At 56.2% G+C, this 115,343-nt stretch carries 102 protein-coding genes (1 of these 102 running past the window's edge); 58 read left to right on the top strand and 44 right to left on the bottom strand.

What is annotated here, in order from left to right; translation table 11 throughout:
• Positions 1–72: the beginning of a sensor domain-containing protein gene (locus TH25_RS14085; protein ID WP_114089054.1), read on the bottom strand. 3,036 nt of this gene lie to the left of the window's left edge; 72 of the gene's 3,108 nt are visible here — the first part of the coding sequence; the start codon lies at positions 70–72; the stop codon falls past the left edge of the window.
• A gap of 420 nt (positions 73–492) precedes the next feature.
• Here TH25_RS14085 and TH25_RS14080 point away from each other — a divergent pair, with 420 nt between their 5' ends.
• The 8 genes from TH25_RS14080 to greB all read left to right on the top strand — a co-directional run bounded on the left by TH25_RS14080 (position 493) and on the right by greB (position 8,282).
• Positions 493–906, top strand: coding sequence for a tellurite resistance TerB family protein (locus TH25_RS14080; protein WP_114089053.1), 414 nt, complete (start codon positions 493–495; stop codon positions 904–906).
• Between the two features lie 148 nt (positions 907–1,054).
• Positions 1,055–2,002 carry an NAD(P)-dependent oxidoreductase gene (locus TH25_RS14075; RefSeq protein WP_258549159.1) on the top strand — a complete coding sequence of 316 codons (948 nt, stop codon included), beginning with the start codon at positions 1,055–1,057 and terminating at the stop codon, positions 2,000–2,002.
• Between the two features lie 150 nt (positions 2,003–2,152).
• Entirely contained in the window at positions 2,153–2,371 is a 219-nt protein-coding gene (locus tag TH25_RS14070; protein ID WP_114089051.1) for a SlyX family protein, read from the top strand.
• Between the two features lie 52 nt (positions 2,372–2,423).
• Positions 2,424–3,593 carry a DUF3095 domain-containing protein gene (locus tag TH25_RS14065; protein ID WP_114089050.1) on the top strand — a complete coding sequence of 390 codons (1,170 nt, stop codon included), beginning with the start codon at positions 2,424–2,426 and terminating at the stop codon, positions 3,591–3,593.
• A gap of 105 nt (positions 3,594–3,698) precedes the next feature.
• Positions 3,699–4,637, top strand: a complete 939-nt coding sequence (locus TH25_RS14060) for a LysR family transcriptional regulator (protein WP_114089049.1) — start codon at positions 3,699–3,701, stop codon at positions 4,635–4,637.
• Positions 4,638–4,715: 78 nt separating this feature from the next.
• Positions 4,716–5,960: an MFS transporter gene (locus TH25_RS14055; RefSeq protein WP_114089048.1), complete on the top strand. Its 1,245-nt coding sequence runs from the start codon at positions 4,716–4,718 to the stop codon at positions 5,958–5,960.
• A 296-nt stretch (positions 5,961–6,256) separates the two neighbouring features.
• Positions 6,257–7,705, top strand: coding sequence for a PI-PLC domain-containing protein (locus tag TH25_RS14050; RefSeq protein WP_114089047.1), 1,449 nt, complete (start codon positions 6,257–6,259; stop codon positions 7,703–7,705).
• A 100-nt stretch (positions 7,706–7,805) separates the two neighbouring features.
• The gene (gene greB / locus TH25_RS14045) at positions 7,806–8,282 is read left to right on the top strand and encodes a transcription elongation factor GreB (protein ID WP_114089046.1); all 477 of its coding nucleotides are present in this window, start codon (positions 7,806–7,808) and stop codon (positions 8,280–8,282) included.
• A gap of 47 nt (positions 8,283–8,329) precedes the next feature.
• On the opposite strand, the gene TH25_RS14040 is transcribed toward greB, so the two are convergent.
• Positions 8,330–8,767 carry a VOC family protein gene (locus TH25_RS14040; protein WP_114089045.1) on the bottom strand — a complete coding sequence of 146 codons (438 nt, stop codon included), beginning with the start codon at positions 8,765–8,767 and terminating at the stop codon, positions 8,330–8,332.
• A 70-nt stretch (positions 8,768–8,837) separates the two neighbouring features.
• Positions 8,838–9,536, bottom strand: a complete 699-nt coding sequence (locus TH25_RS14035; RefSeq protein ID WP_114089044.1) for a VIT1/CCC1 transporter family protein — start codon at positions 9,534–9,536, stop codon at positions 8,838–8,840.
• A 283-nt stretch (positions 9,537–9,819) separates the two neighbouring features.
• Here TH25_RS14035 and TH25_RS14030 point away from each other — a divergent pair, with 283 nt between their 5' ends.
• Positions 9,820–13,365 (top strand): tetratricopeptide repeat protein, encoded by a 3,546-nt coding sequence (locus tag TH25_RS14030; RefSeq protein WP_114089043.1) that lies wholly within the window; start codon positions 9,820–9,822, stop codon positions 13,363–13,365.
• A gap of 61 nt (positions 13,366–13,426) precedes the next feature.
• Here TH25_RS14030 and hrpB read toward each other — a convergent pair whose 3' ends face one another.
• The 5 genes from hrpB to TH25_RS14010 all read right to left on the bottom strand — a co-directional run bounded on the left by hrpB (position 13,427) and on the right by TH25_RS14010 (position 19,620).
• Entirely contained in the window at positions 13,427–15,940 is a 2,514-nt protein-coding gene (gene hrpB / locus TH25_RS14025) for an ATP-dependent helicase HrpB (protein WP_114089042.1), read from the bottom strand.
• Between the two features lie 94 nt (positions 15,941–16,034).
• Positions 16,035–16,271: a hypothetical protein gene (locus TH25_RS25455; RefSeq protein WP_258549158.1), complete on the bottom strand. Its 237-nt coding sequence runs from the start codon at positions 16,269–16,271 to the stop codon at positions 16,035–16,037.
• Between the two features lie 2 nt (positions 16,272–16,273).
• Entirely contained in the window at positions 16,274–17,458 is a 1,185-nt protein-coding gene (locus tag TH25_RS14020; RefSeq protein WP_258549157.1) for a prenyltransferase/squalene oxidase repeat-containing protein, read from the bottom strand.
• Positions 17,451–18,548: an O-antigen ligase domain-containing protein gene (locus TH25_RS14015; RefSeq protein ID WP_114089041.1), complete on the bottom strand. Its 1,098-nt coding sequence runs from the start codon at positions 18,546–18,548 to the stop codon at positions 17,451–17,453. The genes TH25_RS14020 and TH25_RS14015 overlap by 8 nt, the downstream gene beginning before the upstream one ends.
• A 133-nt stretch (positions 18,549–18,681) precedes the next feature.
• Positions 18,682–19,620, bottom strand: coding sequence for an AraC-like ligand-binding domain-containing protein (locus tag TH25_RS14010; protein WP_114089040.1), 939 nt, complete (start codon positions 19,618–19,620; stop codon positions 18,682–18,684).
• 228 nt (positions 19,621–19,848) lie between these two features.
• On the opposite strand from TH25_RS14010, the gene TH25_RS14005 reads away from it, so the two are divergent.
• Together TH25_RS14005 and TH25_RS14000 are read left to right on the top strand one after the other, a co-directional pair.
• Positions 19,849–20,748 carry an alpha/beta hydrolase gene (locus tag TH25_RS14005; protein ID WP_114089039.1) on the top strand — a complete coding sequence of 300 codons (900 nt, stop codon included), beginning with the start codon at positions 19,849–19,851 and terminating at the stop codon, positions 20,746–20,748.
• A 166-nt stretch (positions 20,749–20,914) separates the two neighbouring features.
• Positions 20,915–22,249, top strand: coding sequence for an O-antigen ligase family protein (locus TH25_RS14000; RefSeq protein WP_114089038.1), 1,335 nt, complete (start codon positions 20,915–20,917; stop codon positions 22,247–22,249).
• Here the strand turns inward: TH25_RS14000 and TH25_RS13995 are convergent.
• The 3 genes from TH25_RS13995 to TH25_RS13985 all read right to left on the bottom strand — a co-directional run bounded on the left by TH25_RS13995 (position 22,158) and on the right by TH25_RS13985 (position 26,673).
• Positions 22,158–22,670, bottom strand: a complete 513-nt coding sequence (locus tag TH25_RS13995; protein WP_114089037.1) for a hypothetical protein — start codon at positions 22,668–22,670, stop codon at positions 22,158–22,160. The genes TH25_RS14000 and TH25_RS13995 overlap by 92 nt on opposite strands.
• A 50-nt stretch (positions 22,671–22,720) precedes the next feature.
• Complete coding sequence (locus TH25_RS13990) at positions 22,721–25,012, bottom strand: GumC family protein (RefSeq protein WP_147253024.1); 2,292 nt, start codon at positions 25,010–25,012, stop codon at positions 22,721–22,723.
• 68 nt (positions 25,013–25,080) lie between these two features.
• Positions 25,081–26,673, bottom strand: coding sequence for a WecB/TagA/CpsF family glycosyltransferase (locus TH25_RS13985; protein ID WP_114089035.1), 1,593 nt, complete (start codon positions 26,671–26,673; stop codon positions 25,081–25,083).
• Between the two features lie 89 nt (positions 26,674–26,762).
• Here TH25_RS13985 and TH25_RS13980 point away from each other — a divergent pair, with 89 nt between their 5' ends.
• From TH25_RS13980 to TH25_RS13960, 6 genes are all read left to right on the top strand, one after another.
• A complete protein-coding gene (locus TH25_RS13980) occupies positions 26,763–27,887 on the top strand; it encodes a glycosyltransferase family 4 protein (RefSeq protein WP_114089034.1) in 1,125 nt (374 codons plus the stop codon).
• Positions 27,888–28,029: 142 nt separating this feature from the next.
• Complete coding sequence (locus TH25_RS13975) at positions 28,030–29,232, top strand: glycosyltransferase family 4 protein (RefSeq protein ID WP_114089033.1); 1,203 nt, start codon at positions 28,030–28,032, stop codon at positions 29,230–29,232.
• The gene (locus tag TH25_RS13970) at positions 29,225–30,391 is read left to right on the top strand and encodes a hypothetical protein (protein ID WP_114089032.1); all 1,167 of its coding nucleotides are present in this window, start codon (positions 29,225–29,227) and stop codon (positions 30,389–30,391) included. The genes TH25_RS13975 and TH25_RS13970 overlap by 8 nt, the downstream gene beginning before the upstream one ends.
• Positions 30,379–31,122: a hypothetical protein gene (locus TH25_RS13965; protein WP_114089031.1), complete on the top strand. Its 744-nt coding sequence runs from the start codon at positions 30,379–30,381 to the stop codon at positions 31,120–31,122. The genes TH25_RS13970 and TH25_RS13965 overlap by 13 nt, the downstream gene beginning before the upstream one ends.
• Entirely contained in the window at positions 31,107–32,666 is a 1,560-nt protein-coding gene (locus TH25_RS24935) for a hypothetical protein (protein WP_181847619.1), read from the top strand. Before TH25_RS13965 ends, TH25_RS24935 begins: the two co-directional genes overlap by 16 nt.
• On the top strand, positions 32,663–34,573 hold the full coding sequence (locus TH25_RS13960; RefSeq protein ID WP_181847617.1) for a glycosyltransferase: 1,911 nt from the start codon (positions 32,663–32,665) through the stop codon (positions 34,571–34,573). The genes TH25_RS24935 and TH25_RS13960 overlap by 4 nt, the downstream gene beginning before the upstream one ends.
• A gap of 7 nt (positions 34,574–34,580) precedes the next feature.
• Here the strand turns inward: TH25_RS13960 and TH25_RS13955 are convergent, their stop codons facing one another.
• The 3 genes from TH25_RS13955 to leuS all read right to left on the bottom strand — a co-directional run bounded on the left by TH25_RS13955 (position 34,581) and on the right by leuS (position 40,711).
• Entirely contained in the window at positions 34,581–35,870 is a 1,290-nt protein-coding gene (locus TH25_RS13955; RefSeq protein WP_114089029.1) for a nucleotide sugar dehydrogenase, read from the bottom strand.
• A gap of 97 nt (positions 35,871–35,967) precedes the next feature.
• Positions 35,968–37,428, bottom strand: a complete 1,461-nt coding sequence (locus TH25_RS13950) for a TrkH family potassium uptake protein (protein ID WP_258549156.1) — start codon at positions 37,426–37,428, stop codon at positions 35,968–35,970.
• 265 nt (positions 37,429–37,693) lie between these two features.
• Positions 37,694–40,711 carry a leucine--tRNA ligase gene (gene leuS / locus TH25_RS13945; RefSeq protein WP_473243026.1) on the bottom strand — a complete coding sequence of 1,006 codons (3,018 nt, stop codon included), beginning with the start codon at positions 40,709–40,711 and terminating at the stop codon, positions 37,694–37,696.
• 310 nt (positions 40,712–41,021) lie between these two features.
• Between leuS and TH25_RS13940 the strand changes: the two genes are divergently transcribed.
• Together TH25_RS13940 and TH25_RS13935 are read left to right on the top strand one after the other, a co-directional pair.
• Positions 41,022–41,711, top strand: a complete 690-nt coding sequence (locus tag TH25_RS13940) for a DUF5610 domain-containing protein (protein WP_114089027.1) — start codon at positions 41,022–41,024, stop codon at positions 41,709–41,711.
• 482 nt (positions 41,712–42,193) lie between these two features.
• Positions 42,194–42,712 (top strand): superoxide dismutase family protein, encoded by a 519-nt coding sequence (locus TH25_RS13935; protein WP_114089026.1) that lies wholly within the window; start codon positions 42,194–42,196, stop codon positions 42,710–42,712.
• Between the two features lie 149 nt (positions 42,713–42,861).
• Here TH25_RS13935 and recA read toward each other — a convergent pair whose 3' ends face one another.
• From recA to TH25_RS13920, 3 genes are all read right to left on the bottom strand, one after another.
• Positions 42,862–43,935 (bottom strand): recombinase RecA, encoded by a 1,074-nt coding sequence (recA, locus tag TH25_RS13930; protein ID WP_114089025.1) that lies wholly within the window; start codon positions 43,933–43,935, stop codon positions 42,862–42,864.
• A gap of 299 nt (positions 43,936–44,234) precedes the next feature.
• Complete coding sequence (gene nikR, locus TH25_RS13925) at positions 44,235–44,711, bottom strand: nickel-responsive transcriptional regulator NikR (protein ID WP_114089024.1); 477 nt, start codon at positions 44,709–44,711, stop codon at positions 44,235–44,237.
• A gap of 380 nt (positions 44,712–45,091) precedes the next feature.
• Positions 45,092–45,928: a DMT family transporter gene (locus TH25_RS13920; RefSeq protein WP_258549155.1), complete on the bottom strand. Its 837-nt coding sequence runs from the start codon at positions 45,926–45,928 to the stop codon at positions 45,092–45,094.
• Between TH25_RS13920 and TH25_RS24750 the strand changes: the two genes are divergently transcribed.
• From TH25_RS24750 to TH25_RS13900, 5 genes are all read left to right on the top strand, one after another.
• A complete protein-coding gene (locus TH25_RS24750; RefSeq protein ID WP_181847630.1) occupies positions 45,927–46,202 on the top strand; it encodes a hypothetical protein in 276 nt (91 codons plus the stop codon). The two genes, TH25_RS13920 and TH25_RS24750, sit on opposite strands and share 2 nt — an antisense overlap.
• Positions 46,203–46,309: 107 nt before the next feature.
• Entirely contained in the window at positions 46,310–48,388 is a 2,079-nt protein-coding gene (goxA, locus tag TH25_RS13915) for a CTQ-dependent glycine oxidase GoxA (RefSeq protein ID WP_220151412.1), read from the top strand.
• Positions 48,385–49,506, top strand: coding sequence for a glycine oxidase maturase GoxB (goxB, locus tag TH25_RS13910; RefSeq protein WP_114089023.1), 1,122 nt, complete (start codon positions 48,385–48,387; stop codon positions 49,504–49,506). The genes goxA and goxB overlap by 4 nt, the downstream gene beginning before the upstream one ends.
• A gap of 57 nt (positions 49,507–49,563) precedes the next feature.
• Positions 49,564–50,376 carry a class D beta-lactamase gene (blaOXA, locus tag TH25_RS13905; protein WP_114089022.1) on the top strand — a complete coding sequence of 271 codons (813 nt, stop codon included), beginning with the start codon at positions 49,564–49,566 and terminating at the stop codon, positions 50,374–50,376.
• Positions 50,377–50,473: 97 nt separating this feature from the next.
• Positions 50,474–51,244 carry a PH domain-containing protein gene (locus TH25_RS13900; RefSeq protein WP_114089021.1) on the top strand — a complete coding sequence of 257 codons (771 nt, stop codon included), beginning with the start codon at positions 50,474–50,476 and terminating at the stop codon, positions 51,242–51,244.
• Here TH25_RS13900 and TH25_RS13895 read toward each other — a convergent pair.
• From TH25_RS13895 to flgB, 8 genes are all read right to left on the bottom strand, one after another.
• Positions 51,241–51,747 (bottom strand): 2-thiouracil desulfurase family protein, encoded by a 507-nt coding sequence (locus tag TH25_RS13895; protein WP_114089020.1) that lies wholly within the window; start codon positions 51,745–51,747, stop codon positions 51,241–51,243. The genes TH25_RS13900 and TH25_RS13895 overlap by 4 nt on opposite strands.
• Positions 51,748–51,749: 2 nt before the next feature.
• Positions 51,750–54,470, bottom strand: a complete 2,721-nt coding sequence (locus TH25_RS13890; RefSeq protein ID WP_114089019.1) for a hybrid sensor histidine kinase/response regulator — start codon at positions 54,468–54,470, stop codon at positions 51,750–51,752.
• Between the two features lie 229 nt (positions 54,471–54,699).
• The gene (flhB, locus tag TH25_RS13885; protein WP_114089018.1) at positions 54,700–55,773 is read right to left on the bottom strand and encodes a flagellar biosynthesis protein FlhB; all 1,074 of its coding nucleotides are present in this window, start codon (positions 55,771–55,773) and stop codon (positions 54,700–54,702) included.
• Positions 55,774–55,846: 73 nt separating this feature from the next.
• Positions 55,847–56,614 (bottom strand): flagellar biosynthetic protein FliR, encoded by a 768-nt coding sequence (fliR, locus tag TH25_RS13880; RefSeq protein WP_114089017.1) that lies wholly within the window; start codon positions 56,612–56,614, stop codon positions 55,847–55,849.
• A gap of 95 nt (positions 56,615–56,709) precedes the next feature.
• Complete coding sequence (gene fliQ / locus TH25_RS13875; RefSeq protein WP_114089016.1) at positions 56,710–56,979, bottom strand: flagellar biosynthesis protein FliQ; 270 nt, start codon at positions 56,977–56,979, stop codon at positions 56,710–56,712.
• 254 nt (positions 56,980–57,233) lie between these two features.
• Complete coding sequence (gene fliE, locus TH25_RS13870) at positions 57,234–57,560, bottom strand: flagellar hook-basal body complex protein FliE (protein WP_114089015.1); 327 nt, start codon at positions 57,558–57,560, stop codon at positions 57,234–57,236.
• Positions 57,561–57,591: 31 nt separating this feature from the next.
• A complete protein-coding gene (gene flgC, locus TH25_RS13865; protein ID WP_114089014.1) occupies positions 57,592–57,999 on the bottom strand; it encodes a flagellar basal body rod protein FlgC in 408 nt (135 codons plus the stop codon).
• Positions 58,000–58,028: 29 nt separating this feature from the next.
• Positions 58,029–58,430 carry a flagellar basal body rod protein FlgB gene (gene flgB, locus TH25_RS13860; protein WP_114089013.1) on the bottom strand — a complete coding sequence of 134 codons (402 nt, stop codon included), beginning with the start codon at positions 58,428–58,430 and terminating at the stop codon, positions 58,029–58,031.
• A 270-nt stretch (positions 58,431–58,700) separates the two neighbouring features.
• On the opposite strand from flgB, the gene csrA reads away from it, so the two are divergent.
• From csrA to TH25_RS13830, 6 genes are all read left to right on the top strand, one after another.
• The gene (csrA, locus tag TH25_RS25450) at positions 58,701–59,039 is read left to right on the top strand and encodes a carbon storage regulator CsrA (protein WP_258549154.1); all 339 of its coding nucleotides are present in this window, start codon (positions 58,701–58,703) and stop codon (positions 59,037–59,039) included.
• Between the two features lie 234 nt (positions 59,040–59,273).
• Positions 59,274–59,699, top strand: a complete 426-nt coding sequence (locus TH25_RS13850) for an EscU/YscU/HrcU family type III secretion system export apparatus switch protein (RefSeq protein ID WP_114089087.1) — start codon at positions 59,274–59,276, stop codon at positions 59,697–59,699.
• Positions 59,689–60,009, top strand: a complete 321-nt coding sequence (locus TH25_RS13845) for a hypothetical protein (RefSeq protein WP_114089012.1) — start codon at positions 59,689–59,691, stop codon at positions 60,007–60,009. The genes TH25_RS13850 and TH25_RS13845 overlap by 11 nt, the downstream gene beginning before the upstream one ends.
• A gap of 195 nt (positions 60,010–60,204) precedes the next feature.
• Complete coding sequence (locus TH25_RS13840; RefSeq protein WP_114089011.1) at positions 60,205–60,594, top strand: FliO/MopB family protein; 390 nt, start codon at positions 60,205–60,207, stop codon at positions 60,592–60,594.
• Positions 60,595–60,704: 110 nt separating this feature from the next.
• Positions 60,705–61,457 carry a flagellar type III secretion system pore protein FliP gene (fliP, locus tag TH25_RS13835; protein ID WP_114089086.1) on the top strand — a complete coding sequence of 251 codons (753 nt, stop codon included), beginning with the start codon at positions 60,705–60,707 and terminating at the stop codon, positions 61,455–61,457.
• 87 nt (positions 61,458–61,544) lie between these two features.
• A complete protein-coding gene (locus TH25_RS13830) occupies positions 61,545–61,880 on the top strand; it encodes a hypothetical protein (protein ID WP_147253022.1) in 336 nt (111 codons plus the stop codon).
• A 130-nt stretch (positions 61,881–62,010) separates the two neighbouring features.
• Here TH25_RS13830 and TH25_RS13825 read toward each other — a convergent pair whose 3' ends face one another.
• The 10 genes from TH25_RS13825 to TH25_RS13780 form a co-directional block, all read right to left on the bottom strand.
• On the bottom strand, positions 62,011–63,297 hold the full coding sequence (locus tag TH25_RS13825; protein WP_114089009.1) for a tetratricopeptide repeat protein: 1,287 nt from the start codon (positions 63,295–63,297) through the stop codon (positions 62,011–62,013).
• A 307-nt stretch (positions 63,298–63,604) separates the two neighbouring features.
• On the bottom strand, positions 63,605–67,378 hold the full coding sequence (locus tag TH25_RS24930) for a tetratricopeptide repeat protein (RefSeq protein WP_181847614.1): 3,774 nt from the start codon (positions 67,376–67,378) through the stop codon (positions 63,605–63,607).
• A 2-nt stretch (positions 67,379–67,380) separates the two neighbouring features.
• On the bottom strand, positions 67,381–68,103 hold the full coding sequence (locus TH25_RS13815) for an OmpA/MotB family protein (RefSeq protein WP_258549153.1): 723 nt from the start codon (positions 68,101–68,103) through the stop codon (positions 67,381–67,383).
• Entirely contained in the window at positions 68,100–68,957 is an 858-nt protein-coding gene (locus tag TH25_RS13810; RefSeq protein ID WP_181847612.1) for a hypothetical protein, read from the bottom strand. The genes TH25_RS13815 and TH25_RS13810 overlap by 4 nt, the downstream gene beginning before the upstream one ends.
• A gap of 26 nt (positions 68,958–68,983) precedes the next feature.
• On the bottom strand, positions 68,984–69,646 hold the full coding sequence (locus TH25_RS13805) for a protein phosphatase CheZ (protein ID WP_114089008.1): 663 nt from the start codon (positions 69,644–69,646) through the stop codon (positions 68,984–68,986).
• Positions 69,647–69,670: 24 nt separating this feature from the next.
• Complete coding sequence (locus tag TH25_RS13800) at positions 69,671–70,057, bottom strand: response regulator (protein WP_085580778.1); 387 nt, start codon at positions 70,055–70,057, stop codon at positions 69,671–69,673.
• 243 nt (positions 70,058–70,300) lie between these two features.
• Complete coding sequence (locus tag TH25_RS13795; protein WP_114089007.1) at positions 70,301–71,035, bottom strand: MotE family protein; 735 nt, start codon at positions 71,033–71,035, stop codon at positions 70,301–70,303.
• 247 nt (positions 71,036–71,282) lie between these two features.
• Complete coding sequence (locus tag TH25_RS13790; protein ID WP_114089006.1) at positions 71,283–71,945, bottom strand: DUF6468 domain-containing protein; 663 nt, start codon at positions 71,943–71,945, stop codon at positions 71,283–71,285.
• Positions 71,945–73,069, bottom strand: coding sequence for a flagellar motor switch protein FliM (fliM, locus tag TH25_RS13785; protein ID WP_114089005.1), 1,125 nt, complete (start codon positions 73,067–73,069; stop codon positions 71,945–71,947). Before fliM ends, TH25_RS13790 begins: the two co-directional genes overlap by 1 nt.
• A gap of 46 nt (positions 73,070–73,115) precedes the next feature.
• Entirely contained in the window at positions 73,116–73,655 is a 540-nt protein-coding gene (locus tag TH25_RS13780; protein WP_114089004.1) for a flagellar basal body-associated FliL family protein, read from the bottom strand.
• Positions 73,656–74,102: 447 nt separating this feature from the next.
• On the opposite strand from TH25_RS13780, the gene flgF reads away from it, so the two are divergent.
• The 4 genes from flgF (at position 74,103) to flgH (ending at position 77,724) form a co-directional block, all read left to right on the top strand.
• Entirely contained in the window at positions 74,103–74,843 is a 741-nt protein-coding gene (gene flgF, locus TH25_RS13770) for a flagellar basal-body rod protein FlgF (RefSeq protein WP_114089084.1), read from the top strand.
• Between the two features lie 82 nt (positions 74,844–74,925).
• A complete protein-coding gene (gene flgG, locus TH25_RS13765; RefSeq protein ID WP_114089002.1) occupies positions 74,926–75,711 on the top strand; it encodes a flagellar basal-body rod protein FlgG in 786 nt (261 codons plus the stop codon).
• Between the two features lie 109 nt (positions 75,712–75,820).
• The gene (flgA, locus tag TH25_RS13760; RefSeq protein ID WP_114089001.1) at positions 75,821–76,777 is read left to right on the top strand and encodes a flagellar basal body P-ring formation chaperone FlgA; all 957 of its coding nucleotides are present in this window, start codon (positions 75,821–75,823) and stop codon (positions 76,775–76,777) included.
• Positions 76,778–76,926: 149 nt separating this feature from the next.
• A complete protein-coding gene (gene flgH, locus TH25_RS13755; RefSeq protein WP_114089000.1) occupies positions 76,927–77,724 on the top strand; it encodes a flagellar basal body L-ring protein FlgH in 798 nt (265 codons plus the stop codon).
• Positions 77,725–78,036: 312 nt separating this feature from the next.
• Here the strand turns inward: flgH and dksA are convergent, their stop codons facing one another.
• Complete coding sequence (gene dksA, locus TH25_RS13745; protein WP_073953569.1) at positions 78,037–78,453, bottom strand: RNA polymerase-binding protein DksA; 417 nt, start codon at positions 78,451–78,453, stop codon at positions 78,037–78,039.
• Between the two features lie 148 nt (positions 78,454–78,601).
• Complete coding sequence (locus TH25_RS13740) at positions 78,602–79,048, bottom strand: flagellar assembly protein FliX (RefSeq protein ID WP_114088998.1); 447 nt, start codon at positions 79,046–79,048, stop codon at positions 78,602–78,604.
• A 360-nt stretch (positions 79,049–79,408) separates the two neighbouring features.
• Between TH25_RS13740 and TH25_RS13730 the strand changes: the two genes are divergently transcribed.
• The 23 genes from TH25_RS13730 to TH25_RS13620 all read left to right on the top strand — a co-directional run bounded on the left by TH25_RS13730 (position 79,409) and on the right by TH25_RS13620 (position 107,301).
• On the top strand, positions 79,409–80,551 hold the full coding sequence (locus TH25_RS13730) for a flagellar basal body P-ring protein FlgI (RefSeq protein ID WP_114088996.1): 1,143 nt from the start codon (positions 79,409–79,411) through the stop codon (positions 80,549–80,551).
• Positions 80,551–80,898, top strand: a complete 348-nt coding sequence (locus TH25_RS13725) for a rod-binding protein (protein WP_114088995.1) — start codon at positions 80,551–80,553, stop codon at positions 80,896–80,898. Before TH25_RS13730 ends, TH25_RS13725 begins: the two co-directional genes overlap by 1 nt.
• A gap of 4 nt (positions 80,899–80,902) precedes the next feature.
• Positions 80,903–81,364 carry a hypothetical protein gene (locus TH25_RS13720; RefSeq protein ID WP_114088994.1) on the top strand — a complete coding sequence of 154 codons (462 nt, stop codon included), beginning with the start codon at positions 80,903–80,905 and terminating at the stop codon, positions 81,362–81,364.
• Positions 81,365–81,381: 17 nt separating this feature from the next.
• Complete coding sequence (gene flgK, locus TH25_RS13715; RefSeq protein WP_114088993.1) at positions 81,382–83,838, top strand: flagellar hook-associated protein FlgK; 2,457 nt, start codon at positions 81,382–81,384, stop codon at positions 83,836–83,838.
• A 26-nt stretch (positions 83,839–83,864) separates the two neighbouring features.
• A complete protein-coding gene (gene flgL, locus TH25_RS13710) occupies positions 83,865–85,055 on the top strand; it encodes a flagellar hook-associated protein FlgL (RefSeq protein WP_114088992.1) in 1,191 nt (396 codons plus the stop codon).
• Positions 85,056–85,167: 112 nt separating this feature from the next.
• Positions 85,168–85,638 carry a flagellar assembly protein FliW gene (gene fliW, locus TH25_RS13705; RefSeq protein WP_073953562.1) on the top strand — a complete coding sequence of 157 codons (471 nt, stop codon included), beginning with the start codon at positions 85,168–85,170 and terminating at the stop codon, positions 85,636–85,638.
• Positions 85,639–85,920: 282 nt separating this feature from the next.
• Complete coding sequence (locus TH25_RS13700) at positions 85,921–87,246, top strand: flagellin N-terminal helical domain-containing protein (protein ID WP_114088991.1); 1,326 nt, start codon at positions 85,921–85,923, stop codon at positions 87,244–87,246.
• Between the two features lie 57 nt (positions 87,247–87,303).
• Positions 87,304–87,732, top strand: a complete 429-nt coding sequence (locus TH25_RS13695; RefSeq protein ID WP_147253021.1) for a flagellar protein FlaG — start codon at positions 87,304–87,306, stop codon at positions 87,730–87,732.
• A 103-nt stretch (positions 87,733–87,835) separates the two neighbouring features.
• Positions 87,836–89,641, top strand: a complete 1,806-nt coding sequence (fliD, locus tag TH25_RS13690; RefSeq protein ID WP_114088989.1) for a flagellar filament capping protein FliD — start codon at positions 87,836–87,838, stop codon at positions 89,639–89,641.
• Positions 89,642–89,694: 53 nt separating this feature from the next.
• Complete coding sequence (gene fliS / locus TH25_RS13685) at positions 89,695–90,237, top strand: flagellar export chaperone FliS (RefSeq protein WP_114088988.1); 543 nt, start codon at positions 89,695–89,697, stop codon at positions 90,235–90,237.
• 357 nt (positions 90,238–90,594) lie between these two features.
• The gene (locus TH25_RS13680) at positions 90,595–92,190 is read left to right on the top strand and encodes a flagellar hook-length control protein FliK (RefSeq protein WP_114088987.1); all 1,596 of its coding nucleotides are present in this window, start codon (positions 90,595–90,597) and stop codon (positions 92,188–92,190) included.
• 16 nt (positions 92,191–92,206) lie between these two features.
• The gene (locus tag TH25_RS13675) at positions 92,207–93,070 is read left to right on the top strand and encodes a flagellar hook assembly protein FlgD (protein ID WP_114088986.1); all 864 of its coding nucleotides are present in this window, start codon (positions 92,207–92,209) and stop codon (positions 93,068–93,070) included.
• A gap of 50 nt (positions 93,071–93,120) precedes the next feature.
• A complete protein-coding gene (locus tag TH25_RS13670; protein ID WP_114088985.1) occupies positions 93,121–94,833 on the top strand; it encodes a flagellar hook-basal body complex protein in 1,713 nt (570 codons plus the stop codon).
• 298 nt (positions 94,834–95,131) lie between these two features.
• Positions 95,132–96,787 carry a flagellar basal-body MS-ring/collar protein FliF gene (fliF, locus tag TH25_RS13665; protein ID WP_114088984.1) on the top strand — a complete coding sequence of 552 codons (1,656 nt, stop codon included), beginning with the start codon at positions 95,132–95,134 and terminating at the stop codon, positions 96,785–96,787.
• Between the two features lie 86 nt (positions 96,788–96,873).
• Positions 96,874–98,001, top strand: coding sequence for a FliH/SctL family protein (locus tag TH25_RS13660; RefSeq protein WP_114088983.1), 1,128 nt, complete (start codon positions 96,874–96,876; stop codon positions 97,999–98,001).
• Positions 98,002–98,226: 225 nt separating this feature from the next.
• The gene (fliN, locus tag TH25_RS13655; protein WP_371440813.1) at positions 98,227–98,481 is read left to right on the top strand and encodes a flagellar motor switch protein FliN; all 255 of its coding nucleotides are present in this window, start codon (positions 98,227–98,229) and stop codon (positions 98,479–98,481) included.
• Between the two features lie 23 nt (positions 98,482–98,504).
• A complete protein-coding gene (locus tag TH25_RS13650) occupies positions 98,505–99,299 on the top strand; it encodes a motility protein A (protein WP_114088981.1) in 795 nt (264 codons plus the stop codon).
• A gap of 82 nt (positions 99,300–99,381) precedes the next feature.
• The gene (locus TH25_RS13645) at positions 99,382–101,034 is read left to right on the top strand and encodes a sigma-54-dependent transcriptional regulator (protein ID WP_114088980.1); all 1,653 of its coding nucleotides are present in this window, start codon (positions 99,382–99,384) and stop codon (positions 101,032–101,034) included.
• A gap of 143 nt (positions 101,035–101,177) precedes the next feature.
• Positions 101,178–103,331 (top strand): flagellar biosynthesis protein FlhA, encoded by a 2,154-nt coding sequence (flhA, locus tag TH25_RS13640; protein ID WP_114088979.1) that lies wholly within the window; start codon positions 101,178–101,180, stop codon positions 103,329–103,331.
• Between the two features lie 24 nt (positions 103,332–103,355).
• Positions 103,356–104,354: a flagellar biosynthesis protein FlhF gene (locus tag TH25_RS13635; protein ID WP_114088978.1), complete on the top strand. Its 999-nt coding sequence runs from the start codon at positions 103,356–103,358 to the stop codon at positions 104,352–104,354.
• Positions 104,351–105,139, top strand: coding sequence for a MinD/ParA family protein (locus TH25_RS13630; protein ID WP_114088977.1), 789 nt, complete (start codon positions 104,351–104,353; stop codon positions 105,137–105,139). Before TH25_RS13635 ends, TH25_RS13630 begins: the two co-directional genes overlap by 4 nt.
• Before the next feature lie 6 nt (positions 105,140–105,145).
• Positions 105,146–106,819, top strand: coding sequence for a hypothetical protein (locus TH25_RS13625; protein ID WP_114088976.1), 1,674 nt, complete (start codon positions 105,146–105,148; stop codon positions 106,817–106,819).
• 80 nt (positions 106,820–106,899) lie between these two features.
• Complete coding sequence (locus TH25_RS13620; RefSeq protein ID WP_114088975.1) at positions 106,900–107,301, top strand: hypothetical protein; 402 nt, start codon at positions 106,900–106,902, stop codon at positions 107,299–107,301.
• A gap of 31 nt (positions 107,302–107,332) precedes the next feature.
• Here TH25_RS13620 and TH25_RS13615 read toward each other — a convergent pair whose 3' ends face one another.
• The 4 genes from TH25_RS13615 to TH25_RS13600 form a co-directional block, all read right to left on the bottom strand.
• Positions 107,333–107,887, bottom strand: coding sequence for a 2OG-Fe(II) oxygenase (locus tag TH25_RS13615; RefSeq protein ID WP_114088974.1), 555 nt, complete (start codon positions 107,885–107,887; stop codon positions 107,333–107,335).
• Between the two features lie 179 nt (positions 107,888–108,066).
• Complete coding sequence (locus TH25_RS13610; RefSeq protein ID WP_114088973.1) at positions 108,067–108,747, bottom strand: ATP-binding cassette domain-containing protein; 681 nt, start codon at positions 108,745–108,747, stop codon at positions 108,067–108,069.
• A 21-nt stretch (positions 108,748–108,768) separates the two neighbouring features.
• Complete coding sequence (locus tag TH25_RS13605) at positions 108,769–110,448, bottom strand: ABC transporter permease (protein WP_114088972.1); 1,680 nt, start codon at positions 110,446–110,448, stop codon at positions 108,769–108,771.
• A 38-nt stretch (positions 110,449–110,486) separates the two neighbouring features.
• Positions 110,487–111,722, bottom strand: a complete 1,236-nt coding sequence (locus tag TH25_RS13600; protein WP_114088971.1) for an ABC transporter substrate-binding protein — start codon at positions 111,720–111,722, stop codon at positions 110,487–110,489.
• Positions 111,723–111,924: 202 nt separating this feature from the next.
• Here TH25_RS13600 and TH25_RS13595 point away from each other — a divergent pair, with 202 nt between their 5' ends.
• A complete protein-coding gene (locus TH25_RS13595; RefSeq protein WP_309471287.1) occupies positions 111,925–112,674 on the top strand; it encodes a TerC family protein in 750 nt (249 codons plus the stop codon).
• A 62-nt stretch (positions 112,675–112,736) separates the two neighbouring features.
• On the opposite strand, the gene TH25_RS13590 is transcribed toward TH25_RS13595, so the two are convergent.
• From TH25_RS13590 to TH25_RS13580, 3 genes are all read right to left on the bottom strand, one after another.
• A complete protein-coding gene (locus TH25_RS13590) occupies positions 112,737–114,149 on the bottom strand; it encodes a 4Fe-4S binding protein (protein ID WP_114088970.1) in 1,413 nt (470 codons plus the stop codon).
• 52 nt (positions 114,150–114,201) lie between these two features.
• Positions 114,202–114,570 carry a cupredoxin domain-containing protein gene (locus tag TH25_RS13585; RefSeq protein ID WP_114088969.1) on the bottom strand — a complete coding sequence of 123 codons (369 nt, stop codon included), beginning with the start codon at positions 114,568–114,570 and terminating at the stop codon, positions 114,202–114,204.
• A gap of 71 nt (positions 114,571–114,641) precedes the next feature.
• Complete coding sequence (locus TH25_RS13580; RefSeq protein WP_114088968.1) at positions 114,642–115,199, bottom strand: iron transporter; 558 nt, start codon at positions 115,197–115,199, stop codon at positions 114,642–114,644.
• Positions 115,200–115,343 lie beyond the last annotated feature (144 nt).

The following is a 115,343-nucleotide window of genomic DNA, read 5'->3' as shown; positions in this document are numbered from 1 at the left end:
TGCCGGTACTTTGTCACAGGCAATCAGGGCGGCAACATTTGCGGCCACATCAAGTGAAATTATGGCTCCCATAAACCCGGCTATTTTCATCTGTTTTTGTTATAGCTGCGCGACCATAGCTTTTCGCAAACCTGCTGCAAAGGCTTTTTATACCCGGCCGATCCGCATCGCGCTGTTTGGTCGCCAGACCTGTTATTATTGGTTCCGTTCCGCAACAAGACATCCGTCATTACCGGGGAAGATGGCCGGTCTCGCCAACAGGGCGACAATCGATACCATCCAGCCCGCTTTCGCCCCGTCGCGGCACACAGACATTGGTCATCAAACCGTAAAAAACCCGTTATTTACAAAAATTTCGCTTTCCTATCCCCTTAAACAGTTGCGGGCGACGGGCTTGCGCTCTACCCTTTGGGGGCAATCGGGCATCAGGCTGTGTTGCTGGCACGCCCTGTCACACCCGCCATGAACCCCTGAGGATCAAGGAGAATATCGGTGATTTCCCATCAGGACGCTTTGATCTATACGATGGTTATGGTTTCGGCCGCTGATAACAACATCACCGACGCCGAACTTTCCGCAATGGGGCGACGTGTGCGTTATCTTCCGATTTTCGCCGGTTTCGACAGTGAACGTCTGACCGAAGTCACGCGCGATTGCGCGGCAAGGCTGGCCGAGGAGGACGGCCTTGATAACACCCTTATTCTCATCCGCGATGCGCTTCCCAAAAAATTGCGCGAAACGGCCTATGTCTGTGCCTGTGAAATTGTGCTCTCCGATGGCGAAATCAGCCAGGAGGAATTGCGCATTCTCGAACTGATCCGTCACCGTCTTGATATTGACCGGCTGGTTGGCGCCGCCATTGAACGGGCGATGGCCGCCCGTTATCTGCGCCCCGCCGATGTGTGACCATCATTCATCATTGCCGCAGGAAACCACCGATCTCGACGCTGATTTGCCATATTAAACCGTAATCTGGCACCACATACATCCCGTCGCTGTTGCCGGGTCCGGTCACGGATCCGGTTTCCGTGCGCCGGGCCTTCACGATTTTCACGTGTCGTATCTGCACGGCACACCGTCATTGCTAACGCTTGCACGACAAAGGGAACCGACCGTCATGACCGCACTGGCAGGTGAGAACATAGCCTTTATCGGACTGGGGCTGATGGGGCGCCCGATGGCGCTTAATCTGGAAAAGGCGGGTGCCAAGCTGACTGTCACCACCCGCAACCCCGAAACCCTGAACATGTTCGAGGATCTCGGCATTGAAACCGCCCCCACCCCGGCCGATGCCGCCGCAAATGCCGACATCGTCATCATTTGTGTGGCCGATACCGAAGCGGTTGAAAACGTGCTGATGGGCGAAGATGGCGTGCTTGATGGCCTGGAAGAGGACACCATTGTCATTGATATGGGCACCACCGCCGTCGATGCCACCCGCCGCTTTGCCGATGCCATCGAGGATGCGGGTGGCGAATGGCTTGATGCCCCGGTTTCCGGCGGCACCACCGGGGCCAAAAACGGCACCCTGTCGATCATGGTGGGCGGTGAAGCCGATATTTTCCAGCGTGTCGAACGCATTTTCAAGGTGATGGGCAACCATGTCACCCATGTCGGACAGGCCGGGGCCGGGCAAATCGCCAAGGCCGCCAATCAGATGATTGTCGGCATCACCATTTCGGCGGTGGCTGAATCCTTCTCGATGGCCGAAGAAGCCGGGGTTGATATTGTCAAACTGCGCGAGGCCCTGACCGGGGGCTTTGCCGATTCCACCATTTTGCAGCAGCATGGCAAACGCATGATCGAGCGCAATTTTGAACCGGGTGGCAAGGCGAAAACCCAGCGCAAGGACCTCTACCAGGCGCTGGAATTTTCCGAAACCGATCTGGGCCTTGAACTGCCCATGACCCGCCTGACAATGGAACTGTTTGACGAACTGATCGATATGGGCGGGGGTGAACTGGATCATTCCGCCCTGATCAAGGTCTATGAAGAAGACTGAAAATCATCTATTCACCCGCCTGCAACGCCCCCGGTCCGGACCGGGGGTTTGCTTTTGCCCCGGTCCCGCGTTGCAAACGGACAAACGGGCAAAGCGGTAAACCGGCTTTCCTTTCGCCCTATCTGCCCCTTCATCAGGATGACGCAAACCATGTCACAATCGGACCTCGAAGCCCGCATCATCGAACTTGAAACCCGCATTTCCCATCTTGATATGGCAATGAATGACATGTCGATGATGATCAAACGGCAATGGGACCGGATTGATGTTCTCGAACGGCGTAATCATCTGTTAAGCGAGGACATGAAACGGATGAATTCCTATATGAATACCGCGCCCGAAGATGACGTTCCGCCGCCCCATTACTAAGCCGGGCCAAACGGACGGTACCTTGTTTTGTTTTCGCTGATACGAGCAAACCGTGCCCAATTCATATCTTGCCATCCCCACCTTTCACGATTTTGCCCGTATTCTGGACCCGGCAAGCTATCACGCCCTGCCCGATGACTGGTATGTCGGGGTGGCCGATATTGTCGCCTCGACCGAGGCCATTGCCAAAGGCCGCTACAAGGATGTGAATATGGCCGGGGCCGCCGTGATTGCCGCGATCAGCAACATATTGGGGCATTCGGCCTATCCGTTCATGTTTGGCGGCGACGGCGCGGGTTTTGCCTGCGCGCCCGACCATATTGACGATATTCGCGAGGCGTTGGCTGCAACCCGGCGCTGGGTGGCCGATGATCTGGGCCTGGAACTGCGTGTCGCCCTGTTTGACATTGGTGAAATCCGTGCCGCCGGGCGTGATGTGCGGGTTGCGCGTTATGCGGTGTCCGATGCCATCAGCTATGCCATGTTTAACGGCCAGGGCCTGCAATGGGCCGAAATGCAAATGAAAAGCCGCAACGACCATCACATTGCCGCCGCCCCGCCCGGCACACGGCCCGACCTTACCGGTTTGTCCTGCCGCTGGTCGCCGATTGCGGCATCGCAAAATGGTTCCATCATCTCGCTTATTGTGCATCCTGCCGGTGATCGGGCGAATTTTGATGCTGTTGTCGGAAAAATCCTCGCACTGCTTGACCAAACCCCCAACAGCGCCCATCCGGTCAGTGCCACCGGGCCGCTTTTTCGCTTTCCCCCGGCGGGCCTCACTCTTGAGGCAAAGGCCAACCGGCCGGTCAATGGCGCGCTTCTGGCGGCAAAAACCAAAGTCTTTCTGACCGCTGCCCTCGCCTTCATCCTCGATAAAACCGGCTGGAAACTTGGCAATTTCGACCCGGCCCACTATCGCCGCTATACAGCCCTGAATACCGACTATCGCAAATTTGGCGATGCGCTTTTCATGACGGTCAATTGCAGTGCCGAACAGCTTGAACACCTGCAAAAAATCCTGACCGAGGGCGAAAACGCCGGTCATATCGGCTTTGGCCTGCACCGGCAAAATACCGCCATCATGACCTGCATTGTCCCCTCTGTTGTGCAGAATGACCATTTTCATTTTCTCGATGGGGGCGAGGGCGGCTATAGCGCGGCAGCCGCCGCCTACAAGGCCAAGCAACCGGCAATGGCCGATCCGGGTGTGCTTCGCTGAAAATACCCGGATCTTCATTACCAAAATTAATCATATTGCAAAAACTGATCACTTCACGGCATCCTGAAACCGTCACCGCCAGTTTGATGCGGAACGGAGGACGTGATGGACACCCGCGAATTACAAACCCTGATTGCCGTTGCCGAGGAAAAATCCTTTCACGGCGCAGCCAGTCGCCTGGGGCTGACCCAGCCTGCCGTTACCCGCCGCATTCAGCGCCTTGAAACCCGCACCGGCTGCGCGCTTTTTGACCGCACAGTCAAACCCCTGCGCCCCACCCCGGCCGGGCAACGCGCCCTGGCCGAGGCCCGCGACCTGTTGCGCCGTCTGGCCGGTTTCACTGAAATGATCAAAACCGGCATTTCCCCGCAAGCACCACTTAAAATTGGCGTATCCTATGGCGTGGCCCCGCTGGTAACAGCCGAAACGCTGCACGGCCTGCACCAGAATTTTCCCGATAGCCAACTGGGCATGCGCACGGGTTGGTCTGGTGAATTATTGCCGCTGTTGCGCCGGGGTGAAATTGATGCCCTTCTGACAATGGACGACCCCCTGACAGGAATCGGCGGGGTTGCCAGCACTGATTTCCCCAAATCCATCCGCATTGACGACCTGTTTGACGACCGGATCCGGCCCATTGGCCCGGCCAGCGCGCCCAATCCGCCGCACAGCATCAAGGATCTGGCCGACCGGCCAATGGTGCTGCTGCCAGAAGGATGCTGCTTTCGGGCGCTGGGCAATCTGCTGGCCCACCGGCACGGGCTGGTTTTCAACTCCATCCTCGAAGTATCGGCCCTGGATATGCAAATTGATATGATTGCTGCCGGTGTTGGCTATGGCATCACCGCCGAACGCTATGCCCGTCTCAGCCGTAATGCAGCCAATCTGACAATCCTGGACATCCCCGATGCCTGCTGGTCCATGCGGGTTGTGCTGCTGCGCCGGGCCGTCAGCCCCACCATCAACCGGGTTCTGGATGGCCTGATTGACACGATCTGCCAGGTCGCCAGCCTCGAAAATGCACAAAATTTATTAAATTCATGAATGCAATGAATTGGACGCATTAAAAATCGCCCGGCATAGTACCAGCCATATCCTGCTCATTTCCGTTTGCGAGGCACCATGTCCCCTTCCCTCAAAACCGCCAAATGGTTTCCGTGGCTTGTTCTGGCAAGCGGCGGGCTGGTTCTGGCCGTCAATCTTGGTATTCGGCCATCGCTGGGGCTTTTCATCCCCGATATGCTGACCGCAACCGGCTGGAGCGCCTCGGTCTTTGGCCTCGCCTTTGCCATTCAAAACCTGCTTTGGGGTCTTTCCGCCCCACTTGCCGGGGCCCTGGCAGACCGTTTTGGCACCACCCGAACCCTGATCGGCGCATCGCTTTTTTATGCGCTTGGTCTGTATCTGATGGGGCAATCCACCTCGCCTGGCGCGCTTTATGCCAGTGCGGGTCTTGTCATCGGCATTGGTGTCGGGGCGTCCAGTTTTCCGGTGGTCCTGGCCGCCATCAGCCGGGTGTTCCCGCCCCATCGCCGCAGTTTTGTGCTGGGCCTTGCCAGTGCAGGCGGCTCCATCGGCCAGTTCATTATGGCCCCCACCACCCAGGCGCTTAATTCCGGCCTGGGTTATGTCAACGCGCTGACCATGATCGCGCTGATCAGCCTGGTCATCGTGCCTGCCGCCTTCGCCCTGTCCGGCCGCGCCGACCACAGTCCCGGCGGCGCGACTGCCGCCCTTGACCTGGGTCCGGCCAGCCTGGTGGATGCCTTTCACGAGGCCCGCAAGCATCGCGGCTTTTTGTTGCTCAATGCCGGGTTCTTTGTGTGTGGTTTTCACATTGCGGTTATCGCCACCCATCTGCCCACCTTCACGCAATTATGCGGCCTTCCGGCCTCCGTTGCATCGGGCGGGCTTGCGCTGATTGGCCTGTTTAACATTGTTGGCACGTTAACGGCGGGCTGGTTTGGCGGGCGCTGGCGCAAAAAATGGGGCCTGTCGCTGATTTACGGCACCCGGGCGCTGGTGATTTTCGTCTTTCTGATCTCGCCCAAAACCGCCGAAACCATCTGGCTGTTTTCCGCCCTGATGGGGGCACTCTGGCTCTCGACGGTGCCGCTCACCAGTGGCATCGTGGCCCAGGTTTTTGGCCCGCGCTATATGGCGACCCTGTTTGGCATCGTTATGCTCAGCCACCAAATCGGGGCGTTTTTCGGCGCCTGGCTGGGTGGGGTGCTCTATGACATGACCGGCAGTTTCGATGCCATCTGGATGCTTTCCATCGCCCTGGGTATTTTCGCCGCCCTGGTTCACATGCCCATTGATGATACCGCCCTTCGCCGTGAACAGGCATCAACAGGCAAGGCCTAAAACAGGCACGCCTGCCAAAAGCGGTTTTTAATGCGAAAACCGCTTTTGTTTTACCCCGTAGGGGCCGTACCGATTCCCGTTACACACGGGTTAAATAACAAAAAAAAGTCCTCGAATATGCGACACAAAAATAAAAACCAAGACCTGTCACAAAATTAAATCAGGAAACATAATGACATGATATAAAACAGAAAATGTGAAAAATTAATCTGAAATAAATCCCTTTAATCCTGTCAAATATAAAAGAACCATACCCGTGCGGATAAACCAGTTTCAATCAGCACGGAGTATTAATAATGCCCAGCAAGGGAATGGACCTTTATGGTTTTACACCTGAAAACGACCTTCCGGTTTCTTTTGACATAAAACAGCCCGGTTCCTCACATACCACAACAATTAACGACACAACGCCCGGGACAATTTTCACCCGGCATATCGAAGTCAATACCGACCTGCCCTTTCACGTCAGCGGTGATTATGCAATGTCTGCGGCAGGGGTAAATCGCAGTTGCGAGGTCAATGGCTTTACCGGCAATATTTCCAATTCCAACATGAACAACATGCTGGGAAACCAGCAGGCCCAGATCAGCAGCAATGCCGTTGTCAGCTATGGCTTTTATGACGCCGGGTCGGGTTATGGCGATGTCAGCTATACCAGCCACCACCAGAATTACGCCTGCATTGGTGATGCCAACCGGCCCGACTGGATGGCAAAAATGGTGGCAAACAATAAAAATGCCGGCACCAAACCCTTCAGTGCTTTTGTCCTGCCCGGGGCCCATGATGCCGGTATGAATACCAGCCAGAACATTTCCGAACTGGTCAGCAACGTCAAAAATTTCAGCGTCATCGCCTCCGTCCTGTTCGGGTCTCTGGCCCTGATGCTGGGCGTTGCTGTCGGGGCGATCATTGCCGTGCTCAGTGTCGCGACAAACTCACTGATTGAACGGGTGATCATCAACCTTTCGATCACGCAAAAAGACACCATCACCAACATGCTCAATCTCGGCACCCGCTATTTTGATTTCCGGCCCGGTTACAATGCCAAAATCGAGGGGATTTCCGTTGCCTCCGGCGATGGTCTTTATCACCAGCACAATATGATCCCCGGCATGGCCTTTAACGATTTCCTCCATGAAACGGTCGCCTGGCTCAAGGCCCATCCCGGTGAAATCGTTGTGGTCAGCCTGGGTTTTTCCGGCTTCTATAATGATGCGATGAAACCCACAGCCGATACCCTCAAACAGGCCATCAATGCCGCCCTTTCCGGATCAGGCATCACCTATGGCGGCCCGTCCGATACGTCCACCAGCTATAACGACCTGATCAAGGCCAATAAACGCCTGTTATTCCTCAATAACGGTGTGGGCTTCAATGATGCGTCAAAATACGATTCCTATAGCGACGGTGCTTATGCAACCCTCACGCCCGATCCCATCCTCAATCAGCTTAAAAACATGCAGCACAAGCCGCAAAACGGTGCTGCTTATACCGTGCTGCAAATGCAGGGCACGGCCAGCGCGGTCAGCGCACTGTGGCCCAAACTTGCCACCTGCACCAGCGATGCCACCTCGCCGCTGCTGATGACCAAGGCCTATTTTGACTGCACAACCTATCCCTGGGCCGAGCAAAATCTGGCCTCGTTCGACAGCAAGTATCCGGTTGTCATCCTGAACGATTTTGTCGATCCGCACATGTCGCATATCGCCGAAGATGCAACCCTGCTTCGCGCGGGCCAACTCTAAAACGATTTGTCTTTCAGGGCCGCTTTCGCTTTTGAAAGCGGCCCTGTCCTATCCGCAAATCCCTCTTTTCGATGCTAAAACTTTGCGTTAAAAACCGGGCATGGACAAACCGATATACATCACCCCCGAAGGCTTGGATGCCCTGCGCAATGAGTTGGACCACCTTTGGAAAAAGGAACGGCCCGAAACCGTTTCAATTGTGTCATGGGCGGCAGGCAATGGCGATCGCAGTGAAAATGGCGATTACATTTACGGCAAAAAGCGCCTGCGCGAAATTGACCGCCGGGTACGCTATTTGCGCAAACGGATCGAGGATGCCGTTGTTGTCCGCTCCGAAGACCAGCCCGACCATTCCCGCGTGTTTTTTGGCGCCGAAGTCACCTATGTAAATGCGCGTGACGAGGAAAAAACCATCCGCATCGTTGGCGAGGACGAGGCCGAAAGCCTGAATGGCAAAATAAGCTGGGTCTCGCCCGTCGCACGCGGTTTGATGAAATGCCAGGTCGGCGATGTCATCACCCTGAAAACCCCGGCAGGCGAGGACGAGCTGGAAGTGCTGGCGATCCGCTATCCCTAATCCGCTTTGCACCAAGCCCTGCTTCCGAGGACGTCGTGAGCGTGCCGTTATGTTCCCAGGTCGCGCCGATCCGGCCCGGTAATGGCAATTTCATAGCCATCCGGGTCCCGCACAAAAAACTGCCCCATCCCGTCCTCAAGCATCATGATCGGTTCCGGCGCATATCCCTGCCCGGCCAGCGCATCATAAAGTGCACCCACATCTTCACATTCCAAAAACCACACCATCCCGCTAAAAGACGGGCGCATTTTCCGTTCCTCATGCGACACCCCGCCATGCGCAGCAAGCATCAGGCGCACCGGCTCCCGCTGCACCCCCTCCGCCGCGCCCGCATCCGTCGGAACACTCTCCAACATCGCCCAAACCGGCTCATCGCGAACATCATCAATCGTCTGCGCCACCACCTCAAAGCCAAGGCAGCGATAAAACGCCATGCCGCGTTTCACATTGGCAACATTTAACAACGGGGTTGCAGCACGGAGCATCTATCGGTCAGACCTGTTTATGAAAACCAATTTTCATGCTGCCAGAAAATTCACGGCAAAACCATGACCATCAAACCACCGTCCCCACCAGCCGTCCGATCGCGGCGGTTGCCACCATCGCCACACCCCCCCAAAAAACCACGCGTACAATCGCCCGTATTTTAGGGGCACCGCCAATATGCGCGCCAAAACCGCCCAAAATTGCCAATGCTAGCAAGGCCGCCCCGCCCACTGCCGGAATCATCGCCGCAACCGGCGCCCATAACACCGCCACAAGCGGCAGGGCCGCGCCCAGGGCAAACATCAGGGCCGATGTCGCCGCCGCCTGCAAGGGGCGGGCAATATTCACCGGCGAAAGACCCAATTCATCACGGGCATGGGCGGCAATGCCATCGCCATCCATCATTTGCCGGGCCACCGTCAGTGCCAGTTTGGCATCCAGCCCCCGGCTTTGATAAATACCCGCCAGTTCGATCAGTTCGCCTTCCGGGTCAATTTCATGTTCGTGGCGTTCGCGGGCCAGATCGGCCTTTTCAGTATCGGACTGCGAACTGACCGAAACATATTCTCCCGCCGCCATCGACATGGCACCGGCCATCAACCCGGCAATGCCCGCCAGCAACACATCGCCCCGCACCGGGTTGGCCGCCGCCACACCAACAATCAAACTGGCAATCGAGACAATGCCGTCATTGGCCCCCATAATCGCCGCCCGCAACCAGCCCACCCGCTCTACCAGATGTTTTTCTTTTACACGCTGCTGCGTCATCACGCCCTGCCAAAGCTGTTATCGGAGATATGCCCGTCAACCATCCCTGCCTGACAGCCAGCTTAACCCATCTTTGCCCGCCGACATCTGCGGAAGGTCAATCCATGTTCAATTATGAGGAGTCAATGACATCAAGTCATTTTTTCGCCTCCCGGCCCTAAAAGCAAACCATCATGATACGTGGATTATACACAAAAAGTTGTAGACTATACTTCTCGCTACCAGCAATAATTCCTCCCCTTCACCTGCGATCAACGTCAAAATATCAACCAAAGAAAATATAATGTCGTCAGCCAATTCAATTGAATCCCTGCTATCGCTTTTTAGCAAAGAACGTCGCGCCAAAGGTGGCTGGTGGGCACTGGCTGGCTTTTCTTTTCAATCGTCAATCTATCTGACAAACTTTTTTCATGGTCTTGCCAAGGGCCGTCAATCTCCCGAAGAACTTGCAAAAACTGAACTGCTTTCGGATATCTTTCTGCCAAATCGGCAAAAATATACTCTTATTCAGGTCAAACGCACGCTGGACCGACCCAAAATGCGCGCAGCCCTTCGAGAGGCGTATGAAATCGCAACATTGTGCGACCCCGGATTTCTGAAAAAACTTGATTTCAAGATCGCCTGTGTGAAACGGGCGACAACCGCCCATCCACGTGATTTTAGCGTGGAAGAAATTGGCGGAAAAAATACAAATATTACGGTATGGCAACACCTACTGACATGCTTTGAAAAAGATGATTCGATTCTCGAACAACCGGACCCGCTGGATCATCTCCGCGATTTTCTTTGGCATTCAGGCATTAACGATCCCGCCAGTTTTATCGACGACTGCCTCGGACTACTTTTGAGGCTTTTTGAGAATCCTGACGAAAAAAAAATCAACGAAATTGCCTATGAACTTAATAAAAAATACCAGAAATCTTGTGAATCGGGGTTGAAATCGCGACCCCGCACAGGAATGCTTATTCGACAGTCCGATCTTGAAATAGATCAGGATGCCGACTCGGATACCGGCGTTTTATTCGACCGTCGACCACAATTAAAAGATCTCCGGCTGAAAAGAATACGAAAACGACCTGCTCTATTTTCCGAACTGGTTGAAAACTTCAAAAGCTGGTGGCAGGAAGTTAGTCTCACAGATGAAATAAACAACATCCCATCTTTCTGGATTGACGGACGCTCTGGCGAGGGTAAATCCGTTTTGCTGATACAGTTGATGGAATATATCGTCAATAATCCGCAAGCCCCCGTCATTCATTTCCTCAATTCAGCGGAAGAATTACCAGACTGGCTGGAAAACCAGCGCGAACTGCAACAAGGTGGCGAGGACGCAAACTTCCTGCCCTCTATTGCCGTCATCGACGACCTGCATTTCCTTAAAGACCCCGATGAATGGGATGAAAAGGTAAAAAACGCGACATCTCTCTTACCACCCAAAGTAGTAATTCTCACATGTGGCCCCTCAACAGAAAGAGAAACCTTTCAATCAAGACATGCGGCATTGTTCAATATCCAGACATTTTCTGTGCCCAACCTTGATCAGCAGGAAATGCAGGATTTTGCCACGTGGTACAAAGAACGAACCGGTAAGGAGGTAAGACCTGCTCAGGACAACACAGAAAACCGCCTCTTGGTTGTCTGGATGTTTGAACTCCTGCAAGGGCAGTCTTTAAATTCGTTTGCCGCCAACTTTAAACGCCGACTGAAACATCTCGAAATTTTTGAACTTGCCCGTTCCATACTGGCCATTAACGCTCTGGAATTAAACGCCCCCGCCAGCCTGATTGATAACCTGCCAGACAGCCAACGCGATGCCTTCATGGCTTTATGTGAAGAGTCACAATTACATTTTGAAAAATTCAGCTCTGGGGCACGCAGCAACGAAACAGGATATCGCCTTTCACATCCACAGATCAACTGGCAGCTCTATTGTGCCTGGGCAGAGCGACCAGCAACACTGGCGCAAAATCTCGGGCGCCATCTTGCACCGTCGCTGATTGAATATGCAAAAAATCAAGACTGGTCGCCTTGTAGCGATATAATTCTCAACCTGGCGAAAACCAACAAACTGGATAATCAAGCAACATTGTCTCACAACGGACGGGTAGGGACAATCAATCAGGCACTTGCTGAATTATACCTTAAACAATATAACGCAAATTCCCAAAATGACAGCCTGCCCTTACTTTCCCGTTGGCTGGAGATCTGGTTTCGAGGTATGGCACGGGACTTAACCCCCGATCCTGTAAAACAGGCCCTTATTGCCGCAAGTAAATCCCCCATTCCCGTGGGTCTTTCTGCTCCAGTCGGCAGTTGGCTCTGGCGCATCAGCGAAATTCTGGACAATCTGAAATTGGCTGACGATCTCCGCGACGCTTCACGGACAATTATTTTCAGCGTACCCAACGCGGGAAGTTCAGTTGCCACAATTATCAGCAGAGCTGAAAATACGAATGCTGCACTGGATTTGGCGAATGAATGGATAAACCAGAATCCGTACGAGCCAAGCGCATATTTTGCTCTGGCCTCATTAATTGCGCGATATCCGGATAACAATGCACTCAGCGAATTGGCTCTACGATGGCTTGAAAAAAACTATCAACACCCTCAAGCACACCAGCTATTATCGCCCCTTGTAGCTGCACAACCAAACAACGGTGAAATCCATCTGAAAGCCCGAAAATGGCTTGAAGAACATCCCGATCATCCGCAAGCCCAGCAGCTTTTTGCTCCCCTGGTAACAGCACGCCCCGAGGATCAAGAAATAGCCGAGGCTGCTCTAAAATGGCTTGAGGAAAACCCACATCACCCGCAAGCGCAGCAACTTTTTGCTCCCCTCGTAACGGCACGCCCCAATGACAAAAAAACCATCGATACTACCAAGAACTGGCTAAAGCAGAATTCTAACCATCCGCAAGCTCAGCAACTTTTTGCCCCCCTTCTCAAGGCCCTTCCCGATGACGATTCAGTCTGGAAAGATGCTTTGAAATGGCTCGAAGAAAACACCGAAAACCCTCGAGCACACGAATTACTCAAAGCTCTTATCGCCGCAAAGCCGGAAGAAGATCAGGTTCTTGACGTATCCATAGAGTGGCTACAAAACAATCTTGATCATTCAAATATACATGAAGTATTCAAAACGCTCATTGCTAACAGGCCTGATAATCAAGATGTTATAGATTCTGTTCGCCTATGGATGAGCTATAATCCCACGAATAAAAACCTGTATACTATACTTGTGCCGTTGATCAAACGTAGCGACGGAGAAAAAAAATGGATCGACCTTGGCGAACAAATTTTTGACAAACAATCGCAACATCCAAACCTAAATTTGTTGGCAGCCCTTCTTTCTGGCAGCAAAGGGGATCAACGTTACATCAATGTCGCACTAGAAATAATCGAAGGAGAGAGTAAAAAAGGAAACAGAGTTTTCATACTCAAAGAAATCGGACGCTGTCTTGCAAACAATCCTCAAAATGCCATTCGTTTCCTTCAAAACGACTGCACGAGCGAACATCTAAACATCGTCACAATCCAAATTAAATGGGCTTTGGGAAATTTCACTTATCGTGCTGAAGATTTTTTATCCTTAATTGACGAAATCCCTGTGACATGTGTCACTTACATTTTGACCGGTTGCATTCAATCAAATGTGTCAGATGATATTCTCGCTCCCGTTCTGATATCATGGTTTAAAGAAAACTATAAAAGAACCGGATACAGAGTAATTTTAAAAACATTGAAATATCATCCAAATCGATGGTCTGCTATTATGGAACTTGGCGGTCTGAGAAACGAAATTTATGCGGATTACGAGAACATCCAGTAACAAACCGGGTAGCAAGCGCCATCTGCCAAACAATCACCATCTTCCATAAAACCGCTATATCTCAGTTTCCCGACCGTTTCACCCGCCTTGTCGGTTCGGCCTGCAGGGGGTCGTCGGGCCAGTAATGTTTGGGGTAGCGGCCCTTCATCTCCGCCTTTACCTGCGCGTACGACCCCTGCCAGAACCCGATCAGGTCAGACGTTACCTGCAAGGGACACTGGGCAGGGGAAAGCAGATGCAGCGTGACGGCCACTTTGCCATTGGCGATTTTCGGGGTTTCGGTTGCGCCAAACATTTCCTGCAAGCGCACGGGCAGGGCCGGGCCTTCGGGCCGGTAATCAATACGAATGTGTGATCCGGTCGGCACCGTCCAGTGGCTGGGGGCCAGTTTGGCAATTTGCTGTTGCTGGTTCCAGTCAATCGTGGAAACCAGGGCCTCGCTTAAATTCACCTGCCGCAACTGGGCTTTGCGCACAATACCGGAAAGATAGGGCATCAGCCAGTCTTCCAGCGTATCGAGCAACCCCGCATCGCTCATATCCGGCCAGTTTTCCGGCTCCAGCCCGTGCAAAAAGGCAAGGCGGGCGCGTAGATGTTCGCTTTCCTTCTCCCAGGGCAGGCAGGACAGGCCCATTTTGCGGACACCATCCGTCATCGCCTGGGCCAGTTTGTCGGGGGCGACGGCATCATGCACCGGCTTTTCTTCCAGCACCAGGGCCCCAATCCGCCGTTGGAAGCGTGCCACCACCATATCGTTCTGGGTGTCCCAGAAAACCTCGGTCCCGGTGGTGATCTGGCTGGCGAAAAATTCCTCCAGCGTGGCCTGTGACAGGGGGGCTGCCAGATAAATCTTTGCCTCGCGCGATTGTCCGTCCAGCTCTGCCACCGCAAGCCATTGTTCATTTGCCAGCCGGTCTTCACGCGGTAAAACACCACCGCGCCCGCCTGACAGGCGATAGCGGGCTTCACCGCCACGTCGGCGTTCGCCAATGCGGTCCGGGTAGGCAAAGGCGACCAGCAAACCCGCCTGATCGGCAAAATCCGGCTGTTTGCAGCTTTCATTGCCACCTTTCCCAAGGGACAATTCCTTTGCCGCCTGTGCCGAACGGCGGGAAAGCTGGCGTTTGGCCTCCATCATCATGCCCGGTGCCCGGCCGCGCACCATTGCCTCCAACCGCTGGCGCAGATCCGCCCCGGCATTGCGCATAAAATCCCGGTCCGATAACAGGGCCGCCAGCGCACAGGCGGCATCGGCCAAACCCAATTCCTGCCCGCGCACCATCATATGTGCCAAACGCGGATGCACCGGCAGGCTTGCCATCGCCTGCCCCATCACCGTGATGCGCCCGGCATCATCCAGGGCCTCCAACCGGCGCAACACATCACGCGCCTGATCCATTTTGGCTGCATCGGGCACATCAAGCCAGGGCAGGCTGGTGACATCGCCAACACCCCAGCGCGCCAGTTCCAGCGTTAGCGGGGCCAAATCCGCCTCGGCAATTTCGGGTGCGCTAAATTGCGGTCGGGCGCGGTGTTCGGCCTCGCCCCACAGGCGGTAACATATTCCCGGTTCCAGTCGCCCGGCGCGACCGCGCCGCTGTTCGGCGCTGGCCTGGGATGATTTTACCGTGACCAGCCGCGTCATGCCAGAAGCCGGGTCAAACCTTGGCAGGCGTTGCAGGCCGCAATCCACCACCACGCGAATGCCATCAATCGTCAGGCTGGTTTCGGCAATCGCGGTTGCCAGCACCACCTTGCGAAAACCATCGGGGGCCGGTTGAATGGCAAGGTCCTGGGCCTTGGCATCCATCGCACCATAAAGCGGGGCAATAATGACGCGGTCCTCTGCCGGTATTGCGGCTTTTAATAGCCCCTCGACCCGCGTAATTTCGCCCTGCCCCGGCAAAAAGGCCAGGATTGATCCGTTCTGATTTGCCAGCGCATCGCGAATCGCGGCCGCCATTGCCGGTTCAATCCGTTCCTGCGGTTTGGGGGGCATATAGATGGTTTCAACCGGGTAGGCACGGCCTTCGCTGGTAATGACCGGGCAATCGCCCATCAGCCCGGCGATTGGTTCGCCATCCAGCGTTGCCGACATCACCAGAAGGCGCAAATCATCGCGCAAGGCCGCCTGGCTTTCCAGTGCCAGGGCCAGACCCAAATCGGCATCCAGGGATCGTTCGTGAAATTCGTCAAATATCAGGGCCGCAATGCCGGTGAGTTCCGGGTCATCCTGAATCTGGCGGACCAGAATGCCTTCTGTCACCACCTCGATCCGGGTTTGGGCGGAGACACGGTTTTCAAACCGCACGCGATAGCCCACGGTTTCGCCCACCTTTTCGCCCAGCAATTGCGCCATGCGCCGGGCACTGGCGCGCGCGGCAAGGCGGCGGGGTTCGAGCATCACAATCTTGCGGCCTGCCAGCCAGTTTTCATCCAGCAGGGCCAGGGGCACCATCGTTGTTTTACCTGCACCGGGCGGGGCCTGCAAAACCGCATTGGTGCCGCTGTTAAGCGCAGCCTTCACATCGGCCAAAACCGCATTGATCGGCAAACTGGGAAAATCGGAACGCATAAAACCCCGTGACATACCGGTAAATCAGGCTGCGTGCGTTATTGTTTATTCAACGCCGCATGACAAGCCCGTAGACATATCATATCAGCTTATATCAGGACCGGGGATCAAGCCGAAAGCCACGTTCCCCACTGATCCGTTGCAGGGTTTTAAGGCCACGTGTCAGGCCATAAAGCCGTTCCATATCCCCGCTTTGCCGGGCGATACGCGCCGCAGTGCGGGTGGCATGATAAAGCGCGATAAAATCTTCCTGCGGCACATCACGCAGCAGGGCTTCCTTTTGGGCTCTCTCCGGATCGGGATGACCAAAACTCAGCACGTCCAAATCCACAATCACATCCTTTCCGCATCAGGGGGCGCATCAGCAAGCATCATCGAAAAGGCCCACACCATCCATGCCTGTGTCCAGCGCATAAAAACCCGCCTGTCCTGTCCAATGCGCCCGATACCGGCATAAAAAACACCGCGCTTTGCATCAAACAAATCCCGCATGGCAAATCGCGCCACATGCGCCGCCCCGGCCCTATCGCCAAAACGACGCAGTGTCGCCATAGCCTGTGCCACCGCATGGCTATCCAGATAGCCCGTTTTACCGGCAAAACTGCGCGGGATGCCATCATCATCAAAGCAGGATCGCCGGTAAAACCGCCAGCCCCGATCCAGCGCCAATGTCACGTCAACCGGGCTTGTGCCAGTTCCTTTAAACCGATGCAGCAAATCCAGGATATAGCCGGTATGAAAGCCATCGACAAAGCGGTGATGGGAACGCGTACCATAGGCCCAGGAACCATCTTCCTGCTGCCGATCCAAAACACGCTGTAATGCGACCGGACTTAAGGCATTGCCCGGACACAACATTTGCAAAATCCAGGCACCCCACAGGCTGACATTGTGAATTTCCGCATCACTATGCGCGATATAGGCAAAATAGCCCCCATCCGTTGCCCCGCCCTGTTCTCGCCAAAGCTCCCGCCGTAAAAACGTTGCGGCGGCCTGCAAGGCCGGATGATCAGGTGGCAATTTGCCACCCTGCACCAAACCATCGACAACAAAGCAGGTGACAATGGCGTTGGATTGCCCCCGCCCCGCATAAAAGGCACGCGCCTGCCAGGCAAAGGGGTACCCCCAGCCGCCATCTTCATTTCGCAGGGTCAAAAGCTGCCGGGTGAAATCCCGCGTCAGCACATCGCCATCAAACCCGGCAAATTCCGTTTGCCAGTTCCCCACCGGCACGCCTGAACCCGCACCCAACAACAGGGCCAGCGTTTTGGGGGTAAGCAGCGGCGCAATGCCCGCCCGGTTGCGCACCATTTGCGGCGCATGTTTCATCGCCTGCAACCAGACCAGCCTTGCCAAACGCGAGGATACAAACGGACTTTGGGCAAAAAACCGGCTTTCCAGCCCGTCAAACGGGTCCGCCCCGGCATAATCCTGTTGTGCCATCTGCTGCCATACCCGGTCGCGCATGTCCCGCAAGGCACGATATTCCGCCGGGCTGAACATCACGGGCTCAGGCATGATCCAACGCCTTCATTTCCGCAGTCCGGCGGCTCCAGGCCACCCCGGCGGCAACACCGCTTGCCAGCAAATAATGCCCGTAAGAAAGGGTATTATCCGTGACCATCGTTACCATCACCGCCAGCAATATCCCCACCGCCAGCGCAGAAGACCGCACCAGCCAGATCATCACGCCCCACCCCGCACCCCATATCCCGGCACCAAGCAACCCGGTTTCATAAAGCATATGAAAATGGTCATTATGCAACGCGCCAAAGGATGACGCCGATTGCAGTTTTTGAAGCTGCCCTTCAATTGCACCGACGCCAAACCCCAGCCAGCGCTGGCTGGCACTGCCCTCCTGCCATTGCTGCCAGAACATCTGCCAGTAAGCCAGTCTGCCGCTGGCGTGGGTATAAAGGATGCGCGGCAGATAATCCGCCACACCCCACAGTCCCGCCCCGACCAGTGGCAGGCCCCACAGCCATGTTCGGGCATGATGCAAACGAACACGGCCAACCAAAACAATCGCCATCGCCAAAATGGCGATGCGCGTCTGGCTGGCAAACACGCCAATAATCGCAATCCCCGCCAGGCAACCCGGCCACACGCCAGCTGCCGACAGTGCCGGTTTGCCACTGTCCCGGGCTGCCAGTGCCAACACGAATAACGCCAAAAACAAAAAAGGGTTATTTAACCGCCATCCCTCGCTGGTCAGCATAAAATGACTGTCCAGCAACACATATATCAGCAAGGGCACCATCACAGGTGCCAAAACCACTCGCCCCCGCATGTGCCCCAGCGCCAGCCCCAACGGCAAAATCGCCAAATTCCCCGCCAGCCGCCCGGCCGCATTTCCCCAATGCCCGGCCATCAGCACCCAAAATGTCAGCGCCCCCCACAGCAAAACCGCCAGTAACGCATCCATCAAAAGTCCGCTTCGGCCCAGCACCGGCACAATGCCCAAAACCGCCCATAAAACCAGCAACGCCTTGCTAAGCGTCCCGCCCAGCGGCAACGCCCACAGCGACACCGCCACAATCCCCATACCGGCAAGTTGGGCCAAAACCGGCAGCAACCCGCCACCATGCAAACCGTTCGGGCGCGGCATTCATATCCTTTTTAAAGTTCGTCACTGAAAAGCGGTGTCACCGGCCACACCGATGACCGTCGCACGGGACCGGGTTGATCACCCTTGCATCGCTTTCCACATCATGCCGGAAACCGCCATAAAATTTCCAGCATCATTTCTGGCGCAATGTCTTGGGCGTTATACCGAATTCGGCCCGAAAGGCACGACTGAAATGCGCCGCATCGTTAAAACCCCAGCGAAAGGCAATTTCGGTGATGGTATGGCGGCATTGCGGCCGGGAAATATCGGCATAGCAGCGTCGCAACCGCTCCCGCCGCATGAAATTGCAACAACTGTCGTTATTTTGTGCAAAAACCGAATGCAAATAGCGCAGCGAAACGCCATGCGCCGTCGCCACCTTTGCCGGATCCAGTTGGCTGTCTTCCAGATTATTTTGAATGAAGCGGCAAAAGGCAGCAAAATGCCTCTGATGAGCTGCCGAAAGGGGTGCCGGTTCGTACCGGGTGGTCAATGTGGCCATCAACAGGCTTAGAATCGGTTGCATCACCGCTTGGGCCTCGCCTGCGTCAATCCGGGTGAAGTCCCGCGCCAGCCGCCGCAGGGCCTCGGCCGAAATGCCACTGACGGCGTCTGAATTTTTCACCACCGTGCCTGCCAGCCTTTCAACATCCCATTCCAGATGCCGGGCGCGAAATTTGGGAATAAGCAGCGTCAACTTGTGCAAGGGGCTTGTAACGCGAAAATCCATTTCGCGTTCGCTGTCCCACAAAACAAAATCCCCCGCCGACAGGTGCGCTTCGCGGTCTCCCTGCCGGATCAGCTCGTGGCCGCTCAACTCAAAAAGCACGCCAAAATAGGCATCGTCACTGCGGCGCAGTTCGGGCTTGCGGCGTGATCCCTCGCACGGGTCACAATGGCATTCCACCACCCGAATACCATCAAGGACGCGTTCGCGAATATCGGCATGAAACCCGTCTTCCCCGGAACCTAGCAGATCCCAGTCCAGATGGGTGCTGCTTAGGGCATGACGCCAGGCCTCGAATTGCGCCGGGCCCAAATGACATTGCGTAGACCAGGTATTGGTTTCCATTTCCTGTTTCCTCCCCGATAGGTTCTGCGACGCAGGCTTGTGCACAGAAGATCAAATCCCGCTGCAGTGGCAGACAAGACCGAACCGCGCATTGGAAGGATTATAGCATATTCCGCCATCTCGCCCGCACATAGAGTTCGGGCGCGCGGGATAATTTGGCACATACCGGATAAGGGCACCCAAGACCCTGAAAAAACCCGTCATCATCGTAACGGAGGAAGCACAAAAATGCGCAAGGATATCGAATTTCAAACGGAAGATGGCGTTACACTGCGAGGCTGGCACTATATCCCCGATGGCGCAAGTGGCCCCGTGCCCACCATCGTCATGGCGCACGGTTTTTCGGCAGTAAAGGAAATGTATCTGGACCGTTTTGCCGAAGCCTTTGCCGCCGCCGGGATGGCGGGAATTGTGTTTGACAACCGCAATTTCGGGGCCAGTGACGGCGAACCGCGCTATGAAATTGATCCGTGGCAGCAGGTGCGTGATTATCGCGATGCCATCACCTGGGCCGAAACCCTGCCCGAAACCGATGCCGGGCGCATCGGTATTTGGGGGTCAAGTTACAGCGGCGGTCATGTGATGGTGGTGGGTGCGCTGGACCGGCGGGTAAAATGCGTGGTTGCCCAGGTGCCCCTTGCCAGCGGGCACCGCAATGCGCGCCGCCTTATCCGGGCGGATTATCTGGCCGGGGTCCAGGAAATGTTTAACGAGGATCGCCGTGCACGCATGAAAGGCGAAAAACCGGCCATGATCCCCGTGGTTGCCGAAGATCCGGCCTCCCCCTCCGCCCTGCCCACACCCGATAGCTGGACCTGGTTTACCGAAACCGGCAAATCCCGCGCGCCATCCTGGCACAACGAAGTGACATTACGCTCGGTGGAGATGTTCACCGAATATGAACCCATCAGCTATGCCAAATATGTCAGCCCGACACCGATGATGATTGTCGTGGCCCTGGGCGATGTGCTCACGGTTTCCGATCTGGCACTGGAAGCCTATGAAGAGGCGCTTGGTCCTAAACGGCTGGTCACATTGAATGGCGGCCATTTCGATGCCTATACCGCTGATTTCGAGGCTTCATCCGGTCCGGCCATCGCCTGGTTCCGCGACCATCTGGGCCTGTAATTCGCCTGATTGCCAACAAGATCGCCCCGGATGACAAAAACCGGGGCAGGAAAAAAAACGCCGCGCGGCCCTTGCACCGCGCGGCGAACCGAAATCATAAAAAATGACTGCCCTACAAAAAACGGTTTAAGTTCACGAAATATATTATCAGGGAGCACATCCCCTTATGCCTGCCAATATTGCCCGCCAGACCCTGATATTCGAGGTCTTTGCCGCCCCTTTGCTTTTGGGTGGCGCGCGTCCCTGGGCGCTGGCAATACTGGCCCTTCCCGTGGCAATTGCCCTGCTGTTTTATATCGTTGCGCAACAAAAAAAAGGGACCGTTAACCCCGCTGACACCGGAGGCATCCTGCGTACTTTTGGCCTGGCACTCGTCATTGCCTGGGGGTGGCTGGTTCTCCAAGCCCTGCCCGTCTGGCCGGAAATGCTCACATTCCCGTTTAACGGCCACAGCCTCGACCTGGCGCCGGCACATCTGCCCAATACGCTGCTTTATCTGTTATGGCTGGCGGGTATTCCCCTTTTATGTATCTGGCAAACCGACCCCGTCGCAGAAATTGCCCTTCTTTGCAAGGCGCTGGTAGCAAGTGCCGTGCTGCAAGCCATGATCGCCATCATTGCCCAACAGGCCGGTATGCCGACAACAATCTGGTTTATCAAAACCGCACATATCAACGATTTCACCGGTACCTTTGCCAATCGCAATGCCTTTTGCGGTTTTATGGCAAGCGGCTTTTTCGCCTGCCTTTATTTATGGCAACGTTCCCCCGGCACGATTGGCAAAAAAATCGATCGTCACGGTGGCTGGCTTGCCCTTGCGATTTTGCTGTTTGCCACCGCCCTTGGCAGCCATTCACGGGCGGGGATTGTCGCCCTGATGGCCGGAACATTCATGTTCGTGCTAACCGCATCCAGACAATCCGGTCACGAGCCCCCCTATCGCCGTTATCTGATGGCGGTTGGCACCCTGCTTCCCATGATGACCGCCCTGCTGCTCGCCCCCAGCATGCTAACCCGCTTTGCCGAACTGGCCCGGCCCGACTGGTTGCAACGCGATGATGTATGGCAAAGCGCGTTTGGCGCAATCCTGATGCGCCCCTTTACCGGTTACGGCCCCAATGGCATCGCTCCGGTCCTGCAATATGTTGCAACAGAGGGCATGAATGATACCGTGCGCTGGGTCAGCACGCATAATTTATGGCTTGATATGGCGCTGACGCTGGGGGTACCGGTATTTTTGTGTGTTATCTTTCTTCTGGGTATCGGTGTCATTGGCCTTTATCGCCGTGCATCATCAGGGGCCTCCAGGCCCAAACACGCCCTGTTTGCCGCCGTTCTAACCGCATTTCTGGTGCAATCCTGTTTTGATGGCTTAACCAGCCAACCAGCCCTTATGTTACCGTTGCTGATCATGGCGGGCTGTCTGGCAGCCCTTCCCGCGGTGGCACCTGACCGGCAAAAGTCGGCAAAGATCCCCCCGGCTGTGCGGCAGCGGCACTGATCATCTGTGCCAGCATCCTTTCGGCCCGGCGCAACAGCACCGGATTGTTCCCGGCACGGCTCATTACCTTGCGTATGTCACGGGTGATTGCGGCCCGTTTTTCAGCCGTCAGCCCGCCGATGCTCCGCAGCCGCATCATCCGGCCGTAAATCACCTGTAATTCGACAGAAACATCATTGGGATAAAGATGTTGCAACGTCTTCAACGCACGACTGGCCGTTACAAAATCCTGCCGTGCCAGCGCCTGATTAATCCTTTGCCGCAAGGTTTCCGGGACAATCCCGTCCCCCGCCTTCAGCGCGGCTTGCCGGTTTGGGGCATCCATAAAGGCCCGCGCATCCTGCCATAACCGATGCCCCGAAAGGCCCAACAGGACAAGCGTAAAACCTAAAAGGACGCAGCCCCCGGCGCGACGGCGCATTGGATGACGCCCACAAGCTGGCGTTTTGGCGGCTGCTGTTTTCCCGTCCCTCATGATGCTTTGCGCCGTTTTTTACTGCCATAATAGGCCCCGCGCCGCGACACGCCGCTAAAGACGATCCCGTCCGCCGCACATCCTGCCTGTGCCAGGCGGTTCGCGGCATCACTAATGTCTTCCCGGTGGCTTTTGCCTGCCCGCAATAGCAGCAATCTGTCGTCGGCCACGCGCATCAGCCAGATGGCATCGGCAACAGACAGAACCGGCGGCGCATCAATGACGATAAAATCATAGCGCGTTTTTAAATCGACGATCAACGGACCCAGTTTTTCCGCCATCAATTGCCCGGCCAGCGCCGATGCCACGGCATCTTCAGCGCCGAGAAAATCATATTCCGGTACCGGCTCACTGCCCGGCAAATCTCTGTCACGCAGCCTTAAAACCGCGTCCTCCACCCCGCAATCCCCCTGCAACACCCCTTGCAAGTTCCGCAATGAAGGGGGGATGCTCGCATGGGTAAAATCACCCTCATCCTGCGCCGGCTGTTTTGTCATCAAACTGGCAAACCCCTGGTCCATCAGGCGGGTCGGGCGACGTAAATCACCATCCAGTAATAAAACCCGATGCCTGTTGCGGGCAAACCGGGCGGCAATTTTTCGCGCAAGGCGGCTTTTGCCATCGCCGGGCATGGGCGATGTCACACATATCACCCGCCCGGTCGCGGCCGGGTCAGTTGGCACGGTTGGGGCCTGTTCCATACGCGGTGTACGGCGCTCATGCCGCAAACGAATGATGGTTTGCAAATGGCCGATGGCCTCGTTTTCCTCGTCGGCGGCACGGCCTTGCGGGTCACGTTTTGTCATGCGCGGCAAAACGGCAAATATCGGCAATCCGGTCAGGGTTTCGGCATCCTGGGCACGGTGCAGGGCACGGTCCAAATAATCGCGCAAAATGGCCGCCGCAAGCGCCAGCAAAATCGCCACGGCACCGCCCAGAACGGCCAGGTGACGGCGCGACGGAAAAACCGGTTTGCCCGGTATTTCCGGGGCCTGCAAAATCTCCACATCCGGGCGCAGGGCGGCCAGTTGCGATTGCATCAGGCGCGCCCGGTCCGACAGGATGGCGACCTCACGTCCGGCATCCTCCAGGGCACGTTGCAATTGCACAAACGCCAACCGGTCCCGGTTATTGGCCGCCATTTCCGCCATGATGCGGCGATATTCCGCCTCATAACTGGCAAGGCGGGTTGCTGCTTCCCCGGCATCCCGGTTAATCGCCGCGATTTGCGCACTGATTGCGGTTTGCAAATCATCCTCTGCCTGGACAATTTGCGCCTGGTTGGCCTGTACCAGCGGGTGGCGCGGGCCATATCGGCGCGCAAGGTCCGCCGCCATGCCCCGCAATTGAGCCAGACGCAAATTCAGCTCGCGCACGGCATCATTATTGGCAATTTCCGGCAGGCGCATCAGGGCGGCAACATCGCCATTGGCCCGTGCCACCGCCTGCTGGCGCGATTGCAGGGCTGCCAGGTCAATCCGGGCGGCTTCGCGTTGCTGGCGCAGGGTTTCAAGGCTGCCTGCCTTACTGTCATCCGCCCCGTTTTGCCCTGCCACACCCGCAAATCCCCCAAACGCAAGCGAATGGGCATCCTGCCAGTCCATCAGGGCCTGTTGCTGCTGTTGCTGGCGAATTATGGCCGCGTCGCGCTGGCGCAGGGTTTCGTCATATTGGTCGGCCAGTTTGCCGCGCAAATCATTTTGCCGTTTCCAGACATAACTGTTGATCACCGCATCAAGCATCTGGCGCGCCCGTGCCGGGTTACGGTCAAACAGGGAAACCTCGATCACGCGGGCATTATCAAGTTGCGCGGTTTTGATCTTGCCGCGCAAAATGGCAATGTCGCGGGCTTCGCGGACGGTTTCAATGCTTTCGCCAGGCGGAATAACCGGGGTTTTGGCCCTGTCCATACCCAGCCATTGGGCCAGTTTGGACGGTTCGGGGTCGAAATTCACCCCCTCGCCGCGCAAAACCGCACGGGCGGCCGATAATACCGCCGTACTGCGCAAAACTGCCATTTCGGTATCAATATCCGAAATCTGAAAAATCGCCGGGGGCGCGGCACCGTTATCACTGTGCGCCAGCGGGGCCGGAGTTGCCGGCAAAAAACCAATTTGCGCCCGCGCCTGATAATCTGGCTGCCATAACGGTACCAGGGCGGCCACCAGCCCCAAAAGCAGCGCCAAAACCAGCAATACCACGCCGCGTCGCCGCCAGATCACCGGCACCATATCCGCGAGCGTTACCGGCTGCCCGCCTGCCCTGTTCTGGGGGTCACGCTGCGTCATGGTATCCAATCAAAACTTAACATCATGCCGTCAAAAGATATTCCGGGAAGGCTGGAGACAGGTGGTCTTTAACGCGGGCTGGCATCGTCAGGCCACCAGCCCTCATTCCCGTTCGGATTTTGCACAACCGGCTTTTCCGGGTCAAAAGGGGCGGGCATGTCGCGGTCTCCCGGTTCCGGGGCGGCAAAAACCTGTGCCACCACACCGGGGCGGGCAAAAATGGCCGGTTCGGCAGGCCTGTTATTTTCCGGCACAACGGGCATAAGCGGCCTATAACGATCAAACCCGTCGCCCGCATTGCCAAATGCCGCCGCCGACAGGCCCGGCGCATAGTGATGGGCCAGCCGGGCCGGGTCCCCGCCCCCATCGCCATAGCGCAAAATGGCCACCAGCAAGGCATTGGCCAGCAGGCCCTGAATCCCGCCCATCAATGTTGCCGGTATGAATTGCTGCACCAGCAGGCTGGCAAAAACCTGCTCCAGCGTGGACAGGATGCGTACCAGAACAGGCGATGGCCCTGTTAGCGCATTTTGGGTATCTTCTGACGGACGGTCAAAAAAAGTCGCAAGAACGGATGTCAAAGTCGCCCCATCCATTGCCGGTAATAATCCGGGATGCGTGACATTCACCAGCCCTTCAAGAAAACCGGCCACCACGAGGGCAGCATCGGCCGTCAAATCCTGTTCATTTTGCGCGGGGACGGCGGTTTTATCGCTCTTGAGCGCGGCCAGAGCCCTGGCAAGGGACACCCCGTTACGATTTATCGCCTCCCGCCCGGCGGCAGGCATGGTTAAGCCGGTCGCGGAAGGGGCCTGGCGCGCCAGCCCCTGGCCCAGTGCCGTGCCCGCCCCCAACATGCCACTGATCAGCACAATCACGGTCAATATCCGCAGCAACCGCCCCTGCACCACCGGTCTTTTTGCCACAAGCTGCCTAGCCCACCAATGGCGCACCACCAGAAAACCAAACTGCCCCAACCCGCGCACATAGCGCCCGGTCATGCTGCGCGGGGCCTGTAATACCCGCCAAAACCATTCCAGCCCGGCCCTTTGCCAGCCCAAAGGCGCGCGTTTCACCGCCCCCGAAATCACATCAAATGCCCCGCCGACCCCAACCAGCAGGCAGGCACCACACGCATCGGCATAATCGGTGACAAAGCATTCCTTGCGCGGGCTGGGCAGGGCAACAAACACCACATCGGCCCCGCTTTGGCGCACCAGGGCGGCCATTTCGCCATCACTTTTACCATAGCCATCGCAAAATCCCGCAATGGTCAAACCGGGATAATCCCGGGTCAGATTGCGGGCCGTCTGCGCCACAATATCCGGCCGCGCACCCAGCAAAAAAACGGATGTGCCCTGCGCTGCCAGACCGGGCATCAGGTTGATCATCAAATCAATACCGGTCACGCGCCCGGCCAGGGAATAACCCAGCATTTTGGCCGCCCAGACAATGCCCATGCCATCGGCACTCAGGCAGTCGCACGATCGCAGTGCGCGGCCCAAAACCGGGTCTTTACGCCCCGCCACCAGCTTGATGGCGTTTAGCGAAATATGCCGCATCGAATTACCGGCCTTTAACCCGGCCAGAATATCGTCGCGCAACTGGTCCGACCCCCGCCGGTCCAGATGCAAATCAAAAAAGGTAGTTATCTTTGACAAGCAACCTGCCCCCAGTTCAGTTTGCTGTTAACCGCACATCAAGGATGGCATAACCTGTCAAAAAAACATCCTTATATTGAAAGATAAGCGTGAAAATTGCACTGATCAGCAATCTGATCCCGCCTTACCGGTATCATGCCCACCAGATACTTGCCTGGCGGGTAAAGGCCGATGGCGGTGCATTGCGCATTTTTCGCACCCATAAAAACGAACCCCAACGCAACTGGGCCGATCCATCAGGCCTGTTTTCGCAAGTCATCCTGCCGGGCATCCATGTGCCGCTTGGGGAAAACCGCAGCCTCGCCCTTACCGCATCGCCCGCGCCATCACTTGCGCAGTTTGAACCGGATATTGTGATCCTTGCCGGGTTTGGCAGTGCCATGTGGCAGGCCCATAAATGGTGCCGTAAATACAACATTCCCTATATCATCCGGTTTGACGGCTGGGCGGGCTCCGATGCGGTTTTTAAAAATCCGCTGCGCAATAAAATGCGCCGCGATATTCTGGCCCATGCCCATGCCGGTATGGCCGCCAGCATACCGGGGGCCAAATGGTTTGCCGCCAATGGCCTGAAGGCCGATCAAATTGCCATCATTCCAATTGCACCGTCCTTTACGCTGCCTGCAACAGACCTGCCCGTCTGGCAGCACCGCGCTTATGACCTGCTTTGGTGTGGCCGCCCGACAGCGGCAAAGGGGTTTGACCTGTTTCTAAAACTGGCCGCACAACTTGCGCAGAACCAAACTGTCACAACCATTGCCATCGCCGGAATCGCACCACAGGACCACGCCGCCGTGCAGGCCAAAATCACCCAGGCGGGAATTGCGGCCCTCTCAACGTTTATCCCCGTCGTCCCGCCCGGCGACCTGGCCCGCATCTATGGCAGCGCCAAACTGTTTGTACTGCCCTCATACAGCGATGCCTATGGCGTTGCCGTGATCGAGGCGATTGTGTGTGGCACAGTGGCAATGGCATCGGATCAAACCGGATGCGCCCATGATGTTTTGGTCAATGGCGAAACCATGCTGCCCCAACCAACATCCGCCGACCAACTTAATCGCTGGATCAACATATCAACACGCCTGCTGAAAAATCCGGCATTTCGCGCCCGTCATCTGGCACAACAGCAGGCCGCCATTGCCCGCAACACTGCCGACACCATTGCCGCGCAAACATTGCGTATCTGCCAGCAGGTCCTGGCGACGCAGCAATGAAATTTGCGTTCGGTTTGCTTTGCCACAACCCGGACTTGTCGGCTAAGGTTTGCAAATCGCAAGAAGCTGGAACCGGGGGGATCAGCATGCAATGGGGGCACCCGTTTAAGGTGGCATTTTGCCACCCGGGAAAGACGCCTGAATGACCGGCGATGTCTGGATGATTGGCCGGGTGGACCAGTTTGCCCTGCTGGCCGCCCATTTGGCCGGGCAGCGTCGCCTTGCCCGCTGGGACAGTTTTTGGCGGTATTCCTGCCCTTCTGAAAATCCGCGCCTCCTGCATGCCTGGCTTACCCGTCCATCTCGCCAGGTCGATGCCAGCCTTGCCGCCATTCCCGGCCGTCACCTCCTGCCGGACCTGTTGGGGAAATCCGCCCGATTACTGCGCCTGCCCGCCCACAACCTGGCATCCGACCTGCCTTTGTCCTGGCTTGCCGCACGCCACATGCCGCCCGGCGTACGCCTGTTGCACGGGCAGGGCAATTACAGCCTTCCCGCCCTGCAAAAGGCCCACCGGCACAAAATTCCAACCATCAGCGATGTAACAGGGCAGCTTGCACCAATCCGCGCCCGGCAATTGACCGGTGAATATCAGGCGCAAGGACAAAAATGGCGCGAGATTTCAGGCTTCCTCGCCCGCCGCCGCACTGCCGAGGCCCGATTTGCCAGCGCCGTTTTTGCCCCGTCCGTTACCGTGGCCGAAGGATTGCTTGAATGCGGTATTAAAGAAAACCGCATTCACATCATCCCGTTTGATGCCCCGCTGGCCCGCCAATGCCTGTTGCTGCAACGCCCCACCGCGCCAGAAAACCCAATACGCCTGCTTTATATCGGTGAATTATCGCTGGCAAAGGGCATTTCCGCCCTGTTGCAGGCGTTCAAAACACTGCGCGCCCAATATGGTGACGCCATCACCCTGACCCTGATTGGCAAGGCCCGAAGCTGTGCCGTCAGCTTAACCGCCAATCTGCCAAAAGGGGTGATTTGGCACGGGCCCATTCCCGCCAGCGACATTCCAGACGCCCTGAATGCAGCCGATATTTTTGTTTTTCCCAGCCTGTCAGAAGGGGCCAGCCTGGCCGTGCAGGAGGCAATGGCCGCATCTCTGCCCGTGATCTCCACCCATGATGCCGGAAGTGCGATTACAGATGGTCAAAACGGGCTGATCATTCCGCCGCGTGATCCGGGCGCGTTATGCGCCGCGATTACCCGGTTGATGCACGATACAGCCTTGCGCAATCGCCTTGGCACCGCCGCGAGTGCCACAATTGCCCGCCAACTCACGCAAGGCTATGGCAACCGGGTCTGTGCCGCCTATGATCGGGTGTTATCAGCGCATGGATAATGGCTTGGCCCGTGATAACCGACATGCCCCGCTGTGGCTGATTGCCAGCACCGTGCTCAACCGGGCGGGCGGATTGATCATTCTGCTTATTCTCGGCCACGGTTTTGCGCCCGATCTGCTGGCGCGCTATTTTGCCGCTCTGGTGGCGATTACTGTCGCCGTCAGCCTAACCCAGGCCGGATGCGGGCCATTATTGGTGCGGTTGGCGCAATATCGGCAATGGCAGTCCGTCGGTCTGATCGTAATGCTCCGACTCATCATTGCGGGCATTGCCATCGTGCTGATTGCGCCAAACCTTCCGCCCGTTGCCTGGCCGGTACTGATCATGCCGCTGGCCGCATCGCTGTCGCCAGACTGGTTCGTCACGGCCCGTTTGCAGTTTCACAAAATCCTGATCATCGGCGCATTGGGGCAGGCAGCGGGTATTGTGGTGGCACTTTATGCCACGACCTATGCCACAGCGCCCTTCTGGCTGTACGCCACTGCCCCGGCCATCAGTTTGACCAGCGGCATCGCATCCTTCTTTTTTGCCTTTGACAAACCAAGCCGCCCAGCGCCCCCGCCAACCAGCCACTTACCGGCCAGTATCTGGCCGCAACTGATTGGCTTTACCCTGCTGGTGGGCCTGCTGCCCAATATCGATATGGCCCTGCTGCCCGCCACATTGCCAACGACGGAACGCGATGCCCTGTTGCTGGTGCATCGGTTATTGCTGCTTGGTGCCGCGCTGATTAGCGCAATTTCCGGCGTGCTGTTTGCGCAAAACAGGCAGGATAAAATCCGCGACATTTGGTTGCTCCTGCCAGCACTGGGTATAAGTTTGGGCTTCATGCTGTTGCCGCACATCGCCTTAAACCTGCTCTTCGGGCATAGCGGGGAGGACGAAACCGCATTGTTACGCATGGCTGCCTTTTGGCCGCTGCTGCTTGCCCTTGTGTCGCGCCAGTTTCTGGTCTTGCAGGAACAATCCGGCCATTTTGTTACCGCCTGTTTTGCTGGCCTTGTCATTTTGGCCGGGGCGGCAGTGATCCCGCACTGCGAAAATGCGACGGCCATTATGCTGGCGATGAATATCAAGCTGGCGGTGCTGGCAATTACCCTTTATTGCGCCGGACGGGTTCACCCCGCCGCGACCGAGGCCGCCCCATGCCAGCATTAAGCGCAACAATCGAAAATAACCGCCTGATTGAAGGGCATTATGGCGCGATTACCTTTGGCCCGTGGGGGTTTGAGGCATCGGACCGGTACTCCTTTTTAACGCTTGATGATAACAGCCGCCACATCCGCCAAAGCGGGCAGGATTATCACTTTGCCAATGGGTGCTGGCGGCTGGATTACCAAACCCGCTTGGATGCGGCGGCAAAAACCATTCACATCCGCGCCTGTTTTACCGCGCAGACCAACAGCCCGCTTCAGGATACCGTGATCCGGCTGGTTTTTGATAAATCGGCGATTGATCACGGCATCATCGCCGGAAAGGCATTTACCCACAAAAACAGCGACAGATACCGCCTGCATCCGGTGCGCGAGGTCCAGTTAAAGGCCGGTGAAAACAACATCACGGTGACGCTGGATCACACCGACGGGGCCGGGCGTTTTGCCCCCTATATGTATCTGCGGGACCGTGATGATCACTGGATCATTCATGCCCGCCTGCTCCCCACCGCACCGATAGATGACATCTGGCTGCGCTGGGCCAACCGGTTTTTCACCCTGTCCTGCCCCCATGCCCTGGCCCGCGTGATTTGGCATATACCGGGCGGCAAGGCACTATTTTGGCGGTTGCGTGAAAAATGGGGACGTCATGCGCCGGAAATTCAGGCGGTGCCGCTTAATATCGTGCCAGCAGGCCAAAGCCTGATGCTGGAGGTGACATGTCATTTTCACTAGGGCGTTTTAACGCCATTGCCGCGAATGACAGCCACCCGTCGGCGCAAAGGCGGGCCCATCGGCTGGCCGTGCTGGTGGCGGATATTCTGGCACGCGATCAAACCACAACAGGCGATTTCCCCCGGCATGGGTTTTACGCCACCGCCTTTGCCCTTGCGCTTTGGCATAACCTTGACCCCGCCAAATATCACACCACCATCACCCGCGCGCTTGAGGCCCTGAAACAACAGGATGACGGGGCCAAATATCATCGTGAATTTATCGCATTTGCCCTGTCCCATACCCCGGCGCTAACAACCCGACAGCGCCGCACCATCCTGAAAGGCAAACCCTGGCAAAATGCGCGGGTTGGCAACTGGCTGATTTTGCGCATGTTGTGCCTGGAAAAGGGATCATTCCCCGCACGTTTTGCCGCCCGTTTGCTGTGGCGCATCATTGACCGGCACTTTCGCGATGGCCCGGCGTTTCTGGACCGGCGCGGATGTTTTTCCGCGCAGTATCATGCCTTTTGCGCCGCCCTGCTGGGTTTCAGCCTGCAACCGGCCTGCCAAAAGGCGGCCATCGCGGCAACGGACCTGATCGATCATATCACCCGACAAAGCGGCCATGCCAATATCGTCGGGCGCGGGGCCGGGCAAAGTTTTGGCATGGTCAGTGCCATTTACGCCCTGCTCAAGGCAGGCAAGGAAACCACAGCACAGATATTGCTCGACCGGATTGAACAAAGCCTGCTTTTGCACCAGACAATACCGCTTAATTTGCTGGCGGATCAGGACGGAAAAAACGCCCACACCAGCCCCGGCTGGTATAGCTATAACCGGTATTATGACTATCTGGCCTTTGCCGGTTTTTTCCTGCTATGTGCCGGTAAACTGCCGGAAAACAGGACTGTGCCAACACCTGACATACCCCAAAATGCGACGGCAACTTCCCGAATTTTCCGCCTCTATCACAGCCCGGCCTATTGTGCGCAAATGACCCTTGCGGGCCAAAGCCCCTATGACCTCACCCCGATGCCGGTCATTACATCGCCAAACGGCACCATCATCCTGCCGCCCTGTGGCGGCGAGCAGGATTTTATCAGTCCCTATAGCACCGCCAGCCTGCCCCTGCCCTGTTTGCCCGGCACCACGATATTTGCACAGCCCGATACCGCAACATATCAGGATGATACATATTTGCTGCCCTTTCTGCTTGGCCCGTGGCGCGGGCAGCGGGCAATTCATTTTACTGAACGCGCGATTTCCTGGACCGACCAGATTTTGCCGCCAGACCCGATTACAAAAAGCCGCGCCCCGGCATCGGCCCGCCTGTTTCGCCTGTTTATTCCACACGGTTTATGCGGGCACCAAATGGCAGAAAACCGGTTTTATTTTCCCGCCATCGGGCTGGAAATCACCGGCTCGGCCCCGCTGCATTTAACCCGCTCCAACCATTTTTCCGCCCTGGGCCGGGTGCACGTATTGTTTTGCCAAATGCCGCTTTCCCCGGAAACCGGATGCCGCGCAGAACTGACCCTGACCTGGCGGCAGGATCAGCCATGACACGATCCGGCAACGCATCATTGGCAGATGATGGCATCACAATCATCACCACCATCCATAACGGGCAGGTGCACTGGCCGGGTTATTTTGCCAATCTGGCGGAAATTTTGGCCCCCAATGATCATGCCGTAATCGTCGATGATGGCTCCGTCCCGGCAGTGTGTTTGCCGCAAACACTGGCGCATGATCCGCGCATTACCCTGTTAAGCCTGGGCAGAATGGGCCGGGGGGCCGCGTTAAACAGGGCGATTAAGGCAGCCCCCACCACAAATATCGCCATTCAGGATGTGGATGATCGCAGTCTGCCCGCACGACTATCGGCAATGCGTGATCTATTATCGCGCCATCCCGATCATCTGATATTTTGCGATGCCATGTCGCCATCGAATGGCAAAACCAGCAAGATGGGTAAAATCCGAATCCTCAAGGCAACACGGCTTTATCGCGGGAATCCCCTGCATCATTCCGCCCTGGCCTTTAACAAACGGCTCTGGCGCGATGCCGGGGGATATGACGAAACCCTTCCATGCTGCCTAGATCTTGATTTTTACCTGCGGGTGCTGGCGCAATCGGCGCATCAATCCCTTATTTTTTACGACCAACCCCTGATTGTGCGGCATAAGGGCGATGACCGGCACTATCAGGCCGTATCGGCACAAAACTATCATCGCACGGCGCTGATGGTGCGCAATCGTTACCGCGCCCGTCTGAAACCGCCGCTCTGGATGCGGGCCTATGATCTGCGCCATTACAGGCGGACATTGCAGGCATCGCGGGCACAAAACCGCGAAATACGCCAAACCGGCAAGCTACGCAAAAAACATATCCTCGCCCTGGTGCATTTGCCCCCACCCCTGCATGGCGCGGCCATCATGAACCAGCGGGCAATCAACGTGCTGGCACAGCATTACCGGGTTTCGGTGCATGAATTGCGCTTTTCGCACGACATTGCCACCATTGGCCGATCCTCTATCGCAAAATATGGACGGGCGATGTGGTATGGCGTGGTTCTGCTCTGGCGCATCCTGACCCAGCGGCCAGACCTTGTTTATGCCAGCTTCGCCCCCAATGGCCCGGCCTTTTGGCGCGACAGTTTTTATGCCCTGATGCTGCGCGCAATACGCCTGCCGATTGTGTTTCACCTGCATGGTCGCGGTCTTAAAACCCTGCGCGATACATCCTGGCTGGCCGGGTTTGTGCAAAAACGGGTTTTCAGGTACCAAACCGCGATCATCCTTGGCCCGGCTTTGATGCCCGAAATTGACGGGCTTGGCTGTCATCCTGCCGTGATTGCCAATTGTGCCGACACACCGGAAAAGTCCCGCAATCAGGTGCGCGAACACTCGCAACGCCCGTTACGCATCCTTTATCTTTCCAACCTGATCCGCAGCAAAGGCGTTGAAACGGTCATTAAAGCCGTTGGCATCGCCCGGCAAAGCCAGCCCGACTTGTATTTGGATATTGCCGGGGCCGAAGCGGACCTATCGGCAGCGGATGTAAATACCCTGCGCAAACAGGCCGGGCTTGAGACAAATAGCACCTATCACGGACCTGTGGGACACGATGAAAAGACAAGGCTGTTTGAGGCCTGTGACCTGTTTGTCTTTCCCAGCCGTTACGCCAACGAGGCGCAGCCGCTTGTGGTGCTGGAAGCACTGGCGCACGGGCTACCGGTTATTTGCAGCGATGCGGGCACGCTGGGCGATGTGATTACCGATGGTCAAAACGGCTATATTCTGCGCAATGCCAATGATGCAGACGAACTGGCCGGGTTGATTTTAAAACTGCATAACAACCCGGAGCTGCGGCTCAAAATGGCAAAGGCCGCCCACGAAACCTTCAGGGCGGCCTTTGATCCGGATATTTTTGAAAGCAGGTTAACCGCACTGTTTGAGCGGCTGCTATAAACGTGGATTACAAACGCCAAAGCTCTATGGCATCCGGGCGGTCATCACGCGGCAGCATGGCCCGCACATCGGCAACAAAGCCCTGACCACCGGCCAAAAGGCGCGTGACCAGATCCCATCCGCCCCTGACATATTCCTGATGCGAAACCGCCATCACAACCGCGTCCGCCGGTTTCAGATCGTCCATTGCCACAAGTTGCAGGCCATCAAATTCATGGGCGACTTCGGCAGCATCAGCCTTCGGGTCATGGACCTGCACGGTAATGCCCGCATCGCGCAATTCATCGATAATATCAATCACGCGGGTATTGCGAATATCGGGCACATTTTCCTTAAAGGTCAGGCCCAGTACGGTGACGGTCGGCTTGTTCATGCCGCCTTTGCGCATCAGGGCGCGAATCACCTTGTTGGCAACAACCTCGCCCATGCCATCATTAATACGGCGACCGGCCAGAATAACCTGCGGGTAATAGCCCAGTTCTTCGGCCTTGTGGGTCAGGTAATAGGGGTCCACCCCAATGCAGTGCCCGCCCACCAGACCGGGGGTAAAGCGCAGGAAGTTCCATTTGGTGCCTGCGGCGGCCAGAACATCGCTGGTATCAATACCGGCACGATCAAAAATCAGCGACAATTCATTCATCAGCGCAATGTTGAGGTCGCGCTGGGTGTTTTCAATCACCTTTGCCGCCTCGGCCGCCTTGATCGTCGGGGCCTTGTGGATACCGGCGGTCACGACACTGCCATAAACAGCGGCGACAATTTCAAGCGTTTCCGGCGTCTGGCCCGAAACAACCTTGGTAATGGTGGTAAAACGGTGTTCACGATCACCGGGATTGATGCGTTCGGGCGAATAGCCCACCGTAAAATCGGTACCCGCCTTCAGGCCCGATTGAGCTTCCAGGATCGGCACGCAAACATCTTCGGTCGCACCAGGGTAAACCGTGCTTTCATAAACCACGATATCACCCTTTTTCAGGATCGCCCCCACCGTTTTGGAGGCCGCACGCAAGGGCGACAAATCCGGCAGGTTGGCCTGGTCAATCGGGGTCGGTACCGTGACGATATGAAAATCGGCCCTGGCAAGGTCCTGGGCGTTATCGGTCAGCAACAGGTTGGCGGCCGCCAGTTCCGGTGCATCCACCTCGCCGGTGGCATCCTGCCCGGCACGCAATTGCGCAATACGGGCCTTGTTGATGTCAAACGCAATGGTTTCCCCATTGCTTGTCCCAAAGGCAACTGCAACGGGCAAACCGACATAGCCCAAACCGATAACCGAAACCTTGCGTCCGTGGCTCATGAAACTGACTTTCCGATATTCAAAAATGTGGCTGTACTTCTATCGACAGGAAAATACAGCGTCAATGCAGGACTGGCTTTGATCTGGCTCTTTTGCCTCAGTCGCGCCAGTAATCGGCGATGAACAGAACATAGACCGTCATCAGCTCCAACCGGCCCAGCAACATCGCCAGAATAAGGATCCATTTGGTGGGGTCGGAAAGCGCCTCGAAATTGCCGGACGGGCCGCCCAAAACGCCCAGCCCCGGCCCGGCATTTGCCATGCCCTGGGCTACAAGCGATATGGCCGACAGAAAATCCGGCCCGGTTGCCATAACCGCCAGCGAGAGGATGAGCAGCGTCATCATATAGATGAAAAAGAAATTGCGGACCCCCAGGATGGTCGGTTCATCCACCGCCCGCCCGGCATAACGGGTGAGTAAAATCTGATTGGGCCGCACCATCTGGCGCAACTGGCGCAACAGACCGGCACCCAGAATTTGCCAGCGGAAAACCTTGATACCCCCCGCGGTCGAGCCCGCACAGCCGCCAATCAGCATCAGCATAAACATCAAACCAATGGCAAAGCTGCCCCAGGCGCCAAAATCGCTGGTGGCAAAGCCGGTATCGGTCAGAACCGATGTGACGTTAAAGGCCGACACCCGCAAGGCATGCCAGACTGGCATGTGATTGTTGGTGACGTTCCAGGTTGTCATCAGTAAAATGGCGACCGTCAGGATACACAGAAAAACCAGAACCTGGCGTTCCTGAAAAAAGGCCCGGCTGCCCTTGGTAAATAAATGGGCATAAAAAATCAGCGGCAGGGCCCCGGCGGCCATAAAAACAATGCCGACCATTTCGATCCCGACGGAATTAAAATAACCAATCGAGGCATCCTTGGTCGAATAGCCGCCCGTGGCAATGGTTGCCATCGCATGATTGATGGCATCAAACGCCCCCATCCCGGCCAGATCATAACCAATGGCGCACAATACCGACAGCCCCACATAAACCGCCACCGTCAGGGCCGCCATTTGCACAACCCGCGCCACCGGCTTGCCGGAAATATCCGACGATTCGGTGCGGAAAAGCTGCATTCCGCCAACACGCAACATCGGCAGCAGCATCATCGCCATGACAACAATACCGACCCCGCCAATCCATTGCATCAGCGAGCGCCACAACAGCAACCCCGGTGCCATTGTATCAAGCCCGCTTAACACCGTGGAGCCCGTTGTGGTCAGGGCCGACATGGTTTCAAAATAGGCGTCGGTAAAACTGAGGCCCAAGGTGGAAAAATAAAGCGGCAGCGCGCCAAACAAACTGACCGAGACCCAGGCCGAAACCGTCAGCAAATATCCGGCCCGCGCATTCAGCCGGTCGGACAACCCCCGGCACGACAGGGCGAGCGACGCCCCAACAAAACAGCATGTGCCCGATGACCCGGCGAAGGCCCACCAATCGGAATTGGCAAGGCCAAGGTCCACCATCATCGGCACCACCATCGCACAGGCCAGAATGATGAGAAGCAATCCATTGACAAACAGGACAAAACGCACGGCACTGCCAGACGGTGTCATGAATTCTCCGGGGTTGCGATATGCGATACCGGCAGCCCCAGGGGCCAGCCTTTTTAAAATAGAGCCATCACATATCTAGAATAGCAACGGCCCGCCAGAACGGCCAGCCGGGGTATTTTGCACTGCAACAAGCCTAATAGGCCATATTACCGCAGATTAGAAGCAAATTAATTGAAAAACACAGGGCACCAGCCCCCGCAAACAAAAATGGCGCGTCCCGGAACCAACCGGCAAAACGCGCCATTTTCAAGATTCTGTGCCGGGCTTAGCCCTTCACCACGATATTGACCAGTTTCGGGGTCGGCTTGGCGACATAAATCAGCTTGACGATTTCCTTGCCGTCAATGTGGCGGGCCACATTTTCCTCGGCCTTGGCAAGGGCCTCGACCATCGCCTGGTCGGCATCGGCGGCCACCATGATCGTGCCACGCTTTTTGCCATTAACCTGAACCGGCACTTCAAATTCGTCATCCCTGGCCTTTTCCGCATCGAACACCGGCCAGTCAAACTTGATGACCGATTTGCGGCTGGCAAATTCATCCGGGGCCAGGGTGCTGGCCAGTTCCTCGCCCAGATGCGGGGCAAAGGGCGAAACCATCAGGTAAAGGGCGCGAATATGGTCTTCATGCACGGCCTTCTGCTTGCCCAGGGCATTGGTCAGTTCGATCAGGGCCGCCAGCGCGGTGTTAAGGCGCAGATTATCAATGTCACTGCCGACCTTTTCGATGGTCTTGTGCACCAGACTGTCGATTTTCGCATCCACCACATCGGTGCGTTCCGCCTGGGTTGCCAGTTTCCAGACATTGCCCAAAAAGCGCAACATGCCGACAATGGCATCGGACTGCCAGGGTTTGGAACTATCAAGCGGGCCCATATACATTTCATAGGCGCGGAAAGTATCGATCGTATATTGATCGCACACTTCCTCGGGCGGGATACCGTTTTTATAGCGCTTGCCCATCTTGCCCGGAACAGTGATCAGGGCTTCGCCCGTTTTGCTGTTAAAGGGCTGTTTTTTGCCATCCACATCGCGCATTTCGACATCGTGAATATCAACATATACACCGCGCGCGTCGGTATAGGCATCCGCCGTAATCATGCCCTGGTTAAACAGTTGCTGGAACGGTTCGGGCGTTTGCACGTGGCCCAGATCATACAGCACCTTGTGCCAGAAACGTGAATAGAGCAAATGCAGCACCGCATGTTCCGCCCCGCCGACATAAAGGTCCACCGCACCTGGCAACGGCTTGCCATTGTCATCCAGGGTTTTGGACCAGTAATCGGCGGCCTCGGGCGCGACAAAGGCATCGTCGTTATGGGCATCGAAATAGCGCAGGAAATACCAGCACGAGCCGGCCCAGTTGGGCATGGAATTGGCATCGCGCTTGAACGCACGCACCGGATATTCCACACCGTTATGAATAAAGGTCTCACCTGCCTGGGCATCCACCGGCAGAACCGACCCGTCATCAAGCACGATCCCGGCAACTTCCATCCATTCCGTGGCGCGGGCCAGCGGCGGCTGGGGTTCGGAATTCGGGTCCTCGTTCGATTGCGGGCGGAAATCGGTCATGTCGGGCAGCAAAACCGGCAGAGCGCTTTCGGCGACACCATGCACCTGGCCGGTCTCGATATCAAACAGCACCGGGAACGGCTCGCCCCAATAGCGCTGGCGCGAGAACAGCCAGTCACGCAGTTTGTATTGCGTGCGCCCCCGGCCAATACCGTTTTGTTCCAGCCATCCAATCATCCGGGTTTTGGCATCGGGCGTGGCAAGGCCGTTCAGCGAAACGCTGTCATTGGCGGAATTGATGGTTTCACCGGTTTCGGTATAGGCCGCAGCAAAGCTTTCGGGGGCTTCGACATATTTTGCCAGCAGCGCATCGCCTTCCAGACCGGCAAGTTCGGCCGGGGCGTTATCGTTTAGCCAGTTTTCGGTCGGGCGGGTGGTGGCCCTGATCGGCAGGTTGAATTTTTGGGCAAATTCAAAGTCGCGCTGGTCGCCCGAGGGCACCGCCATGATGGCGCCGGTGCCATAGCCCATCAGGACATAATCGGCAATCCAGACCGGGATTTTATCGCCCGTGACCGGGTTGGTGGCATAGGCTCCGATAAACACACCGGTTTTTTCGCGTTCGGCATCGTCCTTGGCTGAAACGGCCTTGACCTCGGCGGCCTGCTGGCGATAGGCGGCCACGGCGGCCTTGGCATCCTCAGCCACCAGGGCATCAACCAACGGATGTTCGGGGGCCAGCACCATATAGGTTGCGCCAAAAATAGTATCCGGGCGGGTGGTGTAAACGGCAATTTTGCTGTCCACGCCCGAAGATGTCTCCACCGGGAAATTAACCCGCGCGCCAACCGACCGGCCGATCCAGCTTTTTTGCATTTCAACAACGCCGTTCGGCCAGTTCAGACCTTCAAGGTCGGCCACCAGACGGTCGGCATAATCGGTAATGCGCAGCATCCACTGTTTAAGCGGGCGTTTGTAAACCGGGTAATCCCCACGTTCGGACTTGCCTTCGTTGGTGACTTCCTCGTTCGACAAAACCGTGCCGAGCATCGGGCACCAGTTAACCGGCACTTCATCGACATAGGCCAGACGGGCCCGGTCAATTGCCGCCCCGATGGCAGCCCCTTCGGCCTTGATACCATCGGCCAGGGTGCTGGCGGGCTGGGCAACGCCATCTTCATCCAGCAGCCATTCTCCGGCCTCGAGCAGCGGGCGCAGTTCGGCAATCGGGCGGGCACGACCAATGACAATATTGCCATCCGGGCCGGTCCATTCCATGAGCGGATCATAGAAACTGTTAAACAGCTGCAGGAAAATCCACTGCGTCCATTTATAATATTCCGGGTCGGTCGAGGCAAAACGGCGGTGCGGGTCGTGGCCCAGGCCGATCACCTCAAACTGGCGCAGCATGTTTTCAATATTGGCTTCGGTGGTGATGCGCGGATGCTGGCCGGTTTGAATGGCATATTGTTCGGCGGGCAGGCCAAAGGCATCAAAGCCCATCGAATGCAGCACGTTAAAGCCGCTCATGCGTTTGTAGCGCGCCTTGACATCGGTTGCGATATAGCCCAGCGGATGACCAATATGCAGCCCTACCCCGCTGGGGTAAGGGAACATATCCAGGATCACGCTTTTCTTTTTCGACGGGTCAAAATCCGCATCACCGGGATTGGGCGTGCGATAGGTATCGTTTTCCCGCCAGTATTCCTGCCAGCGTTTTTCAAACGACTGCGCGCTTTCCTGATAGTTTGCCACTGTAGGGTTTGCCACTGTCAAACTGCTCCTGCATCGGGTCAGGTCAAAGCGTGGAAAGTTTCGACACGTCCTGACCGGGTAAAATGGGTTAAACCCTGTTCAATAATCGGGCTTGGCCCAAGGTGCAATCCCCCATCGCATTTATAGGCATTAAATCCCGCTGATTCCGGCCACGTTCATTCTGCGGGCAGAGAAGCCCTGCGGGCCAAGCGCGGAATATCAACCTTTCGGCTAAGAACAAGCTGGATTTTTACCCAATAATATGCGATCTTACCAAGTTAAGATGTAGTGGAAATTCCCGCGCAAGATCGCAGGAGCTAGGGAAATGGACCTCCTTATTGGCGGCCAGACTGTTCAGGATAACCGGATATCAACACGTTCCGCCCAGGCCTATCTGCCGGGCGGCAATGCTGGTGCAAGCGGTAACGCAAGTTCGACGGGCGGAGACTCGGCGCGCAATGTGTTTGGCGATGCCACCAAAATTTCGCTATCGGGAAATTCGGTTCAGGCCTTAAGCACCGATCAGATCGTTGCGGCCATCAATGAAAATCTTTCTGGCTCCGGTCTGTCGATTCAGGGTGTCAACCCGGATGACTATACCCCCGAAGCTGTCGCTGACCGGATTTTAGGCCAGGTTTCCAACCTGATTACCGCCCGCGCCGATGATGGCGATGAAGCCCGGCAAATTCTGGCCGATGCCTCGCGCGGGATTGCCAAGGGCATTGATCAGGCCCGCGATATTCTGGAAGGCCTTGGCGCATTGAATGAAACGGTCAATGCCAGCATCAATGACACACAGCAGCGCCTGGATGATGGCCTGAAATCGCTTGATGCCCGCATAACCGAGCTTTTTGGCCCGCAAAAGGATGACGCCCGCGCTGCCGCCAACCCGCAGGGGGACGAGCAGGTGGTGCAAACACAGATTACCCAAACCGCACAGGCCAGCCAGTATTCGGCACAATCGGCCACCATGCAGGATCGGAACCGGCCGCAATTTGGCCTTCGCGCCGGTTGAAACCGGCATTCCTGCATACCCGTGCAGCAATCTGCCCCGGGGCCTTGCCCGCAGGTTGATTATTTTGCCACCGGGTTGCGATTTGGTTCTTGAAATACCGGCGATCACACCAATATCGCCCCTTAGGATAAGACCGAGCGAGCAGCAAGAAGAAAAACCGGCCTGGCATCCCCCGCCAGGCCGGTTTTCGCATCTATCCTGTCGCGTCCCGCATGTTGAACATATCAACGCCTGCACCGGGTGCATCGCCCCGCCGCCAGCCGCCAACCTCAAGCCTCAAGCCTCAAGCCTCAAGCCTCAAGCATCAAGCCTCAAGCCGCACGTCACACACCAGACATCCCCCGGTGACAAACCCAGTTAAAAGCCGGGATGGTAAAACCACTGCGGGAATACTGGAATATTTTAACAATTTTAATACAGCCGGGAACAAAGAGCGGGCCAACTTTGTTCAGTGAGGTAGCAATTCAACAAGGAGGACACCGATGCGAGCCATAATTGTGCCCCTGATCGCGCTGTTTGCCGGCGCTGTTTCGCTTGTTGCCTTTCCTGCCTTCGCCGAAACCGACGCCTCAGCCACCTTTAAAAATACCGACAGCAAGGAAATCGGCACCGCCGAGCTGACGGCGACGGATGGTGGTGTTGTGATCAAGGCGGAAATCGACCAACTGCCCCCAAACCACTGGGTAGCATTTCATATTCATGAAAATGGCACCTGCGAGGCCGCAAGCAACTTTAAATCCGCGGGCGGGCATTTCAACCCGACCGATAAAACCCACGGCTTTTTATCCAAAAACGGCCCCCATGCCGGGGACATGCCCAACCAGTATGTCAATGAACAGGGTGAACTGTTTACCCAGGTCATCAACACCAATGTCAAACTCGATGATGACACCATCGGGATTCGCGGCAAGGCCATCGTCATTCATGAAGGGGCCGATGATTATATGTCCCAGCCTTCCGGTGATGCCGGAAGCAGGATTGCCTGCGCAATCATCAAATAACGGGCTGCGGCCTTTTCAAGGTCGGCAATGATGCAGCCGTTAAAGACGGTCCGGTGAAACCGGTTTGTCTTTAAAGCCCGAACAGGACTCGCACAAAAGGCGGATGCCGCAGCATCCGCCTTTGTTGTTTTCAGCCTTTGATAACTTGCTCAGTCATCGTTGCTATAGTCATCTTCGCTCATATTCGTCATGCCTTCGGCAATCAGCCCGGCACTTTCACGAATGGCGCGTTCGATTTCCTGGGTCATTTCGGTGTTTTCGCGCAGGAAGTTTTTGGCATTTTCACGCCCCTGCCCGACACGGGTGGAATTATACGAGAACCACGAGCCCGATTTTTCAACAATTCCGGCCTTGACCCCAAGATCGAGGATTTCACCCATCTTGGAGACACCTTCGCCATACATGATGTCGAATTCAACCTGCTTGAAGGGCGGGGCCATTTTGTTTTTGACCACCTTGACCCGCGTCTGGTTGCCAACCACCTCGTCCCGGTCCTTGATCTGGCCGATACGGCGAATATCCAGACGGACCGACGCATAGAATTTCAGCGCGTTGCCCCCGGTTGTTGTTTCCGGGCTGCCAAACATCACGCCGATCTTCATGCGGATCTGGTTGATGAAAATCACCATGCAGTTGGAGCGCGAGACCGAACTGGTCAGCTTACGCAGCGCCTGGCTCATCAGACGGGCCTGAAGACCGACATGGGTATCGCCCATTTCGCCTTCCAGTTCGGCGCGCGGCACCAGGGCGGCAACCGAGTCCACGACCAGAACGTCAATCGCACCGGAACGTACCAGGGTATCGGCAATTTCCAGGGCCTGTTCACCGGCATCGGGCTGCGAGATCAAAAGATCGTCGATATTGACCCCCAGCTTGCGGGCATAGGACGGATCCAGCGCATGTTCGGCATCAACAAAGGCGCAGGTGCCCCCGGCCTTTTGTGCTTCGGCGATGGTATGCAGGGCAAGGGTGGTTTTACCCGAGCTTTCCGGACCATAAATTTCAACAATACGGCCCCGCGGCAGGCCACCAATGCCCAGTGCAATATCCAGCCCCAGCGAGCCGGTTGAAATTGCAGAAACATCAACGGCATTTTCGCGCTGGCCCAGCTTCATGATCGAACCTTTGCCAAATGCCCGTTCGATCTGTCCAAGGGCGGCTTCGAGTGCCTTTTGCTTGTCCATTGTATCCTTATCCACCAAATTCAGCGCGGTTTGAATCATTGCTCGAACTCTCTTATTCCACAGGGCCGGGTCAGATGCAACGCAGGCGGTTCCCCGGACCTAAATGCGGAACGCCACCGCTGGGTACCCTGTATGGAAGAAAGGGCGCAACCCTGGATCCTCGACACAGAGACATTGAGAACATAATGCGAACACTCTCACAGTTTCATGGATGTTGCAAGTTTGTTCTCATTTGCCGCTGATAATTTTGCAAATACCTTTTTTGCGCCACCGCGCCCCACAGAACCGTCAAAAGCGCGATCCATCCTGCCCGCCGGGAACGATGCTTGCGCCCGTTTTCAGGTGGTGATTTTCAAATGTTCGTGCCGGTGGGCATGGCCCTGCCCCTCGCCATGATGATGGCTTTCGACATGCAGTTCGCCCGGCACGGTATAAAGCTGCCCGTGGCGCACGCCGGGCTGGGCCAGAATCTGGTCGGCAAATTTGCGAATGTCGCTTAACTTGCCCTTCAGGGTAACGATTTCCAGGCAGGTATCGTGATCAATATGGAAATGCACGGTGGAAACCGTCAGGTCATGATGTTCATGCTGGGCCGACATCAGACGGCTGGCAAGCATGCGTTCTTCATGATCATACACATAATTGAGCACCGCAATACCGCTGCCACTGGGGTCCCTGGCAAGCTGTTCCTGCTGGAGCTTTTCGCGAATCAGGTCGCGAAATCCCTCGGACCGGTTGGTGTAGCCGCGCCCGTCCAGAAAATCGTCGAAAGCCGACATCAAATCATCTTCGATCGAGACGGTAACACGCGTCATCGCGGAGTCCTTTCACATTTCATACGGGGTCTGCCCCAATTTCACAGAAGCAGCACCGGGTTTCAATCAAACTTCCCGCAAAAACCCGGAAAAATCGCATCAAAACCGGACCAGTGCCGCCCCTGCCCCTGCCTTTGGTGCGGGTCGCGCCCCTGCCAATTCTGACAAATTCTAACATTTTCCAACCTTTAGATGACACTCGTTCGTATAGGCCTCATAATTTGCACGCCAAGCCGGGATGAAAGGTTCCGCTGTTCCGGTCCCGGATCTTGGCGTTTGCTCGTGTCCCGCAGATATTTTAATTAATATTCTGCATTTAACTAACAGCCATACTTCCCCGTATGGCTGTTCTTTTTTTGCCCGCAAAAAACAACCAAAAGTTAAAACAGAAACAACAGCGCCACACCGGCGAAGGCCATCAAAGTACCTATCACCGCCTGCAGACCGACCGGACGGCGCAGAACCACACCTTCATAGACAATCAGCAAAACCGGCGGGGTTGCCATCAGGGTGCTGGCAATACCGACATTGGCATTTTGCACCGCCAGCATCGACAGCCAAATGCCCATTGCCGGGCCAATGAAGGCACCCAGCATCAGCCAGCCGCGCACATCGGGGGCCAAACATGCCACAATTGTGCGACGTACCCGCCCCATCAGCGCGGCAATCGCCCAAATCAGCACCACGGCAATCAGCGTGCGGATCCAGGCTGCCGACAGGGCCGAATACCCGCCAACCAAAGCATATTTCGCCGTAATAAGATTGGCGACCTGCCCCACGGCCCCGCCCAGGCCACACAAGATGCCGATCAGATAATTCCGCCCTTCCAGATTGGCCGGGCGCCCCTTGCGCATCATGATCACCGTCAGGATACCACCAACCCCCAGGGCAACACCCGCGATTTGCACCGGTGTCAGTACCTCGTCAAACAGGAACCAGGCCAGCACCGTGCCCATAATCGGCACGGATGACATCATCAGCATGGAAAGCCGCGCGCCCAGAATAACAAAGGCCTGAAACAGCATGGCATCGCCAATCACCAGCCCCAGCACCGAGGAAAGGGCGAGCCAGCCGATTTGTTCGGGCGTGGTGCTGTGCGGCCAGGGCTGCCCTTCCAGGATCCAGTGAAGCAGTGTGAGAAAGGTAATCGACCATAAAAGTCGGCCTCGATTGACACTTTGCGCCCCGATCTTGCCGCCGATATTGGAGAAAATCATGCTGGAAGTGGCCCAGGTCAGGGCCGCTGTCATGGCGGCAGCTTCGCCGAAAAAAGGAATCATGAACGGGGCATCCAGGGGCCAGACGGGTGGCATTGATAAAATGACAGGAAAAACGGCACGTTTTTCAAGCACAGTTTGCGCATTTTGGCAACGTAAACAACAAAATGCCCGAACACGCGCCAGCCGGAATTTCTGCTTTTTCATCGCCAGTACGATCCATCTGGCAGCATTTTTCAAAACCGGCGCAGACGTCAGAACCTTCTATTTGTGACGTTAAAAAACTTCAAAATTCACCTTATAATTGAAATTGTTTTATTGCGACGCGTTTTGAACTGCTCAATACTTTCCGGGGTTGAAAAAAGCAGGGGAGAGTTCGACATGAAAGCGCATTCCGGCAACAGGGGCACCGCCACCAGGGCAGGCAAAACCGGCATCAAACGACGCGATTTTCTGGCAGGGATTGGCGCGGGCCTTGGCACCGGGGCGGCGATGATGGCCTTTCCCATGATTGCCAAATCCGCCATTGCCAGCACCGATATTCCAAAGGCCGCCCCGCGCGGGGCCAAAATTGCCCGGCTGGGCATTTATCCTGCCATTGGTATTTCGCGGGTCGGCGGCAGCCCGAAATGGTTTCTCGCCCCCGAGGTTCCCGGCCTGCCGCCCCGCCCCGAAGGCGGGTTCAAGGACGGCAAACAACTGATCAAAAAGCAGGTACAGCGGTTTCGCATCTATGCCTTTGACGACCAGAACCGCGTGATTGGCGAAATTACCGGCAATGATGCCACCATTAACTGGCAGGTCCATGTCGCCAATACCAAGGCGGCCTGGTACGGGTTTAACAACCCGCTGGATAATGGCGAACTGGCACCGGGGATGCCCGGCCAGTTACGAAACCAGTTTTTTGTTTCCGACAAAAAACGCGAAGACATGCTGGTGATTGACGGGGGCGCCACCACCATTACCGGCAAAAACACCAACAAGGATGGTGGTGCGAGCGACTATGCGATGCGCGGCCATTTTTATGGCGACAACCCGGTCGGCCTTGGCGAAATCCGCACCGATGACGCCGGGCGATTACTGGTGTTCCCGCCTGATGGCAAATCATCCAGCCCGATCAATGCCGGCATTACCAGCTTTGCCGATAATGATGGCTGGCATGATGACTGGTGCGATGGCCCGGTCACGGCCAAAGTCACCCTGGGCGATGGCACCGAAATGGTGGCCGATGGTGCGTGGGTCGCCTGTGTCGGCCCCAATTTTGCGCCGGAAATTCCGCCAGTTTCGACCCTTTATGACGTGATCGAGGATTTGAACGTCGCGCAGAAATGGTCCAGCGCGCCTGGCGGCAAAATATCGTTTCGCAAATATATCTACCCGACCTTCCGCCGCCTGGCATTAATGGAATGGCTGACCAATGCGGCAAATTTGCGCGAAGGCTGGCTGAAGGTGGGCGATTTTTCCGACCCCGCCTATATCGCCAAACTGGCGGACCCGTCACCCGATAACAAAACCTTTCGCATGGAGGTGTTTGACAAATTCCGTAACCCGGAAAATGTCGGACCGGATGCCTATAAGGAAGAACAGCTTAAAATGCCCTATATGCTGGGCGACGGGGTGAATTACGATGGCAGCCCGCTTCAGTGGTTCCAGTTTCCCAAGCTGCAATATTCCTACCTTAAGGCCTGGGCGGCGGGTGATTTCATCGATGATTTTGACGATGCCAGTGCCGATGCCATTACCGAACTCGATGACATGGATGTTGCCCTGCGCCCCCATGCCCTGACAGAAGCCGCGCTGGAGCCCTGCTCGGGCGGAGCGTTTCATCCGGGCGTGGAGTTGACCTATTATTTGCGTCTGGCCCCGATGTATGAACGGGCCCGCAATAAAACCGCCGAACCGTTCCGCATCGCACATGGCGACCGGCCCAGCCTGATCCAGAATATCGGACGGCTTTTGACCCCGGAAAAGGCCTTTAACGGCGGCAATGGGGCCCCGCCGCCGATTGGCCCGCAAATGCCCGGCGATTTGACCCGCTGGATGGGCCTGCCCTGGCAATGTGATGCCTTTAGCTGCCAGCAGGTTTTAATGCAGTCGGACTTCCCCACCGCCGTCTGGTGGCCGGCATTGCTGCCGATTGATGTGCTGCCGGAACGCTATTACGACGAAATGATGCGCACCGACCTGTCGGCGGATGAACGCGAAAAGTTTTTTGAAAACCGGGTGCCGTGGTCCCGCGGGGTGGCGGGCATTGGCTATCATGCCAATGCCAGTTACTGGGATGGCATTACCAATATGATTACGCTGTGGCAGCGCATGGGCTTTGTGGTGCGCAAACCCGGCCCGACCGACGCCGGCAAACCCAAAAACATTCCCGCCGAAATGTTTGTCGAGGTGGAACGCAGCGACATGGAAATGAATTATATCTGGACACCGCAAGACGGCGAATTGCCAAAATGAAACCTGCTGACATCGCCGTGATTGGCGGCGGCATTGCCGGGGCGGCATCCTGCGTTGCATTGGCGCAACGTGGGGTGCGTCCCGTTTGGGTGGCATCCCCGCCCGCCAAAGACCGCCCGCGCATTGGTGAAACATTATCGCCTGCCGCCAATACCATTTTGGCCAATCTGGGCCTGGCAGAGCTGATCACCCGGCCGATCCACCGCCCGGCCAATACCAGCTTTTCCGCCTGGGGCAGCGGGCAATTGCGCGAACGCAATGCCATTGTGCATCTGGAAGGACCGGGCATGGTGCTGGATCGTGCCGGGTTTGAGGCCGACCTGTTTGCAACAGCACTAAAAACCAGGGCCCGCCATATCGAAACGACCGTTCAAAATGCCCGGCTGGAAGGCAATAAATGGCATCTTGCCTTTGCCAATGGCGACGAAGGTGTTTTCCGCTTTGTGCTGGACTGCACCGGGCGGGCCAGCAGCCTTGCCGTGATACAGGGAACGCGCAAACGGGCCGACCAGCTTGTGGCAGCCCATTGCTTTTTAAAACAAACCGACCCCGACGTGGCCCCGACCCCGGCCACCCTGATTGAAACGGTGGAGGATGGCTGGTGGTATGCGGCCCTGCTGCCCGGCGGGGATATGGTGATCAGCTATTTTTCCGACCCGGACCTGTTGCCCAACGGGATCAGCCGTGATCATGGCGTATGGGCCGGACGCGTTGCCCAGACCGCGCATATTTCCCGCTGGATCGACAGTGCCGGGTTTTCGCTGGGCGATCAATTACCAATATTGGCAAGTGCAGGCACCACCTGGATGACCCCGGTTTCCGGCCCAAACTGGGCGGCCGTGGGCGATGCCGCAGCGGCGTTTGACCCGCTATCCTCGCACGGCATGACCACAGCCCTTTGGATGGCCCGCCAGGCCAGCGAGGCGCTATGCCAAGCCCATGCAGGGTATTCGGAAGCCCTTGATGCCTATAATGCAGCCGTTCAAAAAGGTGTACGAGAATTCCTGCTCCAGCGGCAAAAAATATACCGGCAGGAAACGCGCTTTGCCGATTCCATTTTCTGGCAGCGTCGCCAGCACAGCGAACCGGCAACGGGAAAACCGACTGATTCAGACTAGATTCAGCTTTTGCGGTCAAACTGCGCCTTCAACCGTAAATAAGGGGCAGGCCGGATCATGAAAATCAGCGCGGTTATTTTGGCAATTGTGGCCGGAACAGTGTTGTTGCCGCAGACCAGCCAGGCAAAGACAATAACGGTATGTACCCTGCTGGCCGATGCCAAAACCGGCGAAACCCTGATCTCGCAGGGCGATTGCCAGCACCGCGCCAGTGCGGCATCGACCTTTAAAATCGCCATCAGCCTGATGGGATATGATGCCGGGATATTACAAGATACCCGTCACCCGGTATGGTCGTTCAAACAGGGCTATCCTGACTGGCGCAAGGAATGGCAGCAAGATACCGACCCGGCACGCTGGATCAAATATTCCGTCGTCTGGTATTCGCAGCAGATTACGCAGCGATTGGGCAAGGATCGCTATGAAAATTATGTGCGCGCCTTTGAGTATGGCAATGGCGATGTTTCGGGGGATAAAGGCAAAAATAACGGCCTGACCCGCGCCTGGTTAAGTTCCAGCCTGCAAATATCACCTGCCGAGCAGGTAGCGTTTTTACAAAAACTGTTGCGCCATGAATTGCCGGTTTCAAAGGCAACCTATGACATGGCACCAAAGCTGTTTGACATTGGCGAACAAGCCAGCGGCTGGCATGTTTTTGGCAAAACCGGCGCGGCCCTTTCGCAAAGGCCCGATGGCAGCGTGATCAAGGGGCAGCCGGTAGGCTGGTTTGTTGGCTGGGCAGAAAAAGGCGAGCGCCAGGTGGTTTTTGCCCGCCTGACCCGCGATACCACCCGTCCGGCACAACCACCGGGCTTTACCGCACGCGATGCCATCCTGGCCGATCTGTTTGCCAAGGACGGGCAGTTTTAACAGCCGCGCTTTGCCGGATCAGCGCCACAAGCTGCCTGCTTGCGAAATATCATGCAGGCGGTATGTTGGGGCATCTGCCAGAACAGGATGATCCCCGATGAGCCAGAAAACCAGCGAGACCGCGCAAACCAAACCCTTCAAGGGGATTCGCCGCCATTTGCATGACGGTGAAGTCGTGATCATGGATTTGCCGTTATCGCCCACATCGGTTCTGGTGCCGGGCATTATCAAAATCATCTGGTTGGCAGTGCTGATTTATGCCGCCTATCACTATGCCGAGATTTACGATTTTCTGCGTCCCTATTTAAAATCCGCCGTGACCGGGCCCGATGCCTTTGCCGCCCTTAACCGGCTGTGGGACAATTACGAATTTGTATTTTCGATTGCCCTGTTTGGCCTGATCATTGCCGCGATTTCGATTATATGGCGCATTTTCCGCCGCGCCCTTGGCCTTTCAACGGCGGCGGCACGCGACAGCATTTTGCTGCCCATCACCGCCATTCGCGACCTGTTTTTCTTTGAACGTGTGATTACCAATAACCGCATTGTCACGCGCAGCGGTGTGTTTATCAAGGATCAGGATGATACCGGGTTTGAAGCCATCAAGGCGACGCAGATATACAAAAGCGTGATTGGCAATATCTTTGATTTTGGCGATTTGCGCATTACCGACCGGCTGGGCTACAGCTTTACCCTGCGCCAGGTCACATCGCCGGAAAAGGTGGCAAAGGAACTCTCCGATTTCTTTGGCAGGGTCACATCCCACCAGGCCAGCCAGCCGGTCAACATTACCGGGCGCTCGCGCGAAACCGTGATCGAGGCCCAGGACCAAAACCGCAACCTGCCGCCGGAAAGCGAGACATTTTAAGCCCCGTCCGCCTGATCGAGTGCCTGTTGAAGCCGGAGGATCCCCTGTTCGCTATTGGCAAAGACAGTAATGCCGTTTTGCTGAAGTAAGGCGACCGTTGCACCAACGCCATCATGGCGCGTACCGTTAAAGTGCCCATCATAAATAAAGCTGCTGCCACAAGACGGACTGCCATCGGTTAACAGGGCAAAGCGGCATTGACGGGCACGGGCAACATCAAGCGCGATATGTGCGCCCGATAAAAACGCATCGGTCACATCGCCGCCGGTATTTTCATAAATGCGGGCGGTGTTGTTGACGACATCGGCACCACCTTTTCCCGGTTCAATTTCGGCGGGCGGGCGTGGGATGGGCAAACCGGCGGCAACCTCCGGGCAGACGGGCACCAACCTTTCTTCCTGTTGCCAGCGATCCATCGCCGTATGAAACAGGGTTTTGGCCGAACCATCATAGCGCACCGGTGCACCAAGCAGACAGGAACTGACCAGTATACGGGCGCGCATCCTTACAACACTTCCTTGACCTTGGTTGCCAGTTCCTTGAGCGAGAAAGGCTTGGGCAGGAAATGCACGCCGTTTTCCTCGTCCAGTTCATCGCGATAGGTATCTTCGGCGTAACCGGAAATGAAAATGACCTTCAGGTCGGGCCGGGCCTCGCGCAACTGGCGGATCAGGGTCGGGCCATCCATGCCGGGCATGACGACATCGGAAATCACCAGATCAATCGTTTTGTCGGTTTTTTCCAGAACGTCCAGCGCGTTTTCACCATTGCTGGCTTCCAGCACGTCATAGCCCTTGCCGCGCAGGGCGCGGGCGCCAAAGGTGCGCACCGCATCTTCATCCTCGACCAGCAAAATGGCACCACTGCCCGTCAGATCACGCGACGGGGCTTCTTCGGAAACGGCCTGGCTGGCGGCCAGTTCCTCGGCACTGATTTCGTAGCGCGGCAGATAGATGGTAAAGGTGGTGCCAACGCCCATTTCACTATCGACCGAAATGAAACCGCCGGTCTGTTTGACGATGCCATAAACGGTGGACAGGCCCAGGCCCGTGCCCTCGCCGCGCTGCTTGGTCGAGAAGAAAGGTTCAAAAATGCGGGTTAAATTATCCTTGGGGATGCCAATGCCGGTATCGCGCACCTCGATCCGGACATAATCGCCTGCCGGAATGATTTCCGCGCCATCATGCCTGGATTCGTCAACAATCTCGTTGCCGGTCTTGATCGACAGAACACCGCCTTCGGCCGACATGGCATCGCGGGCATTGACCACCAGATTGATAATCACCTGGTCCAACTGGCCCGGATCGACCTTGACCAGGCCAATATCGCGGCCATGCGCCACCTTGAGGTCAATTTTCTCGCCAATCAGGCGGCGCAGCAGGTTGGACATTTCAGCCAGGGCATCGGTGATATTAATGACCTTGGGCTGCAATGTCTGGCGACGCGAAAAGGCCAGAAGCTGGCGCACCAGATTGGCCGCACGGTTGGCATTCTGCTTGATTTGCATGATGTCGGCAAAGCTGGGGTCGCCCGGCCCGTGGCGCGACAATAGCAGGTCACAAAAACCGATCATCGCGGTCAGAAGGTTGTTGAAATCATGGGCAACGCCGCCTGCAAGCTGGCCCACCGCCTGCATTTTTTGCGACTGGGCGAATTGTTCTTCGAGGTTTTTCTGTTCCGTCGTATCCAGGAAATTCAGCAAAAGCGCACCGCTTTCGCCCGAGCGCCCGGCCACACGTTGCAGGTAAATATGCACCGCCACCCCGCGTGATCCCTGCAGGCGGGCCTCGATCTGGCCGCCTTTGCCCAGGCCCGTCACCGCCTTGGACAGATACCGCGCCACATCATCGCGGTCTTCGGGCACAATCAGTTCCAGGATCGACCGGCCAATCACCCGTTCCCGCCGCTGCCCGGCGGTTTCGATAAAGGCACGGTTGGCATCGGTGACGGTGCCGCTAAGATCGGCCAGAACAATTGAAAGCGGGCTTTCATCAAAGAACCAGCGCACCCGGCGTTCGGTTTCGGCCAGGGCATGTTCCCATTCGTGGGCCGGCATCGGGTCGGGGAAAACAACGGCCTGGCTGCGAATCGGCCCGGTATTGGGCGCATTGATCGAATGGGTCATGAAGCATTTCATCGGCTCGCCGCCGCGCACCTTCAGGCGAACTTCCCCGTTCACACCATCCCCGCCGATCAGTTCGGCCAGTTCGACAGTCCCGTCGCGATAATCTTCGGGCTTGCCCCCCAGCCAGGTTGCCAGGCGCTGATTGACATAAAGAATGCGCCCCTCGCCATCCAGGCCAAATACCCCGACCGGCAGACGTTCGATCATTTGATCGGCATGTTCAAAACCCTGTGTGCCGCCCTGAAAATGCGAGGCAACACCACCAACCTGGTCATACATGTCGGGCGACAGGCTGGCGGCCATATTCCCGGCATCCTGAAGCGCAAGCTGGCGGCCCTGTTCGACAATCATCGCCGTCCGGCTGGCGGCATCAACGCCATCCACCGTCCAGAGCATTTTACCCCGCCTTGCATCGGCAGGAGTCACAGCAAGGCGGAGCGTGCGCCGGGGCTGTGCGCCCTGTCCTGATGCGGATGTTGTTGCCACTGCGCCCGCCCCGGTGGGGGCGGCATTATCCGGGATATCATCGCCCTGCCCGTTCTCCCGGGCAACAAGATAGGAGGCAACGGCGGGATCCTCGGCCTCCGGGTCAATCGCGGTATGGCCCTTTGGCGACAGATCGGAAGGGGCCGGGTCCATCGGTGGTGCCAGCGTGCCATCGGGGGCAAGATCAAGATAAATCTCGCCGGTTTCACCGCGCATGGCACGGGCCCGAAGGTCGGTCAGTTCGGATGTATCAAGATGAAGCGCGCTTAAGCGGCCTTCCAGCGCGGCGAGCATATCCTCGCCCGGCATAATGCCCAGTTTGCGGGAAAAGGACCGGTTGGCATATAGCGTGCGGCCATAGGCATCAATCAGGGCAACCCCGATGTCAGAAGCCGAAAAGCCCGACAGGAGCGGCGCCAGATCCTGTTCGCCGGTTTTACGTCGCGCCGTGATGGACAGGGCCCCGACCGCCAAAACGGCAACACCCGTAACCATTGCGCCAATGATCCACATCAAGCGCGCATCAATGCCGGCCTTTGCCATGATCTGCATCATGACATAGATGAAACCGACAAACGCCACACTTACTGCAAGGATTAACCCCCGTAACAGCACGTCACCGCCTTTGTTACCAACAGCTTATTACGACAGCCTATAGTTTTAGCTGCAATTGCGCCCACTGGCTACCAGCAAGTTTTATCACCAGTTCCCCAAGGCATCGCCATAGAAAAATGCAAACACGGCAAGGTGATGGCATCGGTGCAAAAAAATGTGCCTCTAACCGGGCCAAGCCAGGAACAGACACGGGCTTTCGCCACCGCCATAAACACGGAAAACGGGTTGATCAGCCGAATTTTTTGCCCCGCAGGCGAAAGACATAGGAAATGATTTCCGCCACCGCCTTGTAATGTTCGGGCGGAATTTCCTGATCGACCTCGACTGTGGCAAAAAGCGCGCGCGCCACCGGCGGGTTTTCCAGCACGGTCACATCATTTTCCCTGGCGACCTCGCGAATGCGCAGGGCCACATTGTCCTGCCCCTTTGCCACGCAGCGCGGGGCCTGCATCGAAGCCATGTCATATTTCAGGGCCACGGCATAGTGCGTCGGGTTGGTGATGACAACATCGGAACTGGGCACATTTTGCATCATGCGTTTTTGAGCGCGTTCCATGCGGATCTGGCGGACCTTGGCCTTGATTTCCGGGCTGCCTTCGGTCTGTTTGTATTCGTCCTTTATCTCCTGCTTGGACATCCGCATGGATTTGTTGAATTCATAGCGCTGATAGGCAAAGTCCGCCCCGGCAATCACCGCTGTCAAGGACACAGCGGCAATCAGCAAAATAATGATCAACTGATAAAGATGATCAAGAATTTCAGGCAGGGACATCAGCGGATAAATCCCGATATCGTCGATTTTGGGAATGATCACCACCGCCAGGATCGAGCCAACCAGCACGATTTTCAGGATATTCTTGACGAACTCGACCATTGTTTTCATCGAAAACAGGTTCTTGAGCCCCTTGAGCGGACTGAGCTTGGTAATATCGACCTTGATCCGCTCCGATGAAATGACAAGCCCGTTTTGCACCAGATGGCCCGCTGCGGCGAAAAACATCAACAGCAAAAACGGCACGCCCATGATCTTGAAAAAGCCGAGAATCATATCGAGCCACAGGGCGCGGACACCATCCTGATTAAAGCTGAAAGAATTTGGATGCGTGATAAATTGCAGGGAATAATCCCGCACACCATCGGCCATGCCCGGTGCCATCATCATGATGACCAAAGCCCCGCCAAACAGCAGCATGAAATTGCCGACTTCCTTGGAAACCGGGACCTGCCCCTTTTCGCGCGCGTCATCGAGCTTTTTTTGCGAAGGGTCTTCTGTTTTTTGGCTGTCGTCTTCGTCTTCGGCCATGCTCACATCCTGGCAGGTCTGACCCCGGCCGCATTACCGGCGAACCTTTTGAAGCAGAGGTTTCACCAAGGTCTCAAGGGGCGGTAAAGTTTTCAAGCCCGTTTTCAAAATACCCTGTAAACACCATCATCATGGCGGGCAAGGCAACAAGCAACAAGAAAAAAGCCACCGCAATCTGGACCGGCATGGCGACAAAGAACACCGGCAACTGCGGCATCAGCTTGTTTAACAGGCCAAGGGCTGCCTGCAACACCACCGAAACCACCAAAAACGGGGCGGAAATTTTCATCGCGATGGTGAAACTGTCATTAATCGCATGAGAGACAAAGGCGCTCATGTCGCCGACCGGCAATTTTCCGCCCGGCGGAAACAGGGTATAAGTTTCAAACATGGCCTGGATCAGCAAATGATCCATCCCGGTTGCAAACAAAAGCACCAGCCCCACCTGGGTGAGCAGACGGCCCGTCACCGCACTTTGCTGACCGGCGACCGGATCATTGATAAAGGCGTTCGCCATCGAGGACGAATAGGCAATGATCGTCCCTGCCGTTTGCAGCGCCCCCATCAGAATTTGCCCGAACATGCCAAAAAACAGACCAATGGTGATTTCAAAGGCCAGATAAAGAAACAGGGTTGGCGCATCACCTGGCTGTTGGGGGATAAGAGGCGATGTCAGTGGTGAAATCACCACCGCCACCCACAGGGCCAAAAGCAGGCGCACCCGTGTTGGTACCATGGACGAACCATAAACCGGCATAAAGGCAAACGCCGCCCCGACCCTGGCAAAGGTCATCAGGACCACATAAAGGTCAAGAACAAGAAGGTCCTGAAGGGACGACATGACACTGACCTGTCAGGCGCACAGCCGGGTTGGAGGTGGATCACACAGACCGGCAGCTATTTGCCAGGCTGAAAAGACACATGGCTACCTGCCAGCTAATTGGGCAGACCAATAAAATGATCGACCATGCGATTGGTAAATTCAATCATTTCCGTCATCATGAAGGGCAGCAAAACCAGCATCGCCAGAAACATCACCAGAATTTTTGGCACGAAAGTCAGCGTCATTTCCTGAATTTGCGTCAGCGCCTGAAACAGGGCAATGATCAGACCAACGCCGAGCGCGATCAGCATGAGCGGGCCGGAAACCTTGATCAGGGTCCAGACCGCGTCATAGGCCACATCCATGATTTCGGCCTGATTCATAAAAACGCGTCTCCGTCGCTGTTAGGCTGCCTTAAGCTGGCAAAGACAACCGGCATGCCTGTCGTCCCTATTGTCGCTTCTGTTTTCGCTTCTGTGTCTTCATACCGGATGGGATGCCCCGTCGCCACGATTTTTCCGGGCAGGGTCAGGCATCAAAGGAATATACCCAAAGAAAATGCCGCATTTTCCAGCCTGTCGCAAGAAAAGCGGCACCACAGGATGCAAATTTTGCCGACCACGCAACTGAAAGCCGGTCAGATCGGCATCCGCAAAATTTCCTGATAGGCCTGAAGGGCCTTGTCGCGCACCGACACCACCGTGCGCAATGTCACCTCGGCGGCAGAAACCGCCGTAACCACTTCATGAAGTTCGGCTTTGCCGACAATGGCCTTTTGGGTCATGGTTTCGCCATTCATCATGGTATCGCGGGCATCAATTGCCGCATCGCGCACCATGTCGGAAAAGCTCTGCCCCGGATCAACCGCCGTGCCGTTATTAACGCGATCCGCAACCGTGTCGGTTTTGCCATCAGCCGCATTGCGGTAGGCAGAAATTGCATTGGCAAAGCTGTTATTGATCATGGCGCGGGCTCCTTATCCTCAAGTCTTAACCTTAACGGATAATGTCCAGGGTTTGCAACAGCATGCTGCGCGATGACTGTATCACATTGAGATTGGCTTCATAACTGCGCTGGGCTTCGCGCAGATCCATCATTTCGATCATCGCCGAGACATTCGGAGTCTGTACATAGCCCTGGGCATTTGCTGCCGGGTGCGAAGGTTCGTATTTCATGCCAAAGGGCGATTTGTCGTCATAAACCTTGTTGACCTTGACCAGATCCACACCGGATTCACGGTCCATGACATTTTTAAAGGTCAGGATTTTACGGCGATAGGGCTCCTGCCCCGGAGCGGTTGGCAGACTGTCAGCGTTGGCCATATTTTCGGCGGCAACGCGCAACCGGGTGCCCTGTGCCTTCATGCCTGCAGCAGAAATCTGAAATGCGCGATAGAGTTCCATGTCAGTCAATTCCTAATCAATGCAAAAACTTACGAGCGACCAATGGCCGTTTTCATCATTTCGCTTTGCTTGGCATAAAGGCGGGTCATGGTCTGATAATCGACACGGTTTTCGTTCATCTTGACCAGTTGTTCTTCTAGGATCACGGCGTTTTTATCCGGCGACACTTCATAGTTTTTGCGAACTTCTTCGGCCTTGAAATCTTCCGGCTTGCGAAGCCCGGCACTATGGCCCGGTTCGGTTTTTGCCATTGCCAGAATGAACTGGCGGTCATTACCGATCCGCGAGGGGTTAAACGCCTTGAGATCTTCCGGGCGATAGCCAGGGGTATCGGAATTGGCGATGTTCTGGGCAATCACCTGCTGACGCTGGTTCAGCCAGTCCATCTTTTCCTTCATGTTGGCGAACATGCTCAGTTTGCCGATATCCATGATCTCTACCCTTTCTCGTTCCAGCCCAGTATCGGGGGAGGTGGTAAAGCCCGTGTTAACAGGGCCGTTTTCCGTGCCGTAATTGTAACGGTCAAAACCACATTTACCCGGCAAGCATTTCCTTGCATGTTCCGTGCCAATTTTCTAAAAGGCAGGGATTACGATATGTCCGAAGTCTGCTGGACCAACCCGGTGAAAATCGGCATAGTCATGCAGCGCGCACCAAACGGGCGACGGTACTGCCCCGGATGAAAAGAACCAGGACCAAACATGCTCTATCTGACCCGAAAAGTCGGCGACTCCGTTATCATTGATGACAATATTGAAGTCACCGTGGTCGAGGTGCGCGGGAAAACGGTGAAACTGGGTTTTACCTTTCCCGAAAACACCCAGGTTCTGCGCCGGGAACTCTATGACCGCATCCAGGATGAAAACCGTTCGGCAACGGCCAGTGTTGACCTGGCCCGCATTTTCAACAGCCGTGACGATGATGATGGCGCTGACGATGACCAAACAGCAGACGCCAGCAGCACAAAAGGGCGCAAACCCGACGTAAAACGCGGTGCTCGCACCAAAGACAGCGCAAAGAACAGCACCGAAGAACAATAAATCACCTTCTCGGCATGGGCGACATGTGCCCTGCTCCGCGCATTCGGTCTGGCGATCGGGCGCGGGCAAAGGCGCCCAACCGCCAGACACCTTGCGGCCTTCTACGGGCGATGCACGAAATTTGCCATTTCAGGGTGCTGGCAAGGATTTATTGACCAACAGGCCACTATGATCGACGCTGTTTGCAGGGGCACGGATAAGATTGCCGCGCACCACAGCAGAGAATGGGCGAAGATGACCGGCAAAAAAAGCAGCATTGACCTGCTGGCGGAACGCGATGGGCCAGACGGGGAAAAACTTGCCGCACCGGGGCGCAAGGACCAGGTGGCCGTTGCGTTGCGCTATCAGCAGGGCCGGGACAATGCCCCCATCCTGGCTGCCAAGGGCCAGGGCGGTGTCGCGGAACAGATTTTGCAGCTTGCCTTTGCCAAGGGCGTTCGCGTTCGCCAGGACAGCGATCTTGCCGAAATTCTGATGGCGGTGGATGTTGATAGCGAAATTCCGCTGGAAGCCTTTGCCGCCGTGGCCGAGATTCTGAACTATATCTATCGCATTAATCAGATTTACGGCACACAAAACCGGACGGCCACCACCGACAATGACACGATTTCGCGGATGAAGACCGACGAAAAAATGCAGGAACCACCGCATGACGCTTGAACAGTTCAAACAGGAATTACAGCGGGTTTTGTCCCTTGTTGCCACCAGCCAGCGTTTTCTCGAAGAGGGCAAGGTGGTCGAACTGGGATCGCTGGAAACACGCATTGCCGATTTATGCACCAATGCCAAAACCCTCTCGCCCGAAGACCGGGAAAAGGCTGCCCCGTTTTTGGTCGCGCTCAAAAGCGATCTTGACCAGCTTGAAGAGGGAATGCGCAGCGAACATGCCAGCCTGCAACGCCAGCTCAAGGGCCTGAATAATTCCAGCCAGGCGGTAAACGCCTATTCCCAGGCGGCACGCAACCGGTAAGCAGGTAGGGTCCCGGGCATGTTGCTGACTGGCCTGGTTTGACCGGGTCTGTTTTGTCCCGACCGGGCAAAGATGTAACCTGCCCCAATCGGGGTTGATGCTTGCACCCTTGCCATCTGTGGGATAATCCACAAGGATGACAGGTGCCGTCGTGCGGGACCGCCCGTTTCAAACACAGGGGACAATCAGCCAGCGATGGATATGGGGTCGTATTTCCGGTTTGTTGCCGCACTGGTCTTTGTACTGGGCATGATTGGCGTGATTGCGCTTTTGGCGCGCCGCCTGGTGCCCGGGGCCCGCACGGTCAATCGCGGCAAAAAACGCCGCCTCGCCCTGATCGAGGTATTGCCGCTGGATGCCAAAAGGCGGCTTGTGCTGGTCCGGCGCGATGATACCGAACATCTGATCGTGCTTTCGCCCAATGGCGATGTGGTGGTGGAACGCAATATCGGCACCACGTTCGAGCAGCTTCTGGGCGACAAGCCCACCGCTGAAAGCGCCGAAAACACGGCCGACAGCCTGGCCGAAAGCGCCCCCGATACCGAACCCCGGACGGCCCGCAATGACCGGAATGTGATGTCATGATGTTTTTTCGCCCCACCGCGCAACACAAAAACGCGCAAGCCCGGATCCCGCGCGCGCCCCAAACCGGCGATGCAGACCATGAGGACGAGACGCCAAAACGCGGCAAAAAAATGCGGGTTTTGAAAATTGCCGCACTCTGGTCGCTGCTGCCCCTGATGGCGGTGCTGGTGGGCGGCGATGTGGCCCATGCACAGTCCTTTAATCTGGACCTTGGCGATGGTCCCGGCGTGACCTCGACAGGCCGGATGATCCAGTTGATCGGGCTGATTACGGTCCTTAGTCTGGCACCTGCCATTCTGGTGATGGTGACATCCTTTACCCGCATCATTGTGGTTCTGGGCCTGTTGCGGACCGCCCTAGGCATTCAGCAATCCCCGCCCAACCAGGTCATGGTCAGCCTGGCACTGTTTTTGACCCTGTTCATCATGATGCCGACAATGGAACGGTCCTGGGATGAGGGGCTTCAACCCATGATCAATGGCGATATTGACGAATTTGAAGGCATGAACCGCGCCATCAAACCGGTACATGATTTCATGATGACCCAGGTTCGCGACCGCGACCTGGAACTTTTCGTCAATATGGCAAAAGTGACCGTCAGCAACCCGGATGATATCCCGCTGCGCGCCCTGATCCCGGCTTTCATGATCAGCGAATTGCGCCGCGCCTTTGAAATCGGCTTTTTGCTGTTCATTCCGTTCCTGATCATCGACATGGTGGTGGCGAGTATCCTGATGTCGATGGGCATGATGATGCTGCCCCCCGTCGTGATCTCGCTGCCCTTCAAACTGATCTTTTTCGTGCTGGTGGATGGCTGGTATCTTATTTCCGGGTCGCTGGTGCAAAGTTTTGGCGGCGGTTAGGGTCCGTGCTGTCAGGCCCGCGTTCAGAAAAACACGCAGGAGAAATAAGCCATCTCTGATATTTCGATCGAATTTTCAGACCGGTTTATGATGATGTGGGCGTTAACCGCGTTCCCGGGCATTGCCCTGGCGATTCCGGTTTTGATATTTGTCCTGGCGAATCTGCTGCTTCGCAAACCGCTTTGTCCGCCGAAGACCACAGCATTGATCGCCGTAATATTGGGTATCGTGGATTTTCACGCATTCCAAATCATGTTCTTTTCCCCCTCACTGGCGCAGTGGACCATTCCAGACAATGAAGATCGGCTATCAAGTGTTGTCTATATGCGCCTTGCTATCGAGGTGGTGTTATCGCTGCTACTCTATTATGGCGCGCATTTTCTTTATCGCCGGTCAAACAAACGCTCAGACGATGCGTCCTGAAACATCGCTCATCCCCGTTAAACGTCATGGCATGAACATGAAAATGCCCCTGCACGGCATTACCGGCAGAGGCACATAGATTGGATAGATTTTTCATAACGACAAAAATCAGCCGGGCTGCGAGCCACCATCAATTTATGGTGCGTAACCCAACCTGGGCGCGGCGCGGGACCGGATCTTTGGCAAAAAGCTGGTCGGCACGCTGGATTTCATCCTTGCTCATGCGGGCACGGACGGCCTCGAATTCGCGATAGGCATGGGTATTCACCGCCGGTGCCGCCATTTTTAGCCAGTAATAGGCCTGGATATTATCCTGATCCACGCCATTACCGATGGCATAAAGACGCCCCAACGCCGACTGACCATTGGCCGACCCCTTGCGGGCGGCACGTTCATACCAGCTTGCAGCGCGTTTCATATCAACAGGCACACCAAGGCCATGTTCATACATCACGCCGATCAGGTGATAACCGCCAGGATGGCTGAGCTCGGCCAAATCCATCGCCAGATCCAGCGCCTTGCTGTAATCGGGTTCGCGATGTTTGACGCCAAAAATAAGAATTTGCGTCATCTGATATTTGGCTGAAACATCACCCTGGTCACAGGCCATCTTGAGCATTTGCCAGCCACGGTTAAACAGTTTCAGTTCCGGGCTGTGGCAGAAATACATGGCAAGATTGGCCTGGGCGTAGGCATCACCCTCGCTGGCGGCAAGTTCAAACCAGCTGATCGAGGCATCAATATCACGTTCCGCGCCCAGGCCCACACCAAAGGCATAGCCAAGGGCGGATGCCGCCTCGACACTGCCAGCGCGCGCCGCACGCAAATTGAATTCAAAGGATTTGGCCGGGTCGCGCTTGACACCGCGCCCTTCAAGATAGAGATAGGCCAGAACACTGGCCGCCGCGACATCGTTTTTGTCACAGGCCGCCTGAAGAAGCTCGACAGCCTTGCTGTCATCCTGCTCCACACCCCAGCCATTCAAATAGCAGACACCAAGATTATAGGTCGCAACCGGAGAACCGCGATCAGCCGCATCACGGAACCAGTCAGCCGCCATATCGGGGTTTTCGGGCACACCAAGGCCCTTGGCATACAGATAGCCAAGATTGTTGGCCGATGTGCCTTCGCCGGTTTCAGCCTCTTCACGGAACCAGTAGGCCGCCTCGCGGTACCATTGCTGCCCTTCGCCGGAATCCCGGCTGACACCAATGCCCTTGCTGCGCATGAAACCATAACAGACAGCGGCAAATGCCCGGCTTTGGCGGTGGATCTGGTCAAGAATGCGGCGGGTGGCGGATTCATCACGCGGCATCCCGATGCCACGGAAATTTTTCAGGGCAAGATTCAACTGGGCAAAGATGTCATGTTCAACATCCTGCTCGTCGTAATAAACCATTTTAAGTGCGCGATCCATCTGCCCCTAGTCCTCACACACCAGAAGTTACCCGAAAAAAGAATAGACAAATATTTGCAAAGCGCAACTGACTATTCTTACGCATAATACGTCTGGGTAGCTTCGCGCTGAAAAAACACAACCCTTAGTATCAGGCCTGACGGCGATCCCGACCGAAACACGGCATTTTTACTGTGTATCACCCCGGAATCATTTATCCAACGAGACCTGTCATCATCGACCTTATACATGACAATCACGTTACCCGGCTGTGACGACCGACACAGCGAAGCATATTTTATCTGCCGCACAAGCCCCAAAAGCGTGTCTAATTGATGGCACTCAACTGGGTTTTTTCCAGTTGATCACGGTAATTGTCGAGGAATCCCTTGAAATCCTCCACTTCCTTGATCTCGTTACCGATGGAGCGATAATCGATCAGGCCCCGTGTGGGCGAAGAAGTGATCAGATCAAACCCCTTGGCATAAGGTCCCTGTGCCATCAGCCCGCCATAGCGGCGCTTGACCATATCAAGTTCACGTTCGCGCCCGGCCATTGCCAGGTTAATTGCCCAGTTCAACACATATTGCGCACGCTGATCGCTAAAGCCATCGACGATATTGGCCGGATCACTGCCAACCAGACGCTGGAAACTGTCCGCCATTGCGCCATAGTTTTTCTGTTTTCGGTAATATTCAATGCGCAAAAATTCGGCCTCTTTCGACATGTCATCGGCCAGAAGTTTCATCGCCTCCTCACCCTGATCCGTATCAAGCAGGGCGCGGGCGCGCAAATGCAGGCGCTGGCGGACCAGATCATCGCCAAGTTCCGGGCTGTCGCTGGAATCAAGAACCTCAAGGGCCTGTTTCGGTTTGTTATCCAGCAGATAAACCAGCGCCAGGCGCGCCGCCACCCGGGCCTTTTCGTGGCCGGTCAGGCGGAAATCAATCTGATGGCGCAACAGATCCTCCGCCCGGCCAAACAGTTCGACACTGACCATGCGATCGGCCAGACGACGGATCAACTCGTCGCCCTTTTCGCCCGCCGGGGTCAGTTCGCGAAATTCATCATAGAGCGCAACCGCCTTGATCGCCGAGATATTGTTGATCTCGTCACCGAGATACAAATCCTCGAACGTTTTGTGCATTTTCTCGGTTATGGCCGGTGTTACCGGACTGTCGGGGAAGAAAATGGCTGCCTGGCGCAGGGTTTTCAAACCGTCACGGTAATGTTTGGCCTCGATTTGCAAATTGCCCAACCGGCGCAACACCGCCAGTTCAAAATCATCGCCGCGCCAGGCAAAGCGCAGCTTGTCGAGCTGGTCAATCGCATCATCAATTGTCAGCCGCTTTAATTTCAACAGCAGTTCGGTGCGGTCAAAAATCGCGTGGGCACGCGCCTTGCGGTTATCGCCATTGGCGACTTTGTCCCAGGTGGCAATTGCTTCGTCAAACTGCCCGGCTTCCTGTTCAAACAGCCCTTTCAGATATTCCACATCCAGGATCTTGTTTGTCGGTGCTTCCGGCGTTTGCAGAATTTTTTGAATGACCTCCATCCCCGCCTTGGGATTGCGCACCAAAAGCGCCTGCTCGGCCGCGATCGGCCCCAAACGCATCAACAGTTCCGGCGGATATTTATCCAGCAGATGAATGGAATCCATCAAATCGCGTGCGCCTTCATTGGGGCGGCCGCGGGCGGCATTATTCACTGCCCGCCACAGTTTTACTTCCGTCAAATCACCAAAACGCGGGTCATTCAAAAGGCGGTCGGCTTCTTCATATTGCCCGTTCAGGAACTTGGCCGCCCCCTTTAAGGCACGAAATTCCGATTTCTGACCAATCAGCGGATCGTCATGTTCCATCATTTCGATCATGGCATTGGCCTCGGGCCCCAGGCCATTGGCGACATAATAGCGGGCCATATCAAGCCGGGCCTTGTTGCGATGTTCATCCCCACTATTGACCACTTCGCGCAACAGGGCGGGCAACGCCTGGTTATAACGATCCAGCCCGCCCCGGCGCCAGGTATCGAGGTCAAAAATACGGCCTGCATCGGCATCATCGCCGGTACGTGCGCGCACCCCGGTTGCCGATGCCAGCAACCTCGCCCCTTCAGGCGAAATATTCAGCCCGTCATCGGCCGTGACCACGACCGCTTCACTGCGCGTGGACGGGGCGGATGGATCATTGATTTGCCCGGTATTTTCCGCCCCGGTGCGGTGCGAAACCTTGACCCGGTTATTGACCGGGGCCACCACCACCCCCTGAAAAGACGGCAAAACATCAAATTCGGGGTAATGCAGGGCACTTTCAATGCCATAGCCTGGCTGGGTTGTCGGAACAACCCGCAGCATATCGCCGACTTCAGGGTCCTGAACCGTCATGGTGTCACGCACCCCGGTCAGTGGAACGGCCAGGCGCGCCTTGGTATCGTTATCAAGCTCGATGGTGGGGCCAAGCCGTTCGACCGGTTGCAACTGCCCGGCTTCCATCGTCACGACCCAGCCGCCCGTATCATCCTGGCGGGTTATCAAACCTACCCCGTCCGGAATGGTCATGCGCACCAGCGTACCTTGCGGGTTATCAAGCTGTTCGATCACGCCAATCACCTGGTTGGCTTCACGGCGCACCCGGCTTAGATCCAGTTCGGCGCGGGTATCAAAGGCCAGCCACAAAAACCCGGCCCGGTTCCAAATCGCCGCGCCGGTCGGTCGGCCAAAAGGAAAGGTCAATTCCAGCTTTGCCGCATCCTGCGTCACCCCGACCACAATTTTGCCGATACTTTCCACCGCAGGGGCCTGGCCTTCCTGATCACCATTGGCGGCCGAGGCCCCCTGTTGCGCGGTACGGCTTGCGGGCGGCCCCAGTTTTCGAGGGCCGCTTGTGGTACCATTTGTGGCATTTTCCGCCGGTTTTGCTGGTGTCGCACCAGATGATGCCCCGGCAGGCGGCGCGTTGGGCGGCGTAATGGGCTGCGAAACGGCATTATTCGCCGCAGATGATGCCTGGCGTGATGAAGACGGGCTTTCATCCCCCTGGGGAGAACCATTTACCCCCATGATATCAACCACGACTTTGGTGCCCGAGCGGAAATGCCGCAGGCTGCGTGCCGGGTCGGTGGCGATTTGCACCGAAAGCGGTGTTGTGCCGGTTTGACTCAGGGTCACACCCCGTGGCAGGCGGCGCGATGTTGCCACATCATCAATTTTTGCCGGGCTATCGAACACGATACTACTTTGCCCGTCCGGTCCCGACACCGTGTAATTGACGTTTTTCGGCCAGTCAAACACCAGGCGGTAAAAAGTCGGATGCCGCCCGACACGAATTTCCAGCGCCGGCACATTCTGCCCGCTGGCATCCGTTGTGGCGGCTCCCGTCGGGGTGGGCGTACCATTTGCCGGTGATGGTGCAGGTGATACCGGTTGAGAGGACGATTGTGACGGTTGCGCAGATGACGGTGCGGTTGAGGGTGCGCCATTCGGACGCGAAGGCGGCGTCGGTTGGGATGGTTTACTTGCCGGAGGTGGCAAATTGCCACCCGGTGTTCCCGCCCCACTACCCGATGGCGCCGCGCGCGGATTGGCACCCGGATTAGTCGGCGCATTATTTGCCCCTGTCGCTGATTGTTCGGACGGGGACGAAGACGGGGATGAAGACGGCGACGGGGACGGCGCAGGTTCGGCAGCGGGTTGCGGGGCCGGTTCCGGTTCCTTTTTGTCAAGAATGTCGAGCACCACATTATTGCCGACATTAAAAGACCGCACGTCAAAATCATCGCGCAAAACAAAGGCGACGGTGCGGCCATCAGGATCGAAAAAGGCGTCGGAGACATAATCGCTGATCGGATCAACAACACCGCTTAGCGAGGCCACAAAGGGCTGGTTAAACCGGACCACAAGCTGATTGCCGATGATTTCGGCGCTGTAGTCGGTTTTACGGTCCCACTGAATGACAATCCGCCCGTAACCATCATGATTGCCGGAACGGATAATCACCGGGCTGGCAGACTGGGCATAGGCAACCGGCACCGTTTGCGTTGCGACCACCATACCGGCAGTCGCGACGGCAACAGCCAGCAACAGTCGCTTAAACCCAAATCGCATCCCTATGAACCTCCGACACCACTCCCGCCGTGGGGTTCAATGACAATGTCTACACGACGCGCCATTTCATAGCGCCTGGTTTGATCATCGGTCCGCGGCAGGTCGTCGTATCTTGATGCCGCAAATCCGTAAATATTTATGTAATCCAGATAACCGGAACTTTTTAATTCATTTGCGACTTCGGCGGCACGGGCAAGGGACAGTTCCCAATTCGAGGGATAACGCCCCTCCCCGCTGACCGGGCGGGGGTCGGTATGGCCCTGAACCCCGACACGGTTGCCAATATTGGCCAATACACCGCCTAACAAAAACAGGGCCTGGCGGGCGGGTTGTGCCAGCTTTTCACTGCCCGGCACAAACATCACATCGCCCGGCAGGGAAATCACCAGCTTGTCGGCGGAATGTTTCAGGCGCGCATGTTGCAGGATCGGGTCCTTGCGAATGGCCCCTTCGATCACCGAGCTTAAATAATCAAGGTTCATCGCCGGTTTGCGATAGACCCGGGGAATATTCATTTGTGATGTCGGTTCGTCGGTCGGCTCGACCGGGTCGGGCCGAATGGATTGCGACAGGCTGTCCACCACCTCGTCCCAGCGGTCCACTTTCACACTCGACATCGCAAAGAGCATGACAAAAAAGGTCAGCAGCAGCGAGATCAGGTCGGCCAGGCTCAACATCCAGACCGGCGGCCCTTTCGGCTCTTCCTTTTTGGGTTCGTCCATCATCCGCCGGCACCTCCGGCTGTGGCCGGCGCAGATGCCGGGCTGCCGGACGCATCAGGCGCCACACCAGGCGAGGCCATTGGCAGGGGAATTGTCACAGACGCACCACCAACATTGTTTTTGGGCAAGGCAGGCAGCGGAACGGTCATTTGCATGGCGCGTTTGGCCTGTGCCGCACGTTCGGCAGCCGCCTTTGCCTCGGCGGTTTGATCCCAGAAAAACCGGAAAGTGACCACAAACGGATCGGCGCTGGGGTCAATGCCCACATCTATGGTGCGGGCAGGCGCACCAGCGGCAATCACGGCACGCGCAAACGCCCCGGCACGGGCAATTTCAAGGCTGCCCTCGACCGGCACGGTACCATGTTTGCCCAAATTGCTGCCCAGCATCATTTCCATTTCATATTGTGCCCCGCCGCGCGTATTGGCAAGGGCAGCCGCCAGATTGGCGATAAAACCGCGCTGGCGTTCGCGAAGGGTGTCTTTTCCCGGTTCAAAAAGCTGGTCGGTGTGCATCATCACCTCCAGCAGCTTGCCCGGCTGAAGCACTTCAACCCGCGCAATATTTAACGGAGACTTGAACAGTTCACCAAGTTTTTGCTGGGTTTCCTCGGCGGCAATGCGCGGGCCATCCACCGATGTCACCGTATCAAGGCTGGTGGTTGGCGGCAGAATGGAGGCAAAGGCGGAAGACAGACTTTGCTGCACCTTCCGGGCCTTGACCTCTTCATAAGTCGAGATGGTATTTAACAGGATGAAAAAAGCCAGCAGCAGAAGATACAGCGACAAAAACAACGATGTGGTACCACCGCTTGAGTCACTTGCGCGTTGTGGGGCATCATCTTCTGCTTCTGCCATACCCGTTCATCATTTCGCCCAAAGGGTCAATTAAACATCGCGTCGATATCGGCCTGCGACACACCCTTGCCTTCAAGCTGCGGACCATTGAGCAGGGCGTCATCGCCCTTGCGCTCGTCCTTGGCCTTGCGTGGATGGGCCTCGGCATAGCGGGCAATTTCCGCACCAAATGCGGTCACAAGCCCTTCGACCCGTTCTTCAATCGCCTTGAGCGCCTTGATCACCTTGGTTGTGCGCTGCCCGGTAATATCCTGGAAATTACAGGCTTCATACACCCGCATGGTGGCGTTCGTTACAACTTCAGCCTGCTCGGGTGGCAGGGAGGCGGCAAATTCCTCTAGCGAATCCATCGCATCGAGAATTTCATGGGTTGCCCCGGCGGTGGCATCGACAATGGCATCAAGCTCGTCGGTGGCATTGGGGATATATTCCGCCTTGATGTCATCGGGACGCAGCGAGGCAATTTCCGATTTCATCTTGCGGATGATGTTGGAAAGCTCGTCAAGCTCACCAAACAGGCGTTTTTCATCCTGGCTGGTGGTTTTAGCGTCAGCCGGAAGGTATTTCGCCAGGCTTTCAACAAGCCCGGAAACCTCCTCGATCTTGAGGTCGCCTTTTTCGAGACGCTTTTTGAGCTGCGTTAGCAGATCACGTAACTGTCTATCATCCACGGCGGTATCACGGGACAAAATGCCCCGTGCCCCTTTTCTGACTTAGAAATCACCAAGAACCGTGGTCAGCTTACCCTTGAGGGTTTCGGCGTTGAACGGTTTGACGATGTAATTCGATACACCGGCCTTTTTCGCCATGACAACGTTTTCGGTCTTGGCTTCGGCTGTGATCATGATGAAGGGAAGATCCTTCAGTTTTGCATCGGCGCGCACTTCCTTGAGCAACTGAAGACCGGTCATCGGCTCCATGTTCCAGTCCGAAATAACCAGACTGAACGGTTTCTCGCGCAGTTTACGCAGCGCCATGCTGCCGTCGGTTGCCTCTTCGATATTGGTGAAGTTCAACTGACGCAAAAGATTACGGATGATACGCAACATGGTTTTGTAATCATCGACAATCAGAATTGGCATATTGGGATCGACGGACATTTACCACTCCATGATGCTGTCAATCTGGAAAACCCAGCTTCGGTAAGGAACATTATATTTGTGATTTACCTATTTAATTAAGGTTAATCAAGGCTTTTCACTTTGTTAGATTGGGCGTTATCGTTCCTGGAATCAAGAACCTTCCCCCAAACAGGATGCCTGTTTTTCACTTTTTTCCTGTTTCCAAAGGGTAAAAAAGAAACAGACGGGTAAAAAGCGGACACCGGAACACGCAACACCATCTTACTGATTTGTCACAGGCAGGGTGCTCAAATCGCGTTTATAGGCCAGCTCGGTTGTCAGGGCGCGCGCGCGATCGGGCGACATTTCCGCCAGCACGGCCGCCGTGTTGGCTTCGCGCATTCCCTGGGCCACCTGGAGCAGAATATTCATATCCAGATCATTCCAGATCCGGGCCGCATCCTTCGGTTTCATTTTTTCATAAACCGAAATCAGCTTTTTAATCCGGTCTTCGTCTTTCTTGTCTTTCTTTTCCACCAGTTGCGAAATTGAATCCTGCAACCGCTTCATTTCGGCAATTTTACTGTCAATCCGGGCTTCGGCAGCGGTAATCAGGCTTTCGCGCTGATCCAGGCGCTGTTCGCGCCGGTCCAGTTCCGCCCGGCGCGCCGACAGATTTTGCAAAAGATCAATTTCTTCCTGGGTAAACAGGGTGGGATCACCGCCAAAACCGGGCGGGGCCTCCGGGGTTTCCGTGCCAGTCTCACCGGCAGGGGGTTCCTCGTTGCTGGCGGCTGCCGCATCCTCTTCACCGACCGGGGTATCAAGGCCCGGCTGGCCGGCATTTGCTGGCGCATCGCCAGAATTGTCCTGGGCACGCGCGGCCTGCACCATGCTGACAGCAGCTTCTTTCACATCCCCGCCATCACGCCAGATCGAAACCACATCCGCAACCTTGACGGACAACACGATCCCCGAGACCAAAATCAGCAAGGGCAAAATACGCAAAGAAGACATTCAATCACTCACCCGACAGTATTGCATGCACCACAACCACGACAAATGGCACGGTCCGACAACCACGTTTCCACACTGCCCGCAAAAAGACAGCCCCATCCCATTAGACATGGGTCACAACAGGCACCGGAACAAGCCCAAAGGACCAAACGAGCCCGGCAAATATGGTATGGCAGTATCCCAAGTCCCCACCCGGTTCCCCAAAACAACATCCGGCAAATGCCGGATCTGCCCGCATGGCCCCGTCTTATCGGACAGAGCGCAAGGCCGCGAGCAATTCACGCTCCGCTTCAGAACGGCCGGCATCTTCGTCGGCATCATCATCATCAAGAATATTGGCCCGGCGATCCTCGCGCGATGGCGGTGTCCCCCCGCGTTCATCACTGCCGGTATTGCGGCCATTTCCACTATCATAAGCATTGCGGCCGCTTTTCATTTCGGTATCGCGCACCAAGCGGGCGGCAAGTTCCTCAGCCCGGGTTTCAATACCGACGCGGTCATCACGGTCATCGGGCGCGGTCTTTGCGCCGGACGTTGACGCATTGCCACTATAACCGGCTTCCGGTGCGACCGATCCCTTGCGGGCGGCATTGGCACTGCTGGCCGCCTTTTCCAGGCGATTGGCAATGGCATCGCCCCGGTCCACCATAAAGGAAAGATCTTCATGCAGGCCACTGGCCCGCTCGATATCCTCGCGCAACGCATCCCCGCTTTGCGAGGCCATATCCTTCAAAGACTGAATCAGGATTTCGGCCCGTTCGGTCGCGGCATGAAATGCCGAGAGGAACTGCTCCATTTCTTCGCGATTGCGGCGAAAGGCAGCAAGCCTGCGATTAAGCATCAGCGCATAGATGATTGTCGCTACCAACAGAACAATCATCAGGAGATCGAGATAAAACTCGAAATCCATCAGCTGGTTTCCTCCTTGTTCTTGCGCGCCCGTTCACGTACCTGAATGGCGATACGGTCCCCTTTGCGCCCCATCAGGCCCCGAAACAGCGCCACATCGCCACACCGGACTTCCACCGGCGATGTCGGCCCGGTATTAAGCAACATCCGGTTGCCCACCTCCAGATTGATCACATCCCCCAATGACATGACCTGCTCGTCCAAAACGGCGAGCAAATTAACATGCGTCTGCCACAACTCGTTGGCAAGGTGGTTTTCCCAGATCGAGTCCCGACCAAATTTTTCCCCCATGAACATCTGGAGCAGCAATTCACGCACCGGCTCCAGGGTGGCATAGGGGATCAAAAGCTCCAGCCGCCCGCCGCGATCTTCCATATCAATGCGCAATTTGGCGACAATGGCGGCGTTGGCATGGCGGGCAATGGTGGCAAAGCGCGGGTTGGTTTCCAGGCGTTCAAAGCGGAAATTAACCGGGCTTAACGGGTCAAACGCGGCAGAAAGGTCGCCCAGAACCACATGGATCATGCGTTCAACCAGGTTGCGTTCAATTGTCGTATAGGGGCGGCCTTCAATCCGCATGGCCGCCGTGCCGCGACGCCCCCCCAGCAACACGTCCACGATCGAATAGATCAAGGCGGAATCAACGGTTAACAGGCCATAGTTATCCCATTCCTCGGCCTTGAAAACACCCAGCATGGCGGGCAAGGGAATGGAATTGAGATAATCGCCAAAACGCAGCGACAGGATATTATCAAGCGAGACTTCGACGTTGTCCGAGGTAAAGTTACGCAACGAGGTGGACATCATGCGCACGAGGCGGTCAAAGACCACTTCGAGCATCGGCAGACGTTCATAGGCCACCATCGAGGAATTGATGATCGCCTGAATACCGGACTGGTCGCCCGAGCCACTGCCATCGTCAAAACCCAGCAGGCTGTCGATTTCATCCTGGTTGAGCACGCGCGCCGAACCGGGGCCGACAAGGTCTTCTTCCTCGCCGCCATCGTCGCCAAGCATGGATTCCCATTCGGCGGCCATATCATCGCCGCCGTCTCCATCCTCGCCACCGCCTGCCATGGCTTCCCATTCGGCGGCAAGTGCATCATCATCGTCTTCATCGGCCATTGGCGCTTATCCCAGGCTCTCTTGGCACATCAACCGGTACGAAACCCTATTGTACCAGCATTTCCTTAAATAGGACGTCGTTAATTTTCGCGGGCTTTGCCGCCGCACTGACCCGGATCAGCAATTCTTCGCGCAGGCGGAACATGCCCTCGGACCCGGCAAGATCTTCCGGGCGCAATTCGCGCAGATAAACCTGAAAATTATCCACAATGCGCGGCATCATCTGTTCAACTTCCGGCACCATCTTCTGATCGGCCACTTCAAGGCTGACCCGAATTTTAAGGTAGCTCTGCTTGCCTGCCCCGGCATTCAGATTGACCAGAATTTCCGGCAAATCAACAAACCCGACATTTTCGGGCACGCCCGGTGCCTGTTCAATCGAATTGTCCGATGCCGTTTCTTCGGTGGTCTGGCTGCTGCCACCTGTTACCATATCAATCACCGGCTGCAAAAGACCGGTAAAATAGGCCGCCGCCGCCCCGCCAATTAACAGCAGAACCAGCAGGATGATCACAATCAGCAGCTTTTTACTGCCGCGCTTGCCACCACCTTCTTCGCCTTCAACTTCATCGACGTCGTCACCCATCAGCCCGTCCTGCCTGCATCACACAGCCCAACCCTGTCTGGCCGGTTTCGTCAAGAAAGCACCAGCCTGACAGAAATACCCCGGCAACCTTAAAATTCCGTTGCCTATCATAAAGGCTGCGTTGCCAATCGACAACACCTGCCCGACCCTTGTGATGCCAGCTTTTCCATACTGTTAAACATAGCGGCATCAAACGTCCCTTTAACATTTGGGATCAAAATGGCGCAATACCAGTAATTTACCTGCAAAGCGGCAAAAAGGTTGCCAAAACCGGGGCACACCCCGCCACCGCCCGGGCGTTTCTTGCCGCCCCAAAGCAAAGGAAAAGGCCCGGCATTTTTTACCACATCATATTTTTTGTTTAATTTTCAGATATTTATAATTTCTGGCACGGCATTCGCATTCAAACTGGCAGAAAATTTTGCCTGTAACCGGGATAAGAGCCAGATGGAAAATACATCCTATATTGCCCTGTCGCGCCAGCGTGTTCTGCGCAGCAAGATGGACACCATCACGCAGAACCTGGCGAATATGGATACCACGGGCTACAAACAGCAGAACATGATGTTCACTGACTGGATGGCCGCCAACAAGGATGCGCCGTTTCGCGGTGAACGGAAAATTGCGCTGGTCCAGGATATTGGCCAATATCGCGACACGACGGTGGGCAATATCGAGCGCACCGAACGGGATTTTGACGTCGCCCTGACCAAACCCGACATGTATTTTTCAATCGATACGCCAAATGGCGTGCGCTATACGCGCAATGGCAACTTTTCGCTGGATCCTGGCGGGCAGCTTGTCTCGTCCGAAGGATACCCGGTCTTGAGCGACGCCGGACAGCCGCTGTTTTTCGGCCAGGCCGATACAAGGGTGACAATTGCCGGGGATGGCACGGTGTCCACCGATGTCGGCCAGATCGGCAAGCTGGCGGTATCAACCTTTGACAATGCCCAACAGCTCAAACCCGAAGGATCATCGCTTTACAATACCGACCAGCAGCCCCAGGAAGTTGAAAATCCCGGTGTGATCCAGGGATCGCTTGAGAAATCCAACGTCAATCCCATCAAGGCGATGGTGGATATGATCGATGTTTTGCGCACCTATCAGTCCGTCACCCGCACCATTGAAAATGAAAACCAGCGTCAGCGCGACATGATCAATAAACTTGGCGATGTCCGCGCCTAACTGACCTGCCTGATTTGCCCTGTCTCAGGCAGGGTTATACGACTTAAAGACGGCGCATTTTGCGCGACATGAGGAGACAAAAATGCGGTCACTCGATATTGGAGCCCTGGGCATGATGGCACAATCCACCAACGTGGATGTGACATCGAACAACATCGCCAATATGACCACCACCGGCTATAAACGCCAGCGCGCCGAGTTTCAGGACCTGCTGTATCAGGATTTGCGCCGGGCCGGTTCGCCGTCATCAGATACCGGCACCATTGTGCCGGTGGGCGTACAGGTGGGCATGGGGGTTAAAACCGCTGCCATTGGCCGCTATATGGGCCAGGGCAGTGCGACCCTGACGGAAAACGAGCTTGATGTTGCCTTGCAGGGCCGGGGATTTTTCCAGGTGGATCTGCCCAGCGGCGAAACCGCCTATACCCGGGATGGTACGTTCAAACTTGATGGCAATGGACAGATCGTGACCAAGGACGGATATGCGATCCAGCCCGGTATTACCGTGCCCAACAATGCCAAATCGATTACCATTAACGGGTCGGGCGAGGTTTTTGCCGAAATTGACGGCCAGGTTGCCCCGCAAAATCTGGGACAAATCCAGCTTGCCACCTTCATCAACCCGGCGGGGATGAACGCGCTGGGCGATAACCTGTTTCTTGAAACCGATGCTTCGGGTACGCCCACCACGGGCACGGCGGGTTCCGTTGGCTTTGGCAAGCTTTTGCAGGGCTATCTGGAATCCTCGAACGTCAATGTGGTTCAGGAAATCACCAATCTGATCAAGGCCCAGCGCGCCTACGAGATGAATTCCAAATCCATTTCAACCACCGACGAAATGCTCGGCGCTGTCAGCAATCTCCGGTAATTCCAGTCTCTAGGATGCCATCATGCCACCCGCCAAAAACGGGCGTAGTTTGTGCAATCGTGCGATTTGATTTACCGGTCATTGGTGTTTTGGTGATAACATCGCAGGCATGATGACACGAAACATTCTTGCCGCCCTCATGATGGTTTTGTCGCTTCTGCTGCCGGGTTATGGCCAGGCACAGGATGCGGATATTTTTTTGCGCCCCCAGGCCCGTGTCGAGGGGGCCTATGTGACACTGGGCGATATTTTTAGCGGCCTGACACCCGAGCAGGAAAAAACTGCCGTGGCCCACGCCCCGCAACCGGGCCAGCAGGCCGTTTTGGATTATCGCTGGCTGGCAGGAATTGCCCAGCGATACAAGGTCAGTTGGCGCCCGCGCACCACGGCAGACCAGATCATCGTCACCCGCGACAGCCAGACCATCGGCATTGACGAAATTTCCAACAGCATTCATGCCGCCTTGGAAGATTACGGCATATCGGGGCATTTCTCGGTTGATCTGGGCGGGGATTCATTTCGTATTCATCTGCCCGTCGATGTGCCTGCCCAGCTTGAAGTGACCGGCCTGAATGTCAATCGTCGCACCGGGCGCTTTGTTGCCGATGTGACCACCGGGCGCGGCACCAGCGCCCAACGCACCTATCGCATGAATGGACGTTATTTTCACATCGAGGAAGTCCCCGTTCTGGTTGATGCCGTCCGGCGTGGCGACATCATCCGCGCCGACCAGGTGGAAATGCGCGAATTTCGCGCCGACCGCCTGCAAGCCAGCGTGGTGCGCGACCCGAGCGATGTGATTGGCAAGGAAGTCCGTCGCAGCATTGGCCCGGGCGACCCGCTGCTCAACCGCGATTTCACCGCACCAATTTTGGTCAAACGCGGGGCAATTGTCACGATCCGGCTGGAAACACCCAATATGTCGTTAACCGCGCGGGGCAAATCACTTGAAAACGGGTCGCTGGGCGATGTCATCCGGGTGGTAAATTTGCAAAGCAACAAAACCATCCAGGTGGAAGTCACGGCCGAAAATGATGTACGTGCCATCCCGGCCATGAGCCAGTAAAACACCAGTAAAACAATAGTGTCGCGCGCATAAAGGCGCTATCGCGCAGCGCGACAAATGACCCGGCCCGGCAAGCATTGCCGTGTCCTCCTTTCCATAACTGGCACGCCGGTTGCTAGTTATCAGGGTGCGGAACCCAGGAGGATAAAATGACCGACTTCATATCACAGCATACAGCGCCGCCGCGGCGCATTGGCCGCTTTTCAAAAATGGCGGTGACTGTTTCCCTTATTTGTGCGACAGCCCTGCTTTCGGGCTGCAATACCATGCGCCGCCTCTCGGAAGTGGGCGAGCCGCCGAAACTTTCGGGTATTAACAACCCCACGCAATCGCCCGGCTATCGCCCGGTCAGTATGCCCATGCCCGCCCCGCAAGTGGCGGAAAACAACCCCAATTCACTATGGCGCACCGGTGCCCGGTCCTTTTTCAAGGATCAGCGCGCCAGCCAGGTTGGCGATATTCTGACCGTCAGCATCGCGATTGATGACAAGGCCCAATTGGCCAATACCACCGCGCGCACCCGGAAAAACACCGAAGATATGGGGGTTCCCTCGTTATTGGGGCTGGAAAGCCAGATCACCAAGGTTCTGCCCGAAACGGTGAACCCGGCCAACCTTTTCAACATCAACAGCAACACATCGAATTCAGGCGGCGGCACACTGGACCGTACCGAAACCATCGACCTCAAGGTCGCCGCGATCATTGTGCAGATTTTGCCCAACGGCAACTATGTCATTCATGGCCGTCAGGAAATTCGCGTCAATTCGGAAGTGCGCGAGGTTCAGGTGGCCGGGGTGATCCGGGCTGCCGACATTACGTCCACCAACACGGTTTCCTATGACAAAATTGCCGAAGCCCGGATTTCCTATGGCGGGCGCGGCACGATTTCTGATGTCCAGCAACCCCGATATGGCAGCGAGATCATGGATATTCTTCTGCCGTTCTGATCCGTCTTTGTCAGACATCAACAGGCTTCGGGGTTCCGCACGGGCACTGTCGCCCGCCCCGAATACCGGCCGGTACCCTGGTACCGGCCGGTTTTTCTTTGGCGCAAAAAACTTTGGGAAAACCGGCATCCCGATGTCGGCACGGACCATGCGGCGCAATCAGGAACGTATAAAAAAGGGACCGGCCCATTTTGGGCCGATCCCGTTTTGGGGTATCCCCGTCAATGCGTTTCTCCCACAAGAAACATGTCTTATGCGGCCACGGTATTGGTTTTAAGTTCCCGTTTTTGCCGTATTCTTGACCACAAGACCTTAGTCGTCGCGGCGGGTTCGCTCCATCCGTTCATGACGTTCCTGGGCTTCAATGCTCAGGGTCGCAATCGGACGGGCTTCCAAACGTTTCAGGCTGATCGGTTCGTCAGTTTCTTCGCAGTAACCATAGGATCCGTCTTCAATACGGCGCAAAGCGGCGTCAATCTTGGAAATCAGCTTGCGCGCACGATCGCGCGTCCGCAATTCAAGTGCCCGCTCGGTCTCCGCAGAAGCGCGGTCAGTAAGATCGGGTTCTTGCAATCCTCCGTCCTGAAGATTTGCCAGTGTTTCTGAAGATTCGTGCAAAAGTTCTGCCCGCCAGGCCAACAGCTTCTGACGGAAATACTCCCGCTGACGCGGGTTCATAAACTCTTCGTCCTCGGCGGGACGATAGTCAGGTGGTAACGTGATAGTCATGTATGCCCTCTATACAGGACTCACCGATCGCGCGGGAATATAGAGGTAGCGGCCTATGGGTGCAAGCTGATTGAACAATTTCGCCAAATTAATCGGGAAAACCAGAAAAAATCAATGAAAGTCAGTTACATAAGCCGTTTTCCCACACCTAACGCAAACCGGCAACATCCAGCTTTGCCAATTCAACCCGGGCGCGCAGCTCAATCTCGTCAAGAACCTCGGACAGGGCCGGATCTTCAACGTCCTCGCGCTGTTTTCCCACCACATCAACCAGTTGCGCCAATTGCGAGGCCGGAAGCCCACCGCCCAGCAGGGCATTGCGCACGCGCTCAAGCTGATCAAGCAGGGTTTTGGCCCGGGCAACAGAACGTTTGCGCGGGGAATCCAGCGCATCACCGCTTTGTTGCAACGCCAGCAACGCATCAAGCGCACTTACAGAGGACGGGGCATGAAGCCCGCCAGCCCCGGCCGCGCGCTCCGCACCCTGCCCGCTGGCCCGCATGGCATTTGCAAATCCGTCACCAGAACCGCCGGTACCGGTGGTTTTGCGTGTCGTTGCCCCCGATGTGGTGCCTTTTGATCCGCTTACCTTCATGATGCTTACTGCCTTGCTATGCGTCCTGCGCCAATCCATATGCCAACAAGGGGTGCGGGCCCATGTTTGATGACATTCCCTATCTGGCGTCAAATCGGGAATTTGTCGAGTCTTCCCCAAACAGGCCGCCGGAGCAACCGGAAAAAAATGCCGGGTTCGCGTCAAGCCCGGCCTTCCCGGGCCATTTCACAGCGGTAAAGACCTGCTTTTGTTGGGAAAAGGCAAAAACATCATCGCGCAGCCGGGGCAAATGCTCGATTGGCACGATTTTCGCTTATTTTCTGACACGGACATCCGGTTGCGGATGCCCCCCGGTTAACCGGCGATTTTCATCGCCCCAGACACAGCGGAACACCAACCATGATCAAGCGTCTTGGCAAATGTGCATTTCAGGCAGCGATTATCGCGGCACTGGGCATTTTCGCCCTGGCCCCGCTTTCAGGCGCGCAAGCACAGTCTCGCATCAAGGACATTGCCGATTTTGAAGGCGTGCGTGACAACATGCTGGTGGGGTATGGTCTGGTTGTGGGTTTGAATGGCACGGGTGACGACCTGAAAGACGCGGAATTCACCCGCCAGAGCATGGTTGCCATGCTCGAACGCCTGGGCATTAACGTGCGCGACCAGCTTGAAAACATTGATAGCGACAATGTTGCCGCGGTGATGGTGACAAGCACCCTGCCGCCCTTTTCCCGGCAGGGCTCCAAGATTGACGTTAATATCAGCGCGATTGGTACCGCCGAAAGCCTTCAGGGCGGCACCCTTCTGGTGACCCCGCTGGTGGGTGCGGATGGCGAGGTTTATGCCGTGGCCCAGGGCCCGGTTGCCGTTGGCGGCTTTAGCGCCCAGGGCAACGCACAAACCGTGGTCAAGGGCGTACCGACCGCCGCGCGCATCGCCAATGGAGCGATTATCGAACGCGAAATCGATTTTAACCTGAATGCGATGAACAATATGTCGATCGTGCTGCGCAACCCGGATTTCACCACGGCACGCCGCATTTCCAACGCGATCAATGCCTATCTGGGCGAGGTTGCCGCCCGCCCCAGCGACCCGGGCACTGTCCGCCTGAGCGTGCCGGATCGCTACCAGAAAAATGTCGTGGCGCTTTTGACCGATATTGAACAGTTGCGTGTTGAACCCGACCAGATTGCCAAGGTGGTGATTGATGAATCCACCGGCACCATCGTGATGGGCGAGAATGTACGCATTAACCGCGTCGCCATTGCCCAGGGCAATCTGACAATCCGGGTGACGGAAACCCCGCAGGTCTCGCAACCCTCGCCCTTCTCTCAAGGCGGCACCACCACCACAGTTCCGCGTACCGATGTGCAGGTCGATGAAGGGGCCGACAAGAAGCTGGGCATTCTTGATACCGGTGTCACACTTCAGGAACTGGTCAGTGGCCTCAACAGCCTGGGCGTTGGCCCGCGTGACATGATTACCATTTTGCAGGCCATCAAGGCATCCGGTGCCCTGCAAGCCGAAATCGAGGTGATGTAATGATGATTGATGGTTCAAGCGCCCTGATGGCGCAGGCTCAGATCAGTGCCCAATCGGGCAGGGCATCCTCCATCGCCTCGGAAGTCAGCGCGCTTGGCGCGGGCAAAACCAAAACTGTCGAGGCCGCCCGCGAAGCCGGTAAAAAATTTGAAAGCATGTTTCTCTCGCAGATGCTGGGCCACATGTTTGCCGGCATTCAGACCGACCCCAACTTTGGCGGCGGTCACGGCGAGACAATGTTTCGCTCCATGATGGTGGACCAATACGCACAGAAAATGACCAGCGCCGGTGGCCTAGGAATTGCAGATGCTGTGACACGCGAAATCCTCAAGACGCAGGGAGCCTGATATCATGACAACCGAAGAAATGGTTATTGAGCTGAAAAGCGTCACTTACGACCTGATTTCGCTGCTCGAGCGCGAAACAGAAGGCATGCGCACCCTGGAAACGGCAGAATATGACCGGTTCGTATCGGAAAAATCTGCCCTGTCGATGCAGTATGAACAACTGACCCAGCAATTGCGCAGCCGGGCGGACGAGCTGAAAGCCCTGCCCGAGGCGGAAAAAGACGAATTGCGGGAATTGCAGGCATTGTTTCAAAACGCGGCCAAACGCAACATGCGCGCGCTGAAAGCCGCCGAACTGACCAACCAGCGCATGATCGACACCCTAGTCAAGGCTGTCAAAAGTCATGCGAACGAACAGGTCACGACCTATAACCGTGGCGGTTATGTCAACAGCCCGGCCGGGCGCGGCTATACGGCCGGGAAAGGCCGCGGCACCCTGTCGATCAGCCTGAACGAAACGTTTTAAGGCCCGGGGGAAAAACCATGTCACTGACACAGGCCCTTAATTCTGCCATCACCGGATTGAACACCGCGCAATCGCGGATCGCGATCACGTCATCGAACATCTCCAACGTCAACACCCCTGGCTATTCGCGCAAATATGCCGGCCAGGAGTCCCTGACCCTGAATGGTCAGGGGGCGGGGGTGACGGTTGGCGCCATTACCCGCAATGTAAATGCCGGTCTGCAAGCCGAACTGCGGGGCGAACTGGGCAAAGCCGGAAATGCCGAAGTACGTGACGAATTTTTTCAGCGCGTCCAGGTGCTGTTTGGCACGCCACAGTCAAACTCGGCCATCAGCCAGCGCATCGGCGACCTTTCGGACGCCTTTGAACAGATGAACAGCTCGCCAGAGCAGAACTCGCCCAAAGTGCAGGTGCTGGCCGCCGCAACGCAGCTTGTCGATTCCTTTGGCAAACTGTCCGACCAGATCCAGAATCTGCGCAGCAACGCCGATGACCGGATCACCCAGGAGGTCAACCAGGCCAACGAACTGTTAAGCCAGATCGCCAAGCTTAACACCGATATTGTGCGACTGGGCAATATTGACCAGCCCACCACCGAATTGCGTGACCAGCGTGACCAGAAGGTCAATGCGCTCTCCAAGATCATCAACACGTCGACCTATACCCGTGATGATGGCTCGATGGTGATCTTTACGGCCAACGGGTCGCGCCCGCTGCTGGACCGCAGCCCGGTAACACTGAATTTCTCCCCCACCGCCGGTTACGAACCGGGCTCCAGCGGGTCGGGCATTACGCTTGACGGTGTCAACATTACCGACGAAATCAAGACCGGCACCCTGCGGGGCCTGATCGACATGCGCGACCAGGATCTGCCGCAACTTGCCGACCAGATTAACGAGCTGGCGATCCAGTTGCGCGATGCCATCAATGAAGAACACAATAAAGGCACGGCCTTTCCGCCGCCGACCAACCTGACCGGATCGCGCCAGGTTGAGGGAACCGACCTTTTCTCGGGCACCGGCACCTTTCGGGTCGCAGCCCTTAATTCGGCGGGCGACATTGTCAGCTATGCAGATATCGACCTGTCCACCCTGCCCAGCCCGACCACGGTCAATGATCTGGTTTCGGCCATTAATTCATCGGGCGTTTCGGGTGATTTGCAGGCCCGCATTGCCGATGGCCGCCTGGTGGTTGAAGGCCAAAATGGCAACCGTGTTGCCATCAATGAACTCGATAGCTCCGTAAAACTCAGTGACGAGGACAGCCAGGGCCTGTCACATTATTTTGGCCTGAATGACCTGTTCACCACGGCAAAAAATTCCCGCACCATCACATCAGCACCTCAGTCCGATGCCACCAGCGCGCTGGGCGTTTCGGGCACGCTGACCTTTGCCGCAGGAACATCAAGCATCCTCTCGCCCTCGGTTTCCATCACCTATGGCAATTCCGACAACCTGACCACCATTCAGAACAAGCTGCGCGCACAACTGACCGGCAGCCTTGGCCTGACGGCCGATCAGGCCGAAAACATGGTCTATATCGCCACCGATGGTGATCGCTCCCGCCTGGTATTTGCCAATGACGCCAATATGCAGGTCACGGATAGCGGAAATCTGTCGAGCAAACTCGGCCTGACCGAAGATCAGCCGAATATGGCCGGCAGCCTGACGGTATCGCACGACATTCTCAACGATCCCGCACGTCTGTCGCGCGGAACGCTCAATGCCGATGTTTACGAATCAAAAACAGGTTCTGGCGGTGTTGTGATTGCCGATCCGGCCGCTGCGATCCCGGGGCTTGGCACCCCGGCAACCCCGCCCGCCCCGGCAGGCACAAATTATACCCTCAACATTGTGGGCAAATTTGGCACCGTGCCCATTTCCTATAATGGCAGCACCGATACGCTGAACTCGATTGCCGCACGCATCAATGCCGATTCGACCCTGACCGATAACAACATCAATGCCGAGGTTTATTTTGATGGCGCGGCGGGCACCTATAAACTGCGCGTACAGGATGCCGATGGCGACTCGATGTATATTACCGATAATTTTGCCTCCATGCCTGCCGCCGGGGCAACGCAGCAAAGCCTTGTCGACACGCTGGGCCTGGGGATACCTTATGGCATTCGCGAGGGGGATAATTCATCGGCGGCAAACCTTGCGGGATCGCTGGCGCGTGACGACATCCAGTTTGATGCGGCAGGCGGCCTGTCGCCGGAAAAAACCTCGCTGATCGACTATGCCGCAAGCATCATCAGCACCGCCTCGACAAAGGCGGCCACCGCCGCCGACCAAAACGAATTCCAGAATTCGGTCGCCACCGACCTTGATACCCGGATCCAGAATGAAGCCGGGGTCAACCTTGACGAGGAAATGTCGGACCTTATCATCTTTCAGCGGGCCTATTCGGCCTCGGCCAAAGTGATATCGACGGTCGATGAATTGTTTGATGCCTTGCTCAGGGCGGTATAAGATACCGCACGCAAAGGAGAGTTGAAATGGTAACACGGGTTGCTACCTACACCAGCCATAACCTGCTCACCAATCTGGCACAGCGCAATGCGGCAAAAGTTGCCGATCTGAGCAACCAGGCCTCAAGCGGTGTCAAATCGCGGACCTATTCCGGTATTGCCAGCGATACGCAGCAGCTTTTGAATCTGGAAGGCTCGCTGACACGCAATGGGCAGTATATAAACAATATCACCCAGGTGAAACTGCGCCTGCAAAACATGGAATCGGCAACCTCCTCGATGTCCGAAATTGCCACGCGCATGAAAACGCTGCTCTTGCAGGGGCTGAGCAACTCGCAGGCCGATGACCTCAATCTTGACGAGGAAGGTCGCCAGGCAATGGCGCAGGTGAATTCCCTGCTCAACTCAACACTGGATGGCCGATACCTGTTTGGCGGGGCGACAACCGATTCGCCCCCGGTCAATCTCGCGCAATCGCCCATTCCCGATACCTATTTTGCCAAGGTCGCAGGATCCGACACGGCAACACTGGGTTCGATAGGGGGCACGACTGCAGGCAGCCTGGACATTAACGGGCAAACGATAACATATGCGCCGACCGATACCCTTAAAGACCTTGCAGACCAGATCAATCAGCTTTCGCCGCCGCCAGCCGTTGCATCGGTGCGCGCCGACCCAGGCTCCAACAACTATCGCCTGGTGATCGAGGATTTCTCAGGCAACCCGATGTCGATTAGCGAAACCGGGGGCGGCAATCTGCTGGATGGCTTGTCACACAATCCCGCCCTGAGCGCCGAAACCGGCTATTATCAGGGCGATCAGAAACACCTCTCGGCACGTGTGGATGAAGATTATTCCGTCAATTACGGGGTCCGTGCCGATGATCCGGCCTTTGCCAGCCTGGTTGCCGGATTGCGCATCATCGGTTCGACCACTGACGAGGATTCGCTGCGGATGGCCTTGGGGCATATCGAATATGCCATTGAAAACCTGCCCAATGTCGGCTCTAAAATCGGTATTGATACAAAAAACGTGGAAGAGATCGAATCGCAACATCGGGATTTCGCCGTTTTTGCCAATAATGCCGTTTCCGATATTGAAAATGTCGATATTCCCCTAACACTCATTGAAGTTGAACAGCATAAAACCGCCCTGCAGGCCAGTCTGATGACCATCGCCAAGACCACAGACATCTCGCTGGTGAATTATTTGCGCTAGGGCTTGATTTAAAACATGGAAATAACAGCCGGTCTTGACGAAGCTGCCATATGACATCACATGTTTTAGGATTTCAGCCCAAGGGCGACATAGTTGGGGAAGACCAGAGGAAATGACCACGCAGCCAACCCAGGACGCCAATGTACCCAAATCGATCCTTGTTGAAACACGGTTTGGCGATATCGAATTTCTGTGGGACAAGGCGATTTACATGCCCGTCGGCCTGCTGGGCTTTACCGACCAGCATGTTTTCGGCCTTGCCAATATTCCGGGTAAAAGCCTGGACCAGTTCAAACTTTACCAAAGCCTGACGGATGCCGATCTGTCCTTTATCATCGCGCCGTATAACCCGGAAAGCGGGATTTACGATGCCGCCGATCTTGAACGAGCCGCCAAAAGCCTGGCGATCCCCGAGGAAGATATGGCGATCCTTCTGATTGTCACGGTGCGCCCCACCGGCAATGATCAGGGATATGCCATGTCGGTCAATCTCCAGGCACCGGTTATTGTCAATACAACCCGCCAGATTGCGTGGCAGCATATTATGCCGCATGACAAATATCCTGTTCAGCACGACATCTGAGCCCGATCTTTGAGGCAAAGCGGGACTCGTTTTCGCTTTGTTGACCCCGTTTTTCGCCAGCCCAAACCGCACGTTTCTGGCGGGAAAACCCCGAAACCCATGATTATCTTTGCATAATTCGGGATTTCAAATAACAGTAGACTCTATCTTCGCAGTTGGGTATATTTTGACTATCGAATCGGCAATCCCTGATCAAGAAGATCTCGGAGCCTTCCGGCAAAGATGCCGGGTTTGATTGGCAAGATCGCCAATTGCAAGTGATCCATGTAGGAGTATATCACTATGTCTTTGAACATTATTTCCAACTATGCTGCCAACGTTGCACACCGTAACCTCACAGCTTCTGACGAAGCAGCGACCCGTTCGCTCGCCAAGCTGTCTTCGGGTACCCGTGTTGTTTCGGCCCGTGACGACGCTGCCTCGATGGCCATTGGTGCCCGCCTGAATGCGGAAAGCCAGTCGCTCAAAACGGCAACCGTTAACGTTGGCCAGGCCAACTCGATGCTGCAGATCGCCGATGGCGGTATGGCAACCATCGACAACGTTCTGGTTCGTATGAAAAGCCTCGCCGTGCAGGCATCTTCGGGCAACCTGTCCGACACTGAACGCGGCTTCCTCAACGATGAATATGGCAATCTGGCCGAAGAAATTAACCGTATTGCCGCTACCACCAATTTCAACGGCGTCCAGTTGCTGGGTTCTGGTGGCGGCACCGAAGTTAAAGCGACGGCTATTGGTACGGACGTTACCACTGCCAGTGGTATTCAGGACCTCACTTTCTCGTCCAATTCGCCGATTCCTCCAGGCACGGATGCTGCAGGTAACAAAATTATCTTCAGTATGGAAGAAAATGCTGCTGGCAGTAAAATTTTAACATTGTCTGCCTTTGCGAATGACGGTACGACAGCTCTCTTGGATGGTAACGGCAATGCTATTACGCAATCGATCGACGTTACCCAATTTGGAACTGGCGGCTCACAAACAATTGGTGTAGGGCAGACGGCAGAACTGAACTTCGACAAACTCGGTATCAAGTTGAAGGTGAACGAAAACTTCGTGCACCCGGTAGATGATACAACAGCGGCGCAGATCAACGACTGGAGCAATGATTCTACAGCTAATACTACTGCTGCCGTAGATCGTACGATTGAACTTCGTCCGACCTCTAGTTCTGCAGCACTTGCTGACGTTGACTTCCAAATCGGTGCAAGTAGCAGCACCAATGACCGCTTCACTGTCTCCTTGTCGGCAGTTGATGCCGGTACGCTTGGTAAAGGGGCGACTGGCACAGGTACCGCCCTGCAGGACTCCGACCTGGACAACCAGACGAACGCACAGGCTGCGATTGACATCGTTGGTAACGCCATTAACGACCTGCAGAGTGCACGCGCGAATATTGGTGTGTATCAGAACCGCCTTGACTTCGCCGCTCAGAACCTGTCAACCACACAGGAAAATACTGAGGCTGCCCGTTCGACCCTGATGGATCTCGACGTTGCGTCGGAAATGACCAAGTTCAGCTCGAAACAGGTTCTGGTCCAGTCTGGCGTTGCCATGCTGGCACAGGCCAACCAGATGCCGCAGAACTTGCTGCGTCTGTTGCAGTAATCCGGATATTCGTGACGGAACGGGGGCTGGTCTCCCGTTCCTTCTACGGATTATCCTTTGTCGATTTTATCGGCATGGGAGGCTCACATGGAAATTACACAATCTGTATCGCCGCTTCATGGTTCCGGTTCTTCTTCAACCGGCTCTGCTGCGGCTTTAGGTGTTTCTTCTTCGAGTCAACCCTCTGCAAATTCGGTGGCTCCGGCCCCCGCACCGGTATCAAGATATCAGGCATCTGGGGATATTGCTCCGATTGATGCGACAGATCAGTTAAAACAGGCCTTTGCCGACCTTGACCTTCCGGATCGCTCGATTGACAATTATCGGGTTGAACTGAATTTCAACCGCGATACCGGACGCGTTATTGCCAAGGTAACAGATCGCTCAAACGGCGAGGTTCTTCGGGAAATTCCGTCAAAAGAACTTCAAAAGCTGTTTTCCCAAATCCGTGATTACCTCGGTACCTTTGTAAACGAAGAAGCCTGAAATCTGTTATCATAACGGAACAGGCATGGTATTTGCGTAACGATTAGCGCATCATCGTTTTCGGGCAAAATTTGCCCAACATTATGTTACCGGGAGACGCATCATGAGTGGCGTCAATATGAATAATCTCTATGTCGGCGACAATGGGCGAATTCAGTTTTCAGGGCTGAGTTCAAACATCGACTTTGTCAATGTTGTTGACCAGATGATGAAGGCCCGCCGTATCCCGGCAGACAATCTTGAAAAACGCATTGACGCAAATGACGAAAAAGTTGCCGCCCTGCGCGAGTTGCAGGATCTTGTCAAAACCTTACAGACCTCTATTGACAAACTTTATGGCAAAGCCAGCTTTGATAAATCCACAGATACGTTTGCCTCGAAACAGGCTTTCGTGTCATCTGCGGATGGTACGGCAGGTAATCTGATATCCGTTAGCGCAAATAACAATGCCGCAACGGGCAATTACAAATTTGAAATTTCGCAAATTGCCTCCAAACACAAGGTTGGTTCGGAAACCCTTGCCGCGAACCCCACAGACGCCCTGAGCACGGCGACAAATGGTGGCGGCACGGCCATTGGCACCGGAACTTTTTCGGTCGGGACGGCCAAGGGATCCGTCCAGATTGAAGTGACAGATACCGATACGCTGCGCGATGTGCGCGACAAAATTAACGCGACAACCGGCAAGTCCGGGGTTCAGGCCTCTGTCGTCAAGGTAGCTGACGGGCAGTCCACCCTTATCCTGACATCCACGGACGAAGGCTCGCCAAACCGCATGACCCTGTCCGATGACAGCGGCAATGTGCTTCAGAATATGGGCATCCTGAAGGATGACGGCTCTGGCACGATGATCATAAATAGTGACCAGGAAATTGATCCGGGCAATGATGCGCAATTCACGATGGATGGCGTATCGATTACACGCTCGTCAAACAATATTGACGATCTGGTGGATGGCCTGTCGATCAGCCTGTTCGACGCCAAACCCGGCACTACGATCAATGTTTCTATTGAACAAAATCTGAACACAGCCAAAACCGCAATCGTTGATTTCGTTGATGCCTATAACGCGGTCAAATCCTTCATCAACGAAAAAACCTATGTGGATCCGGCAAATAATAAGGCTGCAGAAGGCTCGGTTCTGCTTGGCGATTCCACGGCAAAATCGGTTGAAAGCACCCTTCAGGCGATCGCCGGTGGAACACCGTTCCGGACAACGTCAGAAGATTCTGACATATCAGTACTTGCACAAATCGGCATAACTTTTAAGTCAGTAGCGGACGCCCAAGCCGACAGCAGCGAAAATGGCAAATATACCGCTGGTACGCTTATTCTCGACGAGAGCAAGCTGAACGACACGCTGATCAACAATGCGGATGAAGTTTCCGAATTGTTTGGTTTCAAGTCGGTCACGGACAATCCATCTTTGATCATGACCAGCTTTACCGGCAACACCAGTGCCGCGTCGTACGAATTTTCTGTCACCAAGGATGCGGATGGCAATATTACCAGCGCAACCTATACGCAGGATGGCGGCGACCCGCAAAATGCCACCATCAACGGTGACACTTTGACGACAGCCGACGGTTTGAAGCTGTTTTATAATGGCGGCGATGGTAAAACCGAAACAGGCACCATCACGACATCGGTTGGTCTGGCATCAAGCATGCACTTTGCAATGAAAGGGATGCTCGACACTGAAAACGGCACCCTGCAACAAGGCATCGAAGCCTTTGAAAAAGAAAACAAAAGTTTTGAAAAGAAAATCGATGCCATTGACCTGCGCATTACCAACCAGCGTGAAGTGATGATGAACAAATTCATCAATATGGAGCAGTCTCTTGCCAAGTTTAAAAACATTCAGAACTCGCTTAGCGAGTTGATGGCGGCTGGCAAGAAAGATAATTAAGAAATCGACCCCGATTTTTCGATTTCCATGTTTAGACGATCAAGGAATATGGCATGAATACAAACGCAGCCCGCGCCTATGGCGACCAGCAGGTCAACACGGCATCGCCGGCCCAAATGGTTTACATGCTGTATAACAAGGCAATATCGGTATTGCAGGAAGCCATCAAGGCGATTGAAGAAAACGATATTCAAACCCGTTGCAATGCCAATTGCCGGGCGATGGAGATTATTGCCCACCTGCAAGGCACGCTCGACCTGGATCAGGGCGGTGAAATTGCCCGCAACCTGCAGGAAATTTACCGGTTTTCGCTGGTCCATCTGATGAAGGTTGACCGCCATAACGACGCGCAGGCCGCACAGGATGTTATTGGCCTGCTGACGCCGATGCGGGATTCCTGGGCCATTCTTGCACGACGCGGTGGCGACGAGTTACGCCAGGCCATGCAAAACGCCAAGGATGGCAACCCGGAACAGCAGGATTTGTCACCCGAAGCAACTCAAACCGATGGTGAAGCTGCTGGCAATAAACCGGCGGCATCCGAAAGCGAAGATCAAAAACCGCCACGTCCGTCGGGGATTTCAATTTCGGCCTGATCTGCTCTGGAAACCGCTAACGGTTTGACAGCACGAAAACCGCGCAGAATTTGCGCTCATATCCCCCGATCCACAGGACCGGGGGATTTTTTATGGTGCAGGTATAATTTTCTGTTCCGTTTTTTCCGTTTTCTCCCTTCCCTCCCCTGCGGTGCCCTTTCCCTTTGCTCTCTCGCTGTATTTTCTCGCTGCTCTTTTTGCCCTGTTTCGGGTTACAGGCATCGATGCCAACCGGCAAAAAGTGCCCGATCGCTTCCATGTCGAATTAAGGTATTGATTTAAAATCATATTTTATCGAACGCGAAACTGGCCCGATGTTTGCATTCTCAATTGCAGACTTACAAAAGGGACCGTGTCATGCACAGCTCTGCGATCGATAAAACTCATACGCCAACCCTATCGGTGCCTGCGCAGAACCAAACTGCCAGCAGCAGCGTGGCCTTTGCCGATGTCATGGACAAGGTCCAGGCGGAACGGTCCGACAACGCGGCCCGTACCCGGACCCAGCCGGCAAATACTGCCGCCACGGAAACCGCCTTGCGCGAAACGCGCAGCGACCGTGAGGAACGCGCGCCCATACACGAGAACACACGGGATGACCGCGACGTCGACGGACGTAAAAATGACCGGGCGGACGAACCGGCACAAAAAGCCGACCGCCCGGCCAAAGAGAATGTCGACCACACAGACAAGCCGAAATCGGCAGAACAGACAAAAGACACGAACAGCAAACACGCCGACGACAAACCTGCAAACGACGCGTCCAAACCGGAAAACAGCCAAACCGGCGAAACGGCCGAACAACAGGCGGACACGAGCAAAACTGCCAAAACCGGAACCGCGCAGGAAGACCGGGACGCAAACGGCGACCCGACCGTAAGCGAAGCCCTGGCGGCGGCAACCCAGCCCGTTATTGCCAGCCAAAGCAATATTGGCCTGCCAATGGGCGTTGGCACACCGGGCACAAATATGCCCGCTGGCGACGGATCATCGAAGGATGCGCTGCTGAATTCAACCGCGCTGTCACAATCGGCCTCGGCAAATAATGCCCTGCAAGGGGATGGCACAGCCGCCAAAACCATGCAGGCTGCCGCCAAATCCGGCACACCGGTAGAGGGTGACGCCACAGGCACGGATGCCAAAGCCGGATTTGAAGCCGCCTTGAAACAGCAAGGCGCAGGCAAGACCGATGCCAATGCAAATGCCAATACCGGTGCCAACAGCCAGAATGGCAACAGCAACGCCAGTGCGAATAGCAGCAATAATGCCAATGCCAGTCAGCAGGCCACCAACACCAATATGGCAAATCTTGCCGCCCTGCAAAATGCCGTAACGCAGCAGGGCGCAACACCGGCAACAGCCAAGGCCCAAAACCCGGCCAATGCCGGTGTCGGGGCGGTTGACGGGGCAAATGCCAACGGCACGGTTGCAGGCATGACCGGGCAGAATGCCAATGGTACGAATGCGGCAGCCACCGCCCAGGCGGCGTCACAGGCCGGTAAAGGGGCGGCCACCGCCCAAACCGTGCAGCAACAGGTCGCTGTGCATATTAAAAATGCCGCGGGCGACGGGGTGGACCGTATTTCGGTGCAACTCCGCCCCGAACATCTGGGCCGGGTCGATGTAAAACTGGAAATATCCCATGACGGGCGCGTCCAGACCGTGGTTCAGGCCGATAACCGCCAGACGCTGGATATGCTGCGCCAGGATGTCAAAGGCTTGCAGCAGGCCCTGCGCGATGCCGGGCTGAACGCGGATTCACAAAGCTTTACCTTTGAACACCGCCAGGACGGGGGACAGGGCCAGAACCCGCATCAGCAGGCAGGAAATTCCGGGCGCGGCACGTCATCGCGCCCCAATGACGGCGATATTATAAGCGGGGCCGAACTGGCACAGCATGTGGCTGTGGGGTACGGCATCAATTCCAATGGCCTTGTCGATATCCGCATTTAGACACCGGAGATAGCAGATGACCGTATCATCCATGACCAATATCGGTCTCCAGGGGACCAATGCAAATGCGGCCTCGTCTCGCGCGGCGCAATCGCTGTCGCAAAACTTTGACAGCTTTCTGACCCTGCTGACCACACAGTTGAAAAACCAGGATCCGACCTCGCCGATGGACAGCGACAAGTTCACCGACCAGCTCAGCCAGTTCGCCCAGGTGGAACAGGGGATCCAGACCAACAAAAACCTTGAAAACCTGCTGACCATGCAGGGCCAGCAACGCCAGCTTTCGGCCCTGTCCTATGTCGGTGCCCAGATCGAGGCGGTGGGCGATACCAACTGGTACACGCCAGGCGAACCTTTGAACTTCAAATACAGCATTTCACCACAAGTGCCTGCCGCGAAGATTTCGGTGGTCGATCAGAATGGCAAAACGGTTTATGCCGAAGAAGTAAAAAACATCGAAGGTGTTCAAAACTTCACCTGGAAGGGACAGAACAATTCCGGGGATGCCATAGAAGACGAAGCAGGTGCCTATACCCTGAAAGTCCAACCCCTCTCGACGTCCGGCGAACCGTTCAAAGACAAAAAAGGCAACCCGGCCCAAGTCTCGATCGGGGTCGTCGGCAAGGTCGACAGTGTCGATATTGGTGATACCGATATTTATCTGCGGATCGGCGATGTCTCGGTGCCCTTTGCGACCCTGACCAACGTCAAACTCGCCTCGAGTGCCACAGGCGACGAACCCGGCACAGGGGGCACGGACGGAACGGGTGGCACCGGCGGTACTGACGGAGCAGACGGCGAAACCGGTGGAACCGGCGATGATACTGCCGACAGCACGACCGGCAGCGATGACGACACCTCAGATAACAACAATACCTGATCGAATAATCAGTTAAACACCCTAACAGCCTGTAAGCGCAGGAGACAAAAATGAGCCTTTTCGGTGCAATGATTTCCGGTGTATCCGGCCTGAACGCCCAGAGCCAGAACCTTGGCGTTATTTCGGATAACATCTCGAACCTCAATACGGTGGGCTATAAAAGCACCGTGGGGCGTTTTTCAACCCTGGTGACACAGGCCCCAACGGGCACCAGCTATACACCAGGCGGCGTGCAGTTTCACCCGACAGCCCTGATCAGCAAGCAGGGCCTGCTGCAGGCAACGTCGTCCACAACGGCAGCGGCCATTTCGGGCGACGGGTTCTTTCTGGTGCGTGATACCGCAACCCCGGGCGAGGACAGCGAGATGTTCTTTAGCCGCGCGGGTGATTTCAAACCCGATGATAACGGCCTGCTTAAAAATACCGCTGGTTATTATGTCCAGGGTTGGGCAACAGACCGTAACGGCCAGCTTCTGGACCGTAACGGCAATGTCACTTCGTCGAACAGTTCGGCAGCAGGCGACTTGCAGGTTCTGGACATCAACTCCATCCTGACGGCGGCCGCCTCGACCACCCGTATCGAATTTGGCGCAAACTTCAATTCGGATGAAACCGCACTGAACGGCACGCCGACAACCTCGAGCACGGCTGGTATTGTTGCCGACACAACCGATCTGACGACCCTGCCCGGTGTCAATGCCGGCGATACATTCACGATTGCGGTTGGCACCGGTGCCCCCCAGACCGTTACCATTGCAGCGGGTGAAACCCTTAATAGCCTGGCGGCCAAAATTTCGGCCCTGACCGGCGTTACCGCCACGGTGGATACCACCAGCACCAACCATACCCTGTCGATCGCATCGACCGATCCGGAAGAAACCCTGACCCTGACCGATACCAACGGGGATCTCGGTGCGCTTGGCTTTGGTTCGCTGACCACGACTGCCGCCTTTACACCGGGTGCAGGTAATATGGCCTCGGGTGCGATTACGGCACATAACAGTCTGCCGATTACGGTTTATGATTCTCTCGGTACAGCCCACAAGCTGAACCTGCAAATCGTCAAACTGGGTCAGAACAAATGGGGCTATGAACTCACAGGCTCAACCGAGCCCGGTCAGCTCGACGCAACAACGCATCCGAATGGCCTGATCGCATCGGGCACCCTGACCTTTAACGGCGATGGTTCGCTTAAAACCTTTACCGATGAAGGTGGCCTGTCGCGCGTTGATCAACCCATCACCGGCATCACCTGGACCAACGGTTCAGAACCCAGTTCCTTTACCCTGGATGCCGGAACCATCGGCCAGACCGACGGCATCACCCAGTTTGCTGCGGGCACCGATGCCAACGGCAACCTGATCGACTATACCACGCACTATATTAACCAGGACGGTGCCCGGGCCGGGACGATGGTGAATTACGGCTTTACCGAAGATGGTTACTTGCAGGTCGAATTTGCCAACGGGGTGAAACGCCCGGTCTACAAGCTGGCGATTGCCACCGTTGAATCCCCCGATTCCCTTGAGCAACATACCGGCAACGTGTACCGCCAGACCCGTGAATCGGGCGATTATCTGTTGCGCGAACCAGGCCAGAACGGGGCAGGCAAAGTGGTGGCATCGGCCCTTGAAGCCTCGAACGTGGATCTGGCCGAAGAATTCACCAACATGATCGTGACCCAGCGTGCCTATTCGGCCAACACCAAAACCATCACCACCACGGACGAAATGCTTGACGAACTGATCCGGGTGAAACGGTAATTGCGGCTGGCGCGGGTTGACCCCCCGCGCCGCCGGTCTGGCACATTCTGCCACAGTTATGCTGTTAGGACCTTGCCCGGCTTTTTGGCCGGGCTTTTTTTTTCCTGTGTGAATACCTAAATGGTATAATATGGGTTCATGCACCCGAAAAACCCCGCAGAGGGGCACAAGTGGGCAAAATTTGCCGGTTGTTAACCTGTTCTTCAACTTGCCCCCCTATTCGTGTTAGGGGATGCTAGGCAATGACAGCTTGCCAGTTTGGGAATTGGGGCGACCGAGCGGGATAGGAGCAGCCTGAATGGGCGGCATTTTACAGACTCTCAAGAGCCTGGGGCCGACACGTCTGATGGCGTTGTCGGGCGTTGGCCTATTGCTGATTGTGTTTTTTGCGTTTCTCATTCTGCGTGTTTCCGCGCCGAATATGGAACTGCTCTATCGTGACTTGTCGCCTGCCGATGCCGGGCAGATCGTTGATCGCCTCGAAAGCCAGCAGATCGACTATCAGTTGCTTAAAGGCGGTACCGAAATCCTTGTTCCGGCGGACCAGGTTAACCGCATGCGCATTTCGATGGCCGAAGCAGGCCTGCCCTCCGGCGGGTCGGTCGGCTATGAAATTTTTGACAAACAGGACGGCATGGGTTCGACCAGTTTCGAGCAGAATATCAACCATGTCCGTGCCCTGGAAGGCGAACTGGCCCGCACCATCGCCTCGATACAGGCGGTCAAACAGGCGCGCGTCCATCTGGTATTGCCCAAACGCCAGATGTTTTCACGCGAAACCCAGGAACCCAGTGCCTCGATCGCCCTGCAATTGCAGGGCAAGGAACTGGATGCCGAACAGATTGCCGCCATCCAGCATCTGGTGGCGGCCGCCGTGCCGCAACTGGTTCCCAGCAAGGTTTCCATCATTGATGAACGCGGACATTTGCTGGCACGCGGCGATGGCGAACAACAAACTGCCACCTTCCTGACCCAGACCGCCAATGAAATGCGCGTGCGCAACGAAACGCGCCTGCGTAACACCATCGAAGACCTGCTCTCGCGCTCGCTGGGATATGACCAGGTACGCGCCGAAGTTTCGGTCGATATGAATTTCGACAAAATCACGACCAATAACGAACGCTTTAACCCCGACGAACGGGTGGTGCGTTCCAGCCAGACCGTGGATGAATCCTCGACCAATACCGAAACCGACGGCACCGACCCTGTCACCTTGCAAAATAACCTGCCCGACCCCAATCTGGGCAACAACAATGCGGGCAGCAACAGCCAGGAAACCCGGTCAGAAGAAACGGTCAATTACGAGATTTCCAAAACCACGACCCAGAGTGTCAAGGAAATTGGCGAAATTTCGCGCGTCACCGTTGCGGTGCTGGTAGACGGAACCTATAACACCAATGAAAATGGCGAGAAGGTCTATCAGGAACGCTCCCAACAGGATCTCGACAAAATTGCCGCCCTGGTGCGCAGCGCAATTGGCTATGATCCCAACCGGGGCGACCAGGTTGAAGTGATCAACATGAAATTTGCCGATACTTCGGACATGTTCAGCGATGCACCGGTCGAGACCTTCCTGGGACTTGATAAAAACGAAGTCTACCGCATCGCCGAGATGCTGGTGCTGGCGATTGTCGCCATTCTGGTCATCCTGCTGGTGGTTCGCCCGCTGCTGACCCGTGCCTTTGAAACCCTGCCCAGTGCCGCCGATATGGCGCAGCGCCAGCTTCTGTCCGAGGATGGCAGCATGATGGCCGAAGGCGGCCAGCCCGCCCTGGCGGGGCCGGCACCGGTGCCGGGTGCCGGTACGCATGACGAACATGAAGAGCTGATCAATATCTCGCAGGTTGAAGGCCGGGTGAAGGCATCGTCTGTCAAGAAGATTGGCGAAATTGTTGACAAACACCCGGAAGAGGCCCTGGCGATCATACGCAACTGGCTGTACCAGGAAAACTGACCCCCGATGGGGTGATGTTGCCTGTATAACATTCCTGATCCGGGGCTGCGGCCCCGGACTAACACCCGACAGATTGCCGAAATCATATGACTGCGATCGAAAAATTCAAATTTACCCTGAACTTTGACGACGCCGACACCGTCATCCGGCCGGCGGGCGCACAGGAAGAGCATTATTCGCTAAAGCGCAAGTCGAAAAAGAAGACAGAGGAAGAGGAGGCCCCGCCGCCCCCGCCCGCCATTTACACCGAAGAACAAATGCAAACCATGCTACGCGACACCGAAAGCCGCGTGCGTGAAGAAGCCTTTGCCCAGGGCCATGAACAGGGCCTGACCCAGGGGCGCGAAGAAATTCTGACATCGCTGGAAAAGGCGGTTTCCGACACGGCGGCACAAATTGCCGCCTGGATGGACCATATTGATGAATTGCAAAAGCGCGCCCATGCCAGCACCGCCGAGGATGCCATTCATGTCACCCGGGCGATTGTCAAAAAACTGCTGCCCGTCTGGGTCAGTGAAAATTCCACCACCGAGATAGAGCATATCATTCGCCAATCCCTGTCCAACCTGTTTGATGCGCCCAAGGTCCTGATCCAGGTTCATCCTGATATTGCCGATAGCTTGCAGAACCGCGTCGCCGAAATTGCGCGCAGCCGGGGGTTTTCCGGGCAGGCGGTGGTTGTGGGTGAAGCCAGCATTGACAAGGGGGATTGCCGGGTTTCCTGGGGTGATGGCACCGCAGTGCGCGACCAGGCCCGCACCTGGGGCGAGATCAATGCCATTGTGGAAAAGGCCATCGCCGCCCACCGCGATGCCCACGATCTGCCCGACGAAAACCCGATGGCCGACCCGGCCCTACAGGAAAGCCGCCTGCCCGACGCGGCGGCACATGGCGATGCGAACGGATCATCCGCAAAACAGGCTGAGGCTGAATCTTCTGACGCTGAACTGAAGGCTGATGCAAACACCGCCCCGACAGGGGACATCCCGGCCTCCGCGCCCGATCCCGAACGCGCTCCGTCGCCCCAAACCGCATCGCAGCCGGAATCGGACCAAGCCGACAGCGAAAACGAAAGTGACAGCACCAGAACGGATGGCGCATCGTCGCCATCTCCCTTGGCCGGAGCAGACAGCAATCCTTCGGCCAATGCCGGGACCGGATCGCAAAACAGTGAACCCCCGGCAGAAGAACCGCTGCCTGATCGCAATAGTTAAACAGCCTAAATCAATGACTTTGGCATAATAAAACAATAGATTGCATCACAGCGATGATGAAAGCGACAATACAGGTTCGCCAGACGCAATCCACCCTGATACAAGCAGGAGACCAAAATGGCAGATGATGACGATCTTGAACTGTCCGAACTCGATGATGACGAGATCGAGCTGGAAGGCGAAGGAACCGAATTGCTGGCCGGACTCGATACCAGTGGCGAGGGGATGAAAACCTCCAAGGACCTGGAAGCGGTGTATGATATTCCCGTCCAGGTCTCGGCCGTGCTGGGAAAAGCCACCATGCAGGTCAGCCAGTTGCTGAAATTGGGCCGTGGTGCCGTCGTGGAGCTTGACCGCAAGGTTGGGGAAGCTATTGATATATATGTCAACAACCGCCTGGTCGCCCGTGGCGAAGTGGTTGTGGTCGAGGACCGTCTGGGTGTCACCATGACGGAAATCATCAAATCGGAACGAAACTAGGCTGGTCAGAAGGATAGCTGGGAATGGCGGACGGGGGGACGAAGACGAAGTTCGACATCGCAACGGTGGTCGGGCTTATCGTCGGGTTTGCGCTGGTAATCGTGGCAATTGTTCTGGGCGGGTCGCCGGGCGCCTTTATTGACGTACCGTCAATCCTGATTGTTATTTTGGGAACGGCGTCGATTACGGCTGTCTGTTTTGCCCTTGGCGAATTTCTGGGCGTTGGCAAGGTTCTGGCACGGACGATTTTTCATCCGTCGCGCAATCCTTCCGATGCGGCATTGCAAATTTTGCAACTGGCCGAAATTGCCCGCAAGGGCGGTGTTTTGTCGTTGCAGGGCCACCTTGATAGCCTGCTTGGCGAGGAATATCTGTGGAAGGGTTTGTCGCTGGTCGTGGATGGCACCCCGCCCGAGGAAGTTGAAGGCATCATGCGCAAAGACATGAATGCCACGATTTCCCGCCACCACAAAGGGGCCAGCATCCTTAAAAAGGCTGGCGACATTGCCCCGGCAATGGGCCTGATCGGAACCCTGATCGGCCTGGTGCAGATGCTGGGCAACCTTGATGACCCCTCGTCGATTGGCCCGTCAATGGCGGTTGCCCTGCTGACAACATTTTATGGCGCGGTTCTTTCCAACATGTTTTTCATGCCGCTGGCCGCCAAACTGGAACGCAACTCGCAGGAAGAAGAACTGCTCAATTCGGTTTATATGGTGGGCGCGGTTTCCATTGGCCGGCAGGAAAACCCCCGTCGTCTGGAAATGTTGCTGAATTCCATTTTGCCGCCGGCAAAACGGGTCAGTTATTTTGATTGATCTTCTGTTGCCATTTTTTAGTGACAAATCAATGGTATTACAGCACAGACACACAAAAAGCGGATCAGAAAGAGATTAGGCAATGCAGGTATTGATCGTTGGTGGACTGGGCGGCCAGATCGGCGCAGCCAGCAAGATCGCGATGGCCCGGGGTGCCTCGGTACAATTGGCCGAAAGCGTCACCACGGCGTTAAACATCCTGCGTGCAGGCAAGCGGATTGATCTGGTGATGGCCGACATCGCACTTGATGTTGGTGCCCTGATCACCGCGCTGTCCGCCGAGCGCATCAGCGTGCCCGTGGTGGCCTGCGGTGTGGGCAATGACATTAACGGCGCGGTCAACGCCATCAAGGCCGGGGCACAGGAATATATCCCGCTGCCGCCCGAAGCCGCCCTGATTGCCGCCATCTTTGAAGCCGTCACCGAAGAAAGCCATGCCCTGATCCATCGGGACCCGCGCATGACCGAAACCCTGCGCCTGGCCGAGCAGGTGGCGCGCAGCAACGCATCGATCCTGATCACCGGGGAAAGCGGCACGGGCAAGGAAATTCTCAGCCGGTTTGTCCACCGCAAATCCAACCGGGCCGATAAACCCTTTGTTGCCGTAAACTGCGCGGCCATCCCGGATAATTTGCTGGAATCCGAACTGTTTGGTCATGAAAAAGGCGCGTTTACCGGGGCCCAGGCCCGGCGCATTGGCAAATTTGAAGAGGCCGATGGCGGCACCCTTTTGCTTGATGAAATCAGCGAAATGGATGTGCGTTTGCAGGCCAAGCTGCTGCGCGTCATTCAGGAACGCGAAATTGACCGGCTGGGGGGCAGCAAACCGGTCAAGGTCGATGTGCGTATTCTGGCCACCTCCAACCGCGATCTTGAATCCTATGTCCAGCAGGGCCATTTCCGCGAGGACCTTTATTTCCGGCTGAATGTCGTCAATCTTGATATTCCGTCATTGCGCGAACGGCCCGGTGACATTCCGGTCCTGGCGGAATTTTTCGTGCGCAAATATTCCGAAGCCAATGACATGCCGGTGCGCCCGATCAGCCCGCTTGCGATTGAAAGACTGATGGGGCACTACTGGCGCGGCAATGTGCGCGAACTGGAAAACACCATGCACCGTGCGGTTCTGATTGCCGGGCCCGATGAAATTGGCCCGGAGGCGATTTTTCTGACCGGCAGCACACCGTCAGGCACACCCGCTCCAACAGCACCAACACAGCAAACCCAACCCCCGGCATCCCCGCCCGCGCCCCCCGCAGAGCCCGCCCGCCAGGGCACTGATCCGCGTGATATTGCGCGCAGCAATGCCGCGGCGGCCGCCTATAATCCGGCTTATGTCAACCAGGCCTATCGTAATTCGGGCGCGGCCAGCGGGGCCTATAACCAGCCCGCCTCCCCCGGACCAAGCGATCAGAACGGAAATGCCGCCGCCTCGCCCGCGCCTGCCACCCCACCGCCCGGGGCAGAGGAAAACGCGGCGACCGACGCAATGGCAGATACGGCGCAAACAGGTGAAAACGCGGTTATTTCCGATAACGGATCCATTACGGCGGCCCTGGTCGGGCGCACGGTGGCCGATGTTGAACGGGAACTGATTATTGATACCCTGAAACATTGTTTTGGCAATCGCACCCATGCTGCCAATATATTGGGTATATCGATCCGGACTTTGCGCAACAAACTGCGCCAGTATACCGACGAGGGTGTTGATATTCCGCAGCCGGGAAATGGATAACCCAACAGGGCACAGCACACCTTGCAAGGCACAAGCAAAGCTGTGAAAAATCGTTGTCTTAAAACAATGACACAGCCGGAAACCGCCCCTAAAAGACAGGCAAAACGCCAGAAGGGCAACAGGCAGGAAACCGATTAACAGACATGGCAGATGGTCGCCAAATAACCCCTTCGGGGTCTGGAAATTCCGGCGGTTCGGGCGGCGGCGGCGATTTTATGGCCAATATGCAGGGCCGGTTCCGGGCCGCCATGCGGCGTGGCGACATTGCGATGGCACTGGGCTTCGTCCTGATCCTTGTGATCATGATGTTCCCGCTGCCAACCTGGCTGCTCGATATGTTTCTGGCCCTGTCGATCAGTTTTTCCATTCTGATCCTGATGACGGCGCTGTTTATTCAAAAGCCCCTGGAATTCAACTCTTTCCCAACCATTCTGCTGGTGGCAACCTCGCTCCGCCTCGCACTTAACATTGCCACCACACGGCTTATTCTGGGCCACGGCCATGAAGGCCCCCAGGCAGCAGGCCACGTGATCGAGGCCTTTGGTGCCTTTCTGGTCAGTGGCAATTTCGTGATCGGCATTATTGTGTTTGCCATCCTTGTCATCATCAACTTTGTTGTGATCACCAAGGGTTCGGGCCGTATCGCCGAAGTTGCCGCCCGTTTTACCCTCGATGCCATGCCCGGCAAACAAATGGCCGTCGATGCCGATTTGTCATCGGGGCTGATCAACGAGGAACAGGCCAAGGCCCGACGCAAGGAACTGGAAGAGGAAAGCGCCTTTTTCGGGGCGATGGATGGTGCCTCGAAATTCGTGCGCGGTGATGCGGTTGCCGGTATTCTGATTACCTTTATCAACGTGATTGGCGGTATCATTATTGGCACCGCGCAAATGGGCCTGTCATTAAACGAAGCCACCGAAACCTACACCATCCTCACGGTCGGTGACGGTTTGGTATCGCAAATTCCCGCCCTGATCGTTTCCACCGCTGCGGGCCTGCTTGTCACCAAGGGGGGCATGGAAGGCGCAACGGAAAAGGCTGTTTTCGGCCAGGTATCGAACTATCCCGCCGCCCTTGGCATTGGCGCGGCCATGATGGGGGGCATGTCGCTTTTGCCCGGCATCCCGATGATCTGGTTTATGGGGGCAGCCATTGGCATGGGCTATCTGGCGTGGTTTTTGGGCAAACGGCAAAAGGAAGCCGCCGAAACCGCCGCACGCCAGGAAACCAGTGCCGCCGCCGAGGCCGCCGCCCCGCCCGCCGAGGAACCCATCGCCAATGCCCTGCGCATGGATTATGTCCGCCTGGAGCTGGGCTATGGCCTGTTATCCCTGATCAGCACCGAACGCGGCCAGAAACTGACCGACCAGATCAAGGCGCTGCGCCGCCAGATGGCGGCCGATATGGGCTTTGTCATGCCCAGCGTGCGTATCCAGGATAACATGCAGCTTCCGGCCAATACCTATATCGTGCGCGTCAAGGAGATCGAGGCCGGACGGGGTGATTTGCGCCCCAACATGTTGCTGGTCATGGATCCGCGCGGCGAGGAAATTACACTCGCCGGTGAAAAAACCATCGAACCGACCTTTAACCTGCCCGCCATGTGGGTGGAACAGGGCATGAAGGAAGAAGCGATGTTCCGGGGCTATACGGTGGTGGACCCGCAAACCGTGATCACCACGCATTTGACCGAAGTGGTCAAGGACCATATGCCCGAACTGCTGTCCTATGCGGAAACGCAAAAGCTGCTGGACGAACTGGAAGACGACCAGAAAAAACTGGTCGAGGATATTGTACCCGGCCAGATTTCGGTGGGCGGGATCCAGCGCGTGTTGCAGGCCCTGCTGACCGAACGCATTTCCATTCGGGACCTGCCGACCATTCTGGAGGGTATTGGCGAGGCCACGGCCTTTACCCGCAACCCGACCTTCATGACCGAACATGTCCGGTCCCGGCTGGCACGGCAATTGTCGGATGCCAATTCAAATGCCGACGGGGTTATTCCGCTGGTAACGCTGTCGCCGGAATGGGAACAGATTTTCGCCGAAAGCCTGGTGGGCAATGGCGAGGAAAAACAGCTTTCCATGCCACCCAGCCAGCTTCAGGAATTTATCAACAAGGTTCGCAGTACCTTTGAACGGCTGGGCATGATGGGCGAATCCCCCGTGCTTTTGACCAGCCCGGGCATTCGGCCCTATGTCCGCTCGATTGTGGAACGTTTCCGCCCGGCAACGGTGGTGATGTCGCAAAACGAAATTCACCCCAAGGCGCAATTAAAAACAATGGGGCAGATATGATGACCAGGCACAAAGAGGCGTGCCATGCGTCTTAAAACCTTTACCGCCCCGACCATGAGTGCCGCAATGGCGCTGGTCAAGGAACATATGGGGCCAGATGCCATTATTGTTTCGACCCAGGATATACCGGGGTCGGGTGTGCGACTGACGGCTGCCAGCGACAGCGACACCGATTTTGACATCGGCCTGGGCCAGGGTAGCGACGCGGCAGCCGATATCCCCCATCTGGAAGACCTGATCGAGGAAGCAGATGCCGCCCTTATACGCCATTCCGTCCCGGAAAGGTTGCGCCTGCGCCTGTGTGATGCAATGGGCCGCGAACGCAACCCCGGCAATGCCCAGCAATTGCTGGCAAGTGCGCTTGACGAGATTTTTGAATTTACCCCCCTGCCCGAAAAAAGCAGCCCGCGCGCCATCGCCTTTGTCGGCCCGCCCGGGGCGGGGAAAACCCTGTGCGTTGCCAAGGCAGCGGCGCGTGCGGTGATGAAAAAGCGCCGTGTTGCCGTTTTGACCAGCGACACCAAACGGGCGGGCGGGGTCGAACAATTGCGGGCCTTTACCAATATTCTGAAAATTCCCCTGGGCCTCGTCAAATCGCCCGAGGAACTGCGCGACAAATTTGATGCCGCGCGGGAGGCTGACCTGGTTTTTGTCGATACCGCAAATTGCAACCCCTATCAGCCGGGCGAACTGAGCGCGATCGGGGAATTTTTACAATCGGTTCCCAGTGAACCGATCCTGGTTTGCCCCGCCGGGGTGGATGCCGAAGAAACCGGTGATATTGCCAATGCCTTTGCCGAATGTGGGGCAACCCGTATGCTGATAACGCGCCTTGATGTTGCATCACGACTGGGAGGGGCGTTATATGGTGCCAATAAGGGTAATCTTTCACTTTGCAATGTCAGCATGACCGCACAGGTTGCCGACGGATTAACCGCCCTTAGCCCGGTCGCATTGGCAAAATTGCTCATCCCGGCCCGCCACAACCACAAGAAAACGAGTTTCGCCGAGGTCATGAAATGACAGCCAGAACGGATGCCACCCCCAAACCGGCAGCACGCCCCAAGGGACGCAATGTCATTGCCGTTGCCTCGGGCAAGGGCGGTGTTGGCAAAACTTGGTTTGCCATTTCGCTGTGCCACGCCCTGGCCCTGCACGAATTAAAAACCCTGCTGTTTGACGGCGATCTGGGCCTTGCCAATATCGACATTCAATTGGGGCTGATGCCCCGGCATGACCTGGGCAGTGTCATTTCCGGCCGACTGGCGCTGCGCGATGCCATTACCGAATTTGAAGATGGCGGTTTTGATATTGTGGCGGGGCGCAGTGGCTCTGGCACACTTGCCAACCTGCCCACCGCCCGGTTGCAGGCCCTGTCCGATGATTTGCTGCAAACCGGCAAAGCCTATGACAAGGTGTTTATTGACCTGGGTGCCGGGGTGGACCAGGGCGTTCGGCAAATGACCAGCCTTGCCAATACCGTGATCGTGCTGACCAATGGCGACCCGACCGCATTGACCGATGCCTATGCCTTTATCAAGGTCACACATATGGCGCGGCCCAAAACCGATATTCGCATTGTGGTTAATCTGGCAAAGGATAAAAAGGAAGGTGAAGCCATTTATGGCAAGCTTTTAAAAGCCTGCGAAGGGTTCCTTAAAATCTCGCCGCCGCTTTTGGGGGTTATTCGCGCAGACAGCAAGGTTTCGGAATGTATCCGTAACCAGACCCCGCTTTTAACCCGGCACCCCAATTCCAATGCCGCCCAGGATATCGAGGCAATTGCAACAAGGCTGCTTGAAGGATAGCGCATTATGGCCGCAAACAGCCCAACCGTTCCGTCTGTTTCGGGTGCCAATGGTGTTGGTGCCGGAAATGTCGGCGCGGGCGGGGGCAGTGGTGCGGCCACCGTCATTGTGCAAAACCCGCCCGCTGCCCTGGCAAAGCTGCCGGTTGACAGCCTGATACAGGCCAGTTTGCAGGCCAAAAACGGCGCCGAAGTGACCCTGAAAACCGGGGCGGGTGATGTCACGGTCAAACTGCCCCGCGCCCTGCCGGGCAACCTCAATGACATGGTGTGGGTCCGCATCATGCCGCAAAGCGGGGCGGATGGCGCAAGTGGCCTGCGCCTGCAGGTGCTGCCACAAATCATCCCCGGTGCAGGTGGTGCAGGTAGCACTGGTGGCACGGCGGGGGGGGCGGGTGCGGGCGCAACGGCCGCCACACTTGCCAATCCATCAAGCATCATTCCGGGACAAAGTTTTACCGGCATCACCACCAGCGCCCTTTCCTTACCCGGTGGTGGCACCCTGCCCGCCGGAAGCCAGGTGCAAATGATGTTCGTCGGCCCCGGTGCCGCCGCCGCGCCCGCCAGGGCTGCCGGTTTGATGGCGGCCAGCCAGGGGGCGGGCATGACCGGGGCAACATCCCAGGCCAGCCTTGCCACAGGTGGCAATTTGCCACCCGGCATGATCGCGCAACAGGGGGCGGCAAATAATGCGGCGGGCAATGCCACAGGGGCGGGTCTTCTGGCGGCGGGGGGGGCCAAACCGGGTGCTACGCCCATGATGCTGACCGGCACAGTCCTGCCGCCCGGCAGCGCCGAGGCCCGCCTGCTACCCGACGGTTTTACCGCCCTTCGCACCAATGCCGGCATTATCGGTGTGCGCCTGCCCGTCCCTGCCCCTGTGGGGGCGACACTTTCATTTGCGATTGATGGCAATAACCTTGCCACGGCCCGCCAACCCCAGCCGATGATGACCGAAGGCGAATTGATGGCGCGTGGCCAGGCCGCCAGCTTAAGCCAGGATTGGGACAGCCTGCACCGCGCCCTTGCCACCCTGGTCCAGGCCGACCCGCAAGCCGCCCAGGCACTGCTAAACCAGATCCCGGCGGCAGGGCCGCGCCTGACCACCACCATGATGTTTTTCTTTACCGCCATTGTCGGCGCGGGGGGATCGGCCAAAAGCTGGCTGGGGGAGCGTACCATTGGCGCGCTGGACGGGCGTGATGGCAAGGATAACGGCCTTGGTAAAAAACTGGACCGGGATTTCAACACCCTGCGCGGCATGGCAAGCGAACCGCGCGCCGATGGCTGGCGCGTTATGGCAATGCCCTTTCACATGGGCGAGCGTATTGAACAGATGCAGCTTGCCTGGCGCCAGAGCCACGCAGAGGACGACGAAAACCGCGACAGCAAATCCAATGATCCCGGCACGCGCTTTTTGCTCGACCTGTCCTTTACCCGGCTGGGTCATACACAGCTTGATGGTCTGATCCGCAAGGAAAGCCAGAAATTTGACTTGATCGTGCGCACGGAAAACGCCCTTCATGGCCCGCAGCGCGACGATATTCGCGCCATTTTCAATCAGGCCCTGACCATTTCAAAACTGGGCGGCAGCATCAATTTTCAAAATGGCACCCGCTTTGTCGAGGTCAGCCAGGAACCGGCCAAACCCGGCCCGCACAAACGCGGGCTGGAGGCATAACAGGTTCCTTTCACCGGGCTGGCATTCACATCAAGGCGGCATTATGCTGTAAAATCAACTTCCCTACCGGAAACAGACCCATGCTGGAAATTTTTGAACGCCGCAACCTGATCGAAACCGAAGCCAACCCCGGCATCCAGTTTGATTATGTCGTGACATTGCAAAGCGAATTACGCGGCGCCCCGAATGTTTTTCCCGCCCGCCTAAGCCTGCGCTATGTGCCCGACAGATTGATCCTGAAACCCGGCTGCCTTGCGACCTATTTCCAGGAAATCGAAACGATTGATTTTGTGAACCTGGAGCAGGCCGCCGTGCTGTTGATGGAGGATTTCAACAACGAACTGGTGCCCCGCTGGATCAATATGCGGATTGATAAACACACAGCCGACAATGGCACCGTGCAGCACCACGAAGCCACACTGGAAGACCGCCAGCCGCGCTGGAACAATACCCGGCTGATTGAACGGCTGGAACGGTTTTAACCCGAAAAGCCCCCAAAAGTGCCAAACCCGTTTAACGGAACGGCTGGCCGTGAATCCAGATCGAGAGTGAAAACCGCGTGCCTGCCACCGTTGGGGCCACCCGGTGCAAAACGAAACTGGGAAACAGAATGGCGGTGCCGCGCGTCATCGGCGCGTCAATCACATGCCCGGCAGGGTTAAGCTGCAAAAGGCCGCCTTCGTAATCAGCCGGGTCTGAAAGCTGGATCACCATTGTCAACTTGCGGCGACGGGCCACATCGGATGCGCCAATATCGCTATGCCAGTCATAATGGCCGCGCTGGTCGCCTTCATAACGGGCGATCTGGGCATTTTCGGCAAAATCGGTCAGGCCGAAATCAAAACATTCCCGGTTGGCCGTTGCCACCAGATCAATGATCCGGCGCATGACAACAGGTTCCTGTTCCTCGTTAAACCAGCCAATCTGGCTGCGTCGAATATGGCTGGCGGACTGTCCCTGCACCAGACCACCCTCATCAAGGCGGTCATTAAAATTGGCAATCAGCCGGTCGCAGGTTGCCGCGTCCAGCGCATCGGGCACAATCAGGGACATTTCATCGGGAAACATATCGCCAATACTCCAAAACACGCCAGTCTGGCGCACGGCTGATCTATACCGCTTTTGACGTGCTGCCTAGCTGAAAATAACAACCATGCTGCGTTTTTATCCGCGCCAAAATTGTCCCTTTAAAATCAGTCAGACAGGACGTTTTTCAGACCGGTACGATCTTTGCCCGGGCCTTCATCTTAAGCCTGTTGCGCGCGATGATCCGTTAACGTGATCACTGGCCCGCCGGTTGCGTTGGCATCCTCCGGGTCGTGCGTGACCATCAGGGTCGGCAAATTTTGCTGACGGGCCTGCTCAAACACAAATTCGCGAAACTGGCTGCGCAATTTCGCATCCAGGCGCGAAAACGGCTCGTCTAACAACAGGGCGGAGGGAGCGGATAATAAAACCCGCATCACCGCCACCCGTGCCCGTTGCCCGCCGGATAATGTTGCCGGGTCGCGGTCGGCAAACCCGGCCAGCCCGGCAATTTCCAGGGCCTGGTCAATTTTATCACGCCGTTGGCCGCGCCCGCGAATATCAACCGGCAGGGCAAAGGCCAGATTGCCGCCAACCGATAAATACGGAAACAATAAATCATCCTGAAATAAAATACCCACATGCCGGTCCTGCGGCGGCAGGGTGCCAATTTCCCGGCCCTTTAACCACACCCGCCCCCGGCAGGTAAAACCGGGTGCCAGCGTGCCGCAAATATAGCCCAGCAGCGATGATTTCCCCGCCCCGCTTGGCCCCATCAGGGTAACGATTTCGCCCGGTGCCACCGTCAGATCCAGGTCACACAAAACCTGTCCTTTCAGGGTAATTTTCACACCAGCCAGGACAAGCCCGCTGGGGGATATGGCTGTTTCCGGGCTGCTCATATTTTCACATATCCTTTGGCGTTACAGACCATCGCGCATCCCCCGCCGCTGGCGAAAAACAATTGCGGGCACCAGCATTGCCACCGCAAAACCGGCAAACGGCAACAAAGCCTGCAACAGGCCATAAATGCCAATCATGCGCCGGTCATTGCCCGCCGCCAGAGCCACCGCATCGGTGGTAATGGTGGCAAAGCGCCCCGCGCCAATTAACAAAGTTGGCAAATATTGCCCGATGCTCACGGCAAACCCCACGGCAAGGGCGGCCAAAACCGGGCGGGCCAGCAACGGCAATACCACCTGCCAGAAAACCCGGTCAGGCCCGGCGCCCAGGCACAGCCCGGTATGACGATAGCGGTCATCCAGGCTGCGATAGGGATCGGCCAGCGATAAAAACATATAGGGCAGCACAAACACCAGATGCGCCAATACAACCGAAATAAAGCTCCGTTCCAGCCCCAGATAGCCAAAAAATACCTGCAACCCAAACATGAAGCTGATTTGCGGCATCAATAACGGCAGATAAATAAGCCACATCACCCCGCGACCGGGCCGGGCCGACTGGCGAGCTTCGCGTTCCAGACAGGCAATAACAAGGATGATGCCAATCATGATCGCCGCCCCGCCAATCAGCACGCTATTGATGAGTGCCCCGGCAAGGGCGGGAAGTTCGCGCAACCACAATTTCACGGTAAACTGGCCGGGCAACAGGTCGGGATAGCGCCAGAACCCGGCAATACTCCAAACCGCCAAGGCCGCAATACCCGCGAGGATCAGGCCCGCCGCAAGAATGGAAACCACCGCAACCGTCAGGCGCACCGCGCCATCCCGGCGATAGCGTCCACCGCCCTCGGCCCAGTAAAGCCCGCAGAAACCGGCAATTTTCTCGCCCGCCATCCAAAGGGCAATCAGCCCGGCGACCAGCATTAACTGCAGCAATGATGCCGCCGACGCCATAAAGCGCATCGACAGGTCCGGGTCAGACAGCCAGTGCAAAATACGCACCGCCAGCGGGGACGGTGTGGTGGGCCCCAAAATCATGGCGACATCAACAACCGAGGCCGAATAGGCCAGCACGGCAAATAAAGGCAGGCGAATTTGCGGGTAAATACGCGGCAACACGGTTTTAAGCCACCCCGCCACCCGGCCATATCCCAGACTAAGGGCAACCTGCTGGCTTTGCCCGGCATTGGCCTGTTGCAGGGCCCCTAACGTCATTAAAAACAGAAACGGTATTTCCTTGATCACCAGTCCCGCCACCAGCGCCAGCCCCCAGCCATCCTGCAGGGTGACAATATCGGGCGGTTGCTGCCACCCTGCCAGCGGTGCCACCAGCCGCACAATCCAGCCCGAAGGGGCGATTAAAAACGCCAGACCAAAGGCCGCCGCCGCATGGGGAATGGATAAAATCGGCGATAAAACCCGCTGAATGGCACCAAATACCCGCGTGCCCTGCCAGGCGGCACAAAACAGCATGACCACGGCAAAGGAAATCAGGGTCGCCAGTAGGCCGCTAACGGCAGACAGACGCAGCGAAATTTCCAATCCCGGCTGGGCTGCCAATTCACGCCAGGCCGAAAGCGACCATTCGCCCCCGCCAAGGGCGGGTAAATAGCCAAAGGCAGGCAATAACGTGCCCAATAGCCCGGCCAATACCGGCCCGACCATTAAAATAACGGTGAGAACAGGCGCAAAACGTAACAAATTCGGCGTGTTTCCCGGTTAAAATGGTGTGGTGACAGTTATTTCGCCACACCATAGCGTTTTTGCCATTCGCTTTCGACCAGCTCCATCCAGCTTGGATGCGGTTCGGGCAGGACATTGCCCATTTCGGCAGGCGACAGGGTGGCTACCCCCAAATCCAATGCGTCAAACGCCTTGCGGTCTGTGGCCGGAATTTTATCCATATCCAGCACGGTAAAACTGCCCCAGATTTCCGGGTTCTGTTTGCGCAATTGGGCATGAGGCGACATCAAAAAATCGGCCAGCACCACCGCCCCGGCCTTGGCCGACGCATTAAACGGGATGGCAACAAAGTTGGTATTGCCCAGCGTTCCGCCCTTAAAAACAAAGCTGCGCACCGTATCGGGCAGTTCAAAATTGGCAATCGCGGCCGAAACCTCCGCCGCACTGAAGGAAAAACCGGTATCAATTTCATTATCAGCCATCATTGCACGCAGTGCCGCGCCATTGGCCGGGTAGGCCTTGCCCTCGCGCCATAACACCGGTTGCAGTTTGGCAAGATAGGTCCAAAGCGGGGCCAGCACCTTTTGCGCATCGGCCTGATCTGCCGGTTTTTGCAACACGGCCGGGTCAGCCACCAGCTCGCTCAGTACCTGTTTTAAAAAGGATGACCCCATATAATCGGGCGGCTGCGGATAGGTAAACCGTCCCGGATGGTTTTGCAGCCAGGCCAGCAGTTCCTGCGCACTTTGGGGCGGTGTTTTGACCCGTGCCGTATCATAAAAGAAACTAAGCTGCGCCATGCCCCAGGGTGCTTCAAGCCCGTCGGTCGGCACGGTAAAATCATTTACCGTGGTGGGTTTACCGGTCACATCGACATATTTGAAATTGGGGGTTTGTTCCACCCACGGGCCAAACAGCAAATCATTGCGCTTCATCGCGGCAAAGTTTTCGCCGTTAATCCAGATCATGTCCACCGCACCGCCATCGGTTTTACCGGCGGCCTTTTCGGAAACCACCTTGGAAACGGCATCGGCGGTGTCGGCCAGTTTGACCTGTTTGACACTCACGCCATAGCGTTCCTGAACCTGTTTGCCCGCCCAGGCGATATAATCATTAATGCGCGGTTCCCCGCCCCAGGCATACCAGTAAACCGTTTGCCCGTTTGCCTGTTTCACAACGGCATCCCAGTTTTTCATATCGGGTGCCGGGTCTGCCTGCGCGGCAAATGATGCCAGGCTTACCCCCGCCACCAACAGGGTTGCCGCCATCAAACGGGTCACTGTTTTTGCCATGCCTGTTTCCTCCCCTAAACCCCGGATCCTCGTAAAACCCGTCACCTGCCCCATTTTCATATGGAACAACATATTTTTACGACAGTTATCATCCTGTAAACCCTAGGCCTTCGCCCCGCTAAATCAATTCACGCTTGCGTTAGAACCGCGTCAGCCACATCCTGCTATGCTTGTGCTGCGCCGCAACAACACGGAAACGGGTATGGAAATGTTTGACTGGATCGCGGATCCCCATATGTGGGTGGGTCTTGCCACCCTCACCGCCCTCGAAATTGTGCTGGGGATCGACAATATCATTTTTCTTTCCGTCATTGTCGCCAAACTCCCGGAAAAACAGCAAAAAATCGCCCGACGCACCGGCCTTCTGGGCGCCATGCTTATTCGTCTTTTGTTGCTGGTTGGCATGGCGTGGGTCATGGAACTGACCACACCGCTTTTCGAAATATTTGACCGCGGGATCAGCGGGCGCGACATGATCCTGATTGTCGGCGGCATGTTTCTAATTGCCAAGGCATCAATGGAAATTCACCACACCATCGACGAACCGGCGGAAAAAACGGCCAAAGCCGTAGCCAGTCTGGTTGGCACCATTATACAAATCATTCTGCTGGATGTTATTTTCTCGCTGGATTCCGTCATCACCGCCGTTGGCATGGTGGATCATCTCACCGTGATGATGCTCGCCGTGATCATATCGGTCGGGGTGATGCTGCTGGCTGCCCGCATGATCGGCGATTTTGTTGAAAAACACCCCTCGATCAAAATGCTGGCCCTGTCCTTTTTGATTTTGGTGGGTTTTGTGCTGCTGCTTGATGGCGTGCAAATCCACGTTCCCAAGGGCTATATCTATTTTGCCATGGCGTTCAGCCTGTCGGTTGAAACGCTTAATTTGCTCAACCGCAAACGCAAACAGAAAAACCGGCTGCAAAAGCAAAGGAATGCCGCGTCATAAACGCCCACCGTCACAGGATGCCGCCAGACTGCCGCAATCGCGCATCTGGCGGCATCCAGCACTTACCAGATCCAGAACATCAAGACCCAGGCATAAACCGGTGCGGCCAGCCCCAGGGCAAACAATGCCGATGCCGCAACCTTTCGGGCAATCGTTCCATCCTTGCGCCGCAGGATGGACGTGCCCAGCCACTGCGACCACAGCGTTGCCCCAACCAGCAGGGCCAGGCGCGCCATTGGCACCCAGCTTAGGGCAAAGCCATCGGCGCGCAGCAATGTCACGGTTTGTGCCGACAGCCCCAAAATAACCCCGCAGGCGGCAAGCGGGATCAGGGCATGGGATAAATGGTAAAAGGCTTGCCCCCCGCGCAGGCCCATCACCCGGCAGGCAGCCTTGAGCGGGATGGCAATCAACACCGACAGGACAAGCGCGGTTGTGGCGATGTAACCCAGTAACACCGCGCCATCCAGCACGGTAAGAACATCATTCTGGGCGGCATAATTGGTCAAAATCCACCACGGCAGGGTCGCCTGTAACGGCCAGATGATATTGTGATTGACCAGCGCCATCGCCAGCATTTGCTTGATGGTAATGAACCAGGGGCTGGCACTCCATTCAAAGGCCCCGATGGCAACGCCCATCAGACCGGTAATAATAAGCAGGCTGTCCCATTTTGTCGCCGTGCGCCCCGACAGCTTAACCACCTCGTCATTAGGATGGCGGGCCTGCAGGGTCACCGCATCGTGGAAGCCACTGCACCGACCACACATATGGCAGGGCGACGGGCTTTCCATATTTTTCACTGGCACCAGTGGCGCACAGTTAAACCGGTGTTCGTGGCTATGGGTGGCGGCATTCATGTCCCATTTTGCCCGGTCCACGCCATAACGCATCGGGGCCAGTTTGGCGAGCAGGCCAAAAACCCCGTTCACCGGGCACAAATAACGACACCAGACCCGCTTGTTGCGCCCGTAAAGATAACCCACAATAACCGCGCCCACGGTGGACCCGCCCAACACCAGCAAAACCGGGGCCGGATACTGGTACACACTGGTCATTTGCCCGTACACCGTGGTCAGAACAAAGGCGACAAACGGCCAGCCCGGCCATTTTATCCAGCGGGGAATGGCCCGCCCGCGCCCGTGGCGGCTGGCAAATTCGGTCAGCGCCCCTTCGGGGCATAACAGCCCGCACCATAACCGCCCAAATAACAACATCGACACCAGCACACCCGGCCACCAAATACCCCAAAAGACAAACTGGGCAAAAACAGTGATGTTGTTCCAGATATGCGCGGCCAAACCGGGCAATGGCATGACAACCGGCACAATCAGCAATACCGCATAAATGCCAACCACCGCCCATTGCAAACGCCGCACAAAGGCCTGGTGGCGGCGCAACCACATGCCAAACGCCAAAAGCCGCCCGGTGGGGGCGGCATCGGAATGATTTGCCGTTTTTGTGAATATCGTCATATCATAAAGGTCGCTTCACAATTGCCGGGCACGCCAAAACGTGCCGCTATTGTCATTTCGCCACGATAACCCCATTGGCCGAAGGCTGGTCCATATGGAATTCATCATAGAATTTGTATGTCCCTGCCGAAATATCGCGAATAACCACAAAGGATTTAACACCGGGGGCCAGGACCTTTTCGCGACGCAGGCTCAAACTTTCAAACTCTGCCGGGCTGTGGCCGGAATTTGTCACCACAATTTTAAAGGTGGTACCAGCGGGGACCTCGATCCGGTTGGGGGTAATCACACCATCCCTGATGTCCATATTAAAAACCTGCATCTCGTCGGCCTGGGCATGTGATACCCCGCCAGCCACGCCTGCCCCGGCCAGTATCAGGACCAAAAATGCAAAAACATCCCGTTTCCCGTGTTCGATCATGCCTGTTTCCCTGATTGCCAAAAATGCGGGAAAAGCTGGCGCATCCTATCGGCGCCAGCTTTGCGAACCTGTTAATAACCGCCTTTTTTGCCGATACCGGCAAAGACAAATTCATAGTCCTTTTTGAACGGCTTGAACCACGGTGCAACGCCGGTTTCCTTGTCGATATGACGCCCGAATTTCGATGCGGCCGAGGGCGGCGCAACATCAAGCGTCAGCCGGTATTTGCCCGGCCCCATCAATTTGACATTGTCGCCATAATGCGGCCCGTCATTGGCAACCATCGGCATCAACATGCCGGATTCCGTTTTGCCATCATCCAGTTTGGTCAGGGTATAGCCCACCTGCAAATAAGGGGCCCATTCGCCTTCGGCCAGGCCGTTTTTGTTATTGGCAAGCGCGTGAATGTCGGCCTCAAGATGCACATCGGATTTATCCGCCGGGCGCATAATGCCCTTGGGTTCCATTGTGATCGGCTGCAAATAAACCGCGGCCACTTCCAGGCCACCGCCTTCCTGGGGTTTGCCAATGGGATATTCCAGGGCCTGTGCCGGCAGGGACATCAACAGGGCAGACACACCAAGGCCAGCAGCACCAATCCTGGCAATCCAGGGGGCTTTGAATTTCATAACGCACACTCCTTCATACGATGAAGCCAAATGCCAAAAGGCATTCCACGACAGACCGCAAGTGATAACGATGTGTTCACAAATTTTGAAATGGGGGCAGATCAAGGGAAAGGTTCTAGGCTCAGGACCTATTAATTTTCGCTC

Source organism: Thalassospira profundimaris, from assembly GCF_003326755.1.
Classification (GTDB): Bacteria; Pseudomonadota; Alphaproteobacteria; order Rhodospirillales; family Thalassospiraceae; genus Thalassospira; species Thalassospira profundimaris_B.
This window is presented reverse-complemented; position numbering and strand designations above follow the sequence as displayed.

What these genes read in the sequence shown, in the direction of transcription:
- TH25_RS14070 (WP_114089051.1), top strand. Translation starts at nt 2,153, where the DNA reads ATGTCACAATCGGACCTCGAAGCCCGCATCATCGAACTTGAAACCCGC.
- TH25_RS14060 (WP_114089049.1), top strand. Translation starts at nt 3,699, where the DNA reads ATGGACACCCGCGAATTACAAACCCTGATTGCCGTTGCCGAGGAAAAA.
- TH25_RS14055 (WP_114089048.1), top strand. Translation starts at nt 4,716, where the DNA reads ATGTCCCCTTCCCTCAAAACCGCCAAATGGTTTCCGTGGCTTGTTCTG.
- TH25_RS14050 (WP_114089047.1), top strand. Translation starts at nt 6,257, where the DNA reads ATGCCCAGCAAGGGAATGGACCTTTATGGTTTTACACCTGAAAACGAC.
- greB (WP_114089046.1), top strand. Translation starts at nt 7,806, where the DNA reads ATGGACAAACCGATATACATCACCCCCGAAGGCTTGGATGCCCTGCGC.
- TH25_RS14040 (WP_114089045.1), bottom strand. Translation starts at nt 8,767, where the DNA reads ATGCTCCGTGCTGCAACCCCGTTGTTAAATGTTGCCAATGTGAAACGC.
- TH25_RS14035 (WP_114089044.1), bottom strand. Translation starts at nt 9,536, where the DNA reads ATGACGCAGCAGCGTGTAAAAGAAAAACATCTGGTAGAGCGGGTGGGC.
- TH25_RS14030 (WP_114089043.1), top strand. Translation starts at nt 9,820, where the DNA reads ATGTCGTCAGCCAATTCAATTGAATCCCTGCTATCGCTTTTTAGCAAA.
- hrpB (WP_114089042.1), bottom strand. Translation starts at nt 15,940, where the DNA reads ATGCGTTCCGATTTTCCCAGTTTGCCGATCAATGCGGTTTTGGCCGAT.
- TH25_RS14020 (WP_258549157.1), bottom strand. Translation starts at nt 17,458, where the DNA reads ATGCCTGAGCCCGTGATGTTCAGCCCGGCGGAATATCGTGCCTTGCGG.
- TH25_RS14015 (WP_114089041.1), bottom strand. Translation starts at nt 18,548, where the DNA reads ATGCCGCGCCCGAACGGTTTGCATGGTGGCGGGTTGCTGCCGGTTTTG.
- TH25_RS14010 (WP_114089040.1), bottom strand. Translation starts at nt 19,620, where the DNA reads ATGGAAACCAATACCTGGTCTACGCAATGTCATTTGGGCCCGGCGCAA.
- TH25_RS14005 (WP_114089039.1), top strand. Translation starts at nt 19,849, where the DNA reads ATGCGCAAGGATATCGAATTTCAAACGGAAGATGGCGTTACACTGCGA.
- TH25_RS14000 (WP_114089038.1), top strand. Translation starts at nt 20,915, where the DNA reads ATGCCTGCCAATATTGCCCGCCAGACCCTGATATTCGAGGTCTTTGCC.
- TH25_RS13995 (WP_114089037.1), bottom strand. Translation starts at nt 22,670, where the DNA reads ATGCGCCGTCGCGCCGGGGGCTGCGTCCTTTTAGGTTTTACGCTTGTC.
- TH25_RS13990 (WP_147253024.1), bottom strand. Translation starts at nt 25,012, where the DNA reads ATGACGCAGCGTGACCCCCAGAACAGGGCAGGCGGGCAGCCGGTAACG.
- TH25_RS13975 (WP_114089033.1), top strand. Translation starts at nt 28,030, where the DNA reads ATGACCGGCGATGTCTGGATGATTGGCCGGGTGGACCAGTTTGCCCTG.
- TH25_RS13970 (WP_114089032.1), top strand. Translation starts at nt 29,225, where the DNA reads ATGGATAATGGCTTGGCCCGTGATAACCGACATGCCCCGCTGTGGCTG.
- TH25_RS13965 (WP_114089031.1), top strand. Translation starts at nt 30,379, where the DNA reads ATGCCAGCATTAAGCGCAACAATCGAAAATAACCGCCTGATTGAAGGG.
- TH25_RS24935 (WP_181847619.1), top strand. Translation starts at nt 31,107, where the DNA reads ATGTCATTTTCACTAGGGCGTTTTAACGCCATTGCCGCGAATGACAGC.
- TH25_RS13960 (WP_181847617.1), top strand. Translation starts at nt 32,663, where the DNA reads ATGACACGATCCGGCAACGCATCATTGGCAGATGATGGCATCACAATC.
- TH25_RS13955 (WP_114089029.1), bottom strand. Translation starts at nt 35,870, where the DNA reads ATGAGCCACGGACGCAAGGTTTCGGTTATCGGTTTGGGCTATGTCGGT.
- TH25_RS13950 (WP_258549156.1), bottom strand. Translation starts at nt 37,428, where the DNA reads ATGACACCGTCTGGCAGTGCCGTGCGTTTTGTCCTGTTTGTCAATGGA.
- TH25_RS13940 (WP_114089027.1), top strand. Translation starts at nt 41,022, where the DNA reads ATGGACCTCCTTATTGGCGGCCAGACTGTTCAGGATAACCGGATATCA.
- TH25_RS13935 (WP_114089026.1), top strand. Translation starts at nt 42,194, where the DNA reads ATGCGAGCCATAATTGTGCCCCTGATCGCGCTGTTTGCCGGCGCTGTT.
- recA (WP_114089025.1), bottom strand. Translation starts at nt 43,935, where the DNA reads ATGATTCAAACCGCGCTGAATTTGGTGGATAAGGATACAATGGACAAG.
- nikR (WP_114089024.1), bottom strand. Translation starts at nt 44,711, where the DNA reads ATGACGCGTGTTACCGTCTCGATCGAAGATGATTTGATGTCGGCTTTC.
- TH25_RS24750 (WP_181847630.1), top strand. Translation starts at nt 45,927, where the DNA reads ATGCTGGAAGTGGCCCAGGTCAGGGCCGCTGTCATGGCGGCAGCTTCG.
- TH25_RS13920 (WP_258549155.1), bottom strand. Translation starts at nt 45,928, where the DNA reads ATGATTTTCTCCAATATCGGCGGCAAGATCGGGGCGCAAAGTGTCAAT.
- goxA (WP_220151412.1), top strand. Translation starts at nt 46,310, where the DNA reads ATGAAAGCGCATTCCGGCAACAGGGGCACCGCCACCAGGGCAGGCAAA.
- goxB (WP_114089023.1), top strand. Translation starts at nt 48,385, where the DNA reads ATGAAACCTGCTGACATCGCCGTGATTGGCGGCGGCATTGCCGGGGCG.
- blaOXA (WP_114089022.1), top strand. Translation starts at nt 49,564, where the DNA reads ATGAAAATCAGCGCGGTTATTTTGGCAATTGTGGCCGGAACAGTGTTG.
- TH25_RS13900 (WP_114089021.1), top strand. Translation starts at nt 50,474, where the DNA reads ATGAGCCAGAAAACCAGCGAGACCGCGCAAACCAAACCCTTCAAGGGG.
- TH25_RS13895 (WP_114089020.1), bottom strand. Translation starts at nt 51,747, where the DNA reads ATGCGCGCCCGTATACTGGTCAGTTCCTGTCTGCTTGGTGCACCGGTG.
- flhB (WP_114089018.1), bottom strand. Translation starts at nt 55,773, where the DNA reads ATGGCCGAAGACGAAGACGACAGCCAAAAAACAGAAGACCCTTCGCAA.
- fliR (WP_114089017.1), bottom strand. Translation starts at nt 56,614, where the DNA reads ATGTCGTCCCTTCAGGACCTTCTTGTTCTTGACCTTTATGTGGTCCTG.
- fliQ (WP_114089016.1), bottom strand. Translation starts at nt 56,979, where the DNA reads ATGAATCAGGCCGAAATCATGGATGTGGCCTATGACGCGGTCTGGACC.
- fliE (WP_114089015.1), bottom strand. Translation starts at nt 57,560, where the DNA reads ATGATCAATAACAGCTTTGCCAATGCAATTTCTGCCTACCGCAATGCG.
- flgC (WP_114089014.1), bottom strand. Translation starts at nt 57,999, where the DNA reads ATGGAACTCTATCGCGCATTTCAGATTTCTGCTGCAGGCATGAAGGCA.
- flgB (WP_114089013.1), bottom strand. Translation starts at nt 58,430, where the DNA reads ATGGATATCGGCAAACTGAGCATGTTCGCCAACATGAAGGAAAAGATG.
- csrA (WP_258549154.1), top strand. Translation starts at nt 58,701, where the DNA reads ATGCTCTATCTGACCCGAAAAGTCGGCGACTCCGTTATCATTGATGAC.
- TH25_RS13850 (WP_114089087.1), top strand. Translation starts at nt 59,274, where the DNA reads ATGACCGGCAAAAAAAGCAGCATTGACCTGCTGGCGGAACGCGATGGG.
- TH25_RS13845 (WP_114089012.1), top strand. Translation starts at nt 59,689, where the DNA reads ATGACGCTTGAACAGTTCAAACAGGAATTACAGCGGGTTTTGTCCCTT.
- TH25_RS13840 (WP_114089011.1), top strand. Translation starts at nt 60,205, where the DNA reads ATGGATATGGGGTCGTATTTCCGGTTTGTTGCCGCACTGGTCTTTGTA.
- fliP (WP_114089086.1), top strand. Translation starts at nt 60,705, where the DNA reads ATGCGGGTTTTGAAAATTGCCGCACTCTGGTCGCTGCTGCCCCTGATG.
- TH25_RS13830 (WP_147253022.1), top strand. Translation starts at nt 61,545, where the DNA reads ATGATGATGTGGGCGTTAACCGCGTTCCCGGGCATTGCCCTGGCGATT.
- TH25_RS13825 (WP_114089009.1), bottom strand. Translation starts at nt 63,297, where the DNA reads ATGGATCGCGCACTTAAAATGGTTTATTACGACGAGCAGGATGTTGAA.
- TH25_RS24930 (WP_181847614.1), bottom strand. Translation starts at nt 67,378, where the DNA reads ATGCGATTTGGGTTTAAGCGACTGTTGCTGGCTGTTGCCGTCGCGACT.
- TH25_RS13815 (WP_258549153.1), bottom strand. Translation starts at nt 68,103, where the DNA reads ATGATGGACGAACCCAAAAAGGAAGAGCCGAAAGGGCCGCCGGTCTGG.
- TH25_RS13810 (WP_181847612.1), bottom strand. Translation starts at nt 68,957, where the DNA reads ATGGCAGAAGCAGAAGATGATGCCCCACAACGCGCAAGTGACTCAAGC.
- TH25_RS13800 (WP_085580778.1), bottom strand. Translation starts at nt 70,057, where the DNA reads ATGTCCGTCGATCCCAATATGCCAATTCTGATTGTCGATGATTACAAA.
- TH25_RS13795 (WP_114089007.1), bottom strand. Translation starts at nt 71,035, where the DNA reads ATGTCTTCTTTGCGTATTTTGCCCTTGCTGATTTTGGTCTCGGGGATC.
- TH25_RS13790 (WP_114089006.1), bottom strand. Translation starts at nt 71,945, where the DNA reads ATGGATTTCGAGTTTTATCTCGATCTCCTGATGATTGTTCTGTTGGTA.
- fliM (WP_114089005.1), bottom strand. Translation starts at nt 73,069, where the DNA reads ATGGCCGATGAAGACGATGATGATGCACTTGCCGCCGAATGGGAAGCC.
- TH25_RS13780 (WP_114089004.1), bottom strand. Translation starts at nt 73,655, where the DNA reads ATGGGTGACGACGTCGATGAAGTTGAAGGCGAAGAAGGTGGTGGCAAG.
- flgF (WP_114089084.1), top strand. Translation starts at nt 74,103, where the DNA reads ATGGAAAATACATCCTATATTGCCCTGTCGCGCCAGCGTGTTCTGCGC.
- flgG (WP_114089002.1), top strand. Translation starts at nt 74,926, where the DNA reads ATGCGGTCACTCGATATTGGAGCCCTGGGCATGATGGCACAATCCACC.
- flgA (WP_114089001.1), top strand. Translation starts at nt 75,821, where the DNA reads ATGATGACACGAAACATTCTTGCCGCCCTCATGATGGTTTTGTCGCTT.
- flgH (WP_114089000.1), top strand. Translation starts at nt 76,927, where the DNA reads ATGACCGACTTCATATCACAGCATACAGCGCCGCCGCGGCGCATTGGC.
- dksA (WP_073953569.1), bottom strand. Translation starts at nt 78,453, where the DNA reads ATGACTATCACGTTACCACCTGACTATCGTCCCGCCGAGGACGAAGAG.
- TH25_RS13740 (WP_114088998.1), bottom strand. Translation starts at nt 79,048, where the DNA reads ATGAAGGTAAGCGGATCAAAAGGCACCACATCGGGGGCAACGACACGC.
- TH25_RS13730 (WP_114088996.1), top strand. Translation starts at nt 79,409, where the DNA reads ATGATCAAGCGTCTTGGCAAATGTGCATTTCAGGCAGCGATTATCGCG.
- TH25_RS13725 (WP_114088995.1), top strand. Translation starts at nt 80,551, where the DNA reads ATGATGATTGATGGTTCAAGCGCCCTGATGGCGCAGGCTCAGATCAGT.
- TH25_RS13720 (WP_114088994.1), top strand. Translation starts at nt 80,903, where the DNA reads ATGACAACCGAAGAAATGGTTATTGAGCTGAAAAGCGTCACTTACGAC.
- flgK (WP_114088993.1), top strand. Translation starts at nt 81,382, where the DNA reads ATGTCACTGACACAGGCCCTTAATTCTGCCATCACCGGATTGAACACC.
- flgL (WP_114088992.1), top strand. Translation starts at nt 83,865, where the DNA reads ATGGTAACACGGGTTGCTACCTACACCAGCCATAACCTGCTCACCAAT.
- fliW (WP_073953562.1), top strand. Translation starts at nt 85,168, where the DNA reads ATGACCACGCAGCCAACCCAGGACGCCAATGTACCCAAATCGATCCTT.
- TH25_RS13700 (WP_114088991.1), top strand. Translation starts at nt 85,921, where the DNA reads ATGTCTTTGAACATTATTTCCAACTATGCTGCCAACGTTGCACACCGT.
- fliD (WP_114088989.1), top strand. Translation starts at nt 87,836, where the DNA reads ATGAGTGGCGTCAATATGAATAATCTCTATGTCGGCGACAATGGGCGA.
- fliS (WP_114088988.1), top strand. Translation starts at nt 89,695, where the DNA reads ATGAATACAAACGCAGCCCGCGCCTATGGCGACCAGCAGGTCAACACG.
- TH25_RS13680 (WP_114088987.1), top strand. Translation starts at nt 90,595, where the DNA reads ATGCACAGCTCTGCGATCGATAAAACTCATACGCCAACCCTATCGGTG.
- TH25_RS13675 (WP_114088986.1), top strand. Translation starts at nt 92,207, where the DNA reads ATGACCGTATCATCCATGACCAATATCGGTCTCCAGGGGACCAATGCA.
- TH25_RS13670 (WP_114088985.1), top strand. Translation starts at nt 93,121, where the DNA reads ATGAGCCTTTTCGGTGCAATGATTTCCGGTGTATCCGGCCTGAACGCC.
- fliF (WP_114088984.1), top strand. Translation starts at nt 95,132, where the DNA reads ATGGGCGGCATTTTACAGACTCTCAAGAGCCTGGGGCCGACACGTCTG.
- TH25_RS13660 (WP_114088983.1), top strand. Translation starts at nt 96,874, where the DNA reads ATGACTGCGATCGAAAAATTCAAATTTACCCTGAACTTTGACGACGCC.
- fliN (WP_371440813.1), top strand. Translation starts at nt 98,227, where the DNA reads ATGAAAACCTCCAAGGACCTGGAAGCGGTGTATGATATTCCCGTCCAG.
- TH25_RS13650 (WP_114088981.1), top strand. Translation starts at nt 98,505, where the DNA reads ATGGCGGACGGGGGGACGAAGACGAAGTTCGACATCGCAACGGTGGTC.
- TH25_RS13645 (WP_114088980.1), top strand. Translation starts at nt 99,382, where the DNA reads ATGCAGGTATTGATCGTTGGTGGACTGGGCGGCCAGATCGGCGCAGCC.
- flhA (WP_114088979.1), top strand. Translation starts at nt 101,178, where the DNA reads ATGGCAGATGGTCGCCAAATAACCCCTTCGGGGTCTGGAAATTCCGGC.
- TH25_RS13635 (WP_114088978.1), top strand. Translation starts at nt 103,356, where the DNA reads ATGCGTCTTAAAACCTTTACCGCCCCGACCATGAGTGCCGCAATGGCG.
- TH25_RS13630 (WP_114088977.1), top strand. Translation starts at nt 104,351, where the DNA reads ATGACAGCCAGAACGGATGCCACCCCCAAACCGGCAGCACGCCCCAAG.
- TH25_RS13625 (WP_114088976.1), top strand. Translation starts at nt 105,146, where the DNA reads ATGGCCGCAAACAGCCCAACCGTTCCGTCTGTTTCGGGTGCCAATGGT.
- TH25_RS13620 (WP_114088975.1), top strand. Translation starts at nt 106,900, where the DNA reads ATGCTGGAAATTTTTGAACGCCGCAACCTGATCGAAACCGAAGCCAAC.
- TH25_RS13615 (WP_114088974.1), bottom strand. Translation starts at nt 107,887, where the DNA reads ATGTTTCCCGATGAAATGTCCCTGATTGTGCCCGATGCGCTGGACGCG.
- TH25_RS13610 (WP_114088973.1), bottom strand. Translation starts at nt 108,747, where the DNA reads ATGAGCAGCCCGGAAACAGCCATATCCCCCAGCGGGCTTGTCCTGGCT.
- TH25_RS13600 (WP_114088971.1), bottom strand. Translation starts at nt 111,722, where the DNA reads ATGGCAAAAACAGTGACCCGTTTGATGGCGGCAACCCTGTTGGTGGCG.
- TH25_RS13595 (WP_309471287.1), top strand. Translation starts at nt 111,925, where the DNA reads ATGGAAATGTTTGACTGGATCGCGGATCCCCATATGTGGGTGGGTCTT.
- TH25_RS13590 (WP_114088970.1), bottom strand. Translation starts at nt 114,149, where the DNA reads ATGACGATATTCACAAAAACGGCAAATCATTCCGATGCCGCCCCCACC.
- TH25_RS13585 (WP_114088969.1), bottom strand. Translation starts at nt 114,570, where the DNA reads ATGATCGAACACGGGAAACGGGATGTTTTTGCATTTTTGGTCCTGATA.
- TH25_RS13580 (WP_114088968.1), bottom strand. Translation starts at nt 115,199, where the DNA reads ATGAAATTCAAAGCCCCCTGGATTGCCAGGATTGGTGCTGCTGGCCTT.